97 protein-coding genes, 5 tRNA genes and 1 riboswitch (2 of these 103 cut by a window edge) are annotated in these 115343 nt (G+C 72.1%); of the genes, 49 read left to right on the top strand and 53 right to left on the bottom strand.

Going from position 1 to position 115343, the window contains the following annotated elements; genetic code table 11:
- On the top strand, nt 1-886 hold the 3' portion of the coding sequence (locus HDA43_RS30490) for an LVIVD repeat-containing protein (protein ID WP_312873618.1). It extends 521 nt beyond the left edge of the window; 886 of the gene's 1407 nt are visible here — the last part of the coding sequence; its start codon lies off the left edge, out of view; the stop codon is at nt 884-886.
- Nucleotides 887-1064: 178 nt separating this feature from the next.
- Here HDA43_RS30490 and HDA43_RS30485 read toward each other — a convergent pair whose 3' ends face one another.
- The 3 genes from HDA43_RS30485 to HDA43_RS30475 are packed head-to-tail and all read right to left on the bottom strand — an operon-like array spanning nt 1065 to nt 3830.
- The gene (locus HDA43_RS30485; protein ID WP_179827756.1) at nt 1065-1895 is read right to left on the bottom strand and encodes an aminotransferase class IV; all 831 of its coding nucleotides are present in this window, start codon (nt 1893-1895) and stop codon (nt 1065-1067) included.
- A complete protein-coding gene (locus HDA43_RS30480; RefSeq protein WP_179827755.1) occupies nt 1895-2914 on the bottom strand; it encodes a chorismate-binding protein in 1020 nt (339 codons plus the stop codon). Before HDA43_RS30480 ends, HDA43_RS30485 begins: the two co-directional genes overlap by 1 nt.
- Before the next feature lie 4 nt (nt 2915-2918).
- Nucleotides 2919-3830, bottom strand: a complete 912-nt coding sequence (locus HDA43_RS30475) for a LysR family transcriptional regulator (protein WP_246424760.1) — start codon at nt 3828-3830, stop codon at nt 2919-2921.
- 58 nt (nt 3831-3888) lie between these two features.
- Here HDA43_RS30475 and HDA43_RS30470 point away from each other — a divergent pair, with 58 nt between their 5' ends.
- Nucleotides 3889-5139 carry an NAD(P)-binding domain-containing protein gene (locus HDA43_RS30470; protein WP_179827753.1) on the top strand — a complete coding sequence of 417 codons (1251 nt, stop codon included), beginning with the start codon at nt 3889-3891 and terminating at the stop codon, nt 5137-5139.
- Nucleotides 5140-5274: 135 nt separating this feature from the next.
- Here the strand turns inward: HDA43_RS30470 and hutH are convergent, their stop codons facing one another.
- Entirely contained in the window at nt 5275-6822 is a 1548-nt protein-coding gene (gene hutH, locus HDA43_RS30465) for a histidine ammonia-lyase (protein WP_179827751.1), read from the bottom strand.
- 236 nt (nt 6823-7058) lie between these two features.
- On the opposite strand from hutH, the gene HDA43_RS30460 reads away from it, so the two are divergent.
- From HDA43_RS30460 to HDA43_RS30450, 3 genes are all read left to right on the top strand, one after another.
- A tRNA-Gly gene (locus HDA43_RS30460) sits at nt 7059-7130 on the top strand.
- Nucleotides 7131-7156: 26 nt separating this feature from the next.
- Nucleotides 7157-7227 (top strand) — tRNA-Cys (locus tag HDA43_RS30455).
- A 13-nt stretch (nt 7228-7240) separates the two neighbouring features.
- Nucleotides 7241-7312 (top strand) — tRNA-Val (locus HDA43_RS30450).
- Here the strand turns inward: HDA43_RS30450 and HDA43_RS36560 are convergent.
- Nucleotides 7294-7995 (bottom strand): CGNR zinc finger domain-containing protein, encoded by a 702-nt coding sequence (locus HDA43_RS36560; protein ID WP_312873617.1) that lies wholly within the window; start codon nt 7993-7995, stop codon nt 7294-7296. The two genes, HDA43_RS30450 and HDA43_RS36560, sit on opposite strands and share 19 nt — an antisense overlap.
- Before the next feature lie 23 nt (nt 7996-8018).
- Between HDA43_RS36560 and HDA43_RS30440 the strand changes: the two genes are divergently transcribed.
- Nucleotides 8019-9314 carry an MFS transporter gene (locus HDA43_RS30440; RefSeq protein ID WP_179827749.1) on the top strand — a complete coding sequence of 432 codons (1296 nt, stop codon included), beginning with the start codon at nt 8019-8021 and terminating at the stop codon, nt 9312-9314.
- Here the strand turns inward: HDA43_RS30440 and HDA43_RS30435 are convergent.
- Nucleotides 9234-9827 carry a TetR/AcrR family transcriptional regulator gene (locus HDA43_RS30435; RefSeq protein ID WP_179827747.1) on the bottom strand — a complete coding sequence of 198 codons (594 nt, stop codon included), beginning with the start codon at nt 9825-9827 and terminating at the stop codon, nt 9234-9236. The two genes, HDA43_RS30440 and HDA43_RS30435, sit on opposite strands and share 81 nt — an antisense overlap.
- A gap of 64 nt (nt 9828-9891) precedes the next feature.
- Here HDA43_RS30435 and ureA point away from each other — a divergent pair, with 64 nt between their 5' ends.
- From ureA to HDA43_RS30415, 4 genes are all read left to right on the top strand, one after another.
- A complete protein-coding gene (ureA, locus tag HDA43_RS30430; protein ID WP_179827745.1) occupies nt 9892-10656 on the top strand; it encodes an urease subunit gamma in 765 nt (254 codons plus the stop codon).
- Nucleotides 10653-12302, top strand: coding sequence for an urease subunit alpha (locus HDA43_RS30425; RefSeq protein WP_179827743.1), 1650 nt, complete (start codon nt 10653-10655; stop codon nt 12300-12302). The genes ureA and HDA43_RS30425 overlap by 4 nt, the downstream gene beginning before the upstream one ends.
- A gap of 145 nt (nt 12303-12447) precedes the next feature.
- Nucleotides 12448-13449 carry an agmatine deiminase family protein gene (locus HDA43_RS30420; RefSeq protein WP_312873616.1) on the top strand — a complete coding sequence of 334 codons (1002 nt, stop codon included), beginning with the start codon at nt 12448-12450 and terminating at the stop codon, nt 13447-13449.
- A gap of 332 nt (nt 13450-13781) precedes the next feature.
- Complete coding sequence (locus tag HDA43_RS30415) at nt 13782-15611, top strand: tetratricopeptide repeat protein (RefSeq protein ID WP_246424759.1); 1830 nt, start codon at nt 13782-13784, stop codon at nt 15609-15611.
- 88 nt (nt 15612-15699) lie between these two features.
- Here the strand turns inward: HDA43_RS30415 and HDA43_RS30410 are convergent, their stop codons facing one another.
- Nucleotides 15700-16836, bottom strand: a complete 1137-nt coding sequence (locus HDA43_RS30410; RefSeq protein ID WP_179827739.1) for a phosphotransferase enzyme family protein — start codon at nt 16834-16836, stop codon at nt 15700-15702.
- A 132-nt stretch (nt 16837-16968) separates the two neighbouring features.
- Here HDA43_RS30410 and HDA43_RS30405 point away from each other — a divergent pair, with 132 nt between their 5' ends.
- The 3 genes from HDA43_RS30405 to HDA43_RS30395 all read left to right on the top strand — a co-directional run bounded on the left by HDA43_RS30405 (nt 16969) and on the right by HDA43_RS30395 (nt 20811).
- Nucleotides 16969-17394 (top strand): GlcG/HbpS family heme-binding protein, encoded by a 426-nt coding sequence (locus tag HDA43_RS30405; RefSeq protein ID WP_179827737.1) that lies wholly within the window; start codon nt 16969-16971, stop codon nt 17392-17394.
- A 304-nt stretch (nt 17395-17698) separates the two neighbouring features.
- Nucleotides 17699-18742, top strand: coding sequence for a glycohydrolase toxin TNT-related protein (locus HDA43_RS30400; RefSeq protein ID WP_179827735.1), 1044 nt, complete (start codon nt 17699-17701; stop codon nt 18740-18742).
- A 293-nt stretch (nt 18743-19035) separates the two neighbouring features.
- On the top strand, nt 19036-20811 hold the full coding sequence (locus HDA43_RS30395; protein ID WP_179827727.1) for a hypothetical protein: 1776 nt from the start codon (nt 19036-19038) through the stop codon (nt 20809-20811).
- Here HDA43_RS30395 and HDA43_RS30390 read toward each other — a convergent pair.
- Nucleotides 20796-21443, bottom strand: a complete 648-nt coding sequence (locus HDA43_RS30390; RefSeq protein WP_179827726.1) for a response regulator transcription factor — start codon at nt 21441-21443, stop codon at nt 20796-20798. The two genes, HDA43_RS30395 and HDA43_RS30390, sit on opposite strands and share 16 nt — an antisense overlap.
- Entirely contained in the window at nt 21434-22681 is a 1248-nt protein-coding gene (locus tag HDA43_RS30385; protein ID WP_179827725.1) for a sensor histidine kinase, read from the bottom strand. The genes HDA43_RS30390 and HDA43_RS30385 overlap by 10 nt, the downstream gene beginning before the upstream one ends.
- A gap of 197 nt (nt 22682-22878) precedes the next feature.
- Here HDA43_RS30385 and HDA43_RS30380 point away from each other — a divergent pair, with 197 nt between their 5' ends.
- The 3 genes from HDA43_RS30380 (at nt 22879) to HDA43_RS30370 (ending at nt 27510) form a co-directional block, all read left to right on the top strand.
- Entirely contained in the window at nt 22879-24258 is a 1380-nt protein-coding gene (locus HDA43_RS30380) for an acyltransferase family protein (RefSeq protein ID WP_312873670.1), read from the top strand.
- 98 nt (nt 24259-24356) lie between these two features.
- Nucleotides 24357-26852: a DEAD/DEAH box helicase gene (locus tag HDA43_RS30375; protein ID WP_179827723.1), complete on the top strand. Its 2496-nt coding sequence runs from the start codon at nt 24357-24359 to the stop codon at nt 26850-26852.
- 142 nt (nt 26853-26994) lie between these two features.
- Complete coding sequence (locus HDA43_RS30370) at nt 26995-27510, top strand: DUF2087 domain-containing protein (RefSeq protein WP_179827722.1); 516 nt, start codon at nt 26995-26997, stop codon at nt 27508-27510.
- Here HDA43_RS30370 and HDA43_RS30365 read toward each other — a convergent pair.
- Complete coding sequence (locus HDA43_RS30365) at nt 27477-28457, bottom strand: helix-turn-helix transcriptional regulator (RefSeq protein WP_179827721.1); 981 nt, start codon at nt 28455-28457, stop codon at nt 27477-27479. The genes HDA43_RS30370 and HDA43_RS30365 overlap by 34 nt on opposite strands.
- Nucleotides 28458-28519: 62 nt before the next feature.
- On the opposite strand from HDA43_RS30365, the gene HDA43_RS30360 reads away from it, so the two are divergent.
- Nucleotides 28520-30775, top strand: a complete 2256-nt coding sequence (locus tag HDA43_RS30360) for an excinuclease ABC subunit UvrA (RefSeq protein WP_179827720.1) — start codon at nt 28520-28522, stop codon at nt 30773-30775.
- Nucleotides 30776-30818: 43 nt separating this feature from the next.
- Here HDA43_RS30360 and HDA43_RS30355 read toward each other — a convergent pair whose 3' ends face one another.
- From HDA43_RS30355 to dusB, 3 genes are all read right to left on the bottom strand, one after another.
- A complete protein-coding gene (locus HDA43_RS30355; RefSeq protein ID WP_179827719.1) occupies nt 30819-31796 on the bottom strand; it encodes a TAXI family TRAP transporter solute-binding subunit in 978 nt (325 codons plus the stop codon).
- Complete coding sequence (locus tag HDA43_RS30350; protein WP_218912687.1) at nt 31793-33730, bottom strand: TRAP transporter permease; 1938 nt, start codon at nt 33728-33730, stop codon at nt 31793-31795. The genes HDA43_RS30355 and HDA43_RS30350 overlap by 4 nt, the downstream gene beginning before the upstream one ends.
- 278 nt (nt 33731-34008) lie before the next feature.
- Nucleotides 34009-35130: a tRNA dihydrouridine synthase DusB gene (dusB, locus tag HDA43_RS30345; RefSeq protein ID WP_179827717.1), complete on the bottom strand. Its 1122-nt coding sequence runs from the start codon at nt 35128-35130 to the stop codon at nt 34009-34011.
- A gap of 336 nt (nt 35131-35466) precedes the next feature.
- On the opposite strand from dusB, the gene HDA43_RS30340 reads away from it, so the two are divergent.
- The 3 genes from HDA43_RS30340 (at nt 35467) to HDA43_RS36555 (ending at nt 37737) form a co-directional block, all read left to right on the top strand.
- Nucleotides 35467-35538: transfer RNA gene (locus tag HDA43_RS30340), tRNA-Gly, on the top strand.
- A gap of 69 nt (nt 35539-35607) precedes the next feature.
- Nucleotides 35608-35679 (top strand) — tRNA-Val (locus HDA43_RS30335).
- Nucleotides 35680-36990: 1311 nt separating this feature from the next.
- Nucleotides 36991-37737 carry a serine/threonine-protein kinase gene (locus HDA43_RS36555; RefSeq protein WP_179827715.1) on the top strand — a complete coding sequence of 249 codons (747 nt, stop codon included), beginning with the start codon at nt 36991-36993 and terminating at the stop codon, nt 37735-37737.
- Nucleotides 37738-38166: 429 nt separating this feature from the next.
- On the opposite strand, the gene HDA43_RS30325 is transcribed toward HDA43_RS36555, so the two are convergent.
- The 3 genes from HDA43_RS30325 to HDA43_RS30315 are packed head-to-tail and all read right to left on the bottom strand — an operon-like array spanning nt 38167 to nt 41293.
- Nucleotides 38167-39654 carry a tripartite tricarboxylate transporter permease gene (locus HDA43_RS30325; protein ID WP_179827713.1) on the bottom strand — a complete coding sequence of 496 codons (1488 nt, stop codon included), beginning with the start codon at nt 39652-39654 and terminating at the stop codon, nt 38167-38169.
- On the bottom strand, nt 39654-40292 hold the full coding sequence (locus tag HDA43_RS30320; protein ID WP_179827711.1) for a tripartite tricarboxylate transporter TctB family protein: 639 nt from the start codon (nt 40290-40292) through the stop codon (nt 39654-39656). Before HDA43_RS30320 ends, HDA43_RS30325 begins: the two co-directional genes overlap by 1 nt.
- Nucleotides 40289-41293 carry a Bug family tripartite tricarboxylate transporter substrate binding protein gene (locus HDA43_RS30315; RefSeq protein ID WP_179827709.1) on the bottom strand — a complete coding sequence of 335 codons (1005 nt, stop codon included), beginning with the start codon at nt 41291-41293 and terminating at the stop codon, nt 40289-40291. Before HDA43_RS30315 ends, HDA43_RS30320 begins: the two co-directional genes overlap by 4 nt.
- Nucleotides 41294-41395: 102 nt before the next feature.
- Here HDA43_RS30315 and HDA43_RS30310 point away from each other — a divergent pair, with 102 nt between their 5' ends.
- The gene (locus HDA43_RS30310) at nt 41396-43036 is read left to right on the top strand and encodes a sensor histidine kinase (RefSeq protein ID WP_179827707.1); all 1641 of its coding nucleotides are present in this window, start codon (nt 41396-41398) and stop codon (nt 43034-43036) included.
- Nucleotides 43033-43710: a response regulator gene (locus HDA43_RS30305; protein WP_179827705.1), complete on the top strand. Its 678-nt coding sequence runs from the start codon at nt 43033-43035 to the stop codon at nt 43708-43710. The genes HDA43_RS30310 and HDA43_RS30305 overlap by 4 nt, the downstream gene beginning before the upstream one ends.
- Nucleotides 43711-43795: 85 nt before the next feature.
- Here the strand turns inward: HDA43_RS30305 and HDA43_RS30300 are convergent, their stop codons facing one another.
- Both HDA43_RS30300 and HDA43_RS30295 read right to left on the bottom strand, forming a co-directional pair.
- Nucleotides 43796-44890 carry an ATP-binding protein gene (locus HDA43_RS30300; RefSeq protein ID WP_179827703.1) on the bottom strand — a complete coding sequence of 365 codons (1095 nt, stop codon included), beginning with the start codon at nt 44888-44890 and terminating at the stop codon, nt 43796-43798.
- Nucleotides 44887-45540: a response regulator transcription factor gene (locus HDA43_RS30295; protein ID WP_179828826.1), complete on the bottom strand. Its 654-nt coding sequence runs from the start codon at nt 45538-45540 to the stop codon at nt 44887-44889. The genes HDA43_RS30300 and HDA43_RS30295 overlap by 4 nt, the downstream gene beginning before the upstream one ends.
- Before the next feature lie 111 nt (nt 45541-45651).
- Here HDA43_RS30295 and HDA43_RS30290 point away from each other — a divergent pair, with 111 nt between their 5' ends.
- Both HDA43_RS30290 and HDA43_RS30285 read left to right on the top strand, forming a co-directional pair.
- Complete coding sequence (locus HDA43_RS30290; RefSeq protein ID WP_179827702.1) at nt 45652-46014, top strand: hypothetical protein; 363 nt, start codon at nt 45652-45654, stop codon at nt 46012-46014.
- Between the two features lie 129 nt (nt 46015-46143).
- Entirely contained in the window at nt 46144-46728 is a 585-nt protein-coding gene (locus HDA43_RS30285; protein WP_179827699.1) for a GNAT family N-acetyltransferase, read from the top strand.
- A 39-nt stretch (nt 46729-46767) separates the two neighbouring features.
- On the opposite strand, the gene HDA43_RS30280 is transcribed toward HDA43_RS30285, so the two are convergent.
- From HDA43_RS30280 to HDA43_RS30260, 5 genes are all read right to left on the bottom strand, one after another.
- The gene (locus tag HDA43_RS30280) at nt 46768-47118 is read right to left on the bottom strand and encodes a DUF4288 domain-containing protein (protein ID WP_179827697.1); all 351 of its coding nucleotides are present in this window, start codon (nt 47116-47118) and stop codon (nt 46768-46770) included.
- Between the two features lie 84 nt (nt 47119-47202).
- Complete coding sequence (locus HDA43_RS30275) at nt 47203-47649, bottom strand: hypothetical protein (protein WP_179827696.1); 447 nt, start codon at nt 47647-47649, stop codon at nt 47203-47205.
- Between the two features lie 117 nt (nt 47650-47766).
- On the bottom strand, nt 47767-49176 hold the full coding sequence (locus HDA43_RS30270) for a WGR domain-containing protein (protein ID WP_179827695.1): 1410 nt from the start codon (nt 49174-49176) through the stop codon (nt 47767-47769).
- A gap of 137 nt (nt 49177-49313) precedes the next feature.
- Entirely contained in the window at nt 49314-49655 is a 342-nt protein-coding gene (locus tag HDA43_RS30265; protein WP_179827694.1) for a VOC family protein, read from the bottom strand.
- A gap of 116 nt (nt 49656-49771) precedes the next feature.
- A complete protein-coding gene (locus HDA43_RS30260; protein ID WP_179827693.1) occupies nt 49772-50242 on the bottom strand; it encodes a VOC family protein in 471 nt (156 codons plus the stop codon).
- Nucleotides 50243-50439: 197 nt separating this feature from the next.
- Between HDA43_RS30260 and HDA43_RS30255 the strand changes: the two genes are divergently transcribed.
- Nucleotides 50440-50955, top strand: a complete 516-nt coding sequence (locus HDA43_RS30255) for a DinB family protein (protein WP_179827692.1) — start codon at nt 50440-50442, stop codon at nt 50953-50955.
- Here the strand turns inward: HDA43_RS30255 and HDA43_RS30250 are convergent.
- From HDA43_RS30250 to HDA43_RS30225, 6 genes are all read right to left on the bottom strand, one after another.
- Nucleotides 50949-51836 carry an isocitrate lyase/PEP mutase family protein gene (locus HDA43_RS30250; RefSeq protein ID WP_179827691.1) on the bottom strand — a complete coding sequence of 296 codons (888 nt, stop codon included), beginning with the start codon at nt 51834-51836 and terminating at the stop codon, nt 50949-50951. The two genes, HDA43_RS30255 and HDA43_RS30250, sit on opposite strands and share 7 nt — an antisense overlap.
- Nucleotides 51837-52080: 244 nt before the next feature.
- Nucleotides 52081-53664 carry a serine/threonine-protein kinase gene (locus HDA43_RS30245; protein ID WP_179827690.1) on the bottom strand — a complete coding sequence of 528 codons (1584 nt, stop codon included), beginning with the start codon at nt 53662-53664 and terminating at the stop codon, nt 52081-52083.
- Nucleotides 53665-53866: 202 nt separating this feature from the next.
- Complete coding sequence (locus HDA43_RS30240; RefSeq protein ID WP_312873615.1) at nt 53867-57133, bottom strand: type I restriction endonuclease subunit R; 3267 nt, start codon at nt 57131-57133, stop codon at nt 53867-53869.
- A gap of 228 nt (nt 57134-57361) precedes the next feature.
- Entirely contained in the window at nt 57362-57865 is a 504-nt protein-coding gene (locus HDA43_RS30235; protein WP_179827689.1) for a hypothetical protein, read from the bottom strand.
- The gene (locus tag HDA43_RS30230; RefSeq protein WP_312873614.1) at nt 57866-59863 is read right to left on the bottom strand and encodes an alpha/beta hydrolase; all 1998 of its coding nucleotides are present in this window, start codon (nt 59861-59863) and stop codon (nt 57866-57868) included. It abuts the gene before it with no gap.
- A 210-nt stretch (nt 59864-60073) separates the two neighbouring features.
- Nucleotides 60074-60445: a hypothetical protein gene (locus tag HDA43_RS30225; RefSeq protein WP_179827688.1), complete on the bottom strand. Its 372-nt coding sequence runs from the start codon at nt 60443-60445 to the stop codon at nt 60074-60076.
- 317 nt (nt 60446-60762) lie between these two features.
- Here HDA43_RS30225 and HDA43_RS30220 point away from each other — a divergent pair, with 317 nt between their 5' ends.
- The gene (locus HDA43_RS30220; RefSeq protein WP_179827687.1) at nt 60763-61224 is read left to right on the top strand and encodes an ATP-binding protein; all 462 of its coding nucleotides are present in this window, start codon (nt 60763-60765) and stop codon (nt 61222-61224) included.
- Between the two features lie 81 nt (nt 61225-61305).
- On the opposite strand, the gene HDA43_RS30215 is transcribed toward HDA43_RS30220, so the two are convergent.
- From HDA43_RS30215 to HDA43_RS30180, 8 genes are all read right to left on the bottom strand, one after another.
- Nucleotides 61306-62223, bottom strand: coding sequence for a hypothetical protein (locus tag HDA43_RS30215; RefSeq protein WP_179827686.1), 918 nt, complete (start codon nt 62221-62223; stop codon nt 61306-61308).
- Between the two features lie 25 nt (nt 62224-62248).
- Complete coding sequence (locus HDA43_RS30210) at nt 62249-63361, bottom strand: AAA family ATPase (RefSeq protein ID WP_179827685.1); 1113 nt, start codon at nt 63359-63361, stop codon at nt 62249-62251.
- Nucleotides 63354-64508 (bottom strand): DUF262 domain-containing protein, encoded by a 1155-nt coding sequence (locus HDA43_RS30205; protein WP_179827683.1) that lies wholly within the window; start codon nt 64506-64508, stop codon nt 63354-63356. The genes HDA43_RS30210 and HDA43_RS30205 overlap by 8 nt, the downstream gene beginning before the upstream one ends.
- A 230-nt stretch (nt 64509-64738) precedes the next feature.
- Nucleotides 64739-64978 (bottom strand): DUF397 domain-containing protein, encoded by a 240-nt coding sequence (locus HDA43_RS30200; protein WP_179827681.1) that lies wholly within the window; start codon nt 64976-64978, stop codon nt 64739-64741.
- The gene (locus HDA43_RS30195; protein WP_179827679.1) at nt 64969-65748 is read right to left on the bottom strand and encodes a helix-turn-helix domain-containing protein; all 780 of its coding nucleotides are present in this window, start codon (nt 65746-65748) and stop codon (nt 64969-64971) included. Before HDA43_RS30195 ends, HDA43_RS30200 begins: the two co-directional genes overlap by 10 nt.
- A gap of 321 nt (nt 65749-66069) precedes the next feature.
- Entirely contained in the window at nt 66070-67362 is a 1293-nt protein-coding gene (locus HDA43_RS30190) for a restriction endonuclease subunit S (RefSeq protein WP_179827677.1), read from the bottom strand.
- Nucleotides 67359-69377, bottom strand: coding sequence for a type I restriction-modification system subunit M (locus tag HDA43_RS30185; protein ID WP_179827675.1), 2019 nt, complete (start codon nt 69375-69377; stop codon nt 67359-67361). The genes HDA43_RS30190 and HDA43_RS30185 overlap by 4 nt, the downstream gene beginning before the upstream one ends.
- Entirely contained in the window at nt 69367-71523 is a 2157-nt protein-coding gene (locus HDA43_RS30180; protein WP_179827673.1) for an N-6 DNA methylase, read from the bottom strand. Before HDA43_RS30180 ends, HDA43_RS30185 begins: the two co-directional genes overlap by 11 nt.
- A 196-nt stretch (nt 71524-71719) precedes the next feature.
- Here HDA43_RS30180 and HDA43_RS30175 point away from each other — a divergent pair, with 196 nt between their 5' ends.
- From HDA43_RS30175 to HDA43_RS30150, 6 genes are all read left to right on the top strand, one after another.
- On the top strand, nt 71720-72331 hold the full coding sequence (locus HDA43_RS30175; RefSeq protein WP_179827671.1) for a hypothetical protein: 612 nt from the start codon (nt 71720-71722) through the stop codon (nt 72329-72331).
- A 288-nt stretch (nt 72332-72619) separates the two neighbouring features.
- Entirely contained in the window at nt 72620-73855 is a 1236-nt protein-coding gene (locus HDA43_RS30170; protein ID WP_179827669.1) for a metallophosphoesterase family protein, read from the top strand.
- A complete protein-coding gene (locus HDA43_RS30165; protein ID WP_179827667.1) occupies nt 73852-77322 on the top strand; it encodes an ATP-binding protein in 3471 nt (1156 codons plus the stop codon). The genes HDA43_RS30170 and HDA43_RS30165 overlap by 4 nt, the downstream gene beginning before the upstream one ends.
- Before the next feature lie 122 nt (nt 77323-77444).
- The gene (locus HDA43_RS30160) at nt 77445-78173 is read left to right on the top strand and encodes an NUDIX hydrolase (RefSeq protein ID WP_179827665.1); all 729 of its coding nucleotides are present in this window, start codon (nt 77445-77447) and stop codon (nt 78171-78173) included.
- Between the two features lies 1 nt (nt 78174).
- Nucleotides 78175-79329, top strand: coding sequence for a 5'-methylthioadenosine/S-adenosylhomocysteine nucleosidase family protein (locus HDA43_RS30155; protein WP_179827663.1), 1155 nt, complete (start codon nt 78175-78177; stop codon nt 79327-79329).
- Nucleotides 79326-81299, top strand: coding sequence for a hypothetical protein (locus HDA43_RS30150; protein WP_179827661.1), 1974 nt, complete (start codon nt 79326-79328; stop codon nt 81297-81299). Before HDA43_RS30155 ends, HDA43_RS30150 begins: the two co-directional genes overlap by 4 nt.
- An 18-nt stretch (nt 81300-81317) precedes the next feature.
- On the opposite strand, the gene HDA43_RS30145 is transcribed toward HDA43_RS30150, so the two are convergent.
- Complete coding sequence (locus HDA43_RS30145) at nt 81318-81701, bottom strand: nuclear transport factor 2 family protein (protein WP_179827659.1); 384 nt, start codon at nt 81699-81701, stop codon at nt 81318-81320.
- Between the two features lie 145 nt (nt 81702-81846).
- On the opposite strand from HDA43_RS30145, the gene HDA43_RS30140 reads away from it, so the two are divergent.
- Nucleotides 81847-82458 carry a GNAT family N-acetyltransferase gene (locus HDA43_RS30140; RefSeq protein ID WP_179827657.1) on the top strand — a complete coding sequence of 204 codons (612 nt, stop codon included), beginning with the start codon at nt 81847-81849 and terminating at the stop codon, nt 82456-82458.
- A gap of 112 nt (nt 82459-82570) precedes the next feature.
- Here HDA43_RS30140 and HDA43_RS30135 read toward each other — a convergent pair whose 3' ends face one another.
- A complete protein-coding gene (locus tag HDA43_RS30135; protein WP_179827655.1) occupies nt 82571-83143 on the bottom strand; it encodes a hypothetical protein in 573 nt (190 codons plus the stop codon).
- Nucleotides 83144-83374: 231 nt separating this feature from the next.
- Nucleotides 83375-84118 (bottom strand): LuxR C-terminal-related transcriptional regulator, encoded by a 744-nt coding sequence (locus HDA43_RS30130; protein ID WP_312873613.1) that lies wholly within the window; start codon nt 84116-84118, stop codon nt 83375-83377.
- 253 nt (nt 84119-84371) lie between these two features.
- Between HDA43_RS30130 and HDA43_RS30125 the strand changes: the two genes are divergently transcribed.
- The 6 genes from HDA43_RS30125 to HDA43_RS30100 all read left to right on the top strand — a co-directional run bounded on the left by HDA43_RS30125 (nt 84372) and on the right by HDA43_RS30100 (nt 90658).
- Nucleotides 84372-86066: an ATP-binding protein gene (locus HDA43_RS30125; protein WP_218912684.1), complete on the top strand. Its 1695-nt coding sequence runs from the start codon at nt 84372-84374 to the stop codon at nt 86064-86066.
- Complete coding sequence (locus tag HDA43_RS30120; RefSeq protein WP_179827651.1) at nt 86063-87490, top strand: tetratricopeptide repeat protein; 1428 nt, start codon at nt 86063-86065, stop codon at nt 87488-87490. Before HDA43_RS30125 ends, HDA43_RS30120 begins: the two co-directional genes overlap by 4 nt.
- Before the next feature lie 170 nt (nt 87491-87660).
- Complete coding sequence (locus tag HDA43_RS30115) at nt 87661-88737, top strand: DUF2332 domain-containing protein (RefSeq protein ID WP_179827649.1); 1077 nt, start codon at nt 87661-87663, stop codon at nt 88735-88737.
- 93 nt (nt 88738-88830) lie between these two features.
- Nucleotides 88831-89292, top strand: a complete 462-nt coding sequence (locus tag HDA43_RS35555; RefSeq protein WP_179827648.1) for a ribosomal maturation YjgA family protein — start codon at nt 88831-88833, stop codon at nt 89290-89292.
- 240 nt (nt 89293-89532) lie between these two features.
- Complete coding sequence (locus HDA43_RS30105) at nt 89533-89715, top strand: hypothetical protein (RefSeq protein ID WP_179827645.1); 183 nt, start codon at nt 89533-89535, stop codon at nt 89713-89715.
- A gap of 133 nt (nt 89716-89848) precedes the next feature.
- A complete protein-coding gene (locus tag HDA43_RS30100) occupies nt 89849-90658 on the top strand; it encodes an Fpg/Nei family DNA glycosylase (RefSeq protein ID WP_179827643.1) in 810 nt (269 codons plus the stop codon).
- A 111-nt stretch (nt 90659-90769) separates the two neighbouring features.
- Here the strand turns inward: HDA43_RS30100 and HDA43_RS30095 are convergent, their stop codons facing one another.
- Complete coding sequence (locus HDA43_RS30095) at nt 90770-91636, bottom strand: 4-hydroxy-tetrahydrodipicolinate synthase family protein (protein ID WP_179827641.1); 867 nt, start codon at nt 91634-91636, stop codon at nt 90770-90772.
- A gap of 71 nt (nt 91637-91707) precedes the next feature.
- Between HDA43_RS30095 and HDA43_RS30090 the strand changes: the two genes are divergently transcribed.
- Entirely contained in the window at nt 91708-92634 is a 927-nt protein-coding gene (locus HDA43_RS30090) for a LysR family transcriptional regulator (protein ID WP_179827639.1), read from the top strand.
- A 151-nt stretch (nt 92635-92785) separates the two neighbouring features.
- Here HDA43_RS30090 and HDA43_RS30085 read toward each other — a convergent pair whose 3' ends face one another.
- Nucleotides 92786-93640, bottom strand: coding sequence for a tryptophan 2,3-dioxygenase (locus HDA43_RS30085; protein WP_179827637.1), 855 nt, complete (start codon nt 93638-93640; stop codon nt 92786-92788).
- A gap of 148 nt (nt 93641-93788) precedes the next feature.
- Between HDA43_RS30085 and HDA43_RS30080 the strand changes: the two genes are divergently transcribed.
- Nucleotides 93789-94220: an Lrp/AsnC family transcriptional regulator gene (locus tag HDA43_RS30080; RefSeq protein WP_179827636.1), complete on the top strand. Its 432-nt coding sequence runs from the start codon at nt 93789-93791 to the stop codon at nt 94218-94220.
- A 60-nt stretch (nt 94221-94280) separates the two neighbouring features.
- Here HDA43_RS30080 and HDA43_RS30075 read toward each other — a convergent pair whose 3' ends face one another.
- Both HDA43_RS30075 and HDA43_RS30070 read right to left on the bottom strand, forming a co-directional pair.
- The gene (locus tag HDA43_RS30075) at nt 94281-95120 is read right to left on the bottom strand and encodes a MerR family transcriptional regulator (RefSeq protein WP_179827634.1); all 840 of its coding nucleotides are present in this window, start codon (nt 95118-95120) and stop codon (nt 94281-94283) included.
- A 47-nt stretch (nt 95121-95167) separates the two neighbouring features.
- A complete protein-coding gene (locus HDA43_RS30070) occupies nt 95168-96274 on the bottom strand; it encodes an alpha/beta hydrolase (protein ID WP_179827632.1) in 1107 nt (368 codons plus the stop codon).
- Nucleotides 96275-96576: 302 nt separating this feature from the next.
- On the opposite strand from HDA43_RS30070, the gene HDA43_RS30065 reads away from it, so the two are divergent.
- Together HDA43_RS30065 and HDA43_RS30060 are read left to right on the top strand one after the other, a co-directional pair.
- On the top strand, nt 96577-97134 hold the full coding sequence (locus HDA43_RS30065) for a GNAT family N-acetyltransferase (RefSeq protein WP_179827631.1): 558 nt from the start codon (nt 96577-96579) through the stop codon (nt 97132-97134).
- A 181-nt stretch (nt 97135-97315) separates the two neighbouring features.
- Nucleotides 97316-98134, top strand: coding sequence for a sirohydrochlorin chelatase (locus HDA43_RS30060; protein WP_312873612.1), 819 nt, complete (start codon nt 97316-97318; stop codon nt 98132-98134).
- 144 nt (nt 98135-98278) lie between these two features.
- Here HDA43_RS30060 and HDA43_RS30055 read toward each other — a convergent pair whose 3' ends face one another.
- Nucleotides 98279-98641, bottom strand: a complete 363-nt coding sequence (locus tag HDA43_RS30055) for a hypothetical protein (RefSeq protein WP_179827629.1) — start codon at nt 98639-98641, stop codon at nt 98279-98281.
- A 104-nt stretch (nt 98642-98745) separates the two neighbouring features.
- Here HDA43_RS30055 and sigJ point away from each other — a divergent pair, with 104 nt between their 5' ends.
- The gene (gene sigJ / locus HDA43_RS30050) at nt 98746-99672 is read left to right on the top strand and encodes an RNA polymerase sigma factor SigJ (protein ID WP_179827627.1); all 927 of its coding nucleotides are present in this window, start codon (nt 98746-98748) and stop codon (nt 99670-99672) included.
- Between the two features lie 3 nt (nt 99673-99675).
- Here the strand turns inward: sigJ and pgeF are convergent, their stop codons facing one another.
- Complete coding sequence (pgeF, locus tag HDA43_RS30045) at nt 99676-100365, bottom strand: peptidoglycan editing factor PgeF (RefSeq protein WP_179828816.1); 690 nt, start codon at nt 100363-100365, stop codon at nt 99676-99678.
- A gap of 116 nt (nt 100366-100481) precedes the next feature.
- Between pgeF and HDA43_RS30040 the strand changes: the two genes are divergently transcribed.
- Nucleotides 100482-100847 carry a PH domain-containing protein gene (locus tag HDA43_RS30040; RefSeq protein ID WP_179827625.1) on the top strand — a complete coding sequence of 122 codons (366 nt, stop codon included), beginning with the start codon at nt 100482-100484 and terminating at the stop codon, nt 100845-100847.
- Nucleotides 100848-100883: 36 nt separating this feature from the next.
- Here HDA43_RS30040 and glgA read toward each other — a convergent pair whose 3' ends face one another.
- On the bottom strand, nt 100884-102062 hold the full coding sequence (glgA, locus tag HDA43_RS30035) for a glycogen synthase (RefSeq protein WP_179827623.1): 1179 nt from the start codon (nt 102060-102062) through the stop codon (nt 100884-100886).
- Between the two features lie 49 nt (nt 102063-102111).
- On the opposite strand from glgA, the gene glgC reads away from it, so the two are divergent.
- Nucleotides 102112-103338, top strand: coding sequence for a glucose-1-phosphate adenylyltransferase (gene glgC, locus HDA43_RS30030; protein WP_179827622.1), 1227 nt, complete (start codon nt 102112-102114; stop codon nt 103336-103338).
- A 142-nt stretch (nt 103339-103480) separates the two neighbouring features.
- Here glgC and HDA43_RS30025 read toward each other — a convergent pair whose 3' ends face one another.
- Nucleotides 103481-104449: a coiled-coil domain-containing protein gene (locus HDA43_RS30025; protein ID WP_179827621.1), complete on the bottom strand. Its 969-nt coding sequence runs from the start codon at nt 104447-104449 to the stop codon at nt 103481-103483.
- 417 nt (nt 104450-104866) lie between these two features.
- Here HDA43_RS30025 and HDA43_RS30020 point away from each other — a divergent pair, with 417 nt between their 5' ends.
- The 3 genes from HDA43_RS30020 to HDA43_RS30010 all read left to right on the top strand — a co-directional run bounded on the left by HDA43_RS30020 (nt 104867) and on the right by HDA43_RS30010 (nt 107721).
- Entirely contained in the window at nt 104867-105595 is a 729-nt protein-coding gene (locus tag HDA43_RS30020) for a TetR/AcrR family transcriptional regulator (protein ID WP_246424757.1), read from the top strand.
- A complete protein-coding gene (locus HDA43_RS30015; protein WP_179827620.1) occupies nt 105592-105966 on the top strand; it encodes a VOC family protein in 375 nt (124 codons plus the stop codon). The genes HDA43_RS30020 and HDA43_RS30015 overlap by 4 nt, the downstream gene beginning before the upstream one ends.
- 183 nt (nt 105967-106149) lie before the next feature.
- A complete protein-coding gene (locus tag HDA43_RS30010) occupies nt 106150-107721 on the top strand; it encodes a pentapeptide repeat-containing protein (protein ID WP_179827619.1) in 1572 nt (523 codons plus the stop codon).
- Nucleotides 107722-107787: 66 nt separating this feature from the next.
- Here the strand turns inward: HDA43_RS30010 and HDA43_RS30005 are convergent, their stop codons facing one another.
- The 5 genes from HDA43_RS30005 to glmS form a co-directional block, all read right to left on the bottom strand.
- Nucleotides 107788-108813, bottom strand: a complete 1026-nt coding sequence (locus tag HDA43_RS30005; protein WP_179827618.1) for a mechanosensitive ion channel family protein — start codon at nt 108811-108813, stop codon at nt 107788-107790.
- A gap of 61 nt (nt 108814-108874) precedes the next feature.
- A complete protein-coding gene (locus HDA43_RS30000; RefSeq protein WP_179827617.1) occupies nt 108875-109870 on the bottom strand; it encodes a ribonucleotide-diphosphate reductase subunit beta in 996 nt (331 codons plus the stop codon).
- A 139-nt stretch (nt 109871-110009) separates the two neighbouring features.
- Nucleotides 110010-112214: a ribonucleoside-diphosphate reductase subunit alpha gene (locus HDA43_RS29995; RefSeq protein ID WP_312873611.1), complete on the bottom strand. Its 2205-nt coding sequence runs from the start codon at nt 112212-112214 to the stop codon at nt 110010-110012.
- Nucleotides 112215-112411: 197 nt separating this feature from the next.
- Nucleotides 112412-112611, bottom strand: a riboswitch (cobalamin riboswitch).
- Nucleotides 112610-113674, bottom strand: coding sequence for a Bug family tripartite tricarboxylate transporter substrate binding protein (locus tag HDA43_RS29990; protein WP_179827616.1), 1065 nt, complete (start codon nt 113672-113674; stop codon nt 112610-112612). (Overlaps the previous riboswitch by 2 nt.)
- A gap of 96 nt (nt 113675-113770) precedes the next feature.
- Nucleotides 113771-115343 carry the 3' portion of a glutamine--fructose-6-phosphate transaminase (isomerizing) gene (gene glmS, locus HDA43_RS29985; RefSeq protein WP_179827615.1) on the bottom strand. Its footprint extends 248 nt past the window's final position, so 1573 of the gene's 1821 nt are visible here — the last part of the coding sequence; its start codon lies beyond the right edge, outside the window; the stop codon is at nt 113771-113773.

Here is a 115343-nt window from a genome sequence, read left to right as displayed (position 1 = left end):
GGTCCGCACCGAGTGCGGCTCCCACACCCATACGCTCGTGCCCGGGGACGACCCGGGGACCGTTTACCTCTACGTCTCCTCCCCCGGCCCCGAGCCGGACTCCCGGACCTGCCCGGCGCCGCACGACAGGTTCTCGGTGGTGGAGGTGCCGGTCGGGAGGCCGGCGGCGGCCAAGGTGGTCGCGCGGCCCCGGATCTCCGGCGTCGAAGACGTGGATCACCCTGCGGGCTGCCACGACATCACGGTCTACCCGGAGAAGGACCTGGCGGCGGCGGCCTGCTTCGGCGACGGGTTCCTGCTGGACATCTCCGACCGCGTCCGCCCGAAGGTGCTCCAGCGGGTGCGCGACGAGAAGAACTTCGCGCTGTGGCACTCGGCCACCTTCGACAACGCCGCCGACAAGGTGGTCTTCGGCGACGAGCTGGGCGGCGGCGCCGTCGCCACCTGCGACGCCGGCACCCCGGCGACCCGCGGCGCCGCCGCCGTGTACGACGTCGTCGGCGGCCGGAGCCTCCGGCTCCGCTCCTACTTCAAGATCCCCCGCGAGCAGCGGCCCGGGGAGAACTGCGTCGTACACAACGGATCGCTGCTGCCGGTCCCCGGCCGGGACGTCATGGTCCAGTCGTGGTACCAGGGCGGGGTGTCGATCTGGGACTTCACCGACGCGGCGCGGCCGAGGGAGATCGGTTTCTTCGAGCGCGGCCCCCTCGGCGACGGCCGGGAGGGCGGCTCGTGGTCGGCCTACTACTACAACGGCCACATCTACTCCAGCGACATGACCCGGGGCCTGGACGTGCTCCGCGTCGACGACCCGCTGACCGACCCGGCGAGGAAGGTCAGGCCGGCGGAGCTGAACGCCCAGACCCAGGTGTCATACGCGGAGTGACCGCGACCGGTCCCGGAGATGCCGCCGTACGGCCGGCGGCATCCCCGGGGCGGAGCCTCCGGCCCGCGGGCGCGTCACGGCCGGGCCGCCGGAAGCGGCCCGGCTGCGGAAGCGGCCCGGCTGCGGAAGCGGCCCGGCTGCGGAAGCGGCCCGGCTGCGGAAGCGGCCCGGCTGCGGATCACGGGTCGAGGTCGGCGGCGCCCCGCTCGGCGAAGACCCGCATCGCCTTGGCGGTGATCGGGCCCGGCGCGACCGGGAGCACGGTCTGGTCGACCGCGCGGATGGGCTGGATGTCGCGGGTGGTGGAGGTCAGGAACGCCTCCTCGGCCTCGTAGAGGGCCGACAGCGGGACGTCCTCCTCGGTGCCGCCGCACCACTCCAGGGTGAGCGCCCGGGTGACCCCGGCCAGGCAGCCGGAGGCCAGGGTGGGGGTGACCAGCCGCCCGTCGCGCACGATGAAGACGTTGCTCCCGGTGCCCTCGCAGAGGTTCCCGGCGAGGTTGGCGAAGATCGCCTCGCCGCCGCCCCGCGCCTTGGCGTAGGAGAGGGCCTTGGCGTTGTCGCCGTAGGAGGTGCTCTTCACCCCGGCGAGCGCGCCGCGCTCGTTGCGCGGCCAGGGCACGACGGTGACGTCGGCGGTGGCCGGGAAGGGCTTCTGCTCACCGACGATCACCACGGTGGTGCAGCCCTGGTCGCCGCGGTCGGAGCCGAGCGGCCCGGGGCCGCTGGTGTAGGTGACGCGGATCCGGCCGAGCGGCCAGGCCGGGGCCTCGGCGAGGCACGCCCGCACGCCCTCGGCGATCGCGTCGGTGTCGGGCTCGGGCAGGTCCATGCGCCGCGCGGAGAGCCGGAGCCGGTCGAGGTGGCGGGTGAGCGCGAAGGAGACGCCGTTCACGCATTTGATCGTCTCGAACACGCCGTCGCCGACCATCAGGCCGTGGTCGAAGACCGACACCGTGGCGCCGTCCGCCGGAACGAGTTTCCCGTTGAGCCATATGGGGGTGTTCATCAGTTTCCTCCTGAACCTGCCGAACCGGATGTGGAGGCGAGCGCGACCAGCCGCGCGGCCTTCAGCTCGGTCTCGTGCCATTCGCGTCGTGGATCGCTGCCCCAGGTGATACCCGCGCCGGTGCCGAAGCGGATCTCACCGGAGGAGATCCAGAAAGTGCGGATGCCCACGGCCAGCGACGCCCGGTCCCGGTCGGCGTCGACCCAGCCCACGGCACCACAGTATGGCCCGCGCGGCTCGGGTTCGAGTTCATCGATGACACCGAGCGCGGTGGATTTCGGCGCGCCGGTCACCGAACCGGGCGGAAACGTCGCCGCCAGCAGCTCCGGCCAGCCGTACCCGGGGGCGAGCCGGGCCCGGACCGTGGAGACCAGGTGCACCAGGCCGGGGTGCTCCTCGACCTCGCACAGGGCCGGCACGGTGACCGAGCCGACCTCGGCGACCCGGCCCAGGTCGTTGCGGACCAGGTCGACGATCATCACGTTCTCGGCGCGGTCCTTCTCCAGCAGGTCGTCCGCGGTGGCCCCGGTCCCCTTGATCGGCCTGGACTCGACCACGTCGCCGTCCCGCGATAGGTAGAGCTCCGGGGAGGCCGACACCACGTCGCGGCCGGGCAGGCACACCGTGGCGGCGTACGGGGCGGGGTTGCCCTCGGCCAGCCGTACGGCCAGCGCCAGCGGGTCCGCGTCCCCGGGCAGCGGCGCGGTCAGCACCCGGCACAGGTTGGCCTGGTAGACGTCGCCGCGCTCGATGCGGGCGCGGATGCGGCGCACCCCCTCCTCGTAGGCGGCCTGGTCGAGGGAGCTGCGCCAGGCCGAGGGGCCGGGGCCGCGCCAGGGGCGGCGGGGCGCGGGCAGCGGCGCGCGGCGGACGTCGTCGAACCGCGCGCAGGTGACCTTGCCCTCGTAGTCGAGCACGACGGCCCACCAGCCCTCGCCGTCGAGCGCGGACACGTCGGTGGTGACGTCGCGGAGCCGGGTGGCCAGGAACCCCCCGGCGTGGGCGAACGAGTCGTGCATACGGCTATTGTCCCGCCGCCTCGGCGAGCAGGCGCACCAGTGCGCGGGCCGCGGGCAGGGGCGTGCGGGGCAGGGCGGTGGAGACCGTCCGGCGCGGGGCCGACTCGCCGAGGGAGCGCAGCACCAGGCCCGCCGGTACGGCGGGCGCGGCCAGGGCGGGCACCAGGGTGATGCCGAGCCCCGCCGCGACGTACCCGAACTTGCCGGTCCACTCGGCGATCCTGACCGTGGCGCGGGGGGCGAACCCGGCGCGGGCGCACGCCTGGGCGAGCATGGTCGTCCCGCCGGGCGACGGCGCCTCGATCCAGGTCTCCTCGCGCAGCTCGCGCAGGTCGACGACCTCTCCCCCGGCTCCCCCGGCCAGCCGGTGCCCGCGGGGCAGCGCGACCAGCAGTTCCTCCTCCACCAGCTCGGCGAGCTCCACGTCCTCGTCGTACGGCAGGCCGGCCGGATAGTCGCTGACCACCGCGACGTCCAGCTCGCCCTCGCGCATCCGGCGCAGCAGACCGCCGCTGGGGCCCTCGACGGGGGTGAGGGCCACGTCGGGGAAGCGGTCGGCGAAGGCGCGCAGCGCGCCGGGGACCAGCGCGACGTTGGCGGTGGCGAACGCGCCGACGCGCAGCGTGCCCCGGTGCCCGCCGTGGATGCCGGCCAGCTCCTCCTCGGCGCGGGCCAGCCGGTTCAGCACCACCCGGGCGTGGTGGTGCAGCGCCTGCCCGGCCGGGGTCAGCCGTACCCCCCGGGCGAGGCGGTCGAACAGCGGTCCGCCCGCCCGCGCCTCCAGGGCGGCGATCCGCCGGGAGACCGCCGACTGGGTGTAGTTGAGCCGGGCCGCGGCCGCGGTGAACGAGCCGGTGGCCGCCACGGCGTCCAGCAGGCGCAGCGCGTCGGTGTCGTACACATTCCTCCTACGCATGGATGACATGAAATGTAGTCGCTGGTGGAATGGCACGGGTCTCCGTACGGTGGCCCGCATGATTGCTTTCCTCGGTCTGGGGCGCATGGGCGCCCCGATGACCGGCCGCCTCGTCGCGGCCGGATACAAGGTCACCGTGTGGAATCGCACCCCCCGTGCGCCGGAGGGCGCGACCGTCGCCGGCTCCCCCGCCGCGGCGGTGGCGGAGGCGGAACTGGTGATCACCATGCTCAGCGATCCCGAGGCGGTCCGGCGGGTGCTCACCGAGGCGCTCCCCGGCCTGCGCCCGGGGACGCTGGTGGTGGAGATGTCCACGATCGGGCCGGAGGCGGTGGCCGGGCTCCGCGAACTGCTTCCCGCGAAGGTGGGCCTGGTGGACGCGCCGGTGCTGGGCAGCGTGGAGCCCGCGCGGGACGGCACGCTGACCGTGCTGGCCGGTGGCGCGCCGGAGGACCTGGCGCGCTGCCGCGAGGTGCTGGAGGTGTTCGGCCGGGTCCGGGAGGCGGGCGGGCCGGGCGCCGGGGCCGCGCTCAAGGTGGCGGTGATGAGCGCCCTGGTCCCGGCCCAGGTGCTGTTGGCCGAGACCCTGGCCCGCGCGGAGGCCGGCGGCGTGGACGCCGGCGCGTTGCTGGACGTGCTGGGCGGCACCCCGCTGGGCGGGCTCGTCGAGCGGGTGCGGCCGGCGGTCGAGAACGGCCCGCCCGGGACGCGCTACGCCCTCGGGCTGGCCGCCAAGGACCTGACGCTGGCCTCCCCCGGGGCGGGGACGATCGCGGCGGCGGCCCGGGACAGGCTGCTGGAGGCGGCCGCGGCGGGGCTGGGCGGCGCGGACCTGACGGCGGTCTTCGGTCACCTGCGGGCGGCCGGCCGTACGGAGGAGCGGGCCGGGACCGCCGGGGAGCCGGCGCGGAGCCGGGGCGTGGCCAAGGTGAACCCGGCGTCGGTCCCGGCCACCAACGGCCGCTACTCGCACGCGACGAAGGCGGCGGGGCTGCTGTTCGTCTCCGGGCAGGTGGCGCTGGACGGGGAGGGACGGGTGGTCGGCGAGGACGACATGACCCGCCAGTCGGAGCACGTGATGGAGCTGCTGGCGCGGATCCTCGCCGATCAGGGCTGCACGTTCGACGACGTCACCCACATCCGGACCCACCTGACCGACATGTCGCGGCTGCTGGAGTACGCGGCCGTCCGTGGCCGGTACATCACCGGCGAGCCCCCGGCCAGCACCACCGTGGAGGTGTCGCGGCTGTTCCGGCCGGGGCTGTTGATCGAGGTGGAGGTGATCGCCGCCCTGCCCGCGGAGCGGTGACCGGCCCGCGGGACCACACGGGGTACGGCGGTCCGGGCGGACGCCTCCGGCCGCGCGCGGAGGCGGCGGCCCGGGGCGCCCGGCCGCCGGACGGCTCCGGGGCGCCGTCCGCCGCCCGTCCCGGGGCGGCGGGGCTCAGGACAGGGGGCCGATGACCGCCTCGGCCGCCGCGACGACCGAGTTGTCGGCCACGAGCCGGACCGTCGACTCGATCTCCGGCGCGAGGAAGCGGTCGGGCCCGGGGCCGGAGACCGCCTGGCGCAGGCAGGCCACCACGGCGGCCGTGGCGGGGGCGGGTCGCAGGGGCGCCCGCAGGTCCAGCGCGCGGGCGGCGGTGAGGATCTCCACCGCCAGCACCCGGGTGAGGCCGTCCACCGACCGGCGCAGCTTGCGGGCGGCCGACCAGCCCATGGAGACGTGGTCCTCCTGCATCGCGGAGCTGGGGATGGAGTCCACGCTCGCGGGCACGGCCAGGCGCTTGAGCTCGGAGACGATCGCCGCCTGGGTGTACTGGGCGATCATGTGGCCGGAGTCCACGCCGGGGTCGTCGGCCAGGAAGGCCGGCAGGCCGTGGCTGCGGGCGACGTCCAGCATGCGGTCGGTGCGGCGCTCGGAGATGCTCGCCATGTCCGCGGCGGCGATGGCCAGGAAGTCCAGCACGTAGCCGACGGGGGCGCCGTGGAAGTTGCCGTTGGACTCCACCCGGCCGTCGGCCAGGACCGCCGGGTTGTCGATCGCCGAGGCCAACTCCCGGGCGGCGACCGACGCGGCGTGCGCCAGGGTGTCACGCGCGGCCCCGGCGACCTGCGGGGCGCAGCGCAGGGAGTAGGCGTCCTGGACGCGGGTGCAGGTGCCGTCCCGGTGGGAGTCCATGATCTGCGAGTCGGCCAGCAGCGCGCGGAGGTTGGCGGCGCTGGCCGCCTGGCCGGGGTGCGGGCGCAGGGCCTGGAGGTCGGCGGCGAAGACACGGTCGGTGCCGAGCAGCGCCTCGATGCTCATGGCGGCGCCGATGTCGGCGACGCGGAACAGCCGGGCGAGGTCGTCCATGGCCAGGATCAGCATGCCGAGCATGCCGTCGGTGCCGTTGACCAGGGCGAGGCCCTCCTTGGCGGCCAGCTCCACCGGCTCGATGCCCGCCTGCTTCAGCGCCTCGGCGGCGTCCGTCAGCTGCCCGGAGGCGTCGCGGACGACGCCCTCGCCCATGATCGTGAGCGCCACGTGGGAGAGCGGGGCCAGGTCGCCGGAGCAGCCGAGGCTGCCGTACTCGTGGACCACGGGGGTGATGCCGGCGTTGAGCAGGCCCTGGAGCGTCTTGGCGGTCTTCGGGCGCACGCCGGTGTGGCCGGTGGCCAGGGTGCGCAGGCGCAGCAGCATCAGCGCCCGGGTGACCTCGGTCTCCACCTCGGGCCCCGACCCGGCGGCGTGCGAGCGGATCAGGGAGCGCTGGAGCCGGGCGCGCAGCGAGGGCTCGATGTGCCGGGTGGCGAGGGCGCCGAAGCCGGTGGAGACGCCGTAGGCCGGGACAGGGCTCTCGGCCAGCTCGTCCACCCGGGTGCGGGCCGCGGCCACGGCCGCCACGGCGTCGTCGGTCAGGCGCACCGTCGCCCCGTACCGGGCCACTTTGACGACGTCGTCGAAGCTCAGCGGCTCCGTCCCGACGTTCACGACCTCGTTGTCGCGCATGGTGTCACTCTCTCGCGGTGGATTGTAACTGGTGTATGTGATGTTAGACCCTTACAGGCGGTGTGGCCGCCCCGCCATCGTCGCCCGGTTCACCGCCTTTCACCACTCGCCGGAGTGCCTCATTCAGGGGGCCGGAAGGCCCTCTTCCCGGGGCCCCGGCGCGTTCCGGTTTGGGGAGTCGGCCGCCATTCGCTAGAGTTCTACCCGTGAGACCGGGCGTCGCCCCGGAATCGCACGCGGAAGTGGCTCAGTGGTAGAGCATCACCTTGCCAAGGTGAGGGTCGCGGGTTCGAATCCCGTCTTCCGCTCGGAAGGGGGCCGCGCGCCCTCACTCGGTGGAGTGGCCGAGAGGCGAGGCAACGGCCTGCAAAGCCGTGTACACGGGTTCAAATCCCGTCTCCACCTCTGGCTTCGACGCGGACGATTAGCTCAGCGGGAGAGCGCTTCCCTGACACGGAAGAGGTCACTGGTTCAATCCCAGTATCGTCCACTCAAGAGATCCCGGGCCGGCGGCCCGGGATCTTCTGTTTTCCGGGGATCTTCTGTTTTCCGGGGCCGCGGCCCGCGGACGTCCACCGGCTCCGGCGGCTCCCCCGGCGGGTGGGCCTCCGTCTCGCGCCGCTCGCCGGGGCCGGCCGGCCGTACGGCGCGGCGGGTGCGGTGCCCGGCCACGCGGGCCCGGGTGGCGCAGCGGGAGGAGCAGAAGCGCCGGGGGCTGCCCGGGGAGGAGTCGGCGAAGGGGCGGTCGCATCCGGGCGCGGCGCAGATGCCTCCGGGCACCCGCCGGTGCTCGGCGAGCAGCATGGCCAGCGCCATGGCGGAGGAGACCAGGAACCACTCGGCCCAGGGCGCGTCGTCCTCGCCGTCGGCGTGCAGGTGCCAGTCGGCGGCGCCGTCGTGGGTGGTCAGCCGGGGCGGCCGGGCGGACCCGGCGAGGATCCGGTTGAGCAGCCCGGCCGCCTCGCCGAGGTCGGCGGCGGCGAAGACCTCGCGCAGCCGGGCCGCGGCCTCCCGCATGGCGGCGACGTCGCCGCCGGTGAGGCCGGGGACGCCCGGCCCCCGCTCGCCGTACGCGCGGATCACCTCGCCCACGCTCTCGACGGTCGGGGCGTCCAGCAGCAGCGCGACCAGCTCTGCGGCCCGGTCGGCCGTGTTCCTCGTGGATCTGAGCACACCCCTAATGTAACGTCTTGTAGATGAAAAGCCGTTACAGACTCGCGGGTTACCTGGCGGGCACGGTCGCGGCCCGGACCGGCGACGACACGTCGGGGCCCGCGCTGCTGCTCCTGGGGCTCTCCGCGACCGGCTCGGTGACCGTCGCGTCGTCGTTGCTCGCCGGGCTGACGATCTCCTCGGCGGTGGGCGGCCCGGTCTTCGGCGCCCTGCTGGACCGCTCCCCGCGGCCGGGCCGCATGCTGGCGGGGGCGCTGGCGGCCTACGCCGCCGGGCTCCTGGTCATCCTGCTGGCCCTGGGACACGTCCCGACACCGGCGCTGGTCGGCGTCGCGGTGCTCGCCGGGGTGCTGGGGCCCGCGCTGACCGGCGGCTGGACGGCCCAGCTGCCGCTGGTCGCCGGGGAGGCGGATCTGCGGCGGGGCAGCGCGCTGGACGGCCTGACGTACAACGTGGCGAGCCTGGGCGGGCCCGCGCTGGCCGGGGCGCTGGCCACGGCCGCCGGGGCGCCGGCGGCGGTCGCGGTGTCGATCGGGCTGGTGCTGCTGGCCGTACCGGCGGCCTGGACGCTCCCGGCCCGCCCCTCCGCGCGGGGGGACGCGAAGGGGGTTTCCGAGGCCGGGGATGTGCGGGAGCGGCCGGAGCGGGGCGCGGAGCGCGAGCCGCTGTGGCGCGACCTGACGGCGGGGCTGTCGGCGATCACCCGGCACCCCCGGCTGCGGCGGGCCACCCTCACCACGACGGTGTCCTTCGCCGGGGCGGGCGTGCTGACGGTCTGCGCGCCGCTGCTCGGCACCCGGCTCACCGGGGAGAGCGGCTACGGCACGCTGCTGCTGTCCGCGCTGGCCGCGAGTGCGCTGGTGGCCAACATGGTCCTGGCCCGCCGTCCGCCCGCCGTGCCGGACCGGGTCATCCTGCTGGGCACGCTGCCGATCGCCGCGGGCTCGGCGCTGGCCGCCGCGGCCGGCTCCCCGGCGACGGCGGTGGTCGCCGCGGTGCTGGCCGGTCTCGGCCAGGGGCCGCAGCTCATCGCGGTGCTCGCGGTACGGCACCGCGACGCGCCCGAGCGGCTGCGCGGGCAGGTCTTCACCACGGCGGCGAGCCTGAAGATCAGCGCCTTCGCGGTCGGCTCGGCGGTCGCCGGGCCGCTCGCCGAGCACTCGGTGCCGGCGGCCCTGCTGACCGGGGCCGGGGTGCAGCTCCTGGCCGCCCTGGCCTACCTGCTGTCGGGCCCGCGCTCAGGGCAGCAGTTCCCGGGAGATCGCCCGCATGGCCTGCTCGTGAGCCCACCCGGCGTCACGGCCGGGCAGCCCGAGTAACACGTCTCCCGCGAGGCTGTCCATGATCCGGCAGATCCGTCCGGCGAAGTCCTCCGGGTCGTCCAGCGGGCGGAACGTCCCCTCTCCCGCTCCCCGGACCGCGAGGGCGGCCAGCTCGCGGACCCAGGTGCCGGTGAAGGAGGCGATCCTGGTCAGTGTCTCCTCGTCCCGGGGCGGCTGGGCGACGACCTGGGCCCACAGCCGCCAGCGGACGTCGCCCGCGCCGCCGGGGAGATACAGCTCCACCAGTCGCCGGACCGCCTCGCGCGGGTCGGCGACGGCCGCGAGCTCGGCCGTGCAGCGCTCGGCCAGCTCGTCCTCGCTGAGCAGGAGGGTCGAGACGAGCAGCCGGTCGCGCCTGCCGAAGTAGTACATGACGTGGCCGCTGCTCATGCCGGCCCGCTCGGCGATGTCGCGGACCCGCAGCCGCTCCGGCCCCACCTCGTCGATCGCCTGCAGTGCCGCCCGCAGCACGTGGGCTCGCACGTCGGGGCGCGCCGGCTTCGCAGTCATGACTCATCACCGTACCTGTTTAGAATGCCGTTCTAAGTTTGAAATCCGTTCTAAAGGAGATCGCGTGCGGCTGACACCGACGGAACGCGACCGGCTCCTGCTGTTCGGCGCGGCGGAGCTGGCGCGGGCGAGGAGGGCCAGGGGCCTGCGGCTCAACGTGCCGGAGGCCACCGCGCTGGTCGCCGACACGGTCTGCGAGGCCGCCCGCGACGGCGCCCGGCTGGCCGAGGCCGTCGCGGCGGGCCGCGCCGTGCTGGGCCCGGACGACGTGCTGCCCGGGGTGGCCGACGTCGTCACCGAGGTGATGGTCGAGGCGGTCTTCGACGACGGCACCCGGCTGGCCGTGGTGACGGACCCGTTCGGCGGCGGCTCCCTCGGGGACGAGGCCCCCGGCGCGGTCGTCGAGGCGCCCCGGGAGCCCGTGGCGGAGGAGGACGCCGTCGAGGTCGAGGTGGTCAACACCGCGACCGTGCCGATCAGCGTCACCTCGCACTTCCACTTCTTCGAGGTCAACCCGCGGCTGCGGTTCGACCGGGCGGCGGCCTACGGGCGGCGCCTGGCCGTGCCCGCGGGCTCGACCGTGCGCTTCGACCCGGGCGAGGGCCGTACGGTCCGGCTGGTGCCCATCGGCGGCGCGCGGGTGGCGATCGGGTTCGCCGGGCTGGTGGACGGGCCGCTGGACGCGCCCGGCGCCTTCGAGCGGGCCATGGACAAGGCGCGGGCCTGCGGGTATCTCGGCGGCGAGGGGCCGGCCGCGGACGGCGCCGTACGTCCGGGACCGGCGGGAACAGCGGGATCTCCGGGAGCGGACGAGGAGGGCGGCAGGTGAGCGTGTACGGCCCGCGCAGGGGCGACCGGGTCAGGCTGGGCGACTCCGGCCTGGTGGTGGAGGTCGAGCACGACGCCCACCGGCCCGGGGACGAGTTCATCGCCGGGTTCGCCAAGACGGCGCGCGACGGGCTGCACCTCAAGGCCGCCTCGGTACGCGACACCTGCGACCTGGTGATCAGCAACGTTCTGATCCTGGACCCGTTCCTCGGCGTGCGGACCGCCTCGATCGGCGTCCGGGAGGGGCGGATCCACGCGATCGGCCGGGCGGGCAACCCCGACACCCTCGACGGCGTGGACGTGGTGGTCGGCACCGGCACCGCGATCGTGTCCGGCGAGGGGCTGATCGCCACGGCCGGGGCGATCGACACCCACGTGCACCTGCTCAGTCCGCGCATCATGGAGGCGTCCCTGGCCTCCGGCGTCACCACGATCATCGGCCAGGAGTTCGGACCGGTCTGGGGCGTCGGGGTGAACTCGCCCTGGGCGCTGCGCCACGCGTTCAACGCCTTCGACGCCTGGCCGGTGAACATCGGGTTCCTGGCGCGCGGCTCGTCCTCCGGCGCGGCCCCGCTGGTGGAGGCCCTCGCCGAGGGCGGCGCGAGCGGCTTCAAGGTGCACGAGGACATGGGGGCGCACACCCGGGCGCTGGACACCGCGCTGCGGGTCGCCGAGGAGCACGACGTGCAGGTGGCCCTGCACACCGACGGGCTGAACGAGTGCCTGTCGGTGGAGGACACCCTGGCCGTGCTCGACGGCCGCACGATCCACGCCTTCCACATCGAGGGCTGCGGCGGCGGCCACGTGCCGAACGTGCTGCGGCTGGCCGGCGTTCCCAACGTCATCGGCTCCTCCACCAATCCGACGCTGCCCTTCGGCCGCGACGCGGTCGCCGAGCACCACGGGATGATCGTCTCGGTGCACGGCCTGCGGCCCGAGCTGCCCGGGGACGCCGCGCTGGCCAGGGACCGGATCCGGGCCGGCACGATGGGGGCCGAGGACGTGCTGCACGACCTCGGGGTCATCGGCATCACCTCCTCCGACGCCCAGGGCATGGGCCGGGCCGGTGAGACGGTGCGCCGGACGTTCGCCATGGCGGGGAAGATGAAGGCCGAGCTGGGCGCCCCGGAGCGGCACGACAACGAGCGGGTGCTGCGCTACCTCGCCAAGCTGACGATCAACCCGGCCATCGCGCACGGCCTGGCGCACGAGGTCGGCTCGCTGGAGCCGGGCAAGCTGGCCGACATCGTGCTGTGGCGGCCCGACCACTTCGGCGCCAAGCCGCAGCTCGTGCTGAAGGCCGGTTTCCCCGCCTACGGCGTCACCGGCGACCCGAACGCCTCCACCGACATCTGCGAGCCGCTGGTGCTGGGCCCGCAGTTCGGCGCGCACGGCGCGACCGCCGCCGACCTGTCGGTGGCGTTCGTCAGCCGGGCCGCCGTCGAGGCCGGCGACGACCGCATGACCACCCGCCGCCGCCGGGTCGCCGTGCGCGGCACCCGCGGCATCGGCCCCGCCGACCTGGTGCGCAACGCGCGCCTCGGCGAGGTGCGGGTGGACGCGGCCGGCCTGGTCACCCTCGACGGCGAGCCGGTGCGCTCGGAGCCCGCCGAGTCCGTCTCCCTGAGCCGCCTGTACTTCCTCTGACCGCCCTGTACTTCCCCCGACCGTCCCGTCTCCGGGCCGTCCCGTCCGGGACGGCCCGGACGCCTCATCCCACGACCCCCGGCCCCGGAGGCCGCCGGACGGCCCGCGGCCTCCGGCGGCCCGGCCCCACCACAGAAGGAGTCCCGTGTTGTTCTTCATGCCGCCGGAATGGCACCCGCACGAGCGCACCTGGATGTCCTGGCCGGTGCCCGGCTACACCCTCGACGCCGGCGCCGAGGCCGCCCACCGCGCCTGGTCGGCCGTGGCCAACACGATCGTCCGCTACGAGCCTGTCACGATGGTCGTCGATCCCGGCGAGCGGGAGTCCGCCGCCCGATGGCTGGCCCCGGAGGTCGAGGTGATGGAGCAGCCGCTGGACGACTGCTGGATGCGCGACAACGGCCCGACCTTCCTGGTGGACGGCGCCGGCGGCCTGGCCGGGGTGGACTGGACGTTCAACGGCTGGGGCTGGCACGCCCACGCCAAGGACGACCTGGTGGCGGCGGCCGTGCTGGAGCGCGCGGGCGCGACGCGGTTCCGTTCGGAGATGGTCAACGAGGGCGGCGGCATCCACGTCGACGGGGAGGGCACGGTCATCGTCACCGAGACCGTCCAGCTCGGCGAGAGGCGCAACCCCGGCTGGACCCGGGAGCGGGTCGAGGCCGAGCTGCGCGACCGGATCGGCGCGCGGAAGGTGATCTGGCTGCCGCGCGGCCTGACCGCCGACTACGGCCGGTACGGCACCAGCGGCCACGTGGACCTGCTGGCCTGCTTCGCCCGTCCCGGCCTGGTGCTCTGCCACGTCCAGTCCGACCCGGACCATCCCGACCACGAGGTGACCCGGGAGAACCTGCGGATCCTGCGGTCGGCGACCGACGCCCGGGGCCGGGCGCTGGAGGTCGTCGAGCTGCCCGCCCCGGAGACCCGCGAGGTGGACGGCGAGCTCGTCGACTACTCGTACATCAACCACTACCTGGCCAACGGCCTGGCGCTGCTGTGCTCGTTCGGCGACCCGCGCGACGCCGCGGCGGCGGAGGTGTTCGCCCGGCTCTTCCCCGGGCGCGCCATCGAGACCGTGGACGCCCGGCCCATCTTCGCCCTCGGCGGCGGGATCCACTGCATCACCCAGCAGCAGCCGCGGCCGTGAGCGGTGGAACCTTCCACGGGTCTTTTGTCCAGGGGGTGTCCTGATCCGGCCACCATAAGAAAAAGATCTTGTCAGCCTCGGTGATCAGTGCGAATACTTGCGGTTTGTTCTTGTCATCGAGGAAGGCCCGCGCAATGAAACCCATCATTGTTCACAAGCCCGGCACAGTGGCGCTGACGGGGGCCGCCAGCCCCAAGCACGTAGGCTGACGCCAGGAAAATCCGGAAAATGCGGAACCGGTGCTCAGCGATGGGTGCCGGTTCCTGGAGAACGCGCAGAGGAGAACGGTGAGCCGGGGACAGTCACCGCCGGGGAACGCGCCGCTCCCCCCATTGCTCCTTCCGCCCGTCGACGCCGACCGGCGCCTGCGCGGGCCGTACACCGCCGGGGGCGCGATCGTCGCCGCGCTGGTGCCCGCCGCCCGGCCGGAGCTGGTCGCCCGCTACGACATCGAGCTGCGGGCCATGGCGCCCGACATGGGCGGGCTGATCCCGGAGAGGCGCCGGTCGCTCGCCGCCCACCTGCCGCGGGCCGAGCGGATCCTGGTCCACGCGCCCCGGCGCACGCTGCGGCTGGCCAACGGGTTCGCCGAGTTCGTCCGCGAACACCTGGCGGAGACCGGGCCGCGCACGCTCGTCGTGGAGAACGTCCACCTGGCCGACCCCACCGACCGGGAACTGCTGGCGGTGCTGCGGCGGCGGATCGACCCCGGGCTGCTGGCCGTCATGACCGGCGAGCACGCCGGGCCCGCGGAGCCCGGCGAGGCCGGGGACCCCGCGGAGGCCGAGGAGACCCTCACCCCCGCCGAGCACGACGCCCGCGCCGACGAGCTGGAACGGGAGGGCACCGTCGGCGCCCGGCTCGGCGCGATCCCCTACCACCGCGAGCGCGGCACCGACCCGCGCCGGGCGGTGGAGGCGCTGCGGTTCGCGGTCCAGTGGTGCCTGGACGCCGGCTGCCACGACGCGGTGGCCGAGCTGGGCGCCCGCGCGCTGGCGCTGGCCGACCCGGCCGCCGAGCCGGACGTCTGGTGGCGCTTCCTGCACAGCACCGCGACCGCGCTCGGCGCGCTGAACCGCGAGGAGGAGGCCGAGGCCCTGTTCGACCGGGCCAGGCGCGAGAGCGTCTCCCCCACCGTCCACGCGGCCGCCGCCTACTCCACCGCGATGCTGAAGGTCCGCCACCACGACCCGGCGCGCCGCGACCCGGAGGCCGCGCTGGCCTGGGTCAACCAGGCGATCGCCATCTCCACGCTGCTGCCCGACCCGCGCGAGCGGGCTTTCAAACTCGGCTTCGACCTCAACGGCCGGGCCCTGGTGGAGGTACGGCTCGGCCGCCCGGCCAGGGCCCTGGAGCTGGTCCAGGAGGCCGTCGAGCTGGCCGAGCGCGACCTCGGGCCGGACGGGCACCCGATCCACCGGCTGGTGCTGCTGGCCAACCGGGCCCAGCTCGCCGTACTCCTGGGCCGCCCGAAGGAGGCGCTCAAGGACCTCGACGCGGTGATCGCGGCCGACCCCGGCTACCCCGACTACTACATCGACCGGGGCAACCTGCTGCACCGGCTGGGCCGGGCGGAGGAGGCGGTCGCCGACTACGAGACGGCGATGCGGGCCGGCCCGCCGTTCCCCGAGCCCTACTACAACCGTGCCGAGATCCGCTTCGCCGCCGGCGACCACCGCGGCGCCCTCGCCGACCTGGACCACGCGCTGGAGCTGGACCCGGGGTTCGTGGACGCGCTGGCCAACCGGGCCGGGCTGCTGGCCGCGCTCGGCGAGTACGACGGGGCACGTGCCGACGTCGAGGCCGGGCTCGCGATCGACGCGGGCAATCCGTACCTGCTGTGCGCGCTGGGGCAGATCGAGGCGGCCGGGGGGCGGCCGGACCGGGCGCGGGCCGCGTTCGACGGCGCCCTGGAGCGGGCGCCGTCGCTGGCGGCGGCGTGGGCCGGACGGGGGGCGCTGGCGTTCGAGACCGGCGACCCCGCGGGCGCGGTCGCCGACTTCACCCGCGCGCTGGAGTCGGGGGACGACCCCGCGCTGCTGTACAACCGGGCGATGGCGCTGCGCGCCGCGGGCCGTACCGGGGAGGCGTCCGCCGACCTGCGGCGCGCCCTCGAACTGGCTCCGGACGACGAGGACATCCGCCGGGAGCTGGCGGGCTGACGGCCCGGCGGCCCGGCCCTTCGCGGCGGGGCGGACCGTGACCGGCCGCCGGAACCGGCGGTGGTCGGCGTCGGCCGGCCGGGCGCGGTCAGCCGGGCGCGCCGCCGAGGTAGCGCTCGGCCAGCTCGCAGGTCCCCCGCGTGTAGCCCGCGCCCAGCTCGGCGGCGATGTCCACCCCGGAGTGGGTGCCGATCCAGGCGACCAGTAGCAGGCGGCGGAACATGACGAAGGTCCAGATCTCCGCCTCGTCCCCGGCCGGCAGGCGCAGCACGCCCCGGTAGCCGCGCAGCCAGGAGGCGATCATCTCGGGGACCAGCGGGTCGTGCTCGATGAAGCTGAGCGCGGCGGCCAGGTCGTACAGGTACCAGCCGAAACCGCAGTCGTCGAAGTCGATGACGCTGGGCGGCCCGTCGCCGGTCACCAGCAGGTTGGCCAGGCGCAGGTCGGCGTGGATCAGGCCGTAGCGGTCCGGGCCCCGGCCGAACCGGCGCAGCCTGCGGCGCAGCTCCGCGTCGAGCCGCCCCAGCACGGCGCGCTCCTCGGCGTCCACGCCGGGGCCGTCCTGCCAGCGGCCCCAGCGCGACTCGGCGCCCAGCGCGGCGGCGTGGTCCCAGTGGAAGCGGGTGAAGCCCGCCGGGCGCCGCCAGGCGCGCGCGTGCCGGTGCATCCGCGCGGTGACCGCGCCGAGCCGCTCGAACCCGGCCACCAGGCGGTCCCGCGGCGGCTCGGCGCCGGGCAGGAACTCGAACCGCACGCAGGCGCGGGGCGGCTCGCCCGGGACGGTCAGCACCCTGGAGCCGTCGAGGGCGGGAAGCACCCGGGGGGTGCGGACCCCCGCCTCCTCGCGGAGCGCCTCCAGCCAGGCCAGCTCGGAGCGGATCGCCGCGACGGAGTGGTAGCCGGAGCGGTGCACCCGCAGGATCGACCGGTCCCCGGTGTCCGGGTCGTCCAGCCGGAAGGTGGCGTTCTCCGACACGTTGATCAGCGTGATCCCGGCGCGGGGCGTCCCGTGGAGCCGCGCCGCCTCGCGGGCGGCCCGGTGCGCGGCGGCCAGCGCCCCGCCGCCGGCCGACAGGTCGTGGACCCGCGTCGGCCCGTCCGGGTACGGCGAGCCGGGGACCCGCGCCGATCCGCCCGGACGCGACGCGAGGAGACCGGCCGGGGCGTCCGGGACGGCCGGAACGGCCGGTGCGGCGTCCGGGTACGGCGGGCGGCCGTCGCGCATGGGTCCTCCCTGGCGGTGCGCGGGGGCCGCGCGGCGAAGACTTCGAATCCCGTATGGGATCTTGCACCGCCGGGCGACGGCGGATACAAACCGAATTGTCCCGCAAAAGGGTGCCATGGCCGAAGGAGCCCGGTGAACATCGAACTCGCGCTGCGGATGTGTGAGGCGTCGGTTCGGCAGGCCGGGCGCGAGGGCGCCCTGGTCTCGGTGGCCGTGGTGGACGCGGGCGGCCACCTGGTGGCCTTCCAGCGCATGGACGGGGCGGAGATCGCCGGGGTGACGCTGGCCCCGGGCAAGGCGTACACCGCGGTGGCGCACCGGATGACCACCGCCGACCTGGCCCGCCTGGTCCGGCCCGGCGGGGAGCTGTACGGCCTCCCCGGGGACAGGTACGTCTGCTTCGGCGGCGGCGTGCCGCTGCGCCACCCCGGCGAGGAGCGGCGGGTGGCCGGGGCGGTCGGCGTCAGCGGCGGCACCGTCGCCCAGGACGTGGCGTGCGCCGAGGCCGCCGCCGCGCTCTGGGACGGCGTCCAGCTATTCCAAAAAAGGGATATATAGCCATTAATAGCCCCCAGGGCTTTTTTCAGAAACTGATTAGCGATGCGGACTGAAGCCCTTTTTGTCGCCCCACTTTTGTCATTCGATTAACTCTCGCGCACTGCCCCTGACGAATGGCCGGGTAAGCCCCGGATCGGCCGTCCGTCCGGAACGGACGGCGGCGGGCACCGAGGCCGCCGCCTCCGGACGGCCCGGCCCGGGAAAAGTCATGGGAGAACGGCCGTATTCCGCGCGCCTTCCCCGCTCATCCGCTGATGCGGCGCGAAGCCGCCATTCAGCCATGCGCAATTCCTCGGGAGGAATCGTGCGGTACTCACCACGACGCGCGCTGCTGGCAGCCGCCCTGAGCACTCTGGGCGCCTTCGCCACGGTGTCCGGCGGCGCCGCGGCGGCCCAGACCGGCACCCGCTCCGGCACGGCGCCCGCCCCCGCGCCCGGCGGGGCGTACTGCCCGCCCGCGACCGGCCGGCCCGCACCGGTGGGCGGGACGACCGGGTCGGCCACCGGCGTCCCGTGCGCGGACCCGGTCGCGGCGCCGCGTCCCGTGCCGGCCACGGGGGCCATGTCCCCGGCCGCGATCGCGGCCGTCCCGCCCGCCGCCCCGGCCGAGGCTGCCGCGCCGCGGACGGACCGGGCGCCCGTGACCGTGCCGGCGCCGCTGCCGGAGGCCGTCCGGACGCCACCGGCCGGCGCCGCCGACACCGGCGCTAACGCCACCGGCACCGGGAACACCATCGCCGCCGGCACGAAGCCCGGCCCGCAACCGCGGCAGCTCTGCGGCCCGCCGTACATCGCCGACAAGCCGGAGCTGGGGCCGGTGTACCTGCCCAGGAGGGGACTGCTCGGCAGCATCCTGCGCGGCTACGTCCCGCTGGGCGGGCTGCCGCCGTGGAAGTTCCTCTTCCGCTACCAGGACGGGACGACCGGCCTGTACCGCTACCCGCCGTACTTCGGCTACGCCACCTCCGGCGGATTCCCCAACGGCAGGCCGCTGTTCACGACCGTGACGCTGCCCGCCGGCCGGAAGCTCGACCGCTTCGGCGGCGAGGGCGGCTCCTTCCTCGCGCCATTCGGTGGTTCCTACGTCGGGCGCGCCCTGCCCCCGAGCAACCTCAACACCTTCCCGGCGGCGCCGGAGTACCCGTGCGGCTACCACGCCTACCGGGTGCTGAAGCCGTTCCGGGTGGACGCGGGCCCGGCGAGCCCGGCGTTCCAGATGCGGGGCGGGGGCGTCCAGTACCACCTGCTCAGCAAGTACATCCCCGAGGCGCCGCAGGAACCGGCGGAGCTGCCGGTGAGCTGGCTGGTCGACAACAAGTACCTGGAGCGGTTCCACGTGCCGATGTGACCCCGGAGCCGGACGAGGCGGCTCCACGGAGGCATGGAAGATCGACCGGGCGAAGGACCGGCGGGCGGCGGAACCGCGGGAGCCGGGCGGGCCGGGACGACCGGGACGCGGCGGTCCCGGCCGCCGGGGTCCGGCCGTGCCGGCGGCCATGGCGCGGGCGGGCTCCCGGCGATATATTGCTCGCGTTCCCGGTTCACGGACGCGCGCCGGTGAGCGACGGCGCCCGGGTCCCCGGCTCGCGAGATCCGGTCCGCCCGGCCCCGCCGGAGCCGTCATGACCGCCGGAAGGCGGAATGACCAGAGACGACCCCCCTCCCCGGCGAGGCGCCCCCGGCCTCGCGGACGTGGCGCTCGCCACGCCGATGCTCATCATGATCATCGCGTTCGGCGTCATCGGCTACCGGCTCTACGACCGGGCCAGCCAGGACCCGCCCATCGCCCCGGAGAAGGGCAAAGCCGGCAGGGTGCTCTTCTTCGCCTCGCGGGAGGGGGCGATCTCGGAGGCGACGCTCAACGTGTCCCCGCCCGCCTCCGGGCAGCCCGCCGCCCGCAAGCTGGACATCGAGCTGAAGATCTACTGGGGTGACTCCCCCGAGCGGGGGAGATGGGCGCTGTTCCTCGACGGGAACATCGCCCCGCGGGACGCCGACGGCCGGCTGAGGGTGCCCGAGCTCAGGGTGACCTGCGACGACCTGGACGACGCCGTGGCCACCGTGTGCGACAAATACTCCGGCACCCCGATAAAAGCCGACATCGGGATAGGAAAGGGCGGCGAGAAGGACGTCCCTGGCCGCTACGGCGACGGACTGGTGCTCTCCGGGGAGGTCCCCGACATCGGCGTGCAGAACTCGGGTCGCGGAACGCTGCTGATCGACATCCCCGTCGCCAGGGCTCCGGTGGAGAACACCGCCGCCCAATATCTGATCCGCCCGCCCGTGCTCGGCCAGGAGTTCCTGCCGTACTTCAACCTGATGGCGCTCGACCGCGACGACGACCTGCCGGGGAAGACTGAGTGGCTCTTCGCCGAGGGCGCTCCCGGCGAGGAGCCGTCGTACCAGGTCGTCGTCGCCCAGCGGCTCGGGGAACGGCTCACCGACGTGGCCTTCAACCCCCGCAGCCCCTCGGACTGGACCTGGACGGGCAAGAAGACCCTGGACGTCGAGGCGCTGGCGGTCCGCCCGCATGTGCAGGCGGCGCAGCAGCGCGACCTGTTCTGGGCCGCGGTCTGGATCTCACTGTCCTCGGCCTTCCTGGTGTGGTTCCTGGAGATCGTCACCACCGCGGGCCGCGCGGCGCTCGGCGCCCGGCGGCCGGGAGGCGATGAGACCCCGCGTCCGGAAGACGGGGAGTCCCGGCATCAGGCGGGCGGGGAGACCCGGCACCGGGAAGACGGGGAGTCCCGGCATCAGGCGGGCGGGGAGACCCGGCACCGGGAAGACGGGAAGGACCGCGGACCCGAGGACCGCGGACCCGAGGGTGACGGGCCCGAAGGTGACGAGTCCCGGAACGAGCCCGAGGACGACGAGCCCGACGACGACGTCCTCACTCCGCCCCGGACGCCCCGGAGTCATGGAGGCCCCGGAGCCAGGACCCTGGAGGCCGCCCGGCGGACGCTGGCGGACCACCTCGCGCTCAGGGCAGCGGGGCTGGCCGCGAGGCCCCTGGACGAGGTGCCCGACGGCGACTTCGGCCTGCTGTGGACCTGGTGGCGGCTGGACCCGGCCGCCGCCCGCGGATGGCTCCGGGCACAGGTCGACGGGGGACGGTGGCCGCTCCCGGCGGTGATCGTCCGGTTGACCGTCAACGGAGGTCCGCCGGAGCGCCCGCGACCCGGCGGCGCGGGTGGTGCGAGCAGCGCGGACGGCGCGGACGGCGCGGGTGGTGCGGACGGCGCATCCCCCGACGGCTCCCTCGGGGCCGCCACCGATGCCGCCACCGGCTTCCTCGGCGCCCGTTACCTCCTGGCGGCGATCCGGGACGCGCTGACCGGCCGGTCTCCCACAGGCACCGGCGCCCGTACCGCGCGGCGGCGGGCCGTACGGCCGGAGCCCGGTCAGGAGCGCAGGTAGGCCAGGACCGCCAGAACTCGGCGGTGCTGGTCGCTGTCCTCGGCGTACAGCCCGAGCTTGGCGAAGATGTTGCGGATGTGCTTCTCCACCGCCCCCTCGCTGATCACGAGTTGCCGTCCGATGGCGGGGTTGGATCTCCCCTCCGCCATCAGGGACAGCACCTCGCGCTCACGGGGGGTGAGGGAGGCGAGCGGGTCGTCGCGGCGGCGCCGTACCATCAGCTGGGACACGACCTGCGGGTCGAAGACCGTCCCGCCGGACGACACCGCGCGCAGGCCGCCCATGAAGTCGTCCACGTCCACGACGCGGTCCTTGAGCAGGTATCCCACCGCTCCCCTGGCGTCGGCGAGGAGGTCGTCGGCGTAGGACACCTCGACGTACTGCGACAGGATCAGGACCGGCGCGCCGGGCACCCGTCGGCGCGCCTCGACCGCCGCCCGCAGCCCCTCGTCGGTGAAGCCGGGCGGCATCCGGACGTCCACCACCGAGACGTCCGGCCGATGCTCGACGACGGCCCGCACGAGGGCGTCGCCGTCCCCCACGGCGGCGACGACCTCGCACCCGAACTCCTCCAGCAGCCGGATCAGGCCCTCTCTGATGAGGACCGCGTCATCGGCCACGACTACCCGCACGGAACCTCCGCCACGATCACCGTTGGCCCGCCCACCGGTGAGTCCACCGTCAGTTCCCCGTCCACCGCCTTCAGGCGGTCGGCGAGGCCGGACAGGCCGTGTCCCTTGGCGACGTGCGCGCCGCCGACCCCATCATCCCCGATCGTGAGCATCAGGACGCCACCGGTCCGCGCCAGCGTGACCGTGCACACGGTGGCGTGGCTGTGCTTGGCGGCGTTGGCCAGGGACTCGGCGACCACGAAGTAGACGGTGTTCTCGATCGCGGCGGCGAAGCGCCCGGCCACCTGGACGTCCAGCTCGACGGGGATCGTGCAGCGGCCGGCCAGCGCCGCCAGCGCCGGGGCGAGGCCCCGGTCGGTGAGGATCGGCGGCGCGATGCCGCGCGACAGGGCGCGCAGCTCGTCGAGGGTCTCACGGGTGGAGGTGATGGCCTGGCCGAGCATCTCCTCGACCGCCTTCGGGTCGCGCTTGAGCTGGCGCTGCGCCCGCGACAGGTCCATGGCCAGGGAGACCAGGCGCTGCTGCGGCCCGTCGTGGATGTCGCGTTCCAGTCGCCGCAGCGCGTTGGCCTCCGCCGACACCGCCGCGGCCCGCCCCTCCGCCAGGTCGTCGATGCGCTCGTGCAGCTCGGCGACGCTGACCAGCATCGCCCGGCCCAGCCCGGCCCGGACCAGCGCGCAGCCGCGCAGGACGACCGGCAGGGTGAGGGCGAACAGCACGCCGATGCCGGTGTTGAACGCGACCTCCACCCAGACGGCGTCGCCCAGCCCGAGCAGCTCGGGCAGCCCCTGGTTGCCCGGGATGGCGGCGAGGACCCACCCGTAGAGCGGGTAGGTCAGGCCGATGATGGTTCCGGCCCACCAGGTCACCGCGAAGACGAAGGTCACGATCGCGATGGGGAAGGACACGATGCCGTAGAGCAGGTCCAGCCACGACTGGCCGTTGGTCAGCGGGTTGGCGATCCGGCGGAACCGGCCGGCGCCCTCCGGGGCGGGCCGGTAGCGGGGCCGGGCCAGCGGGCGGCCGAGCACCTCCGGCAGCATCCGCCGCTCGGTGTCGGCCAGCCCGCGCGCCGCCAGCAGCGTCGTCGCGAGGATCGGCACGCCGATCCACACCACCGCGGTGCCCACCCCCGCGGCGAAGCCCGTGACCATGAGGGAGAAGAAGACGATCGAAACGGGGAAGCCGGCGAGCAGGTAGCGGGTGTCGACGCCGACCCGGCGCAGGAGGGATCTCATGCGGTCAACCGTATGGGCGCGGACTGCGCCGATCGACCCGGTGAACAGGTGTGCGGGGGTGGGGTCTGCCCTACCCCCGGCGCGGAGGCGGCCCGCACCCGAAGACTGCTGCGGGCGTCACTGCGCGGGGCGGGGGCCGCGCGGGAGGGTCGGGGCATCCCCCTTCTCCGAGGAATCGAGGCCCTCCCTTGACCGCCGTGATCCCCCGCCCCGCAGGCCGTACGGCGCCGCGGACCGCCCCGGTGGCGGTGCCGCTCCCGCGCCCGGTGGCCGGACCGCCCGGTCGTCCCGCGCCCGGCGCGGAGCCCGGCCGTGACCTGTTCATCGACGTGCTGCGCCTGCTCGGCATGGCGCTGGTGGTGCTGCAGCACTGGAGCATGCCGGTGCTGTCCTTCGCCGACGGCCGGATCGCCACCGGCAACGCGCTGTCGGCCGGGAACATGTGGCTGGTCACCTGGGTCAGCCAGGTGATGCCGCTGATCTTCTTCGCCGGGGGTGCGGCCGGCGCGATCTCCTTCGGACGCGCGGCGCGGCGCGGCCTGCCGGCCCCCGCCTGGGTCGCCGCCCGGCTGCGCCGCCTGGTGCTGCCGGTGGTGCCGCTGGCCGTGGTCTGGCTGCCGCTGCCCCACCTGCTGCTCGCCGCCGGCCTGCCGGAGCAGCCGGTGCTGACGGCCGCGCGGCTGGCCGGGCAGCTGCTGTGGTTCCTGGCGGTGTACGTGGTCGTGGTGGCGCTGACCCCGCTGCTGGTCAGGCTGGACGCGGCGTACGGGCTCCGGGTGCCCGCGGCGCTGGCGGCGGGGGCCGTCGTGGTGGACCTCGTCCGCTTCACCGGCGGCCTGGAGGCCGTCGGGTTCCTCAACGTCGTGTTCGTCTGGCCGGCGATCCACCAGCTCGGCCTGCGGTACGCCGCCGGTCGCCCCCGCCGCCCCTGGCTGATCGCCCTGGCCGGGTACGGCGCGGCCGCGGTGCTGGTGGCTGCCGGCCCCTACCCGGGCAGCATGATCGGGATGCCGGGCGCGGCCGTCTCCAACATGGCGCCGCCCACCCTGGCGCTGCTGGCGGTGGGCGTCGGGCAGGTCGGGCTGGCCCTGGCCCTGCGGCCGTGCGTGATGGCGTTCGCCCGCTGCCCGGCGGTGTCCCGGGTGCTCACCTGGACCGGTGCGCGGATGATGACCGTCTACCTGTGGCACATGAGCGCGTTGTGCGTCGTCACCGCGGTGGTCGTGGTGGGCCTGGGGATCTCCACCCCGGAGCCGGGCGGCCCGGCCTGGCTGTCGGGCTGGCCCCACTGGCTGCTGCTGCTCGTCCTGGCGCTGTGGCCGCTGCTGCGGGCCTTCGCCCGGTTCGAGGCGCCCCGGCCGGCCGCGCCGTACACCGGGGGGACGGCGCGGATCGCGGCGGCGGCCGGGCTGGCCGCCGCGGGCCTGCTCCTGTTCACCGCGTTCGGCTTCGTCCCGGGACCGGCGCCGCTGGTCGGCGCGGGACTGCTCCTCGCGGCCCTGCCGCTCGGCCGTACGGCCGCGCCCGCCCGCCGGAACGCGGTGCCCGCTCCCCGGGATCCCACGGTCTCGCGGTGATCCGCGGAGTCCGTACGGCCGCGCCTCCGCTCGAAACGTGACCCGATCCGCCGCCCCCGCTGGTCCGACCACCACCGGTTCTTCGGCAGTATTGAACCGTGAGCCTTGTAGATCGCCTGCCAGAAGAGATAGACGCCGACCCCGACACCATCTTCGACGCGTTCGTCGCGTGGAACTCCGAGCGGGGGCTCACCCTCTATCCCGCCCAGGAGGAGGCGCTGATCGAGGTCGTCTCCGGCAACAACCTGATCCTGGCCACGCCCACCGGATCGGGAAAGAGCCTGGTGGCGGCCGGTGCCCACTTCACCGCGCTCACCCGGGACGTGCGCACCTTCTACACCGCCCCGATCAAGGCGCTGGTGTCGGAGAAGTTCTTCGACCTGTGCGCGCTGTTCGGCACCGAGAACGTCGGCATGATGACCGGCGACGCCAGCGTCAACCCCGGCGCGCCGATCATCTGCTGCACCGCCGAGATCCTCGCCAACGTCGCGCTGCGCGACGGCGCCCAGGCCGACATCGGCCAGGTCGTGATGGACGAGTTCCACTTCTACGCCGAGCCCGACCGGGGCTGGGCCTGGCAGGTGCCGCTGCTGGAGCTGCCGCACGTGCAGTTCATCCTGATGTCGGCGACGCTGGGCGACGTCAGCATGTTCGAGGAGGACCTCACCCGGCGCACCGGCAGGTCCACCGCGGTGGTCAAGAACGCCGAGCGTCCGGTCCCGCTGGTCTACTCCTACCGCCTCACCCCCCTGCACGAGACGCTGGAGGAGATGCTCGCGACCGGCCAGGCCCCGGTCTACGTCGTCCACTTCACCCAGGCCTCGGCCATGGAGCGGGCTCAGGCGCTGATGAGCATCAACATGTGCAGCAAGGCCGAGAAGGAGGCCATCGCCGCGCTGATCGGCAACTTCCGCTTCACCACCCGCTTCGGCCGCGCCCTGTCCCGCCTGGTACGGCACGGCATCGGCGTCCACCACGCCGGGATGCTGCCGAAGTACCGCCGGCTGGTGGAGCGGCTCGCCCAGGCGGGCCTGCTGAAGGTCATCTGCGGCACCGACACCCTCGGCGTCGGCGTCAACGTGCCGATCAGGACCGTGCTGTTCACCGCGCTGAGCAAGTACGACGGCACCAAGGTGCGCCGGCTGCGCGCCCGGGAGTTCCACCAGATCGCCGGGCGGGCCGGCCGGGCGGGCTTCGACACGATCGGCTACGTCGTCTGCCAGGCCCCCGACCACGTCATCGAGAACGAGAAGGCGCTCGCCAAGATCGGTGACGACCCGAAGAAGCGGCGCGGCTACGCCCGCAAGAAGCCGCCGGAGGGCTTCGTCGGCTGGAGCGAGGAGACGTTCGAGAAGCTGCAGCAGGCCGAGCCTGAGCCGCTCGGCTCCCGCTTCAAGGTCACCAACGCGATGCTGCTCGCGGTGATCAACCGCCCCGGTGACTGCTTCGCGGCGATGAAGCACCTGCTCACCGACAACCACGAGGACCGCAAGTGGCAGCGGCGGCACATCAGCCAGGCCATCGCGATCTACCGGTCGCTGCTGGCCGGCGGCGTGGTCGAGCAGCTCGCCGAGCCCGACGAGCAGGGCCGCAGGGCGCGTCTGACCGTCGATCTGCAGGAGGACTTCGCGCTGAACCAGGCGCTGTCCACCTTCGCGCTGGCCGCCCTGGACCTGCTGGACACCGAGTCGCCGACCTACGCGCTGGAGGCGGTCTCGGTCATCGAGTCCATCCTCGACGACCCCCGTCAGATCCTGTCGGCGCAGCTCAACAAGGCCCGGGGTGAGGCCGTGGCGCAGATGAAGGCCGACGGCATCGAGTACGAGGAGCGGATGGAGCTGCTGGCCGAGGTCGCCTACCCGATGCCGCTGGCCGACGAGCTGCTGGGCGCCTACGAGACCTACCGCCGGGGCCACCCCTGGGTCGGCGACTACACGGTCAGCCCGAAGAGCGTCGTGCGCGACATGTACGAGCGGGCGATGACCTTCGCCGAGTACGTCCAGTACTACGACCTGTCCCGCTCCGAGGGCACGGTCCTGCGCTACCTCGCCGACGCCTACCGCACGCTGTCGCGCACCATCCCCGAGCACCTCAAGACCGAGGACCTCGTCGACCTCATCGAGTGGCTCGGCGAGCTGGTCCGCCAGGTCGACTCCAGCCTGATCGACGAGTGGGAGAAGCTGGCCAACCCCGACCCGGAGCGGGAGGCCGAGGAGGAGATCGAGACCAGGCCGCGTCCGGTCACCGCCAACCCGCGCGCCTTCCGGGTGCTGGTCCGCAACGCGATGTTCCGCCTGATCGAGCTGATCGCCCTGGAGAGGGAGGAGGAGCTGGCCGAGCTGGCTCCCGACGTCGACTGGCCGGCCGCCCTCGACGCCTACTACGACGAGCACGAGGAGGTCGGCACCGGCCCCGACGCCCGCGGCCCGGCGCTGCTGCGCATCGAGGAGGAGAAGGAGCTCTGGCGGGTCCGCCAGGTCGTCGCCGACCCGGCGGGCGACGGCGACTGGGGCATCGACGCGCAGGTGGACCTCGCCGCCTCCGACGAGGAGGGCCGCGCCGTCATCCACGTCACCGGCCTGAACCGTCTCTGATCGTCTCTGGCCGACCCCTGCGGCTTCCGGACGGCGGCGTGCTCCCGGTCCCCGGGGCGGGTCCGCCGCCGTCCCCCGCGCGGTCCCGCCGGCCGTTCCGGCGCGGCCGGAGGAACCCGGCGGGGCCGACAGAATAGGGGACATGAACGACGAAGCGATCAGGCAGGTGCTGGGCCTGCTCTACCAGGAGGACACGCTGCGGACGCTGGCGGCGCTGACGCTGAACGGCGAACCCGAGGATTCGGGCCTCGGCAAGGAGGCGTTACGGCGGGCGCTGGACCGGCTGGAACGCGGCGGGCTGGCCGTACGGGACGACGACGGCGGGTGGACGGTGCGCAGGGAGCGGTTCCGTGAGCTGCTGCACACCACGGCCAAGCCCGCCGAGCCGTCCTCGCCCGAGGAGAAGGTGCTGCGGTCGTTCCTGGTGGACGGGCGGCTGCGGGCGATCCCCACCAAGCGCGACAAGCAGCTCATCGTGCTCGACTACATCGCCCAGGTCTTCGAGCCGGGGGTCCGCTACCCGGAGAAGGAGGTGGACGTCGCGCTGCGCGCCTTCCACGACGACTTCGCGGCGCTGCGCCGCTACCTGGTCGACGAGGGGATGCTGAGCAGGGAGAACAACGTCTACTGGCGCTCCGGCGGCTCGGTCGAACCCTGATCGGCGCGTAGCCGGCCGGCCAGCCGCCGCATCCGGTCGGCGAGCTCGGGCGGCTCGTGGACGGTGAAGTCCAGATCCAGCAGGCCGATGGTCAGGGCCAGCCACTCCAGCGAGTCGCCCCCGGTGCGCAGCAGGCAGGTGCGCTCGTCGACCGCCTCCAGCCGCACGTGATCGGAGGGCCATATCCGGTCGGCGGCGACCTCCAGGGGCGCGTGCAGGGTGACCACCGCCCGGTGGCGGCTGATCGGGGCGACGATGGAGCGCTCGATGTGGCCCTCGGGCGGCTCCCGCGGGGCGAAGCGGACGCCGACCGCCCGCGGGGCGGTCATCCGGTCCACCCGGAAGGTCCGCCAGTCCTCCCGCCCGGTGTCCCAGGCGACGAGGTACCAGCGCCGCCCGGCGGACACCAGCCGGTACGGCTCGGCCAGGCGGGCGCTCTCGGCGCCGTCGCGGTCCCGGTAGCCGAAGCGCAGGCGCTCGCGGTCGCGGGCGGCCTGCGCCAGGACCGCCAGCGTCTCGGCGTCGACGGCCGGCCAGGGGCGGGGCAGCGCGCCGGGCAGCGCCACGGTCTGGGTGTGCAGGGTGTTCACCCGGCGGCGCAGCCGGGAGGGCAGGACCTGCTCCAGCTTGGCCAGGGCGCGGGCCGAGGTCTCCTCGATCCCGGCCACCGTGCCGGCCGCCGCGGTCCGCAGGCCCACCGCGATGGCCACCGCCTCCTCGTCGTCGAGCAGCAGCGGCGGCATCGCGGTCCCGGCCTCCAGCCGGTATCCCCCGGCCGGGCCGCTGACGGAGTGGACGGGATACCCCAGCTCCCGCAGCCGGTCCACGTCGCGGCGCAGCGTGCGCGGGCTGACCCCCAGCCGCTCGGCGAGCTCGGCCCCGGGCCACTCCCGGTGCGCCTGGAGCAGTGACAGCAGCCGGAGCGTCCGTCCCGTGGTGTCGCTCATGTCTTCACGATCCCACCGATCGCGGCCGGAACCTGACCGCGACTCCTCGTAGCGTCACCCGCATGAGTCACATCGAGATCACCGGCGCCCGGCAGAACAACCTGAGGAACGTCTCCCTGAAGATCCCGAAGCAGCGGATCACGGTCTTCACCGGCGTCTCGGGGTCGGGCAAGTCGTCTCTCGTGTTCGGCACGATCGCCGCGGAGTCGCAGCGGCAGCTCAACGAGACCTTCCCCCCGTTCGTCCGCAACCGCCTGCCGAAGTACGGCAGGCCGGACGCCGACCACATCGAGGGCCTGTCGGCCGCCGTCGTCATCGGCCAGCAGCGCATCGGCGGCAACTCCCGCTCCACCGTCGGGACGGTCACCGACATCCACACCCTGCTGCGCCTGCTGTACTCCCGCGTCGGCACGCCGCCCGCGGGCTACTCCAACGCGTTCTCCTTCAACGACCCGGCCGGGATGTGCCCGGAGTGCGAGGGCGTCGGCCGGAAGGTGGCGCTGGACCTGGACCGGGCGCTGGACCGGACGAGGTCCCTCAACGAGGGCGCGATCCTGCTGCCGGGCTTCGGGGTCGGCACGTGGTACTGGAAGACCTACGCCTCCTCCGGCCTGTTCGACAACGACAAGCCGCTGACCGGTTACACCCCCGAGGAGTGGGACCTGTTCCTGCACGGCGGCGGGACGACGGTCTCCTTCGAGACGCGGGGCGGCACGGTCCCGCAGAAGTTCGAGGGACTGGTCGTCAAGTTCGACCGCCTCTACGTCAACCGGGACGGCGAGCAGACGTCCCGGCGGGCGGAGGTGATGACGTTCACCTCCACCCGGCCGTGCCCGGCGTGCCGGGGAGCCCGGCTCAACCCGGCGGCGCTGGCCTGCCGGATCGACGGCCGCAACATCGCCGAACTGTCCGCGCTGGAGATCCGCCACCTCGTCGGGATCGTCCAGGGGATCGACGGCCCGGTCGCGGCGGCGGTGGTCCCGCCCCTCCTGGACCGGCTGCGGCACATGGTCGGCATCGGTCTGGGCTACCTCACCCTGGACCGGCCCACCGCGACCCTCTCCGGCGGCGAGTCACAGCGGATCAAGATGGTCAAGCACCTCGGCAGCAGCCTGACCGACATGACGTACGTCTTCGACGAGCCCACCATCGGGCTGCACCCGCGCGACGTGGCGAACATGAGCGCGCTGCTGCGCGCGCTGCGGGACAAGGGCAACACCGTCCTCGTCGTGGAGCACGACCGCGACGTCATCGAGATCGCCGACCACGTGGTGGACGTCGGCCCGCGCGCCGGGACGCACGGCGGCGAGATCGTCTACGAGGGCGGCGTCGCGGGCCTGCGCGAGGCGGACACCCTCACCGGACGGCACCTGCGCCGCGTCCGGCCGCTCAAGGAGGGCTTCCGCACGCCGTCCGGAGAGCTGACCGTCACCGGCGCGAACGTGAACAACCTGCGGGACGTCACGGTCTCCTTCCCCGCCGGGGTGCTCACCGTCGTCACCGGGGTCGCCGGGTCCGGCAAGAGCAGCCTGGTCAACGAGGCGTTCCTGGCCGCGCACCCGCGGGCGGTGGTCGTCGACCAGTCGGCGGTCGGCACGTCGATCCGCTCCACCCCGGCCACCTACACCGGCCTGATGACCGAGATCCGCAAGCTGTTCGCCGCCGCGAGCGGGGCGAGCCCGGCGCTGTTCAGCTTCAACTCCGAAGGCGCCTGCCCGGCGTGCCAGGGGCTCGGCGTGATCCACGTCGACCTGGCCTTCATGGACGGCGTCACGTCGGTGTGCGAGACCTGCCGCGGGCGGCGCTTCCAGGAGGAGGTGCTGCGGCACACCCTGCGCGGCAGGTCGATCTCGGACGTGCTGGAGATGACGGTTAGCGAGGCCGCGGAGTTCTTCACCGAGCCGAAGCCGCGGCGGGTGCTGCGCTCGATCGAGGAGGTGGGACTGGGCTACCTCAGGCTCGGCCAGCCGCTCAGCACCCTGTCCGGCGGCGAGTGCCAGCGGATCAAGCTCGCCGGGGAGCTCAGCCGGAGCGGCGGCGTCTACGTGATGGACGAGCCCACCACCGGCCTGCACATGGCGGACGTGGAGCGGCTGATCACGATCATCGACGGGCTGGTGGACGCGGGAAACACCGTCATCGTCATCGAGCACGACCTCGACGTGGTCAAGAGCGCCGACTGGGTCGTCGACCTCGGGCCCGGCGGCGGCGACCAGGGCGGCACCGTCGTGTTCGAGGGCACGCCCCGGTCGCTGCTGGAGGCGACCGGCTCCGTCACCGCCGAGGAGCTGCGCCGCGACCTGACCCGGCCGAGCTGACGCGCCGGCGCCGGGCCGGGTGGACCGCCGTACCGCGGACCGGTCAGCCGTAGTACTTCTTCGCGCCGTCGTGCAGCGGCACGGGGTCGGTCTTCGGGGCGTTCTCCCGGGTGATGTCCCTGGCCGCCGGGTGGACCCTCTCCAGCTCGGCCTTGTGGTCGAACAGCAGCCCGGCCAGGTCGCCCGCGAGCCCGGCGTCCATCTTCTCGTTCACGACGAGGAGGTTCGGCACGACGATCGTGGGCACGTCGGCCGGGGTGGCGTAGACGTCCTTGGCGATGGTGCCCGCGGCGTAGACCGGGCCGTGCTCGGCCCGCATCGGCTCCAGCACGGAGTCCAGCGGGATGAAGGCGACCTCGTCCTTCATGCTGGTCAGCAGGTCGGTGACGCCGGGGGTGGGCAGCCCGCCGGACCACACCAGGGCGTCGAGGGTGCCGTCCTTGATGCCCTGCACGCTCTCGGGCAGGCCCAGCGACTGGCGGGTGACGTCCGCCTCGGGGTCGAGGCCCGCCGCCTTGAGCATGCGCAGCGCGATGACCTCGGTGCCGGAGTTGGGCGAGCCGGTGGAGACCCGCTTGCCCCTGAGGTCGGCGACGGACCTCACGCCGGAGTCGGTGGTGGCCACGACCTGCGTGTAGTTGTCGTACAGGCGGGCGATCGCGCGGATCGGCTGGGGGGAGGTGAACGCCCCCTTGCCCGCCACCGCGTCGGCCGCCGAGTCGGCGAGGCTGAAGGCGATGTCGGAGTCGCCCTTGACCACCCGCCGGATGTTCTCCACCGAGGCGCCGGTCGCCTCGGCCGTCGCCTGGTAGCCGGGGAGGTTCTTGCCGATCTGGTCGGCCAGGCCGCCGCCCAGGACGTAGTAGACGCCGGTGGTGTTGCCGGTGGCGATCGACAGCCGCCCGCCCCGGGCGGTGGTCCCGCCCGTCCCCCGCTCGGCCGACCGGTCGCCGCCGCAGCCGCCGAGCGTCAGCGCCAGCGCCCCGGCGGCCAGCGCGGCCGCCACGCGTTTGAAGGTCATGATCGTCTCTCCCGGGCTCGTGTGACGAGATGCAGTGCGATGGCGAGGACGAGGACGCCCGCCCCGGCCAGGGCCGGGAGGGGCGACAGGAACAGCAGCAGTACGGCGGCCACCCCGCACAGCGCCCGCTCGGCCGGCCCGGCGGGACCGGCCAGCCAGCCGCCGGTGGCGGCGGCCAGCGCGGCCACGGCGAGCGCCGAGACCGCCGCGGCGGCCAGGATCTCCCCGGCCCCTCCCTGGGCGAGCAGCGCCGAGCCGGCCGGGGTCAGCACGAACGCGAACGGGACCAGGAACGCCGGCAGGGTGTACTTCCAGGTGGCCAGCATGGTCCGGTGCGCGTTGCCGCCGGTGATCGCCGAGGCCGCGAAGGCCGACAGCGCCGTGGGCGGGCTGACCTCCGACAGCACCGCGTAGTAGAAGATGAACATGTACGCCTCGGCCGGGGTGACCCCGAGGCCGGTCAACGCGGGCCCGATGATCACCGCCGCGATGACGAACGACGCGGTCACCGGCACGGCCAGACCCAGGATCAGCACCGCCAGCGCGCACAGCAGGGCGGTGAGGAGGAGCTGCCCGCCGGAGGCGCCGACGATCAGCGAGCCGGCCTTGAGGCCCAGGCCGGTCAGGGTGACGACGGCGACGATCAGCCCGGCCGTGGCGCAGGTGGCCGCGACCGGCAGCACCCCCGTGGTGCCGGCGGCCAGCGCGTCGGCCGCCCGGCGCGGGGTCAGCCGGTGGTCGCGGTCCAGGAAGGACAGCGCGAAGGCCAGCAGTGTGGCGTAGACGACCGCGCGGAACGGCGACTGGCCCAGCGCCATCAGCACCACGATCACGAACAGCGAGCTGAAGTGGTAGCCGAAGCGGCGCAGCAGCGGCCACAGGCGGGGCGCGTCCACCTCGACCGTCCGCGTGCCGTACCTGCGGGCGTCGATCTCGATGGCCAGGAAGATGCCCAGGTAGTACAGGAGCGTGGGGATCGTCGCGTAGACCAGCACCGTCAGGTAGCTCACCCGGAGGTACTCGGCGATGATGAACGCCGCCGCGCCCAGCGTGGGCGGCGACAGGATCGCGCCGATGCCCGCCGCGGCGAGCACTCCCCCGCCCTGCTCCGGCGGGTAGCCCGCCCGGCGCAGGATCGGCCAGGCGACGCTGCCCACGCTCACCGTCGTCGCGACGCCCGAGCCGCTGACCGTGCCGAGCAGGAACCCGGCGAGGGTGACCGTACGGCCCGGCGCCGAGCGGGAGCGGCGGAAGGCGGCCAGGGAGACGTCCACGAAGAACCTGCCCGCGCCGGAGTGGTCGAGGACCGCCCCGTAGATCGTGAACAGGATGATGTAGGTGGCCGCCACGTCCAGCGGCACGCCGTACACGCCGTCGGTGCCCATCACGGAGGCGACGATGATCCGGTCGATGTCGTAGCCGCGGTGCCCGACGACCCAGTCGATGGGCAGGTAGCCGCCGTAGTAGGCGTAGGCCAGGAAGACCAGGCAGACGGCCGGCAGGATCCATCCGACGGTGCGCCGGCACGCCTCCAGCACCAGCAGCACGATGACCGCGCCCACCGCCACGTCGAGGGTCGTGGGGTCGGCGGCCCGCCGGATGAAGTCGCCGAACACGATCAGCGGGTACAGGCAGGCCGCGAGGGACAGCGCGGCGAGCGCCCAGTCGGCGACCCCCGGGCGGGCCCCGCCGCGCCGCCCCGGCCGGTAGCAGACGAAGGTCAGCGGCAGCACGACCGCGAGGAAGAGCATCCGGTACGGCAGGACCTGCCCGGGACGGAACACCTGGTACAGCACGTAGAGCGACAGGCAGAGCGCGACGACCGTGACGGCCGCGGCCAGGCGGCCGGTCAGGCGCCGGGCCGGCCGCTCGGCGTCGAATTCGGCGATCAGGTCGTCCGCCGTACCGGTCCCCGTGGGCGTGGTCTCCGTCAAACGCCGTCTCCAGCCGTGAGCCGCCGGGTCACTGACAGTGGATACCCGGGAAGCCGACGGCGGCCAGTCAAGAGAAGATCACATTACGATCACGTCCTTCGCCCGCCCCGCACGGCGAACGGGCGTCCCGGACGGCGAACGGGCGTCCCGGACGGCGGTGGCCTTCGAACGGCGGCGGCCTCCGAACGGCGGGCGGGGAGGAGCGAGGCCGTTCCGGGAAGGCGGGGACGGAGCAGGGCGGATCGGTGACGGCGGGCAACCCCGGAAAAGACGGGCGGTCAGCCGCCCGAGGTGTCGGTCTCGGCGTCGGCGCAGGGAACCGCCATCTCGTAGGGGTCGTCCAGCCAGCCGGCGGGCAGGTGGACCCGGTCGCGCGGGTTGGTCTTGCCGCGCGGGGTGTCGGCCCCGTCGGGCCAGGGCTGGGCGGCGTCGAGCTCGGCCAGCCCCTCGCGCAGCCCGGCGAGGGTGGAGGAGGTGGCCAGACCGCGGCGCAGATCGGCGCCGACGACGAAGCCCTTGAGGTACCAGCCGACGTGCTTGCGGAAGTCGGCCACGGCGTGCTGCTCGTTGCCGAACGCCTCGGCCAGCAGGGTCGCGTGCCGGTCCATGGTCGCGGCCACCTCGCCCAGCGTGGGCCGGGCGCGGTCGTCCCGGCCCTCGCAGGCCGCCGCCAGGTCCGCGAACAGCCACGGGCGGCCCAGGCAGCCCCGGCCGACGACGACGCCGTCACACCCGGTCTCGGCGATCATGCGCATCGCGTCGCCGGCGCTCCAGATGTCACCGTTGCCGAGCACCGGGATCTCCGGCACCGCCTCCTTCAGCCGGGCGATGGCCGACCAGTCGGCGGTCCCGCCGTAGTGCTGGATCGCGGTGCGGCCGTGCAGCGCGATCGCCGAGACGCCCTCCTCCACGGCGATCCGCCCCGCGTCGAGGTAGGTCAGGTGATCGTCGTCGATGCCCTTGCGCATCTTCATGGTCACCGGGAGCGTCCCGGCGTTGCGCACCGCCTCGCGCAGGATGGCCCGCAGCAGGTTGCGCTTGTACGGCAGCGCCGAGCCTCCGCCCCGCCGGGTCACCTTGGGCACCGGGCAGCCGAAGTTGAGGTCGACGTGGTCGGCCAGGTCCTCGTCGGCGATCATGCGGACGGCCCGGCCGACGGTCACCGGGTCGACCCCGTACAGCTGGATGCTCCGGGGCTTCTCCTGCGGGGCGAACCGGATCATCTTGAGCGTCTTGGCGTTGCGCTCCACCAGCGCCCGCGTGGTGATCATCTCGCAGACGAACAGCCCGCCGCCCTGCTCGCGGCAGAGTGTGCGGAACGGCGCGTTCGTGATCCCCGCCATGGGCGCGAGCACCACCGGCGGCCAGACCTCGAGCGCTCCCAGCTTCAATGACTCCACCTCGTGTTTCTACCGTACGGCGCGCGTCGGTACGAATCGGCTCCGGCCGGAACGGCTCCCGCGCGGAACGGCTCCCGGGCGGGCCATTCCCCACCGGCCGGTTCCCGATCGGATGGCTCCCGCGCGGACCGTTCCTCACCGGTCCGTTCTCCACCGGACGGTTCCCCACCGGACGGCTCCCGGCCGGACGGCTCCCGGCGGAGCGGGAACGGTACCGGGCCCGGACGCCGGACCGGGTCGCCGGTCGCCCCCCCGCGGGGTGACGGTTACGCAACCACTCGGAAAACCCGCTAGAGTTCTCTCGTCGCCGCGGGGCGGAAAGCCCGGCGGAAACACGCGGAAGTGGCTCAGTGGTAGAGCATCACCTTGCCAAGGTGAGGGTCGCGGGTTCGAATCCCGTCTTCCGCTCGGAAGTCTCCCCCTCCCCGGGGCGAGGCGGCGGCTCCGGGAGACCGCCCGATGTTCCGATCCCGGCGCGGACGATTAGCTCAGCGGGAGAGCGCTTCCCTGACACGGAAGAGGTCACTGGTTCAATCCCAGTATCGTCCACTCAAGAGATCCCAGGCCGACGGCCTGGGATTTTCTGTTTCCCGGGTGTCCTCCGCCTCCCCGGCTCCGCCGCTCTCCAGCCGGTGAAGATCTGGCAGAGGATCCGGGCCGTGGGGCGGGGCAGGGTGCGCCGTATCGAGCCGGGGCGGGAATGCGGGCCGTATCATTCACAGGGTGCCCCCAGCCAGCGGCCCCTCCGTTCCCCATCACGGCGACGCCGGCCGACCCGTACCCGGCGGCGGGCGCGGACCCGGTGCCCCCGTACCCGGTGGGCCCCTGCCCGGTGAAGCCGGCGGCCCCGTACCCGGTGGAGCCGGTGCCCGCGGCGGGCGAGTGCCCGGCGGCCCCATGCCCGCCGGCCCCGGTGGACCGCCCGGCGGTCCCGGCGGACGCGCGCCCGGCGTCCCCGGCGGGCGCGTACCCGGTGGGTTCGGCGGGCGCATGCCCGGTGGGTTCGGCGGGCGCATGCCCGGTGGCCCCGCGCCGCGGAGCACGCCGCTGAGCTTCGCCTGGGCGTTCGCTCCGCTGTACACCTGCGGACTCGCCACCCCCTTCGTCATCGGCCACGCCGCCGCCCGGCTCCGCAGCCGGACGGCGGCCCTCGCCGCGGGCGCGTACGGCCTGCTGCTGCTGGTCTACTTCATCGCCGCGGGCCTCCCCGGCGGCGGGGGCGTCCGGTATGTCGCGGCCACGGCGATGTGGGCCTTCGTGGGCTGGCTGGGCGGCACGGCGCACGCGCTGTTCCTGCGACCCGCCGTCTTCGCGCCCGGCCGCCCGCCCACGGCGATCCGGCAGCCCCCGCCGGGTCCCCGTCCCCCGGGTCCGGCACGCTTCGAACCTCCGGGCCGTCCCGGACACTCCGGGCACCCCGACGACTCCGGGCATCTCCGCCGCCCAGGACACGCGGCGCGTAACCCCTCGCCTCCTGGCCAGGCGTATCCCCCGCCGCCTCAGCCGCCGGCCTCCCGGACGTCCGCCGTCCCGCCTCCGGTGGTTCCCCCGCCCCCGGCGGCTTCCCCGGCTCCGTCCCCGCAGAGCACCCCCTCGCAAAGCGCGCCTCCGCCTTCGCAGAGCGCTCCCTCTCAAAGCGTGCCTCCGCCTTCGCGAAGGACGCCCTCGCAAAGCGCGCCTTCGCGAAGCGCTCCGCCGCCCTCGCGGAGCACGCCGGTTCCGCCGCCTTCGGGAGGCGCGCCCCCTCCCCCGCGGAACGTTCCGGCTCCGCCGCCTCCCCCCGGCACGCCCCCGCCTCCGCGGATCGCGCCCGGCGGTCCGGCGCCCGTCCCGTTCCCGCCGATCGGGCCGTACCTGCCGGTGCGGCAGCTCGGCTCGGGCGGGCAGGGCTCCGTCTACCTGGCGAAGGGCCCGAACGGCGAGTCCGTGGCGGTCAAGGTCCTGCACGGCAGGCTGGTCGGCGGCCCGGGTCAGCGTGAGCGTTTCCTCCGGGAGGCGGAGATGGCCCGGCGGGTGCGTCCCTTCGCGACCGCGCGGATCCTCGACGCCGGGGTCGTGGACGACCTGGTCTACATCGTCACCGAGTACGTGCCGGGGCCCTCTCTCGCCAAGCTGGTCTACGAGCAGGGTCCCCGGAACGGCGACAGCCTGACCCGGCTGGCGATCGGGACGATCGCGGCGCTCAAGGGGATCCACGCCGCGGGTATCGTGCACCGGGATTTCAAGCCGGCCAACGTCCTGCTCGGTCCGGACGGGCCCCGGGTGATCGACTTCGGCGTCGCCGGGGCGCTGGACCGGATGGCGATGGCCTCGGCGGACAATCTCAGGGGCACCCTGCCGTACATGTCGCCGGAGCAGATCTCCGGCGAGCGGGTCGGCCCGGCCTCCGACATCTTCAGCTGGGCCTCGACCATGCTCTACGGCGCCACCGGCCGGGACGCCTTCGAGGGCGGGTCGCTGCCGCAGGTCCACCGGATGCTCGTCAGCCACCATCCGGACCTGTCGGTGCTGCCCCCGGCCCTGCGCGGCGCGGTGGAGCGGTGCCTGGCGAAAGATCCCCGGCACCGGCCGACGGCCGCCGAGGTGATGATGGCGATCACCAGCTGAGCCGGGACGCCCCGGGGGCGGGCTATTCCGCGTCGGCTTCCTCGGCCCAGTAGGCGGTGGTCCATGCGGCGCCGCACCGGCAGCGCGACAGCCGGACCAGTTCACCGTTTTCGCTCATGGACAGCCCATGGCTGAGGCGGACGTGGACGTGTGTGCTCATGACGGATCGGCTTCCGGTTGGTCATTGGACGCTCCGGCCGGACGCCGGGCGCGGACTCTTCCGCGCCTGTCGGCGGATGCTGGGCGGTGGCCGTGAGCCGGACGGGGGAAGTTGCTCCTCCTGTCTATCTCATTTATGGGTCGAAAGTCATATTTACCTGGGCATTTCTCCTCTGGCCTGGAGCCACAGAGGCACCGGAAAGGGGTCCGCATGACGGTGCACCCGGCTCCGGCTCGCCTTCCCACGGGCAAGGCGTCGCACCGGAACCGTCACAACGCCCTCCCCGGGACGAACCGCTTGATCAGCGGCCAGGCCAGGAGGATCACGAGAACGGCGTAGATCGCGATGGACAGCGGGCCACCGACCAGGCCCGACAGGTCGCCACCGGACAGCTGCAGCGACCGGCGGCCCTGGAGCTCCGCACGCGGTCCGAGGATCACGCCGACGATCAACGGCAGCACCGGCAGCCCGAAGCGCCGCATCGCGAAGCCGAGCAGCCCCAGGAGGAGCAGCAGGATGAGGTCCAACGGCTGGGAGTTGACCGCGTAGGCCCCCATGGACGCGAAGAACAGGATGCCCGCGTACAGGTAGGGCCGGGGAACGCGCAGCAGCCTCGCCCAGGCCGGTGCGAGTGGCAGGTTGAGGACGAGCAGCAGCAGGTTGCCGATGAACAGGCTCGCGATCAGTGTCCAGACCAGGGCCGGCTGCCGTTCGAGCAGCAGCGGTCCGGGCTGGATGCCGTACGACTCGAAGGCCGCGAGCATGACCGCGGCCGTCGCCGTGGTCGGCAGTCCGATGGCCAGCATCGGCACCAGCGTTCCCGCGGCGGAGGCGTTGTTGGCCGCCTCGGGTCCGGCGACGCCTTCGATGGCGCCGTGGCCGAACTCCTCGGGCCGCCTGGCGAGCCTTTTCTCCACGGCATACGAGAGGAAGGTCGGAATCTCCGCACCGGAGCCTGGCAGCGCCCCGAAGGGGAACCCGAGCGCGGTACCGCGTAGCCAGGGCCTCCACGATCTGCGCCAGTCCTCGGCGCCCAGCCAAGGCCGGCCGACCGGGATGACCGGCATGGCCTTGCGGCGCATGTGCGCGGCCACCCACAGCGCCTCCCCCACGGCGAAGATCCCGACGGCGACGACGACCACGTCGATGCCGTCCGCGAGCTGCGGGATTCCCAGCGTGAGCCGCTGCCGGCCCGTGACTCCGTCGATGCCGATCAGGCCGATCACCAGCCCCAGCAGCAGCGAGGCGAAGCCGCGCACACGCGAGGAGCCGAGCGTCACCGACACCGCGACGAAGGCCAGCAGCATGATCGCGAAATACTCGGGTGCGCCGAGGCCGACCGCGAACGTGACCACCAGCGGCGTCACGAACACGAGCAGCAGCGTGGCAATGGTGCCGGCGACGAACGAGCCGATGGCCGCGGTCGCGAGCGCCTGCGCCGCCCTCCCGGCCTTGGCCATCTTGTTGCCCTCGATCGAGGTGATGACCGAGGACGACTCACCCGGCGTGTTGAGCAGGATGGACGTGGTCGAACCGCCGTACATGCCGCCGTAGTAGATGCCGGCGAACAGGATGAACGCCTGGGTCGGGTCCATGCCGTACGTCACCGGAAGCAGCAGCGCGACCGTCATGGCCGGGCCGATGCCGGGAAGCACCCCGACGGCGGTCCCGGCCACCACCCCGAGCAGCGCCATGAGCAGGTTGCCCGGGGACAGCACGTTGACGAACCCGTCGAGCAGGTGGCCGAGGTTGTCCATCACAGAATCCCCTGCAGCACGCCGGCCGGCAGATTGACCCCGAGGCCGATCGCGAACACATAGAACGTGACCAGCGACAGCACGACCGCGATCATCAGGCCACGCACGTGGTGCCTGTTGCCCAGGGCGAAGGCTGCCCCCCAGAACATGACGGTCCCGCTGATGACCCAGCCGAGGGGCTCGATCAGCACGGCGTTGGCCGCGAAGGCGCCCGCCAGCAGCAGGACCGTCCGCCAGTCCATCGCGGTGGACAGGTCCACGTCCTCACCTGCCTCCGGCTCGCCGCGGCCTCCCCTCGCGACGTCCACGCCGTACACGACCGCGACCACCAGAAGGGCCACACCCAGGAGCACCGGCACCGAACGGGGGCCGATGGGGTCGTTACTGCTGGTCAGGGGGGTGATGCTGAGGGCGTCGACGATCACCAGCGCGCCCAGCAGGGCGAGGAACGCGCACACGCCGTACTGCGCGCGGTCCCCGCTCCGAGGCCCGTCGCCGAGCGAGGTCCGCTCGTCCGGTGAAGGCCGCTCATCCGGTGAGGGCGGCTCATCCGGTGAGCGCCGCTCGTCCGCCCGCACGCTCGTACGGTCGCCCTCGCGGCTCGCGCCGTGCCCATGGACGGGCTCTTGCTCGCTCATGCCAGCCCGAGCTCTGCGAGGATGGAGGCGACGCTCTTGTCCTGCTCGGCCAGGTAGGCGGCGAACCGGTCGCCGGTGACGAAGGAGTCGGTCCAGCCGCGCTTGGTCAGCTCGGTCTTCCACTGCTGCGAGTCGTGCATCCGCGTGAGCGCGTCGATCCACATCCGCCGGTCGGCGTCGCCGATGCCGGGCGGGGCCACGACCCCGCGCCAGTTCGTGAAGACCAGGTCGATGCCGGACGCCTTGAGGGTGGGGATGTCCTTCAGCACCGGGACCGGCTCTGTGCTGGTCACCGCCAGCACCCTCAGCTGACCGGCGGTGACCTGGTCGAGGAACTCGCTGTAGCCGCTCGCGCCGAAGCCGACCTTGTCGCCGAGGATCGCCGGCAGCAGTTCGCCGCCGCCGTCGTAGGAGACGTAGTTGACCTGCCGGGGGTCGATTCCGACGACCTTGGCCAGCCGCATCGGCAGCAGGTGGTCCGGCCCTCCCGGCGACGAGCCGCCGCCGACCGTGACCTTCTTCGGGTCCTTCTTCCACGCGGCGACGAGGTCCCCGATCGTCCGGTAGGGCGAGTCCTTCGACACGACGATCGCGCCGGCCTCCTCGATGAGCTTGGCGAGGGGGGTGGTCTGGGACAGCGTCGCCTGCGACTTGGACGTGTACGACGCGCCGACGACCCCCAGGCCCATCTGCATGGCCAGCTTGCCGTTGCCCTTCTCATTGATCATCCGCTGGAGGCCCACCGTGCCGCCCGCGCCGGGAAGGTTGAACACCTGGACACCCGAAGCGATCTTCGCGTCCTCCATGACCTTGGCCGCCGTCCGCGCGGTGGTGTCGTACCCCCCTCCCGGGGTGTTCGGCACCATGAGACGCAGTCCGGTGACCGGGCCCTCGCCCGCCGCCGTACCGGCCCCCTTCTCCGCCGTCGCGCCGCAGCCCGCGGCTGCCAGGACCGACAGCGCCGCCAGGGCGGCGAGGAGGACGCTGATCCGGTTTCTCACAATCGTCTCTTTCCTGGTGAGAGGTTTCGGGCCATGATTATGCAAGTCGGGCAGCAGGCCGTCTTCCTTCTGTGAGCAGCGGAGATTGAGTTCATTGTGGTCATGAGATCTCGTGGCCCGACCCTGGCGGGCGAGCTGCTGGCCCTGCAGCTCGTCATCGTCGTGGTGGTGCTGTTCGCCGTCGGCGCCATCTCGTTCGCCCAGTCCGAGGCGACCTTCGACCGGGTCGAAGGTCGCCGGGTGACGGCGCTGGCCGAGCAACTGTCGTGGAACCCTCTGGTCCGCAACCAGATCGACCAGCCGGCGCCCGCCGAGGTGCTCGCCCCGCTGGTGCAGTCCACGCTCACCGAGTCCGGTGTCACCTCCGTCGCGATCGCCGACGTCGGCGGCAGGATCGTCGGCTCCTCGGACACCACGCTGCTCGGGACGCCCCTGCCGCTGAGCGCCCCGGGCGCCGCCCGGACCCGGGGCTGGTCCGGCTACCTCTCGGTCGGCGGGAACCGGGAGCTGGTCGCTCAGGTCCCGGTGCTGGGGGCCGAGCCGAAGAACCACGGCCGCCATCTGGGGACCGTGATGATCGGGGTCGCCGCTCCCACCGCCTGGCAGCGTCTGGTCGGCGCGTCGTCCTATCTGCTGGTCCACCTGGGGGTCGCCAGCGCGCTGGGCGTGCTGGGCTCCTGGCTGCTGGCCCGGCGCATCAAACGGCAGACCCTCGGCATGGAGCCCCGCGAGATCGCGGGGCTCGCCGAACATCGGGAGGCCATGCTGCACGGCATCGCCGAAGGCGTCGTCGCGCTCGACCCTCACCTGCGGCTCACACTGGTCAACGACATGGGCCGGACGCTGCTGGATCTCCCCGGCCACTGCGTGGGGATGACCCTGCCGGCTCTCGGCGTCGAGGGACGCCTGTACGACGTGCTGGCCGGGAGCGAGGAGGCCCGCGACGAGATCGTCATCCACCGCGGGCGGGTGCTGGTCATGAACCGGATGAGCGTCGTCAAGGACGGCCGGCGCCTCGGCTCGGTGACCACCCTGCGCGACCGGACCGAGCTGGCCCAGCTGGAACGCGAGCTGGGGTCCTTCCGCAGCTCCACCGAGCTGCTGCGCGCCCAGGCCCACGAGTTCGCCAACCAGCTCCATGTCATCTCGGGCCTGATCCAGGTGGACGAGCACGACGAGGTCGTCCGGTACATCCGGGCGCTGAGGAAGCATCGCGAGTCCCTCGACCTGGCCCTGGCCACCCGGGTCCGCGACAACGCGGTCGCCGCGCTGCTGACGGCGAAGTCCGCGCTCGCGGCCGAACGCCGGGTCGAGCTCCGGCTGTCCGACCGCACCACCCTGGACCGGCTGGACCCGGTGGACGCGGCCGACGTGGCCACGGTGACGGGCAACCTCGTCGACAACGCCATCGAGGCCGCGGTCGACGCGGCGTGCGCCACGGGCGGGGAGCCGGAGGCGTGGGTGGAGGTCGAGCTGCGTCAGGACGCCTCCAGCGTCGAGATCGTGGTGCGCGACTCCGGCCCCGGCGTCGCCCCTGAGCTGGCCCGGGAGGTCTTCACCCGGGGCTTCACCACCAAGGCCGCCCTGGGGGGCGAGCGCGGGATCGGACTGGCGCTCACGCAGCTCGTCTGCCGGCGGCGCGGCGGCGAGGTGGCCGTCACCAACACCGCCGATGGGGCGATGTTCACCGCCCGGATGTCCGTCGGCCGCGTGCCCCGGGAACTGCTGGAGGTGTCCCTGTGATCGACGTGCTCGTGGTCGACGACGACTTCATGGTCGCGAGGATCAACAGCGGATTCGTCGGCAAGGTCGACGGGTTCCGCGTGGTGGGCACGGCCGGCACCGGGGAGCAGGCCCTCACCCGTGTCGGCGAGCTGCGCCCGGATCTCGTGTTGCTCGACCTCTATCTGCCCGACCTCTTCGGCCTGGACGTCATCGGCCGGATCCGCGCCGGGGGACACGACTGCGACATCATCGTGATCAGCGCGGCGCGCGAGATCGAGGCGGTCCGCGGCGCCGCCCGGCAGGGGGTGAACAGCTACCTCCTCAAGCCGTTCGACTTCGACGACCTGCGCGTACGGCTGGAGCGGTACGCCTCCCGGCGGTCCGACCTGGGCAGCGTGGTCATCAGCAGCCAGGCCGACGTGGACCGGGTCATCGCCGGGGCCGGGCCGTCGCCCTCCCCCGCTCTGCCCAAGGGCATGAGCGTGGAGACGGCCGAGCTGGTCCGGCGGGAGCTGTGCGCCGCGGACGGCACGTTGTCGGCCGGGGAGTGCGCCTCCCGCGTGGGGATCTCCCGGGTCAGCGCCCGCCGCTACCTGGAGCATCTCGTCGCCCTGGGACACGTCCGTGTCTCCCTGAAGTACGGTGCCACGGGACGCCCGGAACGCCGCTACCGGTGGGACCGACCCCGATGACCTCCTGGCTCCCCGCTCGCCCCGGCGTCGACGGCGTCAGCCGAGGGCGGCCGTGACGCCGGCCGCGTGTCCGCCACGGGTCCGCTCAGGCACCGGGACGGTCGAGGGTGACGCTCACGTCGAGCCCTCCCGCCGGAAGGGGACGGATCTCCAGCGTGCCCCGGTGCGCCTCGACGATGGCGGCCACGATCGACAGGCCCAGCCCCAGGCCCTCACCACCGGCCCTCCGGCCGGCCTCCAGGCGCTGGAAGGGCTGCAGGAGCACGGGCAGCCGGTCGGCCGGGATCACCGGGCCGCTGTTGGAGACCCCGAGGGTGGGATGTCCGGACCGTACGGCGGTCTCCACCCTCACCCACCCACCGGGCACATTGTGCCGCAGAGCGTTGTCCAGCAGGTTGCCGACCAGGCGCTCGACCAGGGCGCGATCGCCGCGGCCGGGAGCCCGCCGCAGGACGGACTCGACGCGAGGCCCCTGATCGTCGCGGTGGCCGATGGCCCGACCGGCGATCTCGGCCAGGTCGAAGGACTGCCGGTGCTGCAGGCCCTGCTGGCTGCGGGCCAGCGTGAGCAGGGCCTCGATGAGCCTCTCCTGGTTCCTGCCCGCGACCAGCACGCGTTCCAGGACCTTCCGCAGGGACTCCGTGTCGGCCGCCGGGTCGGCGAGTGCCACCTCGGCCATGGCCCGCTGCAGTGTCAGCGGGGTGCGTAGTTCGTGGGAGGCGTTGGCGACGAACCGCCGCTGCGCGGTGAACGCGGCCTCCAACCGGTCCAGCAGCTCATCGAAGGTGTCGGCCAGCTCCTTGAGCTCGTCGTCCGGTCCGGACGCGGCCAGCCGCCGGTCGAGCCGGTCGGCCGTGATGCGCCGGACCGTGGCGGTCATCTCCCCCAGCGGCCGCAGCACACGGCCGGCCATGTGCCAGCCCAGCAGCATCGCCGCGAACGCCATGACCACCAGTGCGATCAGGGAGTTGACCAGCAGCCGGCGCAGGTGGCCGGTCTGCTCCAGCCCGGGCGCCCGTACGGACGGCACGGGTCCGCCGGGCGACGCGGGAGCGGCCGGCGGACCGGGGAAGGGGGAGAACTCCACCAGGAGGTAGATGAGCGCGACCAGCAGCGCTCCCGCCACCAGGAACAGGCCGCTGTAGAGCAGGGTCAGGCGCAGCCGTACCGTCCGCCTCATATCCGGTATCCGGCCTGCGGGACCGTCTCGATCAGCGGCGGGTCGCCGAGTTTACGGCGCAGCCTGCTGACCGTCACCTTCACGGTCTGCGTGAACGGGTCGGCGAACTCGTCCCAGCACCGCTCCAGCAGCTGCTCGGCGGAGACCACCGCGCCTCCGGCCGCCAGGAGCAGCTCCAGCACGGCGAACTCCTTGGGGCTCAGCGGCAGCCGGCGCCCGTCACGGGTGGCGATCCGGGTGGCCGGATCCAGCCGCAGGCCACCACGGACGAGCACCGGCGGGAGCACCGGGCCGGCCCGTCTGACCAGCGCCCGGATCCGGGCGACCAGCTCGGCGAAGGCGAACGGTTTGGGAAGGTAGTCGTCGGCGCCGATGCCCAGCCCGGTCACCCTGTCGTCGATCGTCCCGGCGGCGGTGAGCATCAGCACCCGCGCCGGGTGACCGGCGCCGACCAGCGACCTGCACACCTCGTCGCCGTGCAGGCCGGGCAGGTCCCGATCGAGGACGACCACGTCGTAGTGGTTGGCCGAGGCGCGGTCGAGCGCGGCGTGGCCGTCCAGCGCGACGTCGACGGCCATGCCCTCACGGCGCAGCCCCGTGGCCACCGTCAGGGCCAGTTCCTCGTGGTCTTCGACGATCAGCACCCTCATGATCTCCAGCATCCTCGTCACCCGGTTACAGCGGGGTGACCGTCGCCGTTGCGGTCCGATAACCGGCCCTCGGCTTGTCTGGACGCACCGACGGAACCGAAAGGAGCGATCATGTTCGACTCGACGGTCAAAAGGAGGGTTCTCACCGCCGCGGTGCTCGCCGCGGCGGCGCTCGCGGTGATGCTCGCGGTGCTCGCGACGGGAAAGGGCGGGGTGGCGGCCGCCTCGCCCGGGAACCCCGCCGGCGGCACCGGGAGGTTCACCGCGTGCATGCGCTCGCACGGGCTGCCCGGCTTCCCCGAGGTCTCGTTCTCCTCCGACGGGCTGGTCAACCTCGACATCAGGGGAGAACGCGTCGACGTCATGTCCCGGAAGTACGGGGCGGCGGTGAAGGCCTGCGAGCCGCTGCTGCCGGCGGGTTCCCGGCCGCCGGGCGCGCCCGCGGCGCCGCCCGCCCCGGCGCCTCCCTTCTGAGGTCCTGGGAGGAGAACCGGTCCGGCACGATGGTGGGCACCGGGACGGCGGGCGTCATAACCGGTGTCCTCCAGGGTCATGATCCGTTAGCGTTCGTACCCGACGCCCGTCATGACCCCAGGAGGCCGGATGTTCGCCCTGCCGCTCACCGAGCACGCCGAGCTGCGGCCGCTCGATCCCTGGAGGGCCGAGGAGTTCCTCGCCCACCTGGACCGGGCGCGAGAGCACATCACGCCGTGGGTGTCGCCGCTGTTCGCGGCCTCCGACGTCGCCGGGGCCCGCGCCCTGCTGCAGCGCTACGCCGACAGATGGTCGCGGGACTCGGGCGGCATCTGGGGGATCTGGCTGGAGGGCACACTCGTCGGCGGCGTGCTGTTCGTGTCGTTCGACCCCGCACTGGGCGTCTGCGAGGCGGGCTGCTGGCTGGAGCCCGCCGCCGAGGGGCGCGGGCTGGTCACCCGCGCCATCGAACAGATCATCGGCTGGGCGGTGAAGGAACGCGGCATCCAGCGCGTGGAGTGGCGGACCAACGCCCGCAACACCCGCAGCATCAACGCGGCGAAGCGGCTGGGCATGTCTCTCGACGGCACCCTGCGCCAGGCGTACCCGGGCGACGGCGGTCGCATCGACATCCAGGTCTGGTCGGTGCTGGCCGAGGAATGGCGGGCGCGCGAAGCACAGGTGACCGCGGAACGGGCCGGGTCGGCGAGCTGACGACGGTTCCTCGCGCCCCGGAGCATCTCGTCTCCGGGGTCACGGCTCGCTTTCGTGGGGCGCGAGGTCCGCGGAGAAGACCTGCCTGTACCGCGCCAGGTCGTCGAAGCTCCTGGAGTAGAGGGGCACGTTCTCGTCGAGCGAGTCGTACAGGGCTTCCCGCACGTCGGCCACGCCGACGAAGGTCCAGGTGACCGTCTCGCCGTATTCGTTGGCGTAGGACGTCTCCTCCTCCCGTCCCCGCGTCTCCGCCACCGCACGCGCCCGGTCGGGGGAGCAGGCACGGATCAGCACGATGTCCTCGCTGAACCGCGGAGGGGCGTAGCCTCCGCCGACCTCGGTCCTGAAGACCAGGACCGCGATGTACGGAACCTCGGGACCGCCGTTCACAGGCCCACCTCATCCCTCCACGACGACAACGCGCTCCGGCCCGGGGAGCGAAGACCGACGAGGAACCATCGACGTGCGATCACCTCATCGGGGCCGAAACCATCGGCTGATGCCCGTCCACCCCGTCACGAACCACCATCTGACACCTTGAAGCCGCTGCCGCCTGCTCAACCAGTTCGGCAGCCGGGGGTGCGGGACGAAGATCCAGACGTCGGAGAGGACGGTGTCGGCGTGCTCGCGGACATCAGGGGCGGGGTCGCGCAGCAGCCCGCGAACGATCTCCAGTGTCGTGTCATCGACCTCGCCCGTACGGCGGACCATGTGCGACACGGCGGTCAACCCCAGGCAGCGGAGTCCCCGCCGATCGGAGGCGAGGGCTCTTCTGACCCGTGGAGCGATGACCTCGGCGTCGGAATGGCACAGGGACAGCTCGATCACGACCGTTCCGACCTGGGGGTCGTTTCGTTCGAAGGCCGCGTCGACCCGGGCCGCGCACTCCGCCGGATCAGGCGGGAGGCTTCCCCGATTCATCGGCCCTCCCTGCCGCGATCTTCACCTGAGATCAGGCTGCACGACGGACGGGCTGAAAGCCATCGAATTCCACGCATGGCCCCACCGAACTCGCTCCAGCCGGAGGCAGACGAGGGCTCAGACCAGTCGCCTGATCTCGCCGTAGGCGCGGTAGAAGCCGCCCCGGCCGGAGGGGCGCACGTCCTCGACCAGGTAGCGGGCGCCCGCCTCGCGGACGGCCTTGGGGAACTGCACGTTCCACGACTCGTAACCGGGGCTGACCACGTGGACGCGCAGGCGCTCGCCCTCGCGCACGCACTCCACGACCACGCCGTCCCCGGGGTGGGTGACCGTCTCCAGCACGGCGGACGGCTCCACCGCCGCGAGCGAGGCGGCCGCCTTCACGTCGACACGCTCGGGCACACTGCCCTCGCAGGCGGCGGCGATCGCCGCCTCGCTCGCGTCGATGCACGCCAGGGAGCCGTCGGTGGTGACGATGTACAGGCGCTCGTCGAAGAACTGCATGGAGAAGGCCGACCCGCAGCCGGTGCCGAGCTTCCACAGCCGCTCCCCCGACGCGGCGAAGCAGTACACCGACGAGTGGCTGTCCCCGGCGAAGACGTAGCGGCCCCCGGGCGAGGTCGCGCAGGAGTAGACGGGCCCGTCGCACCGGTAGACGGCCTCGACTCGGCCGTCGCTCTTGGCCAGCCGGTGGACGGTACGGCGGGCGGTGCCGGCGTAGACCGCGTCCCGCTCCTGCCAGCCGAACAGCACGTCCCGCACCTCCGGCGTCTGCCACACGAGGGTGCCGTCGGCGTCGTAGCGCGCCACGCCGTCCGAGTGGCCGTGGTAGACCGCGTCCTCGTCGCACCGGACCATCCATGCTGAGTCGCCCCGGCCCTTGCGCGCCCACTGGAGCTCGTCCTCGTAGTCGATCGTGGTGATCCGTCCGGCCCGGTCGGAGACGCCGAGGACGCCGTCGTGGATGTCGAGCCAGTAGATGTCGACGTCGGCGGCGATCTCGTAGGCCGCCCTCGGCACCTTGCCGCTCAGGTCGTACACCGTGCCGTCGTCGCAGCCCGCGTAGATCCAGAAGTCGTCGGCCACGATGCACTTGACGCCCTCCGGCAGCCGGAAACGGCTGTTCACGGTGCCGGAGTGGGTGACGGTGTAGACGTCGCCACGCTGGTTTCCGACCCAGCAGCGCTCCTCGTCCACGAAGATGCCGAACGCGGCGGAACCGCTGTCGAAGCGCCACAGGACCGGCGCCTGCCGGGCGGTGGAACGGGTGCTGACGATGGTCCTGCGGGTGACGGGCCTGCGCTGCCGCATCCCGCGCACGGCGGGCGCGTAGCCCTTGCGCACCTTCTCGCCGATCTTCTTGGCCGCCGCGGCCTGGGCCTTCTCCGCGGTCGGGAAGTCGGTGACCCTGGTCTGCCCCGCCTCGCCGATGCGCCCGTACGTGATCGTCACCTGCGTCCCGGACACGGCCGCCTCGTAGAACTTGTGCGCTCCGCCGCCGTCCTCGGACAGCTCAAGGTACGTCATAGCCGTTTTCTCCCGGTAAGCCCAGCTCGATCAACTGGTCGGGAGGCTAGAGCACCGCGACGACAGTTTTCCGGCCTCGGGCTCGCGGAAGGGACGCCTTCGATCTCCGGCGTTCCGCGATCAGGCCCGAGGGGGCGTCATCCCGGAACGCCGCCGAAGCTGATCTCGTTGCCTTCCGCGTCCCGGTAGGTCACCTTGGTCACACCGCCGTCGTACGTCTCGCGCCTGGCGGGCTCGACGCCTCGCCGCGCGATCTCGGCGACCCGGTCGTCCAGGTCGTCGACGAACGACAGCACCAGGGCGTTCCCCGCCCGTTCCGGGTCCTGCACGATGTAGACGTACCGGTTCTCGGCCATCTCCCACACCGCCTCGACGTCGTTCGGCAGGAACGAGGGCCGCCGGCCGAAGAGTCGCTCGTACCACGGCAGCGCCGCGGCGTAGTCGGTGACGGGGATGCCGACGAAGAGGTCCTGTGCCATGCCGCCCTCCGTACGTGACCGAGGTGTCGTCGGCACCGATTCTGACAGCGCCCGAAACCCCTCGGACGCCGTTATGCGGCTGCGGGGCAGGTAGCCCCGGGGGCCGATGCTCAGCCTCACCCGCCGAGTTGCCGGCGGGCCTCCTCCTCCATCATCGCGTTGAAGCGCGCGTCGCGGTCGCCATCCGCGCGCCGGGCCGTGTAGACGACGGTGTATCCGTCCGGGTCGGTGACGCGCAGGTCCCTGGTGTTCCACGGGGTGTCGGCGGGACCGTCGACCGTACCGCCACCGTGGGCGCGGGCCCGCTCGGCGAGCGCGTCGAGCTGCTCCAGAGTGGCCATCGCTCCGATCGTCCACCCCTCTCCCGCGTCGGCCTTGCCGGGACGCACCAGGATGTCCTGGTACCGCCAGCGGCGCAGGTGCACCAGCGCGGGCTCACCGCCGGGGCCGGGCACGGTGAACAGCGAGATGAAGTCCAGCCCGTTCACGTACCAGTCGACCGTGCGGTCGAGGTCGGCGACGGTCAGTGAGACGAAGGCGGGCATGCCGTAGATGTCGCGGCTGATCTCCGCGGGAATCGAATCCATGCGGCACATCGTCGAGCCTCCAGCCGCTGGAAGGTCAAACAGCCGTCGGTTCCCTTCTTCGCCGCGCGCCCAGGCACCCCGAAGGCTCCGAACACGCGCCTCGCGGGCGAGGAGTGCCCGGTACGGCGCGCGCGGGAATCGGCCCCCGATCAAAACGTGGTGCGTCGTCGCGGGAGATCGAAGTATGGTCGGCGACCATGACACTTCCTCGCGTTCGTCCCCCCTTCGTCGCCGATGAGCGGACCCAGCTCGTCGGCTGGCTCGACATGCAGCGCGCGCTCGTCCGGTGGAAATGTGAGGGGCTGTCGGAGGAGGACGCGTACCGGTCGGTGCTGCCCGCCTCGCCGCTGATGACGGTGGCCGGGCTGGTCTCCCACATGCGCTGGACCGAGCACTGCTGGTTCGAGGTCCTCTTCCTGGGCCGCCCGTCCGACGGCAATCCGCAGTTCGACGAGAACGTGGAGGACGCCGACATGCGGGCCGAGGGGGTTCCGCTCGCCCGGCTGCTCGACGAGTTCGAACAGCAGTGCCAGATCTCCAACGAGATCATCGCCGCTCATTCGCTGGACGACGTGGGCAAGCACCCCGACTACCGGTCGGCCGGCGCGACCCTGCGCTGGATGCTGATCCACATGGTCGAGGAGACCGCCAGGCACGTGGGCCACCTCGACACCATCAGGGAACTGCTCGACGGCACCAAGGGCTACTACTGAGCCTCCGCCCCCTCATTCTCAACGGGAAGCGGCCGGTCACCGGTCTCCTTCGGGCGATCCACGAGGGCGTTGACCTCCCCGTAGGCCATCGTCTCGGCGAAGGCCGTATAAGTACCGGCGATGAGCAGCTCTTGGACGCCGCGCCGGACGAGAGCGTGAGTGGCGAGGGCGATCGCCGGGCCGAGGCTGACGCGACCGACCCCGAGCTCGGCCAGCTCACCGATCGCGGGTGCTCCCGGACCGGCCATGATGTTGAGCGGCACCGGAACCTCCCGGACGAGAACCGACACCGTCTCCGGATCGGTGACCCCCGGCACGAAGATTCCGTCGGCACCCGCGTCGACGTAAGCCACCGCACGGTCCACGGTGGCCCGCAGACGGGTAACCGGATCACCGACGGCCAGCAGGTAGGTGTCGACGCGCGCGTTGAGGAACATCGGCACCTGGACGGCGTCAGCGGCCCGCCGAGCGGCGATGATCCGCTCGCACTGTTCCTCGACCGGCCGCAGCCGCGGGACCGGGGCATCGCCGTCTTCGATATTGATTCCTACGGCGCCCGCGGCAAGCACGCCCCGAACGGTTTCGGCCACCCCGTCCGGGTCGCTCGCGTAGCCGCCTTCGATGTCGGCGGTGACGGGGACATCGACCGCGGAGACGATGCGGGCGACGAGGTCGAGGGCACGGTCGCGGCCGAGCCGGTTCCCGTCGGCGGCGCCGAGGCTCCAAGCGACGCCCGCGCTGGTGGTGGCGATCGCGTCGGCCCCGGCGTCCTCGATGAGGCATGCGCTGGCGACATCCCAGGCGGTGGGCAGAACCAGCACCCGGCCGTCGGTGTGCAACTCGCGGAAACGCAGGGCTCTGTCACGGTGCGAGAACTTCATGCGGGACAGCCAACCAACTCGGCCCGGGCGCGGGCTGGCGGCTTTCGGACCTCACCAGAAGGGCTGATGCCGCGCGCCGCGTTCACCGTCGCCCTCGGGCCGGAGGCGTCCTTCCCCGCCTCCGGGAGGCCGTCACGCGGCCGCGCAGCAGGCGCGGAGCGAGGGAACGATCGATGCCGCCCCGGAAATCCATCTTCCGGCTCTCGCTTCGGCACATATCAGGGTGGCTCGTGGGCCTCGATCCTTACGCCCACCCGCCTTCCACATCCGTCACCGGCCGGGCCGGCGAAACACGTTCGAGGGACCGCAGCAGGTCTCGGACGTCGCGGGTGTCGGGGTGGCCGGCGCCGCTTTCGGCTTCCAGGTCGGCGAGCAGGGGCCGCAGGACCGCGCGCGCACGGTCGTAGTCGCCCAGCCGGGTGAGGAGCGTGCCGAGTTCCCTGCGCAGCTCCAGGACGAACCCGTCACGGTCCCCCAGCGCTGGCCGCACGTCGTGGAGCAGGCCGTCCATCTGCGAGAGCGCGACCCGGTGCCGCCCGAGCGCCGCCGCGCAGAGCGCCCCGTTGAGGCGGCAGCCCAGCACCGCCGGGTGGACGGCTCCCAGCAGCTCCGACAGCCGGGGCAGGAGATCGTCATACTCCTCGGCCGCCCGCCGGTAGTCTCTGGCCGCGAAGCGTGAGCCGGCCAGCCGCATGCGCAGCGCGAAGACCACCGGATCCTCCGGCGGAAGGACGCCCTCGGCCCCGGCGAGCGCGCCTTCGAGCAGTTCGACCGCCTGGCTGAACCGTCCTTCGAGGGCGAGTTCCTCGGCGCGCTCGTTCGCCGCCCGCAGCTCCGCCTCGGAGAGCCTCCGCCCGGGTCCGGCGTCCCGTACCGGGGCGCGAGGCCCGGTCAGCGCGGTCTCGGCGACACGCTCGGCGACGGCGGCGTACATCCGCAGCGGGTCGGGCGACGGCGGCGCGGCCGTCACGCCGGGCAGCGGCGGCGGGGCCGTCACGAACGGCAGCAGCCTCTCGTACACCTCCGCCGCGCTCACGGGCCGGTCGGCGACCCTCTTGGCCAGCAGCTCCAGGACCAGCCGTTCGATCTCGGCGGGCACATCCGCGCGGAGCGACCGCAAGGGGGCGGGCGCCTCGGTGTAGTGGCGGCCGACCTCGGCGGCGGTGTACGCCGACTCGAAGACTCGCGACCCGGTCAGCAGCTCGTGCAGCACGCAGCCCAGTGCGTACAGATCGCTTCGCGGGCCGGCCAGGCCCGTGACAGCCAGCTCGGGCGACATGTAGTGCGGTGTGCCGACGTTCTGCCCGTCCTGAGTGATCTGCGTGACGTCCGCCGAGCCCAGCATCGCGACGACACCGAAGTCGAGGACCTTGACCGTGCCGTCGGCACACAGGATCAGGTTCGTCGGCTTGAGGTCCCGGTGGATGAGCGAACGGGCGTGCGCGACCGTCAGGACCGCGCAGATCTGAGCGGCGATCGCCGCCGCCCAGGCGACCGGGAGCGGGTGGTGGCAGGCGATCAGGTCATCGACGCGGAATCCCTCGACGAGCTCCATCACCAGGTAGAGGTCACCGTCGTGAGTGCCGAGGTCGTGGATGACCGGCACCCCAGGATGCCCGATCCGCGCGGTGACCCGGGCCTCGCGGCGGAATCTCCGCTCAGCTTCCTGGCGCAGTTCCGGGGTAGGGAACCGCTCCGTGCGGATGAACTTGACCGCGACATGCCGGTCCAGCGACCGGTCGAAGCCCTTCCAGACCTCGCCGTAGCCGCCGCGGCCGAGGTAGTCGGCCAGCTCGTACCGGTCGCCGACGACGTCTCCCCGATTCACGCGGTCCCCTTCGGGAATAGAGGCGTCTCCTGCAGGAAGGATCCGATCCCTTCTCGGAGGAGACCTCTCCCTTCCAGAAGAAGAGCCGTCTCCTCCGGGAGGAACCCCACCACCTGAGAGAAGAGACCTGTCCCCTTTGGGAGAAAATCCGACTCCTGCGGGAAGAGAGCCGCCCCCTCCCGGGGAGGGCGTGCGGCGGCCGTCACAGCCCCTCGCTGTCGCGGATCATCCGGTAGACCTGCCGCCGTCCGATCTCGGTGATCCGCGACCGGAACAGCGAGTCGTCGTAGAAGCGCTGCATCAGGCCGGTGTTGCCGGTGTGCCGGTCGATGACGACCTTCTCCAGGTGGTCGGCGAACACCTCGCCGAAGTTGGCCTCGTCGTTGACGAGTGCGGCCTGTCGGAGCGCGTCGGCGCCCGCCGCCTCGCGGAACTGCTGCTCCACCCAGACCTGGTCCGCCTCCGACAGACCCAGGCCGTACCTGTCGTTGAACGCGGCGATCAGGTCGCGCAACGAGGCCGTCTCCGGCTCGGGGGCCGCGCCTCCCCCGCCGTCCGGGCCGGGGATCGTCACCTCCTCCGCCTCGGGGAGGCTGATGTCGTGCTCACCGGTCAGGCTGATCCTCAGGTGGGTGAGGTCGATCTCGCCGATGTCCACCGCCGGGTCCTCCCGGCGCGGCAGCCGGTTCAGCAGGAAGCGGCCGAACAGGTACAGCCGCTCCAGGTCCGGGTCGACGTACGGCACGACCTGCGACAGGAAACCGTACAGGCGGACGTATCCGCGCAGGTCGCCACGGAACTCCTCGGCCGCGTCCCCGCCGTTCTCGGCGTCCTCGCGCTGCCGTTCGACGAAGCGCCGCACCGCGGGCCCGGTCAGCCGGTACAGCTCGGCGTGCGCCTTCTCCAGCTCCCGCCGGGTCGCCGAGGTCCGCTCGGCCCGCAGGTAGCCCTCGGCCAGGGCCTGCATCTCCGACTCCACCAGCAGGGCGTGCCCGAGCACGGCCGCCTCGCGGGTGTACAGCAGGTTGGGGTCGATCCGCTCGGTGGCGCTGCCCTCGTAGTACGGCCGGAACGCCTCCTGGATCTCCTCGGCCTCGTTGGCGAAGTCGAGCACGAACACGTCGCCCTGCGACTTGAGCCGGTGCGTGCGGTTCAGCCGCGACAGCGTCTGCACCGCCGCCACCCCGGCGAGCTTCTTGTCGACGTACATCGTGGTCAGCAGCGGCTGGTCGAACCCGGTCTGGTACTTGTCGGCGACGACGAGGATCCGGTACTCCGCCTTCTCGGACGCGCCCGGTGAGGGGTCGTCGGCGCGGCAGTAGCCGAACCGCTCCGGCAGCTCCCGCTCGCTGAAGCCGTTGAGGCGCGCCTCGGTGTACTCCACCCCGTCGACCTTCAGCGTCTGGGAGAAGGCGATGAGCGTGCCGCAGTCCGAGTAGCCGTTCGCGGTGACGTGGTCGCGGATCGCCTGGCCGAGCCGTACGGCGTGCTCGCGTGAGCGGGTGACCACCATGGCCTTGGCCCGGCCGCCCATCCGCCCGGCGGTGTGCCTGCGGAAGTGCTCGACGATGATCTGCGCCCGCTGCTGCATGCTCGTCGGGTGCAGCTCGGCGAACCGGGTGAGCAGCGCCTGCCCCTTGCGCCGGTCGACCTCGCGGTCGCCGGGCTCGGTGCTGGCCAGCCGCCAGAACGTCGCGTAGGTGACGTAGTTCTTCAGCACGTCGAGGATGAAGCCCTCCTCGATCGCCTGCCGCATGGAGTAGGTGTGGAAGGCACGCGGCTTGCCGTCCTCGCCGGGCACGCCGAAGAGGGTCAGCGTCTTGCCCTTCGGCGTCGCGGTGAACGCGAAGTACGACAGATTGTCGTGCCTGCCCCGGGCGAGGGCGCTCGCGGTCAGCAGATCGCCGTCCTCGTCGATGTCGTCGGTGCTCGCGGCGTCGGTCGCGTCACTGGGTGCGGCGCCGCGTGTGTCTTCGGACGCCGTGCCGGACGCGATGCCGCCGCCGAGCTTGAGCAGCACCCGCTTGAGTGCCGCCGCCCCCTCGCCGGACTGCGACGAGTGCGCCTCGTCCACGATGACCGCGAACCGCCTGCCGCGCAGGCCCTCGATCTTCTGCAGCACGTGGGGGAACTTCTGCAGGGTGGTGATGACGACCTTGGCGGTCTCCCCCTGTAACGCCTCGGCGAGCTGGTCGGAGTGCTGGTCGATCCGCCGGACCACGCCCGGCGTGTGCTCGAACTGGTAGATCGTCTCCTGGAGCTGGCGGTCCAGCACCACCCGGTCGGTGATCACGATGACCTTGTCGAAGACCGGCTGATTGGGCTCATATCCCTTGGCCAGCGCGGTCTCGTCGATTCCGGCGAGGGCGGCGGGGGTGTGCAGGCCGGACAGCGCGTGCGCGAGCCAGGCAATCGTGTTGGACTTGCCCGACCCCGCCGAGTGCTGGACGAGGTAGTTGTGGCCGGCGCCGTACCGCCTGGCGTTCCCGGTCAGGGTCTGCACGGCGTGCCACTGGTGGAACCGGGGGAAGATCAGCGGCAGCCGGTGGGTCTTGCCCGGGGACGGCTTGCGCCCCTTGCCCTTCCTGACGTCCTCGTCGTCGACGTGCAGGAATCGCCTGAGCAGGTCGAGCCAGGTGTCAGGGTGCCAGATCCGCTTCCAGAGGTAGGCGGTCCGGTAGGTGCTCCCGTCATCCGTGCCGTCCAGATCGTTCGGGGTGCCCGTGCCGTACGGATCACCCAGGTCGGCCGCGCCGAGGACGCCGGGGGCATCGGGGTTGCCCGCGCCACCCGGCTTGCCGGGGCCGGCCGTACCCATGTTGAACGGCAGGAAGCGCGTCCGCTCCCCCGCCAGCCGGGTGGTGACGAACACCAGGTCCGGGTCCACGGCGAAGTGGACGAGCGCCCGCCGGGCGAACAGAAGCTCCTGGGGGTCGCGGTCCTCACGATATTGCCGTTTGGCGTTCTCGACGGTCTGGCCGGTGAGCGGGTTCTTCAGCTCGGCCGTGGCGACGGGGATACCGTTGACGAACAGGGCCAGGTCGAGGGTGTCGGTCATCTTCGCCGAGTAGCGGAACTGGCGGACCACGCTGAGGATGTTCTTGCCGTACGGTTCCAGCGCGTCGGCGGCGACGGTGTGCGCGGGCCGGAAGTAGGCCAGCCGAAAGAGGACACCCCGGTCCTTGACGCCATGCCGCAGCACCTCCAGCGCGCCCTCGTCGTCGATCGCCTTGGCCACCCGCTCGGCCAGCCGCCGCGCGGCTCCCGCCTCATCCCCGGCCTGCGCGGTGACCAGCCGCCGCCACTCCTTGGGCTGCGTCGCCCGTACGAAGTCGAGCAGCTCCTGCGTGTTCAGCCCGAGGGCGTGGTCGTAGAAGTCGTTCGAGCCCTTCAGCCAGCCCGCGTCGATCAGCGCCGACTCGATGGCGTCCTCGAAGACCTTCTCGTGGTGCACGGGGGGCACGGTCACCGGTCCTTTGGGTTCTGAGGTTCTCGGGGGTCTCGGGTTCCTCGGACGGGAAACTTCAGAGCCCACAATTGAAACAGAAGACGCGGGGCGATGGGGGATATCGGTGGAACGTTCCGAACATTCCTCCCCAAGCGGACTGCCTGGGAGCGGCCCGCAAGGGGGCGCCCGGAAGGACCCTCGCAGGGGTGAAGGCGTTCAGAGCGGAGTTGAAGGATGGAGCCGGCGAAGTCAACCGGTGGAAGGTTCAGGAGTTCCGTTGGGCCAGATACAGGGCGACGAGACACCAAGGTTCAGCACTTCTCCGCCATCACTGTCAGCGACAAGCAACGAGAACAGGAAGTCATCAGGTCGCGAGCGTCCGGTGAAGCCGATACCGTCGAGCGAAACACCGGAGACGTGATGCCCCCGCTGTTCCCACGTCTGCCTGACCTGTCGACTCACCTCGGCAAGGCGATCTTTAGGTACGTCTCGCAAGTAATACCCTCGCCCGACAACGATTCGGTCTTTGGAGCCCCCGTCGGTGGGATCAAGGCAATGATCGACCGTAAGACTAAGTTGGTCAAGATCAAGCCGGGGTTGCGGATTGACTCCCGAAATCGCCTCCTTGATAAGCTGTTCCACCCGGCCTAGCGCTTTTTCTTTGGTAATCGCGGGATGGTCCATAGTCTCTTTTCCAGTACAGCCGGCGGAAAGAACAATGAGTGCGATCATCAGTACGACGAAACGTTGCATCTACTCTCCAGCAGGTGCAGGCGAAGGCTGTGGACGGGGCGAGGGCGTTTCCACCGGCATCGCACGTGGCATAGGCGCTGGAACAGGCGGAGCAGTGGGAGATGGGGGAACCATCAACGGCCTCTGGCTAGGAAGGGGGAACGGAACGAGACGACCATACTGCCCATTGATCAGGTACCCGATATTGGTAAGAGACGCCGACCTCCTGGCCCAGTACCTGGAGTGAGCAGCCATTTCATAAGAGTCCGAATGTCCTTCGACATAGAATCTTTTAGCACCGAATTCAAGTGAACTCGGGTCGGGGCCAAGTGGAAAATTCTCTACTTTCCGGCCGAGCCTTGTAGTCCCCCACTCGACGACGTCTGAAGCAACACCCAGGTCAGCCACCAAATCGTCAGGTGCCTCTCCAACCCACACCGATTTGACCGCGAGCTGGGTTGCATTGAGCGCACGCACTCCCGGACTTCCGACGAAGATCAACTGGTCGGCGAAGTCGCCCCGGCGCAACTGTGCCGCCTCGCCAACCGTCGTAGAACCGTAGCTGTGTCCGAGGACAGTGAGCTGAACATCGGTGGTCGGCTTGTGCGCGGCGTGCAGACCATCCATGAAGCCAGCCAACAGCGGGGCGCCCTTCGCGGCGGCAGGAGGGAGCGCGGGCGTCCCATTCACACTCACAAACGTATTCCACTGCGGAGCGTCATAACCGAGCCAAGCGATAGACGCAACTTTCTTACCCTGGCCGGACCCGCTTGCCTGATCCCACGTGAGTCCGGCGCGTTCAGAATCTTCTCCGCCAAAGCCTTCCAACGTGGTTCCAGTACCTGGAACATAGACGGCCACTTTATCCGCTTCATCAGGATTCCCGAACGAGATGATGCCTTTGCCCAGACCTCCAAGTTCCAGCTGCAACAGGAGCACCGGAGGACGGCCGTTCTGCCCACCCTTCGCCAGAGCCTTCTCCACCGCCGCGAGCTGTCGCATCTTCAGCTCCTGCTCCTCGATCGACTCCTTCAGCCGCGTCGAAGACTCGCGCAGTTGATCCAGTCTCTGGCTGAGACCGTACTTCTGGTAGGGGTCGCGGATGCCCGCCATCTGGTCACTCAGCTTCTTCATCTCCGCCCCCAGCGCGGCCGAGGAGGCGCGGAGACGCTGTAGCTCCGACGGGATCGCGGACTTCTGCGCCGCGAGGTATGCCCGGTTGGCCTTGTCACGGTCCACCGCGGGAAGTCCGTTCAGGCTGCCGACCAGGCCCGGGGAGGCGTTCATCAGCTGTCCCTGCGCCAGTGGGCCGAGCTGTCGCCACCACACGCTGAGCCGTCCGGCGAGCGTCTTGTCCTTGCCGGCCTTCTGCAGGTCCGCCAATGCCTTCAGCGCCGCGACGTCCCCGCGGGCCGCGGCGGCGGTCAGCTTGTTCACCCCGTTGGCGTCCGGCGCGTGCCCGCCGAACAGGCCGAAGGCGGCCGTCGCCTGGGAGGCGGTGCCGATGTCGTGGGTCTGCTGGATCACCGCCAGCCGCTGCCGCAGGTCGCGGACCTGCTCCTCGGCCCAGACACCGGCGTCGCCGACCTGCCGTACGGAGGGCGAGGCGACGCACAGCGCCGACAGTTCGGCGGAGAGCCGCTGCCCGGCCCCGATCAGCTCCGGCCCGGCCCGCTGAAGGTCGGCCACCAGGCGGCCCATCGCGGCGACGTCCATCCCGGAGAAGGAGGACGGCCGGGCCGCCGCCGTACCGACCGACGTGGAGAACGAGGGCGCCTGCGCTTGGCCGCCGAGCTGCCTGATCCGCCGCGCCATCTCCTCGGCCGCGTTCTGGAAGGCCGACTGCAGCGCCGTACGGCGGGCCGCGAGCGCCTGGGCGAACGCCGGCGCTCCCCCGCCGACCCAGGCGTTGGCCACCATGTACCGCACCGATGAATCCAGCGCCGCCGCATGGCTCCGGCCGAGTTGGGTGACCCGCGACAACGCCGCTTCCAACTCCGCAGTCGCATTCGCCGCCACAATGCGTCAGAGTCTCACGCAAGGTCATCCAGGATCAAGGTCTGGCGTTGAAGTTTCCCGAAACAGACATTCCCGCTATACGGTCACTACAAAAGCGATTTAATGTCGGAGGCGACGAGATTCCCGGCACCCAGCCAACCCCACCAGACAGGCCATGAAAAGGCGGCGGCCCGGCCCCTTGGTGACGGGCCGGGCCGATCCTGGCGTCTCCTACCGCTCGAACCAACTGGTTCTCTTGCTACGAAACAGGAGGAAAAGGATTGTAAGAGCAAGCGCTACGCCCGCCACGACGATGTTGAACACTCCGAACAGCGTGAACGCGGTGCCGCCGTACTCCAGAGCCGCGAGCCCCTCGATCACGACGGCCGCCACCCAGGCCCCCCGTCGTCGCATGGCGATGAGGACCGACAGCGGACCCGGCACCAGCAGGGGAACCACGAACAGGTAGATGTGCCAGGGCAGGACGTCGAGGCTGGGCAGCCCCATCATCACGAGGAAGGCGAACGCGATGAAGGTCATCACTGCCCCGAGGCCCGTCTGAAGCCACATGAGCACCATCAAGGCCGTTATCTCCACCGGCATGCGCCTCCTTCCCGGCGCACTCTCCGGCGGGGACAACGGTTCCACGGGAATGTGCGGATCGGGCACCGGACCTCCGGATGTCGAAGCGGACATGGAACGGCCCGCGGACGCCCTTCCACGGAAAAGGAGTCACAGAGGCAAGCCGCCGGAGGAACCTATCAGCGGGAACCCGACCAGACAGCCGTCATGCCCTTCTTGCCGGATTTCAAGGACGACGGTGTGAACCTCAACGCTCGCCGCTCGCAACCGTTCGGGTACCCGCCACGACCGCACCCGGGCACGCTGAACGCATGCATTCCGAGTTAAAGAAAGAGAGCGTGGAAGAGGCTCTCCAAGCGTGCGCGACGCTGAGCAGATACCACTACACGCCCAACCTGGACCTTTTCCTGCTCGGCGAGCGGTGGATCACCCGCGCGGAGCGGAGCGTGGCGTCCGTCCGCCGGTTCGTGCGCGACACGGCCGGCGACTGGGACGCGGCCGGAGACGTCCCGGAGATCGCCGAGCTGCTCGTCTCGGAGCTGGCCACCAACGCCGTGGCGTACGGCACGGCCGACGCCCCCGCCCGCAACATCATCCGGGTCACGGTCGGCAAGCTGGGGGCACTGCTGGTCGTGGACGTCTACGACTCCTGCGTCGAGATCCCCCGGATGCGCAAGCCGTCCGACCTGGAGACCTCCGGCCGCGGCCTGTCCATCGTCGAGGACCTCTCCCACAACTGGGGCTGGACCCTCAACCCGTACGGCAAGTCCGTCTGGTTCCAACTCCTCGCCTGGCCCTGAGCGTCCATCCCCCCTCGTCCTCCCCTGCTTCAGGGCGCCGTCACGCGGCCGTGGGGCTGACAGCCCTGAGGGGGACAATGCTCAGTCCTTGAGCTTGGGGCCGATGTAGGCGATCACCGCGGTGCCGTCCTCCCTGCGGATCCGGAAATGCAGTCGGCCCGCGCCCGGGGTCATCCGAGCATGGAGGTCGAAGACCCTCATCGTGCCATCCAGGTCGACGAACCGGCAGAGACGTTTCCGCGTCTCGGATTCGGGCGTGACCTTGGTGCGCCAGGCGGGTTCAGGATCTTTCCCGACGTCCCACTTGCTTATCGCGACCTCCAACTCCAGCAGCAGATCCCTGACCGGGGCCAACCAATGATGACGAAGTGTTCTGAGGTCATCCTCCACCCTGGCGAGGAAACTCAGGTGGGGGAAGAAGTCGGCGCGGGACTCCCAGAGCTCTCCTGCGGTCCGAACGCCCGTGAGTCCGGTCGCGGCCACCCATTCCTCGTGAGCGGTGAGGTGCTCAGCGGTGGAGGCGTGCCTGACCACCACCTCTTCTGTGCGGAGTTGGAGGTCTCCTTCATCGGTCTCCTCCAGGCCGGCCCTCATCGGACGAACCCACTCGCTGCCCCAACGTTTCTCCAGCGGAAGGCTGACGGCCAAGGCATCGAGGAGATGAGCCGTCCCGATGCCGTCCGCGCGGTCGCCATCGAGCTGATACTCGACGTGGCCGTCACCGTCGGGAAGCACCGAGGCGAAGGGGGCTCTGTTCTGCAGCGCTCGCAGGAAAAGCCGGAGATCCCGATGACGCGGCTTCCCCATCCACTGCGACATCGAGTACTCGGCCGTGAGTTTCAGCGCGGTGAGCGGCACGGCGGAGACCAGCGAGATTTCCGGACGTCGATCCCGGCACTGCCGCAGTAGCTTCACGAAAGTGATCATGGCGTCGTCGGCGTCACGTTCGTGTGCGGCAGAGGCACAAGAAAGCTCATTGAGGCACAACAGAACAGGCATGGGGGGATTTTCTCCTCAGAATTGGTCACCCTAGGAGCTGATCGAGCGAGTTCTCCCATTCATCAAAGAATCCGGGCGGCCACTCCGATATCATCCCGTCCGACCCTATGACTGGATTGATGATATTCACTCCATCGTGCTCCCGCTGGAAATAGAGAAGCCTGACGGCTGAGCCGTCGAGCTTCCCGTGTTTCACGGCCAGCCTGAGACCGTTGAGGACATGGTCGCTGTGGCTTTCCACGATGAGCTGGGCTCCGGCGGCCACCGCTGCGGCCGCGAGCGTCGCCATCACAGTCTGACCGCGAGGGTGCAGGTGGGCCTCAGGATTCTCCAGGAGGATCACGCTTCCCGGTGTGGCCGACAGGCAGGCCACCACGATCGGCAGGACGTAGGAGAGGCCGAAGCCAACGTTGGTGGGGCGATGGGAAAGTGCCGTGGGCAGGCCGGCGACATCGATGCGGTAACCGAGCCGGACCAGGTCCGTGCCCTCGATGGTGGCGGCCTGAAGATTGACACCCGGGCAGATCTCCCGCATCCAGGCGTCGGTCTGGTCGAGGAGCGACATGGAGAGCGCGTCGGGATGCTGAAGGCAGGAGGAGGTCAGACGATCGTCCTGCCTGTGGCGGAGGAAGTTGACCGTGTGTTCGCCCCGGCAACCGAGAAATCCGCGCCGCACTGCGATTTCGTGTGACCTGGGATAGGTGACGGAGGGAGCCAGCCGATCCGCCTTGAGATATTGGAAACCAGGCCCGAACAGGCTGAGAGATTCGTCCGTCGCTTGTTTTTGAAGGTGCAGGATGTCACTTTCCTGACCGTAAAGGGCGGTCCATGAGGAGACGGTCCCCTTCTCGGTTACGGATAGCGTGATCTGCGGGCCTTCTCCCCCGGTGTCCACATGGTTCTCGTGCAGAACGTCGCGCCCGGTGCCCAGCTCGACCAGCTCTCCGTTGAGCAGGAGCCCCGAACCCGATCCACCGTCGAGCAGGCCGGCCGCATGGGATTGGCGGAGCAGGGCCAAGGCTTGCAGGACCGTGCTCTTGCCGGCCGAGTTCAGCCCGGAGAGCAGGGTGAATCGACCTAGCGGAACACTGGCACTCGCGAACGCCTTGAAATTGACGACGTCAAGCCGCTCAATCATTGATCACCCTATCGAAGAGATCCCTCACCGCGTCGAACCGCAGACGCACCTTGCTGTGGTCTCCCGTGCTCTGTGAGATCGCCCGTTCGAAATCGGGGTAATCGGTGAGCAGGTCGACGAGGCCGACCTGGACCAGGTCGCGCCGGGACATCAGCAGGGCCAGGTCTTCGTCGGTCCGCTTCGCGAGGTTCACCGCAACGGTTTCGAAGAGGGCTTTGTTGATCGGGAACCTCCGCTCGACGCCACGATAGCGCTTGCGGAAGGCATGAGGACCGAAAATGTAGTGTGCGGCATCCATCCCGCGGGCGAACTGCAGTTTGATGTGTTGGATGTCATCGCGTGTCATCTTGTTGATGGTCCGCATGGACTCGCGAAGGAAGTGGTCGAAATCGGCGTATGTGTAGGAGGCTAGAGAGACCAGCCGGAACGCGATGAACCGCAGGACCATCTCCCGATCGGCCATGCGCTCCGGGTTGACGCTCTTGTCGGTCGCCCGGAGGAACGACTCCGATTCGGCGAGTTCCCCGAGAAGCGTGCGGGCACGGCCCGGAATGAGGGCGTGCCTGAGCTCCTGGCGGGACAGCGGCAGGCCACCCGTGTTGATCCTGGCGAAGATGTTGAACTTCACCGCCTCCGGAGTGCCACGGCGGATCAGGTGGACGACCAGTTCGGTCTCCCGCAACCGCAGTTGGAGGCGGCCGGGAAGGTCGTCGAAGGCACACCCGTCGTAGTCCTGGAGATACTCCAGGCCTTGGAGGAACAACTGCTCCCTGCCGACGCCTGATGGGTCGACGAATCGCCGTATCGCAGTGAGGCGCTGGATGCCGTCCACGATCACCCACACATCGTCCTCGTCCTCGGAGGCGTAGAGCGTGGGGAGCGGGATCCTGAGCAGTAGAGACTCGATCAGGCGGCTCTGGTGTTTCTCGTTCCAGATGCCGGCCTTGCGCTGGAAGTCGGGCGCCAGGTCGATCATGCCCGTTCTGATACGCGACAGGAGGAGATCCACGGTGGGGTTCCTGGTCACCACATCGATCAGCTCCGGATCGAACGGCTCATCGATCGCCTCGATGACCTCCAATTCGACACCCGTGCTCGCTCCTGCCGAGTCGTACTCGAACAGAACGTCGTCCTGTGCGGATCTCATCTAAGGGCTTCCCGAGGTTCGTGGTCCAACGCTCCGGTCGATGCGCGGATCCAGCGTAGCCACCCTGTCTCGGGCAGACGATCTATCTCAGCCCATAGGCCGACCACCCGTTCGGGGATCTCCGCGATCCAGGAGGTTGACGAGCGTAGCGGTACGGAGATCCGTTCGGCGGTGAAGCCTTGAGGTTCACCGGCCGCCGAGGGGACACCTCGGCGGCCGACGGGGGCGGGTCAGTGGCGGTCGAACTCGCCGGCCTTGGCGCCGTTGAGGAAGGCGTCCCACTCGGCGGGGGTGAAGAAGAGCTTGGGGCCGCCGGGGTCCTTGGAGTCGCGTACGGCGATCAGCTCGGGGTGCCCGTCCTTGTGCCCGGGGCCGTCACTGACGCTCGTCAACTCCGCAACCTCAACGCAGTCCCCGCCATTGCTGCCGGAGAAGCTTGACTTGAACCACTTCGCATTACTCAGGTCCATTTTTCCTCTACCGCCTTCTTGATCAGATCGATGGACATACCGAGCGGAAGCGCCTCGGTCCTCATGACCTCGAAACATTCGACCGCTGCCGCGACATCCGCCGGATCGCTCGTGGTGATGCCTCGGATGGCAGTCTCCGCATACAGTACGTCGCTTCCTCCTGCCAGCGTCGCGATTACGAAGCCGCCCATCAAGCCCGAGTGCATTCCGTGAGGAACCACCTGGATGGAAAGGCGGGAAGAGACCATCGAGACCAAGTGCTCCAGCTGTTCTCTCATGACCCCTGGGCCTCCGATCGGCCGGTACAGGACCCCCTCATCGATCACGCATCGGAAGCTCGGAGGCTTCGGGTCCTCACGGGTGAGGATCGCTTGGCGGTTCAAACGAGTCTCTATGTTCACCTCATCCCCGAAGAGCATCACCCGGGCGTACGCCTCGGTCTGGAGGAGGCCGGGGACCACCAGAGGCTGGTAGGTCCGGAGGGCGATCGCTTCCTGTTCCTTCTCCCGCCAGGGGCCGAACCAGGAGGGGAAGATCTGACCTTTCCGCCAGTCGAGGAGGCGGTGCAGGGCACCGCCCGTGTTGAGGACCTTGTCGCAGGTCTCGGCGAACTCCGGGCTGGCGGGGAGCTGGCCGGTCTCCACCCCGCTGATCAGCGACTCACTGAAGTGGACCTTCTGGGCGAGCTGTCCCTGGGTGAGGCCCGCCCCCTTGCGGTAATGACGAAGCTCCCGGCCCCAGATCGCCTGAGGGGTGTAGATGTTGGCCATTTCGCCCTCCTTGCCGGACTTCAAGGACAGCGCCGACAACCCGGCGCTCGCCAGTCGTAACCGATCGAACACCCAAGGTAACTGGAATTCGGCGCGCTGAACATGATCGCCCTAAGAAAGGCGAAGCGCTCAGAGCGAACCATCAGGACATGCGTCAATTGCCGGACTTCAACGCACACCAAACCCCGCATTTTTTCAGCTTGGCGAGGGGCGAGGAAACACAGGGAACCTACTGGCCCTGGAGAGGTTTCAGCGCCGACCCGTAAAGCAGCTCGAACCCAAGAAGCGAAAGGACGCTTCTTGAATGCGGAGAAACGCCACCTAGTCCATGACCCCACGCGCTGTCGTGACATCGATCTGTCCCGTGACCGCCGCCGTGATCAACGCTTGCTGTCGCTCCCGTAGAAGCCGAGACTGCTCATCCAACGCCCGCCGAGCATTGTCGATCGCCGCCATCTGTACCTCGACTTGCCTGACAAGACGCCGCTGCTGCTCCACAGAAGGCAAAGGAACGGGGAACCCAAGAATCTTGCTGCTGTTGGTGGAAGCGAGATTGGTGGTCTTGACCCCTGTGCTCTCGAAGTAGCAGCGTCCGTGCAGCGTCTGAGTCATGAGCGCTAGATACTCGGGGTCCAGCTTCTTCAGATCAGGGCGTAGAGCGAACACGTGGTTCTGGTGCAGGCAGTCCTCGATCTCACCGCTCCATACCGTTCCTCGGCCGAGTTTGTCGAGGTCACCGCCCTCAGTCATCAGTACATCACCGGTGCGCAGCGTGCTTCGTTCAGCGACTTTACGGGGAACCGTCACCTCAGCGAGCGAGCTTAGATCGACATGTCCAGCCTGAACGTTGGCCACTCGCAGGTATGGACGTGTCACGACATCGCCGTCCATGGCACGTGAACTGTCCATGGTGATGCCTGACTGCAGCCGGCACAGATACCCAAGACGCACGACGGGCCGGTCTTGCATCTCCGGCAACCAGTTCCAGGGCCACGTATCACCTGCTACCCCCGGAACAAGAACTTCGGTTATCAAAGATGCGGCGCGCTCATTCAAAATTAGCCGCTGCTTCGCGCGCATAACTTGAATCTGAAGCGTTTGAGTGACCTGGCCGTCAAGAAAATCAGCAATCCTCCCCTGTTTTTCCAGGGATGGCACCTCGATGGGAAGTGCCCGGACTCGCTCCGCGCTCACGTGGTAGATGTTCGCCCCGGTCGCCACCGAGGCGAACAGCCCCGATCCGAACGCCGAGCGTGCCCACCACCCCAGGAACCTCCCGTCGGTGACACCGGGACGAGGCCGCAGCCTCAACAGAGTGTTCTGGAAGCAGACCGTCCCCTCGATCTCTCCGCTCCAGACGGCTGCCGCGCCGACCGACGACAGGCTGCCGCTTCCCTCGGTCACCAGGACATCCCCGGGCCGTAGCGAGAAGATCCGCTGCTCCTGCGGGGTGAAGTTCATCGTGAGCACGTCGTCGAGCGCCAGCTGACCGTCCTTGACGTTGGCGGCCCGGAGGTACGGCACCATGTGCGGGCCCTCGGCGTGCTGGGGCGATCGCTGACGGCCCAGGGCGACCTCGGCCGCTCCACGAAGGGGAATGCGCTTCCAGCTCATCGAGTCACCTCACCCAAGAGCTTCTGAATCTCCGTCTCCAGCGCCCGAAGCTCCGCGTCGATCTCTTCCAACGGCCGGGGCGGCGTGTACACGTAGAAATGCCGGGTGAACGGGATCTCGAACCCCAGCTTCGTCTTCGTATGGTCCACCCACGCGTCCGGCACGTGCGGCAGCACCTCGCGGCGCAGATACTCCTCGATCTCCGCCTCCCGTTCGGCCGGGGTGGAGTTCATCGAGATCAGCGCTACGTTCTCGTTGTCCCGCAGGTCGGGATCGGGCAGCGGGTTGTTCTTCCGGTCGGTCTGGAGCTGGCCCTCGGGGTCGCCGACCGCGACCTCGGCCCAGACCGCCTTCTCCACCGGGGCGGGGAGCTTGCTCAGGCCGTGCTCGGCGAGGGCGGCGTCCAGCTTGCCGGCGAACTCCAGTTTGGTGCCGCACGCCGTACCGGGCAGGGAGCGCAGGGCGGCGAGCAGCGCGTCGCGGTGGTCGAACCTGGCGATGGCCTTGGCCTCGGCGACCGCGTCGGCGGTCGCGTCGGTGACCTCGAAGCGCTGGCGGAGCGGGCGTTCGACGGTGATGCGCTGGTAGCCGAAGGCGTGGCGCGGGAAGACCTTCACCTTGGCGTGGTGCTCGTGGTCGGCGTCGGCCGCGACGGCGAGGGCGTCCTTGTAGATCGCGGTCAGCTCGTCGATCCGCTCGTCGGGGATCATCTTGCGCTTGTCGCCGAGGGACTTGCGCATCTTCGTCCAGCACTCCCGGGCGTCCAGCAGGATCACCTTGTCCTTCAGGGCGGGAGCCTTGCGGTTGGACAGGATCCAGAAGTAGGTGGAGATGCCGGTGTTGTAGAAGAGCTGGTCGGGCAGGGCGACGATGGCCTCCAGCCAGTCGTTCTCCAGGATCCAGCGGCGGATCTCCGACTCCCCCGAGCCGGCCGCGCCGGTGAACAGCGGGGAGCCGTTGAAGACGATCGCGATGCGGGAGCCGCCCTGGTCGACCGGTTTCATGTGGGAGATCATGTGCTGGAGGAAGAGGAACGAGCCGTCGTTGATCCGGGGTGTCCCGGCGCCGAACCGGCCGGCCCAGCCGAGGGTGTCGCGCTCGTCCTCGACCTGCTTCTGCACCTTCTTCCACTCCACGCCGAACGGCGGGTTGGCCATGAGGTAGTCGAACCTCTTGTCGGCGTGGCCGCGGTGGACGAAAGAGTTGCCGAGGATGATCTGGGAGGGGTCCTGGCCCTTGAGCATCATGTCGGAGCGGCAGATGGCCCACGACTCGGGGTTGAGCTCCTGGCCGTGGACCTTGACCGTGGCGTGGGTGTTGTAGCGGGTGATGTGCTCCTCGGCGGCCGACAGGATGCCGCCGGTGCCGCAGGCCGGGTCGTAGATCGTGCGGACGATGCCCGGCGTCATGATGTCCGCGTCGTCGGGGGCCATGAGGAGGTTGACCATCAGCTTGATGACCTCGCGGGGAGTGAAGTGCTCTCCCGCGGTCTCGTTGGAGATCTCGGAGAACCTCCGGATGAGCTCCTCGAAGATGTAGCCCATCTGGTGGTTGTCGACGACGTCCGGGTGCAGGTCGATCTCGGCGAACTTCGCGGTCACGAGGTAGAGCAGCCCGGCCTCGTCGAGGCGGGTGATCTGCTCGTCGAAGCGGTACCTGTCCAGCACCTCGGCAGCGCCGCCGGAGAACCCGCCGATGTAGGCGCGGAGATTCCGCGCGACGTTCTCGGCGTCACCGGTGAACCTGCCGAAGTCGAGGGGGCTGCGGTTGTAGAAGCTCGCCCCGGCCACGTCGCGCAGCATCCGGTCCACGGCCTGCTCCGGCAGGCCCCGCCCCTCCAGTTCCCCGGCCCTGGCGAGGACCGCCTGCTTGGTGGGGGCGAGCACGCAGTCGATGCGGCGCAGCAGCGTGAAGGGCAGGATGACCTTGCCGTACTCCGACTGGCGGTAGTCGCCGCGCAGCAGGTCGGCGACCGACCAGATGAAGTCCGCGTACCTCTGGTGGTTACCGCTCACGGCTCTCCTTCTTCACGTCGTGCGGGGGGCCGGACGAGTCGTCACCGGCGGGTGGCTGGAGGCCACCGTGGGTGAGCCCGTCGGCGGTCAGCCGGATCAGATTCTCCCCCACTTCGGCCGTCTCCCGCAGCGCGGCAGAGAAGGAGGCCAGCCGCCGGAACGCCTCGCCGTACGCGCGCTGCTCCTCGATGGGCAGCAGCGGCACCTCGGCCCGGCGGACGTCCACGCGGATGCCGGTGCTGGACGCCGGGCCGTAGTGGCGGAGGTTGGCCGGGCCGCTCAGGAAGCCGGCCAGGAAGTCGGCGTCCAGCGCCTCGGGGTCGGGCCGCAGGAGGTGCAGGTGGGTGCCTAGCACGGCGCCGCCCCGGGTGAGGACCCGGGCGACAGGGACGCGGACGACCTGGGGCACCGCGACGTCGCCCGGCCGGGTCAGGATCTCCCGCCGCACCGCGTGCTCAGGGGTGCGGCCGGAGGGCGGCCGGTCGAGCACGACATCCTCGGCGGTCAGCACGGCGGAGCCGTCGGCCACCTCGGTCTCCTCACCGGGGCGGACGGGCGCCTGCTGGTGGAGGGTGAGCATGCCGCGCCGCAGGAGTTCCGACAGCGGTACGAGCGGCAGGTCGCGCGGTTCGGTCCGGACGGCGGGGGTCAGCTCGGCGACGGTGCGCAGCAGGTCGGCGAGGCGGTCGCGGGTGCCGGTGACCCGTTCGGGCGGCAGGTGCGCGGCGGTGGACAGGTGTCGGGCGGGGGTCAGGTCGATCTCGTCGTCCAGCAGGTCGATGACCGGCACCGTACGACTCACCCCGGGCTCGTCCAGCTCCTCCCCGGCGTCGAACCGCCGCCAGGCCGCGACAGCCGCCTCGGCGTAGTCGCCTGGCCGGCCGGAGGTGTCGATCATCAGGACGTGGCCGGGGGTGCGGGGCTCGGCGGGCCTGCACAGCACCCACAGGTTCAGGGCAACCGCGACGTTGGGGACGGCTCCGGCGGGCAGCCCGATGACGGCGCGCAGCGCGCCGCGGCGCAGCAACTGACCGCGGATGCGGCGGCCGGACCTGCGGTTGCCCACGGCCGGTGGCATCAGCAGGACGGCGACGCCGTCCGGCCGCAGGTGGGCCAGTGCGTGCTGGACCCAGGCGAGCTCGGACTCCATCCGGGGCGGCAGGCCGTACTCCCAGCGCGGGTCGGAGGCCAGTTCCTCGTATCCCCAGGCGCGGTCGTTGAACGGCGGGTTGCACACCACCGCGTCGGCGGTCTCGCCGGGGAAGGCGTCGGCGCGCAGGGAGTCTCCGGTGCGGACGTCGGTGTCGTCGCCGCGCAGGGCGAGCCGTACGGCGGTGAGCCGGGCGACGGCCGGGTCGGCCTCCTGGCCCATGACCCGGACGGCGGATGAGCGGTCCAGCGCCGCGAGGAGGTGGTCACCGGCGCCGCAGACCGGATCGAGGACACTGCGGACCCGCCGGCCCGGCGACTCCGGGCCGGGGACGCCGCGGACCCGCGAACCGGCCGGCTCCGGTCCGGCGTCACCGGGGACCCGGGGACCGGTCGGCACCTCTGCGCCGAGACCGGCCAGTTCCAGGCTCAGCTCGGTGATCTCGCGCGGGGTGGGGTGGAGCCGCCGGGAGTGCGTCTCGAAGTAGCGTTCGCGCAGGAACTCGAAGGCTCCGGATGCGCCGCGCTCGGTGCCGAGCCGGGCGACGGCGCGGATCAGCGGCACCCGGTCCGGGGGCAGGACGGCGGGGAAGGCCGGCACGACCTCGCGGATCCTCTCGGGCAGAGCGGCGGCGACCGCCGCGTCGTCGCCGGCCGCGAGCTCCGCCCAGTCGCGGGCGCGGCGGTGCGTGTAGACGAGGAACGCGCCGAGGTCGGCGATCAGGTCGGCGAGGTCGTCGTCACCGGCGACGGCCCGCAGGTCCTGCCAGAGCCACTCGTCGGACGGCAGCTCCCGATCATGGCCGGCGGAGCCGGGCGAGCCGGGTGAGAGGAGCCAGGCGCGGATCTCCGCCAGGGAGAAGGCCGGGCTGGTGGCCGTACCGCCGACGGGTTGCGGGAAGTCGGCGTGGCGGCGGCGCCAGTTGCTCACCGCCGCCCGGCCCACCCCGGCCAGCCGCGCGATGTCGGCAGCGGTCACCTGGACGTCTCGCCGCATGTCGGCCGCCTCCCGGGGTCTCTTCGGACGTGAACCAGACACTAGCGCTGAGCGTCTTCTCCGGGCAATGTCACGGAAGTTGTTTGTTGATTGTGTCAACACGTGCTCTACTAGGTGGCGTCGGTCACACCGTACCTTCGGGTAAGGCTCTGTGAACGGCTGTACCCCGGTGTGCCCATCCCCCTTGAGGAGCCCCATGTTCAAGCGTGTTCTGGCCGCGCTCGTCCTGGCCGCCGCCACCCTCACCACCGGCGCCGTGAGCGCCGGCACCGCCCACGCCGACACCACCTACCGGGGCGAGGGCGACGAGGTCGTCCGCGTCCGCCTCACCAAGACCCCTGGCCTGCTGCAGCTCCGGCACGACGGTGAGGCCAACTTCATCGTCTTCACCGTCACCCCGGCCGGGAAGAAGGAGGAGTTGCTGGTCAACGAGATCGGCCCCTACAGCGGCACGGTCCTGTACAACGCCCGCGCCGGCATGGGAACGGCGGCGCTGGAGATCAAAGCCGACGGCGCGTGGAGCGCGGTGTTCAAGCCGCTGAGCAAGGCCCGCTGCTGGTGCACCGGAACCGTCCACGGCACCGGCGACCAGGTGCTCAAGCTCTCCCCCACCCGCGGCCTGCGGACCGTCCGCTCGTCTTTCACCGGTGAGGGCAACTTCATCGTCCAGAGCTACACCCGCCCGGGTTCCTACGGCGACCTGCTGTTCAACCAGATCGGCTCCTACAAGGGCAAGGCCCTGCTGCCGTCGGGCACCCGCCTGGTCACCGTCCACGCCGACGGCTCGTGGTCCCTCACCCGCAACTGACCCTCGGGCCCGGCTGCCGAAGCAAGCCCGGCCGTCGGTGCGGTCCCAGCCGTCGAGGGCGGGCCCGGCCAACGGGTGACCGTGCGGCGCCGTCGCCATCCGGCGAGTCCGGCCACGGGCGCGCTCCCGTTCCGTCCCTGCTCACGTACCGGTGGAACGAACCAACGATTTCACCATTCGCACCACTTTCCTCCTTCCTGCACGTCATCATCGGTGGTCTGCGCATGTCTCTCCCGTGACGAGCGCCCCACCCTCCAGGGCGTGCGACTTCCCCAGAGAAGGACCAGAGTGAAACTTCTCCATGCCGCTGATCTGCACATCGACAGCCCGCTGCGCGGGTTGTCGGCCTACGAGGGCGCTCCGGCGGAAAAACTGCGGACCGCCTCCAGGCTCGCCCTGGAGAACCTGGTCGACCTGGCCGTGTCCGAGTCGGTGGACGCCGTGCTGCTGGCCGGCGACGTCTACGACGGCACCTGGCCCGACTACCAGACCGGCCTGTTCTTCGCCGGGCAGATGTCCCGCCTCGGCCGCGAGGGCATCCAGGTCTACATGGTCTACGGCAACCACGACGCGCAGAACCGGATGACCAAGCAGCTGCGGCTGCCGTCCAACGTCCACCTGTTCGACACCAGCGGGCCGCAGACCATCCTCGACGAGGCGCGCGGCCTGGCCGTGCACGGTCAGGGCTTCGCCCGGTCCGACATCACCGACAACCTCTCCCTGGCCTATCCCGCCCCGCGAGCCGACCTGTTCAACGTGGGGCTGCTGCACACCGCGCTGACCGGGCGGGAGGGGCACGACCGCTACGCACCCTGCTCGGTGAACGATCTCGCGGCCAAGGGCTACGACTACTGGGCGCTGGGTCACGTGCACCACCGCGAGGTGGTCTCGGAGGACCCGTGGATCGTCTTCCCCGGCAACATCCAGGGCAGGCACGCCCGGGAGACCGGACCCAAGGGCTGCACGCTGGTCACCGTCGACGACCTGAAGGTCGTCTCCGCCGTGCACCACGACCTGGACGTCGCCCGCTGGGAACACCTGAGGATCGACGTCTCCGGGGCCGCCGACGTCGATTCGGCCGTCGACCTGGTGGTCCGCGGGCTCAGGGAGATCCCCGGTGACCGGCTGCACGCGGTCCGGGTCAGCGTCACCGGTTCCAGCCCCGCGCACCTGCCCCTGTGGCGAGAGCGTCCCCGGTTCCTCAACGAGGTGCGCCTGGCCGCCACCGACCAGGGTGAGCTGTGGGTGGAGAAGGTGCGGATCGAGACCCGGCCGCCGGACGCCCCGGACGAAGGGGCCGCCGGGATCCTCCCCGACCTGCGGCGCACCGCCGACGCGCTGCGTGCCGACGGGGACGCCCTGCGGAAACTGGTCGAGACGACCCCGCTCTACCCGGCGCTGCCGCCGGACGTCTTCGACCGGGACGGCACCCGCCTCGGTGACCCGCAGTGGCTGCTGCGGATCGCCGACGACGCCTTCGAACTGCTGGAATCCATGGTCACGGAAGGGCGGAGCCACCGATGAGGATCGACCGGCTGGACCTGGTGGCGTTCGGCCCCTTCACCGGAATGTCCCTCGACCTGTCGGCTCCGGGCATCCACCTGGTGACCGGGCCGAACGAGGCGGGCAAGTCGACCGCCCTGCACGCTCTCGACCAGCTCCTGTACGGCATCGACGTCCGCTCGCCGTACGACTTCGTGCACGCCAAGGGGGCGCTGCGGCTCGGCGCGCTGATCAGAAGGAGCGACGGCGGCACCCTGGAGTTCATCAGGACCAAGACCCGCAACACGCCACTGCTCGCCCCGGACGGCTCGGCGGTGGGCCAGGCGGAGCTGGACGCCGCCCTCGGCGGCGTCGACCGGACCACCTTCGGCTCGGTGTTCGCCCTGACCAGCGCGGAGCTCCGCCGGGGCGGTGAGGAACTGGCGCACGGCGGCGGGGACTTCCGGCAGGCGCTGACCGCCTCGCGCTCCGGGCTCCGGCTGTCCGAGACCCTGAAGGCCATCGACGAGCGCATGGCGGAGCTGTACAAGCAGCGGGGCCAGCGCCCGGTGATCAACACGCGGATCGCCGAGCTGCGCCGCGCCCGGGAGCGGCAGCGCACGGCGCTCCTCCGGCCGGAGGAGTACGCCCGGCGGGAGCGTGAGGTCGCCGAGGCCGAGGAGGCTCTCGCCCGGCTGGCCGGTGAGCTGAAGGGGGCGAGGAGGGAGGAGTCCCGCCTGGAACGGCTGAGCCAGGCGCTCCCCGCCCTGGACCGGCGCCGCTTCCTGCTCTCTCAGATCGAGGAGGTTCGGGCGGAGGGCGTCCTCGCGCCGCAGGAGGTCACTGACCGGCTCCCCGGGCTGCTGGAGGAGCTGGGGAGCGCGCGGAACACTCTGGACGACGCCCGGCGGCGCCTCGCCGCGGCAGAGGATGAGATGAGCCGGCTGGTCGTCGACGAAGGTCTGCTGGCCGTCGCGGGCACGATCGAATCCCTTTTCCAGGATCACCGGGACGCCCGGAACGCGGCCCGGCGGCTGGCGAAGTCGGCCGGAGACGCCGCCGAGGCGCGGCGGAAGGCGGAGGCACTGCTGCGCCAGGTACACCCCGATGCCCGCCTTGAAGACGCCGCCCGGTATGACGTGCCCCGATCGGTGCGGAAGCGGGCCCAGGAACTGCACGACCGGCACACGGAGCTGGAGACCGCGCTGGCTCGGGACCGGCGCGCGACGGACAGGCTGCGGCGGAAGCTGGAGGAGGCGGAGAAGAAGCTCAGCGGGCTTCCGGCCGCCGAGGAGACCGGGCCGTTGCGCGCCGTCCTCGCCGCGATCCCCGATGACCTGCTCAGCCGTATGGTGGCCGACGACGAGGAGGAGCGGCGGCTCCGCGGCGCCGTCGAGCAGGGCTTGCGCGACCTGAAGCTGGCGATGCCTCCCGTGGCGGAGGCGGGAAGTGTCACCGTGCCTTCCGAAGCGGAGATCGGTGCGCACGCCGAGGCGCTCGACGAGCTCAAGCGGGACCGGCGCGACCTGGCCAGGCGGACGAAGGAGCTGGCCAAGCGGCTCGACGGCGACCGCCTGGAGCTGGCGGGCCTGCTGAACGTCGACCCGCCGCCCACCGGGGACGACCTCGCCGCCGCCCGGTCGGACCGCGACGCCCTCTGGCGGGAGATCCGCGGCGGGCGCCGGGAGCGGGTGGACGAGTTCGCGCCGGCCGTCGCCCGGGCCGACCATCTCGCCGACAGGCTGCGCCAGGAGGCGGACCGGGTCGCCAAGCGCTACCGGCTCGAACTCCAGATCGGCGAGGGAGAGCGCGGGCTGGCCGAGTGCGCCCGGGAAGAGGCGGAACTCGATCGCCACGCCGAGAGGCTGGCGGGCGAATGGGCCTGCCTGTGGGAGGACTTCGCCGGTCCCCGGCCCGCCACCCCCAAGGCGGCCCCCGCCGTGCTCCGGGCCGCCGAACGGCTCCGGGAGGACGCCGGCAGGCTCGCGGCCGTGCGCGCCGGGCTCGCCTCCCGCCGGGAGCAGGCCTCCCAGCACATCGCGCGGCTTCGCGAGGTGCTGCGGGTCACGGGAGAGGCGTCCTCGCTCGGCGCCGACAGCGCCCTCGCGGAGCTGCCTGAGCTGCGAGAGGTCGCCGAGACCAGCCTGACCCGGCAGGAGGAGGAGGCGCGGGAACGCGCCGCCCTGGCCGACCGGGTCGCCACCGCCCGCGACGAGCTGGCGGAAGCCGAGGCGCAGGTCACCCAGGGCGAACATGAGCTGGACGCCTGGCGGGCCGACTGGGACGGGTTGCTGGCCCGCGCCGGGCTGGCCTCCGGGCTGGAGACCGCGGAGGCCGTCACCCGCCTGGAGTCGCTCGAACAGGTGTCCGCCGCGGTCGACTCGGCCGTCAGGAGCGACAGGGAGATGGAGCAGGACACCGCCGTGGTCGAGCGGTTCCGCGCCTCCCTGGAGAGGGTCGTCCGCGAGTGCGGCAGGCGGCTCCCCGACGACGAGACCGAACGGTACGGGTTCGTGGCGGACCTGCACCGGGAGGCGCAGGAGAACCGTTCGGCCGCCGACCGGCGCGCCCGCCTCCAGGCCGGGCACGCCGCGCTGGCGGCCGACGTCGATCACCATCTGCGCACCACCGCGGACCTGGACGCGGAACTCGCGGCTCTCGTCGGGAGAGCGGGGGTGGACGGTGCCGAAGCGCTGAGCGAGGCCGTACGGCGCCGCCGGCGGCACACCGAGCTGACCGCCGCCCTCTCGGAGGTGACCGTGACGCTCCCCGTCACGGAGGAAGGTCTCCATGCCCTGGAGAAGGAGGCGTCGGCCACCGACCCCGACCGTCTCCACGCGGACCTGGAAGATCTCGCGGACCGGATCGAGGACCTGGAGAGGCGGCGGACCGAGCAGTCGGCGTTTCTCGGCGAGAGGAGGATCCGGCTCGCGCAGCTCGACGGGTCGGCCGAGGCGGCCCAGGCCGCGGCGAACGCCGAGACGGCCGCGGCGGCCCTGATCGAGGAGAGCGAGGAGTACCTCCGACTGCGGGTGGCCAGAGAGATCGTCACCTCGTGCATGGAGAAGTATCGGCAGGAGCAACAGGACCCGATCCTGACCAGGGCGAGTGCGCTTTTCAGGCGGTTGACCCTGGACGGCTACGCCGGGCTGGAACTGGACGAGGACAGAGACTCCCCCGTCGTGCTGGCCCGGCGCGGCGACCAGCCCCTCAGGGTCGAGCAGCTCAGCGAGGGCACCAGGGACCAGCTCTACCTGGCACTGCGGCTGGCGTCGCTGGAGCGGTACGCCGAGGAGGGGCACACCCTCCCCTTCGTCGTGGACGACATCTTCATGACCTTCGACGACCAGCGCACCCGCGCGACCCTGCGCGTGCTGGAGGAGATGGCCGACCGCTTCCAGATGATCGTCTTCACCCACCACGACCACCTGGCGGAACTGGCCCGGGCGGAGCTTCCGGAGGGGCGGCTGCATCTCCACCCGCTGCCGCGGTTCAGGCCGTTCGTGTAGCAGGTCCGTCCCCGCGCGCGTAGCACGGGTGCGGGGGCGGACCGTCGGCTCGAAAGGGCAGGCAACGGAAACAGCACCGGAACGCTATTTCTGTCAGATTGACAAAAAGCTAGTCTCATCGCATGACCGACGATCGCTGGGTGGCCCCCGCCGTACTGCTCGCCGTCGACCTGGTGATCCTGACGTTGCGTAGATCGCGGCTGCATGTGCTGCTCGTCGAGCGCGGCGTCGAACCGTACAGGGGCGCGTCGGCGCTGCCCGGCGGTTTCCTCCGGCACCCTGAGGAAGACCTCACCGCCGCGGCCCACCGGGAGCTGTCCGAGGAGGCGAACCTGGACGCCGAGACCCTGCGCCTGGAGCAGCTGGGCGTGTACGGCGAGCCCGGCCGTGACCCGCGCGGCCGGGTGGTGTCGGTGGCCTACCTGGCGATCGCGCCGCGCCTTCCCGAGCCGACGGCCGGTACGGACGCGGCCGACGCCAGGTGGCAGCCGGTCGACCGGGTGCTCTCCGGAGAGCTGGAGCTCGCCTTCGACCACCGGCGGATCGTCGCGGACGGCGTCGAACGCGCCCGCGTCACGCTTGAGCACTCCGCGATCGCGACGGCGTTCTGCGGGCCGATCTTCACGATCACCGAGCTTCAGGAGGTGTACGAGGCCGTATGGGGGATCCCCCTCGACCCCCGGAACTTCTATCGCAAGGTACAGAAGACCGATGGCTTCATCGTCCCGGTCGGCTCGGCCCGGAAGGCCGCGACCGGACGACCGGCCCGACTGTTCAAAGCCGGTCCGCGCGCGGTCCTGTATCCGCCGATGGTCCGGCCCGCCGAGTCGTCGAGCACAGAGGAGCAGTGAAGTGAGCCGTCCCCCGATCGTGATCCTCACCGCGCTGGACCTGGAGTATCAGGCGGTCCAGGAGAAACTGGTCGATCCGCGTCCACGCCGTCATCCGCAGGGCACCCGCTTCGAGGTCGGTCGGCTCGCGGGTGGCCGGTGCCCGATCGTGCTGGCCCACGTCGGCAAGGGCAACCAGGCGGCGGCGGTGCTGGCCGAACGCGCCATCAACACGTTCGCCCCGGCTGCCCTGCTCTTCGTGGGCGTGGCGGGAGCCCTGCACTCCCACGTCGCCCTCGGCGACGTGGTGGTGGCGACGCACGTTTACGCGTTCCACGGAGGCACGAGCGAGGATGACGGTTTCAAAAGCCGTCCCCGTGTCTGGGAGACCCCGCACGTCGTCGATCAGATCGCCCGGCACATTGACCGTGACGGCTCCTGGAAGCGGGGCCTTTCGGCTCACGACCGGGGTCCCGAGGTGCACTTCGGGCCGATCGCCGCCGGCGAGGTGGTGCTGAACTCCAAGGTCTCCGTGCACGCGCTCTGGATCCGGGAGCACTACAACGACGCTCAGGCGGTCGAGATGGAAGGTGCCGGTGTGGCGCAGGCCGCGCATCTGAACCGGTCTCTGCCGGTGGTCGTAGTCCGGGGCATCAGCGACCGGGCCGACGGCACCAAGGAGGACACCGACCGCGAACGATGGCAGCAACGGGCGGTGGCCAACGCGGCGGCGTTCGCCGTGTCCCTGGCAGAGGAACTGTCCGCCGAGGCGCAGGACGACGACCGACGCACGACAGAGACGAGGAGGCCGACCATGCCCGAGACGATCAGGAACGTCGCGAAGGGGAACGCGCGGGTGGGAGTGCAGGCCGGCACCGTGTACGGCGGGATCCGGATCACTCCGGAGCCGGTCCCGCCGACCGACCTGGCGGAGGCGCTCGCCGGTTTCCGCACCCGGCTCCAGCGAGCACGGGCCGGCGGCCACCTGGACGACGACACCTACACGGCGGCGGAGGCGGAGCTCACCGTGGCTGACAAGGCGCTGGAGTCCGACACGCCGCAGAGCCGGGGCACTCTGACACTGGCGCTCAAGAAGCTGCGCGGGCTCATCGGCGACGTGGCGGAACTGGCCGCGGAGCTGGCGATCATCATCGGCCTGGCCCAGGGGTTGTCATGACGGCTCCGGGCGCTTCCACGACGAACACCGCCGATGGTTCCGCGTACGTCGGAGCACAGGTGGGAACGGTCCATGGCGACGTCAACGCCTACATGACATTCGCGGACGCCTCGCCCCGGGATAAGTTCGAGACCGGTGTCCAGTGCCTTGATGGTGATATGGCCGATCGGGCGCGACAGCTCATCAACGAAGCTTTCATGGCCGGGTACCGCACCGACAGGGTCCGTTTCTACCGCTTGCTCGCCCTGGTGAGCGGCAGAACGCGGCGCGAGCTGTCCAAAGAAGAGTCCGCCATGCTCCAGAACGCGCAGAGCAGGAGGCACATCACCGGTGACGACGAGTGGGCGGAGGGACTGAAGACCCTTCACCACCTGCTGGACTCCGCGAGGAAATCCGATGCGGACAGCCAGGTCCTCCTGAAGGAGGTTGACGCACTCGGCTCGCTCCAGCGCACCTTGATTCTGCGGCACCTGGAGTCGTTCCTTGAAGGGTCGCTCAAGGACCAGATGTGGCATCAGGTATGGAAACTGGCTAAGACAGAGCGAATGACCGGCGACCGGGTGAACCGGGTCTGGAAGTTCTTCGAACCGAGTCCGACCAGGCCGCAGGCCCGCAGCCCGCAGTCGGCCGCGACACCCCCGTCCACCTGGGTCCAGGCGGTGGCGGCGACGGCCGTCCTCGCCGGGGCGACGGTGCACATCGGCTACCTGCTGGTCCAGGCAGGCCGGATCTCCGTGCTTCTCGCATACCTACTGAGCATCATCGGCGGCTTCTTCGGCGTCCGCGACGGTGTGGAGTGGCGCTTCCGCGTCGTACGACGCCGTACGAAAGACAAGGAATACGGGACGCCTCGGCAGCGCGCAACCAACGCATCACCCGACGGCTTCGCACGGCAGGTGGACCACCGTTTCGATTACTACTTCGCCAAATACGTTCCACGCGGTGTCGACCGCGATTTCTGGCTGGCTACGACGGCGGGGATCCGTAGAAGCATTCGCGACGAGGTGGTCGAGGTATACCGGGAGAAGAGGATCGGCGTCGAGAAGATCGCCTGGCTGATCCGGCATCGAGCCGGTGACGTCAAGACACGCTGGGAGAAGGGCATGCTCTGGAGCTACCGCGAGGAGCTCGCCACGCCTCCGTCAGTAAAGGCGGTGACGCTCCTCGGATCGGTCGTCTTCGTCGCCGGAGGGCTTTGGGCGGTGGGTGGCGCGGTGCCGGCCAGCCCTCTGAGTGCGGCTTGCTCAACGAGCATCGCACTCGCAAGCGGATGGATGGCCGCCCGCGCCTGGCTGCACATCATCCTGGAGCGTCGCAGATATGCCGCCGACACGGTGGAGAGCATGCAGGTGAAGGAGACCGACGAGGCGGCCTTCGCTCGGTGGCGGGCGAAGCTGGCCGACAAGCCCAAGGACCGGGAAATGGCCGCGTGGCTGGACTGCGACCGGAAAGTGCTGTTGAACGAAGCGTTGCAGCACTACAGGCTGAAGATAAGCGACGTCATCGCCCACGCCTTCATCGAGACGCCCGCCGCCTCAGGTGTCCGCGCGCGGGTACGGAACGGCCCCTGGCGCTACAAGAAATACCAACTTCTCATATTCCTTCTCACCACGGATGGAGTACGCGAGATCACTGCCACACTCGATTTCGATCAAGGCTCGTCTCATATCCTGCGGCGGGCCAACTATCGCTTCGAGACGATCGCAGCCGTACGGGTGAGCCACGGGGGCGACGGCGGGCAGGTGTTCGAGCTCGCGCTCGTCAACGGCCAAGAAGTCCGTGTCAAAGTGACGGAGCCGGAGACGGAGGAACTCCAGCAGGGAGAGGAGCCCGGAACGGTGTCCGAGGCGACGCTGGACGCTTCGGGCCTTCGCCGTACGTTGCATGTACTGGAGGGGATCGCCGCGGAAGGGAAGAAGTGGATCACGCAGGAACATCGTCGCGAGGGGAAGGAGCGGGGTGCGGCGTGAAGCCGGACCGTGCGTGGTCTACCAGCGTTCCACCAGGTGCTCGCGGCCGGACGGCGGGTCGTACGGTTCCGGCCAGTAGTCGACGATCCGGCTGATCAGCCCCTGCTCGGAGGTCTCGAACCACACGCAGGCGTCCTGGTGCTCGGCCCCGACCCGTGCGTCGATCCACGCCGCGGCGTGCCGGCCGTCGGCGACGACGCGCCGCAGCTCAAGATGCCAGTCGCCGGGATACTCCATGTTGAACCGGAGGAAGGCCGCCTTCCCCCGGATCCGTTCCCTGGTCTGCGGCATCTCGTAGACCACGTCCTCGGTGAGCAGCGCGCCGAGGCCCTCCCAGTCGCGTCGCTCGGTGCTGTCGACGTAGGCGCGCACGGCCTGCCTGGTCCCGGAGCTCTCGTCCATTCGCCAGACCTTACAGTCGATCACCGGCACGCGTCCCCGTGCACAGGGGCGAGCGTTCCGATCGGTGGAAGGCGCGCTCCGCCCGGAGCGGGCATGGGGATACGCTCGCCTGCGGCGTCCGGAACGATGGGAAAGGTGGTGTGCCGTGCGGGAGGCGCGCAGGATCGGGCCAGGGGAGACGGCCGAGGCGGCCGCGGTGCTGGCACGGGCCTTCGACGGGTACGCCTGGACGAGCTGGACGGTCGCCGCCGACCGGCACCGGGAGCGACTGGCCGGGTTGTTCCGGCTGACGGTCGAGGAGGTCGGTCTGCCGTACGGGGAGGCGTGGGCCGCGGACGGCGACGACGGGCGGATGGCGGCCGTGGCGGTGTGGCTGCGGCCCGACCGGCCGGTGCCCGGCGAGGTCTGGCAGGGGCTCGCCGCCCGGGAGGAGGAGCTGTCCGGAGACCGCCACGCGGCGATGATCGCGGCCGATTCGGCCTGCGCGGCGCTGCGGGCCGACGAGCCGTCGTTCGTGCTCGCCACCGTGGGCGTGCTGCCGGAGCGGCAGGGCGGCGGGACGGGTACGGCGGTGCTGCGCCCCGGTCTGGCCGAGGCCGACCGCGTCGGCCTGCCCGCCACCCTTGAGACCTCGGCCGAGAGCAACGTGCGCTTCTACCGGCGGCTGGGATTCGAGGTGACGGGGGAGATCCGGGTGCCCGGCGGCGGCCCGCGCGTCTGGGCCATGCGCCGCCCGCCCGCCCCGTCATCGCGATGAGGCGCGCACCCGCTTCGCCATCGCGATGAGATGCGCGCCGTATCCCGCCCCGCGCGGTTCAGACGGCAGTCTCCTCTTTCCTCCGACGGCGTCGTCGGCGCGGGTCATGGGATCACGATGAGGGGCTCAGAACGTCGCCGGTCCGCCGGGCCGTCCCGGTCGTTTCAGCCGTCATGGCACGCCGGCCGAAGGTCACCGAGCCGCCGAGGAGCACCACCCCGGACAGCACGCCGCTGACAAAGGGGACCCAGGCGACCGCGGCCGTCGCCGCCAGGACGAGACCGGCCACGCCGAGCACGGTGAGGACGACGCCGGGTACGGCGATGCTCCGGTCCTTCCAGACGGGGGCGAGCGCGATGAAGTGCACCCCGACCACGAACGCCACCCAGGCCACGTTGGCCTGTTCCGGGTGTCCGAGGGCGGCCAGCACCCGGAGCCCGCCGAAGAGCAGGACCGCCTCGGCGGCGACGACGGCCAGGTAGGCGCGGCTGAACATGTTCCGTCGTGCCTCCCGCGGGGCGGGCCGCTCCCTCCGGGCGGTGCGGAACCACATGACCATGACGCTCACGGCCGCCACGCATGCGACCACTCGCAGAAGGGTCGCGGTCACGGTGTCCAGCGGGTCCCCCGCGTTGACTATGACGAAAACCGCGCCGAAGACAGCGCCGATCAACAATCCGGTCATTCGTTGCATGAATCCAGTCAAGCGGCCCACCGGGTCCGCACGCATGGGAGCTGGGGCGACAACGAGGTGGGGCCGTCACCACCTCCCCGTACCGTGCGGGCATACGAGTCCTGGCCACGCCGGGCAGGTAGGCGAGCCCTGCCTCACAGCGCCACACGGCCAGGCCGGCCCTCACCACACCAGGCAGGCGGGCTAGCGCTACCTCGCCGCGCCACACGGCCAGACCAGACCTCACCACGCCAGGTGGGCGAGCGTTACCTCACCGCGCAGGTAGGCGAGCACCGCCAGCACCCGCCGGTTGTCGTCCTCGCTCGCGGACAGCTCCAGCTTGGCGAACACACCGGCCACATGCTTGCCGACGGCCGCCTCGGTGATCGACAGCGCGCGGGCGATGGCGCCGTTGGAACGTCCTTCGGCGATCAGGGCGAGCACCTCGCGCTCGCGCGGGGACAGCCGGTACACCGGCGCGGTGACCTCCCTGGCCCTGGCCCAGGTCTGCTCGAACAGGTCGATGAGGATGCTGATCAGGCTCTGCTGCCTGATCAGCAGGGCGCCCGGCGAGTGGGCGACGGGGGTGATCCGGACGAACGCCACCGAGCGGTCGAAGACGAGCAGTTGCTGGATCGGCTCGTCGATTATCCGGTGCAGGTCACCGGCAGCGTGCAACTCCTTGAGCCGGGCCGCCTTGCGGGGGTCGTCCAGCACGCCGGAGTGAACGATCGTGCGCATCGCCAGGCCGCCCTGCAGGGCGTCGAGCACGTCCCTCCGGCTCCGCTGCTCCCGGCGGCCCGTGTCCGGCGAGCCCACCGGGTGCATGGCGCGCAGCTCGCGGGCCGAACCGGCGGCCCGCAGGATCTGCTGCCGGACGAGTTCGCCGTCCTCCAGCCGCTCGACGTCGACGGGGAGGCCGCGCAGCTCTCCCACCACGTCCTCCAGCCGCCGGGCGAGCTGGGCCAACGACACGTTCTCGTCCACACGTCCCCCTCCGGCCGCGTCACCCCACCTCCGGCGCGGTTCCGACGACACATTCTGGCCGGTGCTCGCGCGCGTCGTCGAACGGAGGCGGGAGCGCCCGCCGAGCCACGCGACCGCCGGGTCGGCGGTACAGGAGACGCCCGCCGAGTCGCGTAACCGCCGGGTCGGCGGTGAGATCGTGCCCGGTTCCGGAGAAGGGCGAATCCCCAAAACCGGTACGAAGTTCACGTCCGGCTGCGAAAGGACCCGTCACGTGACCGACGAGACCGCGCTCAACGCGCTGCGCGAGGCGGCCCGCCTCTCCCCGGAGAACCTCCCGCTGCGGCGGCACCTGGCCGGCCTGCTGCTGGCGGCGGGACGGCTCGCCGAGGCCGAGGGCGAGTACCGGGCGGCGCTCGCGCTCGCCCCCGAGGACCCCGACGCCACGGTCGGGCTGGCGGAGGCGTGCGTCCGGCAGGGCAGGAACGACGTGGCGCTGGCGGTGCTCGACCGGCTCGTCTCGACCCCCGGTCACCCGGTGCGCGCCGACACGCTCATGGCCAGGGCGGCACTCCCGATCAACCGGAGGGCCGCCGCCGAGTGGTACCGCTACGCCGTGAGCCGCGACCCGTCGCAGGCGGACCCGGAGCTGGCCGAGCAGCTCGACCGGGAGGTCCCGGTTCGGATCCCCTCCGTCCCGACCGGCGCGGACTCGGCCGAACCAGCCTCAGCCGGACCGGCTCCGGCTCAACCCGCCCCGACGGGGTCCGTCCCGGCCGAGTCCGCCACGGTCTCCCCGACGGCACCGCAGCCCCAGCCGCACGGGACACCGCAGGCGCAGCCATACGCGGTGCAGGGGCGGCAATTCGCGCCGCAGAGCCGGCCGCGCACGGCGCCGCAGGGTGCGCCGGCCACGCCGGGTACGGCCTCGCCCGCGCCCTCCCTGATCCCCGCCTCGCCGGGGTCCTCCTCGAACCCCGCCTCGCACGCCCCCACCACCCCCACCCTGATCCCCGCCTCGCCCGCGCCGTCGTACGCGCCGCCGCAGCCCGCGGGCGGCGCGCCGTACGGCTCGGCGGAGGCGGAGCCGACCGCGGAGGTGGAGCGCTCACGGGTGACCTTCGCCGACGTCGCCGGGATGGAAGGGGTCAAGGAGGCGCTGCGGATGAAGCTGTTGCTGCCCGCCCAGCAGCCGGAGCTGTTCGCGGCGTACGGCAAGCGGGCCGGCGGAGGGGTGCTGCTGTACGGGCCGCCCGGCGCGGGCAAGACGCATCTGGCACGGGCCGCCGCCGGTGAGCTGGGCGCGGCGTTCGTCGACGTCGGGCTGGCCGACATCCTCGACATGTGGACCGGGTCGAGCGAGCGCAACCTGCGCGCGACGTTCGAGATGGCCCGCCGGAACCGCCCGTGCGTCCTTTTCTTCGACGAGGTGGACGCGCTCGCGGCCCGCCGCTCCGACATGCGCCAGGCCCACAGCAGGCAGATCGTCAACCAGTTCCTCGCCGAGCTCGACGGGGTGGACGAGCACGCCAACGAGGGGGTGCTGGTGCTGGCGGCGACCAACGCCCCCTGGTACATCGACGTGGCCTTCCGCCGCCCCGGCAGGTTCGACCAGATGGTGTTCGTGCCGCCGCCGGACACGGTCGCGCGGGCCGCGATGCTCTCGCTGATGTGCCGCGACAAGCCCCTGGGGAGAACGGACTTCGACAAGGTGGCCAAGGCCACCGAGGGGTTCGTCGGCGCCGACCTCAAGGGCCTGGTGGACCGCGCGGTCGAGGCCAAGCTGCAGGAGTCGATCCGGGCGGGCCGGCCGATCCCGCTGTCCACCCCGGACCTCATGGCCGCCGCGAGGACGATGCGGCCCGCCGCCGTCCGGGAGTGGCTGGGCACCGCGCGCAACTACGTGCTGCACGCCAACGAGAGCGGCGTGTGGGACGAGCTGCTGCCCTGGCTGCGTGATCTGCGGTGAGCACGACCGGCTTCCAGGGCTCCGGTTCCCAAAGCTCCGGCTTCCAGGGCTCCAGGTCCCAAAGCTCCGGCTTCCAGGGCTCCAGGTCCCAAAGCTCCGGCTTCCAGGGCTCCGGCTTCCAGGGCTCCGGCTTCCAGGGCTCCGGTTTTCAGAACTCCGGTTTCCAGGGCTCCGATAGTCCGGCGGTCTTCCGGGAGGACGATCCGGCCGTGGCCGTCGAGCGGGCGCGGACGCTGCTGGGGCTGGGCCGTACCGAGGCCGCCGAGCGGGAGCTGCGCGGGGTGCTGGCCCGCGACCCCGGGCACGTGGTCGCGCACTGCCTGCTCGCGCTGGCCCTGATCTCCCGGCGGGCGGTGGACGAGGCGGTCGCCGAGGCCGGTGAGGCGGTACGGCTGGCTCCCGACCACTGGTACCCGCACCACACGGCGGGCCAGGTCCTCTACTACGCGGACCGTTCGGAGGAGGCGCTGCGCGCCGCGCGGGCCGCGCTGGCGATCGACCACGGCCAGGCACAGGTCTGGGAGCTGCTGACGCGGGTGCACGCGGACCGCGAGGAGTGGGCGCTGACGGCGGAGGCCGCCCGGCGCAGCCTGGCCCTCGACCCGCACGGCAGCCGGCTCACCGGTCTCCTCGCGGTGGCCCTCGGCGAGCTGGGCGACCGGGCGGGGGCGCTGGCCGCGGCCTCCGACGCGGTGCGGCTCGACCCGGAGTCGCCGTCCGCGCACCTGGTGTACGGCCGGGTCCACCTGGCCTTCGGCGGCGCCCGGGACGCGGCGCGGGCGTTCCGCGAGGTGCTCCGGCTCAGCCCCGGGGCGGACCAGGCGCGGGAGCTGCTCGTGGTGGCGCTCAAGCGGCGCAACCCGCTGTACCGGGCGGTGTCGCGGTTGCCGGGCACCCTGGGCGGCCGGTGGATGCTCGCGCTGCCCCTGATCCCGCCGCTCATCGCCGTCTTCGTGCTGATCGCGGTGGCCCACTGGACGATGTGGGTGGCCGAGTCGCTGGTCACGCTGGGGCTGGCCCGCGGCTCGTACACCCGGCTGCTGTTCCGGCGCGGCGAGGTGCGGTCGGCGGCCCTGTGCTGCGCCGTGCTCCTCGCGGGCGCGGCGCTGCTGGGCGCGGGCGTCGCCCTGTCGCTGCCGGCGACGGGTACGGCGGGCGCGGCGCTGCTGGCGCTGGTCACCCCGGTCCAGGAGGCGGCGCACACCGCCGCCCCGCGCGCCCGGAAGGTCCTCACCGGGTGGGCCGGGCTGCTGGCGTCGACGGCCGCGGTGTCGCCGGCGCTGCCCGCGCTGTGGCCGGCTCTTCAGCGGCCGGAGAACGTCCCGCTGCTGGCCGTGTGGGCCGGGCTGGGCACGATCTGGGTGGCCGCGGCGGTCCGGCGGCTGCTCGGCCGGGTCCCCTCCCACGGCGCGGCCGGGCTTTGACCGCTCCTCTCCCGATGGAGGTCGTCGTGCACCGGCGTGCCGTCGGGCCGGGCCTGACCCACCCCCGCCCGATCGCGCGAATCGGCGGGGGTGCATGCTCGTCGGTATGCGGGCCGGCCGGGGTCCGGTCGGGTGATCGGGGGGGCCGGTGCCCGGTCAGGAGGGGTTCGATGTCCCGCGAGCGCGCCGCCGTCATGGTCGAGTACCAGGCCCGGGCCTGCCGGAGTCTCGGCTCACCGCTGTACGCGTTCCTGCTGGAGCGGGTGGCGCGCGACGTCCGCGAGGGGGGTCCCTGCGCCGCCGCGCTCGCCGGGTACGAGGACGCCCCCGGGCCCGACGCCGTCGCGCTGCGGCTGCTGGGCGGCGTGCACGCCCTGGCCCTCACCGGCCGGGCCCCGGACCTGGCCGCCTGCTATCCCAGCACGGGCGGCTCGTTCGACCCGGACGACCCGGAACCCTGCTGGCGGGCCTTCCGCGACGCCGTCGTGAACGGGATGGAGTGGGTCCGCGACTGGATGACCCGCCCGCCGCAGACCAACGAGGTCGGCCGGTCCAACCTCCTGATCGCCGGGCTGCTGGAGGTCACCGGGGCGGCCCCGCTGCCGATCCGGCTGTTCGAGCTGGGCTCCAGCGCCGGGCTGAACCTGCGCGCCGACCGCTTCCGCTACGTCGCCGGTGATTTCGCCTGGGGGCCCGCCGACTCCCCGGTCGTGCTGGACGGCGCCTGGGACGGCACCCCGCCCGTCTGGCTCCTGGACGCCGCGGCCGAGCGTCCGGAGCTGACCGTCATCGAGCGGCGCGGCTGCGACCTGACGCCCATCGACCCGCTCTCCCCCGGCGGCGCGCTGGCGCTGCGCGCCTACGTCTGGCCCGACCAGATCGCGCGCTTCGCGCGGCTGGAGGGCGCCCTGCGGGTGGCCGCCCGGGTTCCCGCCCAGGTCGAGGCCATCGGCGCCGCCGACTTCCTGGCCCGGGTACGGCCGGAGCCGGGCACGCTCACCGTGGTCTGGCACTCGATCATGCGCCAGTACGTCCCGGGCGAGGAGTGGGCCCGGGTCGAGCGGGAGCTGGACCGGCTGGCGAGGACGAGCACGCCGCGGGCGCCCTTCGCGCACATCTCCTTCGAACCGCGCCGTATCGGGGACCGGCACCGCTTCCTGCTCGCCGCACGGCTCTGCGAGACGGCCGAGACCGTCCTGGCGAAGGCCCGCCCGCACGGCCTGCCCGCCCGGCCCGTCACCGGCTGACGCCCGCCCGGCCCATCATCGCGCCTGACGCCCGGCCGGCGCCGGGACGCCGGGTTCGCGCCCGGGCCCGGGACCGGCCGATATGGTGTGGCCGTGCCCGCCGCCCCCCACACCTCCCCGCGCACCCCTCCCCCCGCCGGCCGCCCCCGCCGGTTCGAGGCGGTCCGCGCGCGACTGCCCGCCGTCCTCGCGGTCGCCGTCACGGTGGCCGCCGGGCTGGGGATCCGCGCGGTCACCGGCGGCTGGTTCGGCAAGTACGCCGGGGACGCCCTGTACACCGTGCTGGTGCACGCGCTCGTCGTCGCGGCGGTTCCGCGGGTCTCACCGTTCCGGGCGGCGGCCTGCGCGCTGGCGTTCAGCTGGGCGGTGGAGTTCGCCCAGCTCACCCCGATCCCGGCGGCGCTGTCGGAGGCGAGCGTGCTCGCCCGGCTGGTGCTCGGCAGCACGTTCGGCGCGGCCGATCTGATCGCCTACGCCGCAGGGGCGCTCCTCTCGGCGGCGGCGCACACGGCTGCGGTCGCCGTCCGCGCGCGCCGCGGCCGGCGGGCCGGCTGACGGACCCCGCCGGAGGGGTACGGCCGGCTCTGAGCCGGCAATCCCCCTGCAACAGTCCGTTGAGCGGCCCGGTTCACGATGGGACACGACTCCGGAAGCCACCCGCCGAACGACCGGGAGGCTTCGGGGACGCCGTGAGGTGGGGCGGCGAGGAGCCCGCGCCCACCTGGCGCGTTCCCGATCCGACCGGCAGGGCGCGGGCGCCGTGTGGTGCCGCGGGCGATCTCGATGGAGGAGACCATGCGTTCACGGCGTCTCACCGCGGCGGTTCTCGGCGCGGCCGTCCTCGGAGTGTCGATCGGCTTCGTCTCCGGCACGGTCGCCCCCGGGCCCACCGTCGCGGACTCCGGGCAGCCCACCCGCGTCGGCCCCGGTTCCTCCGCCGCCGGCTCCGCACAGTCCCTCGGTATCGGCCCCGGCTGAACCGGCCCCGCGGCAGAGGGCGCCGAACGCGCGGGAGGTCCCCGGGTGAGCCGGGACGGTGAGGCGGTCCGGGTGCGCCGGAAGGCACGGGAAGGCGGCGACCGGTCACCGGCCGCCATATCCTGTGCGCATCATGCCTGAGGGACACACCATTCACCGCCTCGCGGCGCAGCACCGCGAGCTGCTCGGCGGCCGGGTGATCCACGCCGAGAGCCCGCAGGGCCGGTTCGCCGCCGGAGCGGCCCGGATCGACGGGCGGGTGCTGCGCGAGACCGACGCGCACGGCAAGCACCTGCTGCTCGGCTTCGACGACGACACCTGGCTCCACGTGCACCTGGGCATCTACGGCAAGTACGCCTTCGGCCCGGTGCCCGCGCCCGCCCCTGTCGGCGCGGTGCGGCTGCGCCTGACCGGCCCCGGGCACTACGCCGACCTGCGCGGGCCCAACACCTGCGAGCTGCTCGACCCGGGTGAGAAGAAGACGCTGCACGACAGGCTCGGCCCCGACCCGCTGCGCGCGGACGCCGATCCTGGGCTCGCCTGGCGGCGGATCGGCCGCAGCCGCACCTCCATCGGCGTCCTGCTGATGGACCAGTCGGTGGTGGCGGGCGTGGGCAACATCTACCGCGCCGAGGCGCTGTTCCGCCAGGGGGTGGACCCGGCGCGGCCCGGCCGCGACCTCACCCGCGAGCAGTGGGCCGCCATCTGGGACGACCTGGTGTTCCTGATGGCCGAGGGGGTGCGGGTGGGCCGGATCGACACGGTCCGGCCCGAGCACACCCCGGAGGCGATGGGCCGCCCGCCCCGGGTGGACGGCCACGGCGGCGAGGTCTACGTCTACCGGCGTTTCGGCATGCCGTGCCTCCTGTGCGGGACGGAGGTCCGCACCGGGGTCCTCTCGGGCCGCAACCTGTTCTGGTGCCCGTCCTGCCAGACCTCCTGACCCCCTGACCCCTCGACCGCCCTCCCCCGTCCGTCCGTCCGGGACGCGTGGGCCGGGCCCCGGCGGAGGCGGAGAGAGGGCAGGGCGGCCGGGGAACCGAAGGCAGCGCGGTCAGAGGAGCCGGAGGACGGCGTCGACCGACGCCTGGGAGGCCGGGATCAGCGGCAGCCGGACGGCCGCGGTCGGGATCCGGCCCTGGGCGTGCAGCACGCCCTTGAGGACCGTGGGGTTGGGTTCGGCGAACAGGCTCGCCGACATGACGGACAGCCGGTGTCCCAGGGCCCGGGCGTGCGCGACGTCGCCCGCGTGCCATGCCGCCGCCAGCTCGGCGAACCGGTCGGTGCGCAGGTGGGCGGAGGCGAGGATGCCGCCGGAGGCGCCGAGCGCGAGCAGTGCGGAGAAGAACGGGTCGTCCCCGGCGAGCACCGCGAACCCCTCGGGCGGGTCGGCCAGCAGGGTGACGGTGTCCTGGTCCACGCCGCCGACGGCGTGCTTGACCCCGGCCACCATGGGCAGCTCCCCCAGCCGCCGCAGGGTGGCGGCGCCGACGGACTGACCGGTCCGGTAGGGGATGTTGTAGACGATCAGCGGTACCGGGGTCTCCTGCGCCAGCGCGGCGAAGTGGGCGAGCACCCCGGCCTCGGACGGCCGGACGAAGGACGGCACGGTGACCAGCGCGGCGTCGGCGCGGTCCTTGAGGGCGAGCAGGGCCGCGGCCGATCCGCGGGTGTCGCTCGACCCGGCTCCGACGACGAGCGTCGCGCCCCGCTCCCGGCACACCCGCCCGCAGATCTCGACGACCGCCTGCCGTTCGTCGGGGGCCAGTGTGGCCGCCTCGGCGGTGGTGCCGAGGGCGACCAGCCCGGTCGCGCCCTCGTCGAGGGCGGCGTACGCCAGGTCTTCGAGCGCCGCGAGGGCGATCTCGCCGTCCTCGGCGAACGGGGTGATGAGCGGGACGAGGACACCGTTCAGGTTCATACCTCAAGCTTCCCGGCCGCCGACCGTGCAGGTCCAGTTCGCTTTTCTTCCGAGAACGTTAAGCTGAACTGATGCTGGATGTGCGACGCCTCCGCCTGCTGCGCGAGCTGGCCCACCGGGGCACGATCGCCGCGGTCGCCGAGGCCCTGGCCTTCACGCCCTCGGCCGTCTCCCAGCAGCTCGCCGTACTGGAGCGGGAGGCCGGGGCGGCGCTGCTGGAACGGACCGGCCGCCGGGTGCGGCTGACCCCCGCCGGGGTCGCGCTGGTCGGTCACGCCGAGGCCGTGCTCGAACGGCTGGAGCAGGCGGCGGCCGAGCTGGCCGCGGCGCGGACCGACCTGACCGGCACCGTCCGGATCGGCGCCTTCCCCACCGCCACCCGCGCCATCCTGCCCGCGGCCCTGGCCGCGCTGGATCGCGACCATCCCGGGCTGGAGCCGATGGTGGACGAGATCGACCCCGCCGAGGTGGCGCCGCGGCTGCGGGCGGGCGATCTGGACGTGGCCCTGGTGCACGAGTACGACTTCGTCCCCGCCGCCCCCGACCTGGCCCTCGACTCCCGGCCGCTGCTGGAGGAGTCGATGTTCCTCGCCTCCCCCGACGAGGCCGGCCCCCCGGCGGAGCGGTGGGACGCGTACGACGGCGCGGGCGGTGATCCGCTGGCGCGGTGGCGCGACGCCCCCTGGATCGCCTCCACCCCCGGGACCCTCTGTCACGCGATGACCGTGCGGGCCTGCCAGGCGGCCGGGTTCGCCCCGCGGATCCGGCACCACGTCGACGACTTCGCCACCGTCCTGGCGATGGTCGCGATCGGCCAGGGCGTCGCGCTGGTGCCGGAGCTGGGCGCCGCCGACCCGCCCGGCGGCGTCCGGCTCGTGGAGCTGCCGATGCGCCGCCGTACGCTGATCGCCTTCCGCCGCGGGTCGGGGGATCATCCGGCCATCGCCGCCTTCGTCGCCGCGCTGCGATCCTCGGCGCCGACGGGCCGCCGCGCCTGACGCGGCGGCACCGGGACGGTGAACCCGGCACGGCCCGCGCGGCGGCACGGACCGTACGGAGAAGCAGGCCACACGGACAAGCGCGCCGTACGGAAAACCAGGCCGCACGGAGAAGCGGGCCGTACGGAGGAGCGGGCCGTATGGCTCAGGCTCACATCAGGGTGCGGGCGGTCCAGAGCTCGGGGAAGACCTGGCGCTGCATGCTGCGCTCCAGCCAGGCCAGGCCGTTGGAACCGCCGGATCCCGGCTTGGCGCCCATCGAGCGGCGCACCGCCATCACGTGGCGGTAGCGCCAGTCGGAGAACCGTTCGGCCAGGTCGGTCAGGGCCTCGCCGAGCGGGGCGAGCGGCCCGCCGTACACCTCGACCCAGACGGCCTCGACCTCGGGGCTGGGCTCGTAGTCGGCGGCGTAGTCGCGCTCGATCGCCTTCCGCGGGACCGCGTGACCCCGCCGGGCGAGGAAGGCGAGCACCGAGTCGTACAGGCTCGGCTCGGAGAGGGCCTTGACCAGCTCCCGGTAGGTCTCGGGGTTGCGGCGGTGCGGGCGGGTCAGGGCCTCGGACTTGTTGCCGAGCAGGAACTCCACGTGCCGGTAGGCCGCCGACTGGAAGCCCGACGCCTCGCCGAGCGCGTCGCGGAACCGGTTGAACTGCGCCGGGGTGAGCCAGCTCAGCGACGCCCAGGCGGCGTTGAGCGCCTCGAAGTGCCGGACGGAGCGCCTGATCGTCGCGGTCGCGGCGGCGTCGTCGTCCTCGTCGAGCTGACGCTGGGCGAGCTGCCACTCCGAACGCAGCAGGCCGAAGTACAGCTCCATCACCTGCGTGGTCACCAGGAACGCCAGTTCCTCGGGGGCGTCGGTGACGGTGCGCTGGAGCCGGTGCAGGACGGCCGTCCCGACGTAGTCGTCGTACGGCGTGGCGCTGTCGAAGGCGAGCGTGGGCAGGCCCCCGTTGGCGATGGACCGCAGTTCGCGGTCATGCTCGCTGAGCTGCCTGGTGCCGGTCATCTGGGTACTCCTCGAATGTGTCCGATCACCTCCATGGTGCTCTGGAGTCGCATACTGCGAAATAATCAACCAAAGGCGATATGCGTCTTCCGCCTTTGGAACGGAAGGCATCGGACCGGTTCGGTTTGCGACATGACGGAGTGTGACCATGGATGCCATGGATTGGGCACTGCTGGGCGAGTTACAGCGGGACGCGAGGCTCTCCTACAGCGAGCTGGCCCGGCGGGTGCACATGTCCGCCCCGGCGGTGGCCGAGCGGGTGCGGCGGCTGGAGGAGACCGGGGTGATCATCGGCTACCACGCGCGCGTGGACCCGGCGCTGGCCGGGCGCGGGGTGGCGGCGCTGATCAGGATGTCGTGTTACGGGCCGCGCTGCGTGCTGCGCGACGAGCAGGCGCTGGCCTGGCCGGAGATCCTGGAGGTGCACCGGGTGACGGGCGACACCTGCTGCCTGCTGCGGGTGGCCGCCTCGTCGATGACGGCGTTCGAGGAGCTGATCGACCGGCTCGCGCCGTACGGGCACCCGTCGAGCATGATGGTGCTCTCCAGTCCGGTCCCCTGGCGGCCCCTGACGCCGTGACGGTCCGGAACGACCGCGATCCGGCGCGTCCCCGCCCCCTGACGCCGTAGGTTCCCGCCCTCACGCCCTCGGTGGGAGAGCGGAGGGGTCCTGTGCCGGGCCGGAGTCGAGGAGGGCGAGGTAGTCGTCGAGCTCCCGGCCCGCGGCGAGCATCGCCCGGCTCCGGCGTCCGAGCCGGGTTCGCCATTCGCGCAGCAGGTCCGCCAGGTCCGCCAGGTCCACCGTGCTCCCCGCGGCGCGCAGCTGCTCGATGAAGAGCCCGATCCGGGCGAGCGGGTAGCCGCCCCGGCGGAGCTGGCGGGCCATCCGCGCGTCGCGGACCGCGCCGGGCGGGTAGACGCGGTAGCCGGTGGCGCGGTCGCGGTGCGGCCGGAGGATGCCGGCCCTCTCCCACTTCCGCAGCGACGCCGGGTGCATCCCGAGCTGGTGGGCCAGCGTCCCGATGGTCAGCCCGCCGGACGGGCTTCCGGACGGGTCACCACCGGACGCGGGTTCCATGGCCGGCCGCCCGGACGCGGGTTCCGTGACCGGACGCCCGGACGGGTTCCCGCCGGATCCGGGCTCCGCGGTCAGGGCGCCGAGTGCGGCGGCGACCTCGCCGAGGGTGTCGCGCTCGCGCAGCAGCTCGGCGTGCGCCCGGTCGATGAGGTGGAACAGCGTCTCGTCGTCGCGGCGGTGCGCGGCGCGCATGATCTCCACGGCCGTCTGGTGCCCGTACCCGGGCCGCAGGGCGAGGAAGGCGCGCAGGGCCTGGGCGTGGACGGCGGAGTAGCGCCGGTACCCGGTGTCGCCGCGCTCGGCGGGCGGGAGGATCCCCTCGTCCTCGTAGTTGCGGACCGCCTGGGTGGACAGGCCGTGCTCCCGGGCGAGATCGACCGGCCGCAGCGCTCGTCGTGCCATGTTCCCCCTCATCCCCGCTTCAAGGGTTCAAAGGTACGGGCCTTGCCTCAGGAGGAGCGGCCGGAAGGGAAGACGCGTCCGGTGATCGCGCCGGCGGTGGCCCGCCAGATGGGGGAGGCGGCGTCGATGACGTCGAAGTGGCCGCCGGACATCTCCAGGTACGTCACGTCGTCCCCGGCGTCCTGGGCGGCGCGGGCGTAGCGGCGGCCCAGGTCGAGGAGGTCGAGGTTGTCGCCCCCGCCCTGCACGACGAGCTGGGGGACGCCAAGGGGCAGCCGCTCCATCGGGCTGGAGTCGCGGTAGGTCCCGGGCGCCTCGTCGGCCGTCCCGCCGAGGGCGGCCTCCACCGCGCCGTCTCCCAGGTGCCTGCGCTCGCCCTCCACGAGGTCCACGACGCCGGCCAGGGAGACGGCCAGGGTGACCCGGCGGTCGTCGGCGGCGGCGCGCAGGGCGAGCTGGCCGCCCGCCGAGTGGCCGATGAGCACGACCGGCCCCGGGGCGTCCCCGGCGGCCAGCGCGACGCCGCGTGCCACGTCCTCGGTGGTCGCGGCCCAGCCGTGCAGGTCGGGGCGGCGGTACTCCAGGTTCCAGGCGGCGAAGCCGCGTCCGGCCAGGTCGACGCAGAGCGCGTCCATCAGGTCGGCGCCCCAGACGGAGCGCCAGTAGCCGCCGTGCAGCAGCACCGCCACGGGCGCCCGGCCGGCGTCGCCGCCCTCCGGGAGGCGCACCTCGGCCCACTGGTCGGGGTGCTCGCCGTAGGGGACGCGCCTGGCCGGCCACCGCATCCGGTGCACGGCGTGCCTGATCGCCCAGGTCAGCCCGCCGACCCCGCGCCCGTACAGGTACGTCGCGCCGGGTCCCGAGGCGGGCGGGGGAAACCGGTCGCCCGGGGCGGCCGGTTTGGTGAGGTCCACCCAGACGGCCCGGGGGTGCCCGGCGAACAGCGCGCGCGCCTCGGGGTCGGAGCCGGGGACGGCGACCACCGGGCCGGGCGACTCCAGTGCATCGCGGAAGGCGGGCAGGTCGGCGGCCGGCGACACCCTGCCCTGGACGCCGAGGGCGGCGAACTCGCGGTCGGCCACCTCGGTGAGCAGCCGGAGATCGGCGACCAGGGCGGGACCGGTGACCACGAGCACCTCGGATGCGAAGATCATCCGCTTATTGTCCACTATCCCCTGAATGGTCGTGCTGAGATGCGTCCGGGGCGCAGGGCGGCGACAGGAGCCCGGTGGAAGCGGATACCCGCGGCAGGAGCCCGGGGGAAGCGGATGCCGGCGGTGCCCACGTCCCGCCGACGCCCCTCGGCGCCGGCCCGGCCCGGCGATGGGGTGACCGCAAGGGGATAACAACCTTTTTTCACCATGAACCCGGGTCACGGCATATTTCGTGGTTTTTGGGATGATATCGGGGTGTCAGTCCCTAGCTTCTGGTACTGCTGAGGCATTAGCGTCTGCCCATGCGCCACGTTGAGATCTCCGGCAAGAGGCTCCGGCTGAGGGAAGTGACCGCCGCGGACGTGGACGCGATGCACGCCGTGTACGGCGACCCCACCGCCACCGAGCACCTGCCGTTCGACCCGCGCACCCGCGAGGAGGTCGAGGAGATCGTCGCCGAGGCGATGGACGCCGCCCGCGCCGAGCCCCGCCGCCTGTACGTGCTCGCCGTGACCGAGGCCGACCGCGACGACGCCATCGGCGTGGCCCGCCTGCGCATCGACGCCGACCATCCGCACAGCGCGGAGCTCGGCCTCGGCCTGCGGCCCGACCACTGGGGCCGCGGCATCGGCACCGACCTGATCCGGCTGGTGCTCGCGTTCGGCTTCCGGGACCTGCGCCTGCACCGCGTCTGGGGCGCGCGCTCCCCCGCCAACACCGCGGCCCAGCTCGCGATGCTGGTGGCCGGGATGGTCGAGGAGGGCCGGATCAGGCACCACGTGCGGGCCCGGGGCACCTGGCGCGACTCCGTGATCCACTCGGCCCTGGAGGACGAGTGGGAGGGGTACCGCGACGTCTGACCCGGCCCGCGCGGGCCGGTGGGCGCGCGCCCGCCGGCCCACGGTCCGTGACCGCCCGGTCCCGCTCCCGGGAGGGAGCCCGATCCGGGGACGTCCGTACGGCCCGCACGGGGCAGGTCGTGACGGAATCGCTGCCTTTTTCAGTTACAAAGGTGGGTAAATACCCCTAGAGTCCGCCCCTGTGAGTGAGAGTTCCAGCCTCCCCGTACGCGGGCGCGCCGTACGGCCCTCCGGCCGGCACCGCAGACCCGTGCCCTCCCAGCTCCCACCCGAGGCACCCGCGCTGGTGCTCGCCACGCTCGGCGACGCGTCAGGCGTCGCCGCCGGGCTGGCGTCCATGATCCGGGTGGACAACCCACAGATCGAAGTACGCCTCGCCGGTCTCGGCGAGGACGGCAAGGAGCTGACCTCCGAGCTGGAGGCGGCGGCCCGTGAGCGTCCCGCGGACGGCGAGGCCGCCATCGTGGTGCCCCTGCTGACCGGCCCGCACCCGGTCGCCGACGGCGTGATCGCCGCGGCGGTCGCGGCGAGCGGGGTGGCGGCGCGGGTCACCGAGTCGCTCGGGCCGCACCCGCTGCTCGCCGAGGCGCTGCACATCCGCCTGGCCGAGAAGAACCTTGCCCGCGCGGACCGGATGCGGCTGCTCAACATCGGAAGCCCCATCGACGCGGTCGTCCTCGCCACGGTCGGCGGCGCGTACGGGGCGGCCGAGGCCCAGCCGACGGCCGTCCTGCTGGCCTCGCGCCTGACCCTCCCCGTGCTGGTCGCCTCCCTGGACGGCGGCCCGGACGCCGCCGCCGCGGCCGAGCGGCTGCGCGGCGTCGGCGCCGAGCGCATCGCCCTCTCCCCCTGCCTCATCGGCCCCGAGGCCGACCCCGGCCTGGTGGGCGAGGCGGCGGCGCTGATCGGCGCCGAGTCCGCCGACCCGCTCGGCGCGCACGACCTCATCGCCGACCTCGCCGCCCGCGCCTACGGAAGCGTCCTGGCCGAGGACGCCTGACGGCCGGCGGCCGAGGACGGCCGACGGTCGAGAGCCGTCGGCGGCCGGCGGCTTCACGCGAGCGTCCCCTTCCGGTGCGGCCGCACCGGAAGGGGACGCGCGGGACGGGCCCCGCCCGGTTCCGGTGTGCCTCCGTACCGGACCTCAGCGCCGCGCCAGCGCCAGCACGCTCAGCCCGAACATCAGGACGCCCAGGGGGAGATGGACCGCCGGTACGTGCGCGATGCCCAGCGCGACCTGGACGGAGGCGAGGACGAGGAAGCCGGACGCGTGCCAGATGGGCCGGGGCGAGCCGCCGCCCGGCTTCCACGCCAGCACCGCCGCGAGCACGTACAGCAGCGCCGCCCCGTACATCACGCGGGCTCCGACGCTGTGCAGCGTCTCTCCGTAGGACGAGGTCAGCAGCAGTCCGGCGGAAACCGCCTGAAGGAAGATGGTCAGGGTCTGCAGAGCGATCGCGATCCGCAGGAACGAGAAACTGCGCTGTGCCGTCGCCTGGGTGGTCATGCCACGGTCCCCCTGTTCCGCCCCCGGGGGCAGTAGGTCGATAAGGTCTCACCAGCCCGACGACGCGGGCCCGCGAAAGGTAAGGCGAGAAGGCGATCGGAAGCATGGGGACGGCCGGGACGAGCACCGATGAGACAGCCGGTGAGCGGCGCCAGCTGATCAATGTCGCCTACCGGTTGCTCGGCTCGCTGGCCGAGGCCGAGGACGCCGTACAGGAGGCCTACGCGCGCTGGTACGCGCTGCCACGAAGCCGGCAGGAGGAGATCGTGTCCCCCGGCGCCTGGCTGACGACGGTGACCGGCCGCATCTGCCTGGACGTGCTCGGCTCGGCGCGGGCCCGGCGTGAACGGTATGTCGGCGCGTGGCTGCCCGAACCGCTGCCCGGCCGCGCCGGGTGGGACCACGGCCCTGGCACCGACCTCGCCGACCAGATGGTCCTGGACGAATCGGTGACCATGGCCTTCCTCGTCGTCCTGGAGTCGATGACACCCGCCGAGCGGGTGGCGTTCGTCCTGCACGACGTCTTCCGCTACCCCTTCGCCGAGATCGCCGACGTCCTCGGCCGGACCCCCGCGGCCTGCAAGCAGCTGGCGGCCTCCGCCCGGCGGCGGGTGGGCGTCGCGCGCCCTCCGGTGACGGCGGCCCGGCAGGCCGACGTGGTGCGGCATGTCAAGGAGGCATGGGAGACGAAGGACATCGCGGCCCTCGTCGGCCTCCTCGATCCCGCCGCCGTCATGACCGCCGACGGCGGCGGCATCGTCAGTGCCGCCCTGCGCCCGGTCGAGGGGGCCGCGCCCATCGCCCGGTACATGGCCGCCCTCACCGGCAGGGCTCCGGGGCTCGAACTCCTGGAGTGGCCGGTCAACGGCGTGCCGGGTCTGGTGGTCCGGCAGGCCGGCGCCGTCACGGCCGTGGCCTCGTTCGATGTCGCCGACGGCCGCGTCACCCGGATCTGGGTGGTCCGCAATCCGGAGAAGCTGCGGCCGTGGGCGCGGCTCGGAGAGGCGCATGAGCCGCCGGGCACGGCCTAGGACCTAGTCCCGTTCCAGCCAGACGTAGCCGGCGAAGCGGCCGGTCACGCCGTCGCGGCGGTGGGAGAACAGCTCGGGGCTCTCGATGGTGCAGCGCGTGTCGTGGGTGACCTCGCCGACACCGGCCCTGGCGAGCTGCGAGTTGATCGCGGCCCGCAGGTCGAGGGCGGGGGTGTCGTGGCGGGTGATCGACCACGCCTCGGGGACGACGGCCGTGACCTCGGCGCGCATCTCCTCCGGCACCTCGTAGCAGCTCCCGCAGGCCATCGGGCCGATCAGGGCGGTCATCCGGCCCGGCTCCGCGCCGCGCGCCGCCATCTCCGCCACCAGCGCCGGGACCACCCCCGAGACGGTGCCGGCCCGCCCGGAGTGCGCCGCGCCCACCAGGCCCGCCGCGGGGTCGGCCAGCAGGACGGGCGCGCAGTCGGCGCACAGCGCCGCCAGGCCGAGGCCGGGGACGTCGGTGCAGACGCCGTCCAGCGGCGGCGGGTCGTCGCCGAACGGCTCGGTGACGTAGCGGACGTCGGCGCTGTGGACCTGCCGCATGAACACGACCCGCTCCAGCCCGAACTCCGCCGCGGTACCGGCCCGGTTGGCCGCGACCGCCGCGGGGTCGTCCCCGCACGCGCCGCCGAGGTTGCGGGTGTCGTACGGCGCAGCGCTCACGCCTCCGTGACGGTCCGTGATCCTCATCTGAACGTTCACGGCCTTGACCTTACCGACCCGGCGGAACCCCTCTCCAACCGTGTTCGTTGCACGGTCAGCGCGGATCCTCCGTTCCGCCGGTTCCCCCGAGAGGTTGCGAGCGCATGACGCAGATCGCGTACGACCGCAAGGAGCAGCTCCGTCAGATCGAGAGCGGCCTGATGCCCGGCGAGCAGATCATCGCCGTCTACGACGCCATCGGCACGGGCACCGGGTTCCTCGGCCTCACCGACAGGCGGGTGATCGTCCAGGACAAGTCGTTCGTGGGCAAGAAGATCGCCATCACGAGCATCCCCTACAGCAAGATCTCGGCCGTCAGCGTGGTGAGCAACAAGTCCCTCGCCGGCGGGTTCTTCTCCTCCGGCGCCATCGCCGTCCACGTGGGCACCCACACCTACGAGGTGGAGTTCCGCGGCGACGAGAAGGCCCACCACGCCCACAACGTCATCCTGAGCTTCATCAGCCGCTGACCCCGCCGTACGGCGAGGCCGACCCGGTGGCCCCCGTCAGGAGGCGGTGACCGATCGGTACAGGTCCATCGTCCGCTCGGCGATCCTTGCCCAGGAGAAGTGCTCCACGGCCCGCGCCCGCCCGGCCGCGCCCAGCTCGGCGGCCAGCTTCGGGTCGTCCAGCAGCCGGTTGATCCGCTCGGCGAGGTCGGCGGCGAACCGCTCGGGGTCGTCGGGGGAGCCGTCGGCGGCTGACTGCTCGATCGGCACCAGCAGGCCCGTCGACCCGTCGGCCACGACCTCGGGGATGCCGCCGGTGGCGGTGGCCACCACGGCGGTCTCGCAGGCCATGGCCTCCAGGTTCACGATGCCCATCGGCTCGTAGACCGAGGGGCAGACGAACACCGTGGCGTGGGTCAGGATCTGGATCACCTCGGGGCGCGGCAGCATCTCCGAGATCCACACGACGCCCTCGCGGTCCAGCCCCCGGACCAGGGCGGTCACCTCCTCGGCGATCTCCGGGGTGTCCGGCGCGCCCGCGCAGAGCACGAGCTGGGCGTCGCGCCGCAGGTCCCGTGCCGCGTGCAGCAGATGGACCAGCCCCTTCTGCCGGGTGATCCGGCCCACGAACACCACGTACGGCCGGGCCGGGTCGATGCCGTGCGCGGCCAGGAAACCGGTGTCGGGATCGGGGGCGTACTGGGCGGTGTCGATCCCGTTGTGGATCACCGTGACCTTCTCCGGCGCCACCGCCGGGTAGGCGGCCAGCACGTCGCGGCGCATGCCCTCCGAGACCGCGACGACCGCGTCGGCGCTCGCCAGCGCGCCGCGCTCGGCCCAGGACGACAAGGTGTAGCCGCCGCCGAGCTGCTCGGCCTTCCACGGCCGCAGCGGCTCCAGGCTGTGGGTGGTCATCACGTGCGGGACGCCGTACAGCATCTTGGCGACGTGGCCGGCGAAGTTGGCGTACCAGGTGTGGCTGTGCACCAGGTCCGCGCCCTGGCACGCCGCCGCCATCTCCAGGTCGACGCCGAGGACCTGGAGGGCGGCGTTGGCCCCCTCCAGTCCGGCCGGCGTCCGGTACGCCGCCACCCCCTCCTCCGCCCGGGGCGCCCCGAAGCAGCGCACCCGGACCTCGGCCAGCCTCCGAAGCTCGCGGGCGAGGTACTCGACATGGACACCGGCTCCGCCGTACACCTCTGGGGGATACTCGCGGCTCAGCAGATCAACGCGCATATGATCAGCGTAGTGTTTCATCCCTGTTCACCGGGTTAGGGTCGGGTGTATGAGAGTCCTCGCGATCGTCCTCGCCGGCGGCGAAGGCAAGCGGTTGATGCCGCTCACGGCCGACCGGGCCAAGCCGGCCGTGCCGTTCGGGGGGATCTACCGGCTCGTCGACTTCGTGCTGTCGAACCTCGCCAACGGCCAGTACCTGAAGATCGTGGTGCTGACGCAGTACAAGAGCCACAGCCTCGACCGGCACGTCTCCCGCACCTGGCGGCTGTCGACCATGCTGGGCAACTACGTCACTCCGGTGCCCGCGCAGCAGCGGCTGGGCCCGCACTGGTTCTCCGGGTCGGCCGACGCGCTGTTCCAGAACCTGAACCTCATCTACGACGAGATGCCCGAGCACGTCATCGTGTTCGGCGCCGACCACATCTACCGGATGGACCCCCGGCAGATGGTGGAGCAGCACGTCGACTCCGGCGCCGACGTGACGGTGGCGGCCATCCGGCAGCCGCTGTCGCTCGCCGACCAGTTCGGGGTGATCGAGACCGACCCGGCCGGGCGGCGGATCGTGGCGTTCCGCGAGAAGCCCAAGGACGCGGTGGGCCTGCCCGACGCCCCCGACCAGGTGTACGCGTCGATGGGCAACTACGTCTTCAAGACCCAGGCGTTGCTCGACGCGCTCCGCGAGGACGCGCTCGACCCCACCAGCAAGCACGACCTCGGCGGGAACATCATCCCGATGCTGGTGAAGTCCGGCGGCGCCCAGGTGTACGACTTCGCCGACAACGTGGTGCCCGGCTCCACCGAGCGTGACCGGGGCTACTGGCGCGACGTCGGAACGCTCGACGCCTTCTACGAGGCCCACATGGACCTCATCTCACCGCACCCGGTCTTCAACCTGTACAACCAGCAGTGGCCGATCTACACCTGGCACGACCCGCTCCCGCCGGCCAAGTTCGTCCACAACGAGGGCGACCGGGTCGGGCGGGCGGTCGACTCCCTGGTGTCCGCCGGTGTGATCGTCTCCGGCGGCCTGGCGGACCACTCGATCCTCTCCCCCGGCGTGGTGCTGCACTCGCACTCGCGGGTGGAGGACTCGGTGCTGATGGACAACGTGAAGATCGGCCGGGGCGCCGTCGTCCGCAAGGCGATCATCGACAAGAACGTGGTCATCCCCGACGGGGCGCGGATCGGCTTCGACCTCGAGTACGACCGCAGCCGGTTCGCGGTCACCAGGAACGGGATCGTGGTCATCGGCAAGAACGAGATCATCGACCGCTGACGGGCTTCCCTGGAGGCCAGGCCCCGGCCGGTGTACCGGCACCGGGCCGCTGACCGGCGCCTGGACGCCCGTCCGCGTCGGCCGACCGGCGCCTCGGACGCCGGGCCGCGCGCGGAGCGGCCCGGTGTCCCGGAGGGGCGGATCAGTTGACCGAGGGCTTCTCCGGGAGCCGGTCGAGGATCGCCTGGAACATCGTCGCGTTGAACGCGGACATCTCGTCCATCCGCGTCTCCAGCTTGTCGATCCGCCCGTTCACGAGCGAGAACCGCTCGTCTATCGCGTCGAACTTGGCGTTCATCTCCTCACGGAGGAGATCGACCTTGGTGTCGAGCTTGGAGACCCGGTCGTCCAGCACGGAGACGCGGTCGTCCAGCTTGGCGACCCGGTCGTCCAGCGCTGAGACCCGCCTGTCGAGCTTGGAGACCCGATCGTCCAGCTTGGAGACGCGGTCGTCGACCTTGGCGACCCGGTCGTCCAGCACGGAGACGCGCTTGTCGAGCTTGGCGACCTGCGTGCCGAGGTCGGAGACCTGCGTACCGAGCTCGGAAACCCGGGTATCCAGCACGGAGACGCGCTTGTCGAGCTTGGCGACCCGGTCGTCCAATGTGGAGACCCGGTCGTCGAGCATGGTGACCCTGATGTCCAGCCTGGTGACCTTGCCGTCCAGCTTGGAGACGTGCGTGCCGAGCTCGGAGACATGCGTGCCGAGGTCGGAGACCCGGGTGTCGAGCGTGGCGACCTTGGTACCGAGCTCGCCCACCTTGCGGTCGACGCCCGTGACCCTGGCGCCGAGGTCGGAGACGCGGGTGTCGAGTGCGACGGCCTTGGTACCGAGTTCGCCCACCTTGCGGTCGACGCCCGTGACCCTGGTGTCGAGGCCGGTCACGACGGCCTTCAGCTCCCCGACCTGGACACCCAGGCCGACGGCCTTGTCGTCCAGGCCCTTGAACCAGTCGTCCACCCGCTTGATCCGCTCGTCCGCCGTGTTGAGCTGGGTGTAGACGGGGTCCAGTGCCTCGTACGCGCGCTGCGAGGCTCTGGACCCGCACTCGGTGCCGAGCGTCATGAAGTCCTGCTCCAGCCGGGTCACTCGTTCCTCCAACGTGGTCATGGTTCTCTCCTCGGGGGATGGGTTCAGCGTAGGCGCGTCGCGCCGTCGAGGATCGGAGGCAGGGGACGAGTCCTCGCGGGGAACATCATGCGGCGTGATCGGCCGTCACGTGGCGTGTTCGGCAAACCGTTTCCGCAGGAAATCGGGGCGGGATGAGGAATCTCCCTCGGGGAGGGCGACATGCCGAGCCGGGGATGCGAAAGGTTCTCCGAAATGCCGATGTCACGGAACATCCTCCGGACCGTCCGGCATCATCGCGTCCTCCCCGGATCGCCGGGCACCATGGCGCGTCCGCCGAAGCGTCCGATGTCACGGGCCCTCCGGCCGCCGGGCGTCGCGGCGCTACGCCTCCCGCACGAAGGACTCGTTCACGATTTCCCATTGACGGAGTGAGTACTCACTCCGTACGGTGAAGACATGGAGACCACATCCCCCCGGCGCAGAGCGCCGGGAATGAGCCCCGAGCGGCGGCGGGAGATGATCGTGCTCGCCGCCCTCCCCCTGATCGCCGAGTACGGCACCGCCGTCACCACCAGCCAGGTCGCCAGGGCCGCCGGGATCGGCGAGGCCACGATCTTCCGGGTGTTCGCCGACAAGGACGAGCTGCTGGACGCCTGCGTGGCCGAGGCCCTCCAGCCCGGCCACGTGCTGGAGCAGCTCGCCGCCGTCCCGCTCGACCAGCCGCTCGCCGCCCGCCTGACCGAGGCCGCCGAGGCCATGCGGGCCCACATGACGCGGATCGGCACGGTCCTCGGCGCCCTGCACGCCTCGGGCCACCGTTCGTCCCGCGACCGGCGCCCCTCCCCCGGGGACCGTACGGACGCGCCGACCGGCACCGCGGGCGAGGAGCCCACCGGCGGGACAGCCGGCGAGGCGGCCGCCGGCCGGCCGGGCGGGCCGCATCCGCCGGGCGGCCGGGAGGCGTCCCTCCGGCGGACCCGCGAGGCGCTGGCCGAGCTGTTCGAGCCGGACCGCGAGGCGCTGCGTCTTCCCCCGGAACGGCTGGCCGCGCTGTTCATGGACCTGATGTCCGCCGGGAGCAGGCGATCGGCCGGCGACACCGCGCCGGACGTCGCCGAAGTCGTGGACGTGTTCGTGCACGGCGCGCTGGCCCGTCCCGGCTCCGCCGAGGAGGGCGCGAGGTGACCGTCACGCTGAACCACACCATCGTCCCCGCCCGTGACAACGGACGCGCGGCCCGGTTCTTCGCCGACGTCATGGGCCTGGAGTGCCTGCCTCCGGCCGGGGCGCGCGGCCACTTCGCGCCCGTCCGGGTCAACGGCTCCCTCACCCTCGACTACATGACCGTCGAGGACCCCGAGGGGCACCACCTGGCCTTCGACGTGGACCCGGCCACGTTCGGCGCGATCCTGGCCCGGCTCCGGGAGCGCGGCGTGCCGTACGGCAGCCACCCCGCCGACCGCGCCAACGGCCGCGTCGACCACCCGCTGTGCCCGCGCGGCCTGTTCTTCTCCGACGACTCCGGCAACCTCTACGAGGTCATGTCCCCCGAATAGGCGCCGGGGACGAGGCCGACCCGGAGGGTGGCGACGGGGTCGCCGGTGGCCGATCGGAAACCACCGGATACCTGTACGTTGTAGATTCTTCCGGGACGTTCCCCGATCATGACGGCGAACCGTCCCGGAACCGGCGGGGCACCGGCCGCCGGGGAGGGGCGCGGACCCGCGAGGAGGGCCTCGATGAGACCGGTACGGTCGTTCCCCCGGCTGAGCCCGGCCGAGCGCCGGGTCTGGAACGCCTATCCCACGGGCGCCTGGGTGGACCTGCGCACCGGCGACCCGGAGGAGGACGACCCGGCGAGGGGCGCCGGGTGGGGGCCGGATCGGACGGTCCGCGCGGAGGTCCTGGCGGCGCTGCTGCGCGGCGCGCGGCAGGCCGCGCAGGGCGGGACCGCCGGGCTGCGACTGGCGGGCGCGCGGGTCACGGGTCCGCTCGACCTGTCGGACGCCACCCTCACCGGCAAGCTGCACCTGCTCAACTGCCACCTGGCCGGGGCCGTCTCCCTCAACGACGCCACCGCCGTCGGCGTCCGGTTCCGGGGGTGCGACCTGGAACGCGTCCGGGCCACCCGGTGCACGGTCAAGGGCCTGCTCGACTTCGACGGCTCGACCGTCCACGCCGGGATCCGGCTGGACAACGCCGAGGTGAACGGCCAGCTCAGGCTCTCCCGGATGCGCCTTTCCGCCCCGGGCGAACGGCTCAAACCGGGTGCCAACTGGATGGTGGACACCCGCCGGACGATCTCCCTCGAGGAGGCGCGTGAACGCCGCCTCGACCAGGTCCGCCACGCGCTGTGGGCCGGCGGTCTCACCGTCACCGGTGCGACGTTCATGCGGGACACGCACGTCACCGGCGGCCTGCGGCTCATCGGGGCGAAGCTCCGGAGCGGGATCTACCTGCAGGGTTCGGTCGTCACCGCGACCGGGCCGCACGCCGTGACGGCCGACATGCTGGAATGCGGGTCGGCGGAGTTCAGCGCCGGGTTCACCGCGACCGGCACGATCCGGATGCGCGGCGCGCGCGTCGGCGGGACGCTCTCCTTCTCCGACGCGACGCTGAAGGCCCCCGGCCGGGTGCTGCACCTCAGCCACGCCCAGGTGGACGAGGTGATCCTGACCCCGGAGTCGATCGAGGGGGAGGTCAACCTGGGCTACTCGCGGATCGGCGTCCTGCTCGACCGGCCGGACGCCTACCCCGGCGGGGTCCACCTCAACGGGCTGGTCTACGAGGCGCTGCGCGGCCCGTGGAGCGTGGCCGAGCGGTTGTCGTGGGCGAGCCGGGACCCGGACGGCTACCGGCCCCAGCCGTACGAGCAGCTCGCGGCGTGGTACCGGCGGATCGGCCACGAGCCGGACGCGCGCCGGGTGCTGCTGGCCAAGCAGCGCGACCGGCGCGGCACGCTCCGGCCGGCCGGGCGGGCGTGGGGCGGGCTGCTCGACCTCGTCGTCGGGTACGGCTACCGCCCCTGGCTGGCGGCCCTGTGGGCGGTGGTGCTGCTGACCGCCGGGACGGTGGCCTTCGGCGCCGTTCCGCCGGTGAAGATCGACCCGGAGGAGGTCCGGGTCTTCCAGCCGTTCACCTACACCCTCGACCTGCTGGTCCCGGTGAGCGTCTTCGAGCAGCGGGGGGCGTGGGATCCGGTGGGCTGGACCCGGTGGCTGGCCTGGACCCTGATCGTGTCGGGGTGGATCCTGGCCACCGCGCTGATCTCCGGGGCAGCGCGGGTGCTGCGGCCCGGCCCGGCCGCGTAGGGGCTCCGCCGTACGGCCCGGCCCCGGCGCCGCGGGCCCCGGACGGGGAACCCGCCGTACGGCCGGCTACGCGGCGCGGTCGTCCACCCGGAAACGGGGCAGCGAGTCGGGGTACTTCTCCTGGATGAACCTGACCATGTGCTCGCGGATGTCGCACTTGAGGTCCCACGCGCTGGGCGAGTCGGCGGCGCTCATCAGCGCGCGCAGTTCCACCAGGCCGTTGGGCAGGGTGTCGACGACCTGGAGGACCCAGTCCTTCTGGTCCCACAGCGGGTGTTCGCGCAGGGCGCTGTACAGCTCGGTGCGCAGTTCGTCCACCGGGACCGACCAGTCGACGCGGAGCATCACCGCGCCGATCACCCGGCTGCTGTGGCGGGTCCAGTTCTCGAAGGGGTTGGTGGTGAAGTAGGAGACCGGGAGCACCAGCCTGCGCTCGTCCCACAGGTGCAGCACCACGTAGGTGAGGCTGAGCTCCTCGATGCGGCCCCATTCGTCCTCGACCACCACGACGTCGTCGAGCCGGAGCGCGTCGCTGAAGGCGAGTTGCAGCCCGGCGAGCAGGTTGCCCAGGGTCGACTGGGCGGCGACACCGACGATCACGCCGGCGATTCCGGCGGAGGCCAGCAGCCCGGCGCCGAGCGCGCGCACCTGGGGGAAGGTGAAGAGCATCGCGCCCAGCGCCACCACGATGATCACCGCTGAGGCCACCCGGCGGACCAGGGTGATCTGGGTGCGGATGCGGCGGGCCCGCCGGTTGCGCTCGCCCTCGACGGTCACCAGCCGTTCCAGCACCACGTCGGTGACCGCGTAGGCGGCCTCGATGACCAGCCAGGAGACGACGCCGATCATGGTCAGGCCGAGCACCTGCTCGATGCCGTGGGCGAACGGTCCCTCGGCCATGTTCGGCTGGTAGACCGTCTTGACGGCCGCGACGACCGCCGTGGCCAGGGCCGGCCAGGCGCAGCGGCACACGAGCGGACCGGCGAGAACCCATTTCTCGCCGACCAGCCGCGACCGCAGTACCCGGCGCACCACCTCCACCGCGGCGGCGGCGACGATCACCGTGATGAGCATGATGATCCATCTGGACAAGATCGGCTTTCCTCCCGTCGTCGGTCCCCTCACGGGGGTTGCCCACGGGCCCGCCGCGTATTCAGAAGGACTCGTCGAATGTGACGTTCCCCTCAACGGCTATCTGGTAGGCCGAAACGCGCCGCTCGAAGAAGTTGGCGAGTTCCTGGACGTCCTGCAGCTCCATGAAGGCGAAGGGGTTGGCGGTGCCGTACCTGACGGGCAACCCGAGCCGGACCAGGCGCTGGTCGGCCACGTACTCAAGGTACTGCCGCATCCGGTCCACCTCCATCCCGGGCAGCCCGTCGCCGCACAGGTCGGCGGCGAAGGCCAGCTCGGCGGCCACCGCCTCCTCCAGCATCCGGGTGACCTGCCCGCCCAGCTCGTCGTCGAACAGTTCGGGCTCCTCTGCCCGTACGGTGTCCACCACGGAGAAGGCGAACTCCATGTGCATGGACTCGTCGCGGAACACCCAGTTGGTCCCGGTGGCCAGGCCGCCCAGCAGGCCCCGGGAGCGGAACCAGTAGACGTAGGCGAAGGCGCCGTAGAAGAACAGTCCCTCGATGCACGCGGCGAAGCAGATCAGGTTGAGCAGGAACGCCCGCCGGTCCTCGCGGGTCTCCAGGCGGTCCAGCCCGCCGAGCGAGTCGATCCACCGGAAGCAGAACTCGGCCTTGTCCCGGATCGAGGGTATGTGCTCGACCGCGGCGAAGGCCCGGACCCGCTCGTCGTGGTCGGGCAGGTAGGTGTCCAGCAGGGTCAGGTAGAACTGGACGTGCACCGCCTCCTCGAACAGCTGCCTGCTGAGGTACAGCCGCGCCTCGGGGGCGTTGACGTGCCGGTAGAGGTTGAGGACGAGGTTGTTGGCCACGATCGAGTCGCCGGTGGCGAAGAAGGCGACGAGCCGGTTGATCAGGTGGCGTTCCTCGGCCGTCATCCTGGCGAGGTCGGGCAGGTCGGAGGAGAGGTCCACCTCCTCCACGGTCCAGGTGTTGCGGATCGCGGCGCGGTAGCGCTCGTAGAAGTCCGGGTAGCGCATGGGGCGCAGCGTGAGGTCCATTCCGGGGTCGAGCAGCATCGGCGGAGCCCTCCGTGGGGTTCGGGTGAAGCGGGACGAGGAGACGCGCGACGGACGCGCGGCGATCCGGGCGCGGTGCCGGATCGGGGAAGCGGGACGCGGCGCGGGCGCCCGCGAGGGGACGCCCGCGCGGCGGGCGCTACTGGCAGGCCTCGCAGTACTCGGGGTTCTCCAGCGAGCAGGCGACGGCCTCCGGCTCGGGGACGGCCCTGGCCACGGTGGTCTGCGCGATCCGGGTGGCCGGACGGGACCGCAGGTAGTAGGTCGTCTTCAGGCCGGACTTCCAGGCGTAGGCGTACATCGAGGAGAGCTTGCCGATGGTCGGCGTGGCCATGAAGAGGTTCAGCGACTGCGACTGGTCGATGTACGGCATGCGCGCGGCGGCCAGGTCGATGAGCGCCTTCTGCGGCAGCTCCCAGGCGGTGCGGTAGAGCGCCCTGAGGTCGTCGGGCACGCCGGGGACGTCCTGGACGGAGCCGTCGGCCCGCTTGATCGCGTCGCGGATCTGCGGGGTCCACAGGCCGCGCTCGGCGAGGTCGCGGACCAGGTAGCGGTTGACCTGGAGGAACTCTCCCGAGAGGGTCTCGCGCTTGAAGACGTTGGAGACCTGGGGCTCGATGCACTCGTAGCAGCCGGCGATGGAGGCGATGGTCGCGGTGGGCGCGATCGCGATCATGAGCGAGTTGCGCAGGCCCGTCCCGGCGATCCTGGCCCGCAGCGCCGCCCACTCGGCCGACCGCCCGGCGCCGTAGTGGTCGGGGTGCAGCACGCCGCGGGCGGCGCGGGTCTCGTCGTAGGAGGGGTGGCGGCCCCGCTCGACGGCCAGGTCGGCGGAGGTGGCGTAGGCGGCGAGCGCGATCTCCTCGGAGATCCGGGTGGACAGCTCCAGCGCCTCCGGGGAGTCGAACGGCAGCCGCAGCGTGAAGAACACGTCGGCCAGGCCCATCAGGCCCAGCCCGATCGGCCGCCACCTGCGGTTGGCGGCCTCGGCCTCGGGGGTCGGGTAGAAGCCCAGGTCGATCGTGCGGTCCAGGAACCGTACGGCGGTGCGGACGGTGGCGCGCAGCCGCGCCCAGTCCATCCGCCCGCCGTCGAGGTGGGCGGCGAGGTTGATCGAGCCGAGGTTGCACACGGCCGTCTCGGCGTCGCTGGTGACCTCCAGGATCTCGGTGCAGAGGTTCGACAGGTGGATGACGTTCCCGGGGCGGGCCGTCTGGTTGGAGGTGCGGTTGGCGGCGTCCTTGAAGGTCATCCAGCCGTTGCCGGTCTGGGCGAGGGTGCGCATCATCCGGCCGTACAGGGCGCGGGCGGGGACCTGGCGGACGTAGCGGCCCTCGGCCTCGGCGGCGCGGTAGGCCGTGTCGAACGCCTCGCCGTACAGGTCGGTGAGGTGCGGGACCTCCCTGGGGTCGAACAGCGACCAGGTGCCGTCGGCCTCGACGCGGCGCATGAACTCGTCGGGGATCCAGTTGGCGAGGTTCAGGTTGTGCGTGCGGCGGGACTCCTCGCCGGTGTTGTCGCGCAGCTCCAGGAAGTCCTCGATGTCGGCGTGCCAGGTCTCCAGGTAGACGCAGGCCGCGCCCTTGCGGCGGCCGCCCTGGTTGACCGCGGCGACGCTCGCGTCCAGGGTGCGCAGCCACGGCACGACGCCGTTGGAGTGGCCGTTGGTGCCGCGGATCAGCGAGCCGCGTGAGCGGATCCGGGTCCAGGAGACGCCGATGCCCCCGGCGTACTTCGACAGCCGCGCGACCTGCCCGTACCGCTCGTAGATCGCCTCCAGCTCGTCGCGGGGCGAGTCGAGCAGGAAGCAGGAGGACAGCTGGGGCCGGCGCGCCCCGGAGTTGAACAGGGTGGGCGAACTGGGCAGGTAGGCCAGGGTGGACATGAGCCGGTACAGCTCGGCGGCCTCCTCGACCGTCTCCGACAGGCCGCACGCCACCCGCAGGAAGAAGTGCTGCGGGCGTTCCAGCACGCCGCGGGTCTCGGGGTGGCGCAGCAGGTAGCGGTCGTAGACCGTGCGCAGGCCGAAGTACTCGAACCGGGCGTCGGCGGCGTCGTCGACGAGGGCGTCCAGCTCGGCGGCGTGCGCCGCCACGAAGGCGGCCAGGCCGTCCTGCAGCAGCCCGGCGGCGTGGGCGGCGGCGACGGACCCGGCGAAGGTCCGCACGCCGTGGGCGGCGGCCTCGTCGGCGATCAGTCCGGCCAGCAGGCCGGCGGCGACCTTGGAGTTCTCCGGATCGGTGACCACCCGGGCGGCGGCCTCCTCGATGGCCAGCCGGCGGCCGGCCAGATCCTCGCGTGCCTGCCCGGTCTCTTCGGCGGCGTCGGCCACGATCGGTGCCACGTGCTTCTCCCTGGCGTGCTCGGTGCTTCCCTGTACGGCTCCCGCCGGGTGAGGGCACGCGTCGGAGAACGGTCCGCGGGCATGCCGGGCCGCCTCGTCCGCGGGCCCGCCCTCGAGGCCCTGGACATCTGTGCGGGAGAGACGGCCGCGCCGCGCGCCCCGGGGCCGCCTCGCGCGGCCCCCGGCACCCGGTCCGGTCCCCTCCCCCGTCGCCGGCAGGTCTTCGGACTCACGGGCGCCTGGCACATGCCTACTGGCCGTCGCTTCCCGGGCATGGCCCAGTGCTCACCTGACGGCGGTCGTTCCCGTTCACCGCTGCGGGGCAGCCCCGGATTCCCACCGGGTTCCCTCTTGCCTCGCCTTCACAGGAAGGCGAGCCGGCAACGACGAGGATCCTACATGTAGTGGCGGCGGACGCAACTACCCCAACAGGTTGTGGCGAAGGCTTTCAGCAAACCGAGATCACGGAGCACGTCCCGGGCCCGGTCGGTCTCGCCGGTCAGCCACTGGCGGAAGTCGTCGCCGCTGAGGTAGACCCGGCTCCAGCCCCTGGCCTCGCACATGGCCCGCCAGCGCGGCGAGGCGTCGAGGGCGTCGCACAGGGCCACGGCCCGGTCCCGGTCGTCCGGGCTCATGTCCCGCGGGCCGAACACCCCGCACCAGTCGGTGTACTCCAGCCGGACGTCCATCTCCATCAGCGTCGGCGCGTCGATCCCGGGGAGCCGGTCGGCGGAGGAGACCACCAGGGGCCGCAGGCGGCCCGCGGCGATCTCGCGCGTGAAGGAGCGCGCCGAGCCCAGGATCGCGGCCACCCGGCCGTCACGGAGCGCCTCGACGGCGTCGGCGGTGCCGGGGTACCCGGCGTACTGCAGCAGCCGGGCGTCCACCCCGAGGCATTTGGCGATCATGCCGTAGAGCACGTGGTCGGAGCCGCCCTCCAGGCGCCCGCCCATCACCAGCCCGCCCGGGTCGCGGCGCAGCAGCGCGGCGAGGTCCTCGAAGGAGCGCAGGCGGGAGCCGGGCAGGACGACCAGGGCCGCCCAGTCGCCGGCCAGCCGGGCCAGCGGGGTGGTGGAGTCGGCCACGGCGGCGGTGTCGGCGATCTCCGCCCCGGCCACCGCGGGCATCCCGGCGAGGAGCAGCCTCCCGGCGCGGGAGAACGGCTCGCGGGGGAACGGCCCGCGGGCGGACCGCTCCCGGGACGGCGGCCCGGCGAGCGCCGCCAGGGCGTCGCCCGCCGGGCCGTCCGGGTGGTTCTCCACCGTGGTCGCCCGCGCCAGCCCCTCCTCGTCCACGACCGCGGCCATGCCGCGGGCGAGGGGGTCCCAGTCGTGCCCGCGGCCCGCGGGCACGATGAGGGTCAGCCCGCCGGTGAACGGCCGGTCGGGGCCGCCGCAGCCGCCGCAGCCGCCGAGGACGGCGAGCCCGACGGCGAACGAGAAGAACCGCCTTCGGTGCACGACGCGCCCTCCCCCCGAGACCCCCGATACCTCAGGTTACACCTATGTCACTTTCTGTGACATATGGTGGGGTTGCCGGGAGGAGGAACGGCGGGGTCACTCCACGGTGACGCTCTTGGCGAGGTTGCGGGGCTTGTCGACGTCGCGGCCCAGCGCCACGGCGGCGTGGTAGGCCAGCAGCTGGAGCGGGATCGTCAGCAGGATCGGGTCCAGCTCGATCTCGTTCCTGGGCACCACCACGCAGTCGTCGGCCAGCTTCGGGTCGGCCGTACGGTGCCCGACCATGAGCACCCGGCCGCCGCGCGCCCGGATCTCGCCCAGCGTGGTGAGGTTCTTGTCCAGCAGCTCGTCGTCGGGGACGATCGCCACGGTCGGCGTCTCCGGGCCGATCAGCGCCAGCGGCCCGTGCTTGAGCTCGCTGGCCGGGTAGGCCTCGGCGTGCACGTAGGAGATCTCCTTGAGCTTCTGCGCGCCCTCGCGGGCCACCGGGTAGCCGCGGACCCGGCCCACGAACATCATGCTCGCCGCGTCGGCGTACTTGTCCGCCAGCTCCTTGATCTGCGGTTCCAGCGCGAGGATCTCCTCGATCTGGCGGGGCAGCCGGCGCAGGCCCTCGCAGATGCGGCGGCCGTCGGCCGGGGACAGGTCGCGCACCCGGCCCAGGTGCAGCGCGAGCAGCGCGAACGCCACGGCGGTCGAGGTGAACGCCTTGGTGCTGGCCACCGACACCTCGGGACCCGCGTGCAGGTACACGCCGCCGTCGCACTCGCGGGCGATCGCGCTGCCCACGGTGTTGACGATGCCGAGCACCCGCCCGCCCTTGCGCTTGAGCTCCTGGACGGCGGCGAGGGTGTCGTAGGTCTCCCCCGACTGGCTGATCGCCACGTACAGGGTGTCGGGCTCCACCACGGGGCTGCGGTAGCGGAACTCGCTGGCCGGCTCGGCGTCGGCCGGGATGCGCGCCAGCTCCTCGATGAGCTGGGCGCCGATCTGGCCGGAGTAGTAGGCGGACCCGCAGCCGATGATCTTCACGCGGCGGAACGACCGGCTCTCCCGCGCGTCCATGTTGAGGCCGCCCAGGTGGGCGATGTGGAAGCGGTCGTCGAGGCGGCCGCGCAGCGTGCGGGCCACCGTCTCGGGCTGCTCGGAGATCTCCTTGAGCAGGTAGTGCTCGTAGCCGCCGGTGTCGTAGTGGCCGGCCTCCCAGTCGACGGTCAGCGGCTCCTTGGCGGTCTCCCGCGCGTCGCCGCCGAACGTGGTGAAGCCGTCGGCCCGCAGCACCGCGAGCTCGCCGTCCTCCAGGTGGACCACCTGGCGGGTGTAGCGGACCAGGGCCGCGACGTCGGAGGCGGCGAACATCTCCTTCTCGCCGATGCCCAGCACGATCGGGCTGCCGTTGCGCGCCACGACCACCTCGCCGGGCCGCCGGGCGTCGATCACCGCGATGCCGTAGGTGCCGACGATCCGCTTGAGCGCGGTGCGGACCGCCTCCTCCAGCGAGTCGGACTCCTCGACGGTGCGGGCGATCAGGTGCGCCAGCACCTCGGTGTCGGTCTCGGAGACGAAGACCGCGCCGTCCGCCTCCAGTTTGGCGCGCAGCTCGTCGGCGTTCTCGATGACGCCGTTGTGCACGACCGCGACGCGCTCGTCGGTGGACAGGTGGGGGTGG

It is taken from the genome of Streptosporangium sandarakinum, assembly GCF_013409935.1.
GTDB classification, from domain to species: Bacteria; Actinomycetota; Actinomycetes; order Streptosporangiales; family Streptosporangiaceae; genus Streptosporangium; species Streptosporangium nondiastaticum.
Note: the sequence above shows the minus strand (reverse complement) of the source record. Positions and strands in the feature narration are given on the sequence as shown.

Coding starts and splice junctions, on each gene's coding strand:
- HDA43_RS30010 (WP_179827619.1), top strand. CDS start 106,150: ATGAGACCGGTACGGTCGTTCCCCCGGCTGAGCCCGGCCGAGCGCCGG.
- HDA43_RS30260 (WP_179827693.1), bottom strand. CDS start 50,242: ATGGATTCGATTCCCGCGGAGATCAGCCGCGACATCTACGGCATGCCC.
- glgC (WP_179827622.1), top strand. CDS start 102,112: ATGAGAGTCCTCGCGATCGTCCTCGCCGGCGGCGAAGGCAAGCGGTTG.
- HDA43_RS30100 (WP_179827643.1), top strand. CDS start 89,849: ATGCCTGAGGGACACACCATTCACCGCCTCGCGGCGCAGCACCGCGAG.
- HDA43_RS30295 (WP_179828826.1), bottom strand. CDS start 45,540: ATGAGGGTGCTGATCGTCGAAGACCACGAGGAACTGGCCCTGACGGTG.
- sigJ (WP_179827627.1), top strand. CDS start 98,746: ATGGGGACGGCCGGGACGAGCACCGATGAGACAGCCGGTGAGCGGCGC.
- HDA43_RS30040 (WP_179827625.1), top strand. CDS start 100,482: ATGACGCAGATCGCGTACGACCGCAAGGAGCAGCTCCGTCAGATCGAG.
- HDA43_RS30165 (WP_179827667.1), top strand. CDS start 73,852: ATGAGGATCGACCGGCTGGACCTGGTGGCGTTCGGCCCCTTCACCGGA.
- HDA43_RS30225 (WP_179827688.1), bottom strand. CDS start 60,445: ATGCCGGTGGAGATAACGGCCTTGATGGTGCTCATGTGGCTTCAGACG.
- HDA43_RS30150 (WP_179827661.1), top strand. CDS start 79,326: ATGACGGCTCCGGGCGCTTCCACGACGAACACCGCCGATGGTTCCGCG.
- HDA43_RS30215 (WP_179827686.1), bottom strand. CDS start 62,223: ATGCCTGTTCTGTTGTGCCTCAATGAGCTTTCTTGTGCCTCTGCCGCA.
- HDA43_RS30275 (WP_179827696.1), bottom strand. CDS start 47,649: ATGAATCGGGGAAGCCTCCCGCCTGATCCGGCGGAGTGCGCGGCCCGG.
- HDA43_RS30080 (WP_179827636.1), top strand. CDS start 93,789: ATGGATGCCATGGATTGGGCACTGCTGGGCGAGTTACAGCGGGACGCG.
- HDA43_RS30265 (WP_179827694.1), bottom strand. CDS start 49,655: ATGGCACAGGACCTCTTCGTCGGCATCCCCGTCACCGACTACGCCGCG.
- HDA43_RS30360 (WP_179827720.1), top strand. CDS start 28,520: ATGAGTCACATCGAGATCACCGGCGCCCGGCAGAACAACCTGAGGAAC.
- HDA43_RS30205 (WP_179827683.1), bottom strand. CDS start 64,508: ATGAGATCCGCACAGGACGACGTTCTGTTCGAGTACGACTCGGCAGGA.
- HDA43_RS30365 (WP_179827721.1), bottom strand. CDS start 28,457: ATGAGCGACACCACGGGACGGACGCTCCGGCTGCTGTCACTGCTCCAG.
- HDA43_RS30300 (WP_179827703.1), bottom strand. CDS start 44,890: ATGAGGCGGACGGTACGGCTGCGCCTGACCCTGCTCTACAGCGGCCTG.
- HDA43_RS30210 (WP_179827685.1), bottom strand. CDS start 63,361: ATGATTGAGCGGCTTGACGTCGTCAATTTCAAGGCGTTCGCGAGTGCC.
- HDA43_RS30160 (WP_179827665.1), top strand. CDS start 77,445: ATGACCGACGATCGCTGGGTGGCCCCCGCCGTACTGCTCGCCGTCGAC.
- pgeF (WP_179828816.1), bottom strand. CDS start 100,365: ATGAGGATCACGGACCGTCACGGAGGCGTGAGCGCTGCGCCGTACGAC.
- HDA43_RS30310 (WP_179827707.1), top strand. CDS start 41,396: ATGAGATCTCGTGGCCCGACCCTGGCGGGCGAGCTGCTGGCCCTGCAG.
- HDA43_RS30090 (WP_179827639.1), top strand. CDS start 91,708: ATGCTGGATGTGCGACGCCTCCGCCTGCTGCGCGAGCTGGCCCACCGG.
- HDA43_RS30105 (WP_179827645.1), top strand. CDS start 89,533: ATGCGTTCACGGCGTCTCACCGCGGCGGTTCTCGGCGCGGCCGTCCTC.
- HDA43_RS30355 (WP_179827719.1), bottom strand. CDS start 31,796: ATGACCTTCAAACGCGTGGCGGCCGCGCTGGCCGCCGGGGCGCTGGCG.
- HDA43_RS30435 (WP_179827747.1), bottom strand. CDS start 9,827: ATGACTGCGAAGCCGGCGCGCCCCGACGTGCGAGCCCACGTGCTGCGG.
- glgA (WP_179827623.1), bottom strand. CDS start 102,062: ATGCGCGTTGATCTGCTGAGCCGCGAGTATCCCCCAGAGGTGTACGGC.
- HDA43_RS30250 (WP_179827691.1), bottom strand. CDS start 51,836: ATGAAGTTCTCGCACCGTGACAGAGCCCTGCGTTTCCGCGAGTTGCAC.
- HDA43_RS30020 (WP_246424757.1), top strand. CDS start 104,867: ATGGAGACCACATCCCCCCGGCGCAGAGCGCCGGGAATGAGCCCCGAG.
- HDA43_RS30440 (WP_179827749.1), top strand. CDS start 8,019: ATGAAAAGCCGTTACAGACTCGCGGGTTACCTGGCGGGCACGGTCGCG.
- HDA43_RS30200 (WP_179827681.1), bottom strand. CDS start 64,978: ATGGACCTGAGTAATGCGAAGTGGTTCAAGTCAAGCTTCTCCGGCAGC.
- HDA43_RS30485 (WP_179827756.1), bottom strand. CDS start 1,895: ATGAACACCCCCATATGGCTCAACGGGAAACTCGTTCCGGCGGACGGC.
- HDA43_RS30470 (WP_179827753.1), top strand. CDS start 3,889: ATGATTGCTTTCCTCGGTCTGGGGCGCATGGGCGCCCCGATGACCGGC.
- HDA43_RS30410 (WP_179827739.1), bottom strand. CDS start 16,836: ATGCGCGACGGCCGCCCGCCGTACCCGGACGCCGCACCGGCCGTTCCG.
- HDA43_RS30025 (WP_179827621.1), bottom strand. CDS start 104,449: ATGACCACGTTGGAGGAACGAGTGACCCGGCTGGAGCAGGACTTCATG.
- HDA43_RS30395 (WP_179827727.1), top strand. CDS start 19,036: ATGACCAGAGACGACCCCCCTCCCCGGCGAGGCGCCCCCGGCCTCGCG.
- HDA43_RS30255 (WP_179827692.1), top strand. CDS start 50,440: ATGACACTTCCTCGCGTTCGTCCCCCCTTCGTCGCCGATGAGCGGACC.
- HDA43_RS30075 (WP_179827634.1), bottom strand. CDS start 95,120: ATGGCACGACGAGCGCTGCGGCCGGTCGATCTCGCCCGGGAGCACGGC.
- HDA43_RS30095 (WP_179827641.1), bottom strand. CDS start 91,636: ATGAACCTGAACGGTGTCCTCGTCCCGCTCATCACCCCGTTCGCCGAG.
- HDA43_RS30285 (WP_179827699.1), top strand. CDS start 46,144: ATGTTCGCCCTGCCGCTCACCGAGCACGCCGAGCTGCGGCCGCTCGAT.
- HDA43_RS30115 (WP_179827649.1), top strand. CDS start 87,661: ATGTCCCGCGAGCGCGCCGCCGTCATGGTCGAGTACCAGGCCCGGGCC.
- HDA43_RS30135 (WP_179827655.1), bottom strand. CDS start 83,143: ATGACCGGATTGTTGATCGGCGCTGTCTTCGGCGCGGTTTTCGTCATA.
- HDA43_RS30065 (WP_179827631.1), top strand. CDS start 96,577: ATGCGCCACGTTGAGATCTCCGGCAAGAGGCTCCGGCTGAGGGAAGTG.
- HDA43_RS30320 (WP_179827711.1), bottom strand. CDS start 40,292: ATGAGCGAGCAAGAGCCCGTCCATGGGCACGGCGCGAGCCGCGAGGGC.
- HDA43_RS30235 (WP_179827689.1), bottom strand. CDS start 57,865: ATGCAACGTTTCGTCGTACTGATGATCGCACTCATTGTTCTTTCCGCC.
- HDA43_RS30270 (WP_179827695.1), bottom strand. CDS start 49,176: ATGACGTACCTTGAGCTGTCCGAGGACGGCGGCGGAGCGCACAAGTTC.
- HDA43_RS30085 (WP_179827637.1), bottom strand. CDS start 93,640: ATGACCGGCACCAGGCAGCTCAGCGAGCATGACCGCGAACTGCGGTCC.
- HDA43_RS30145 (WP_179827659.1), bottom strand. CDS start 81,701: ATGGACGAGAGCTCCGGGACCAGGCAGGCCGTGCGCGCCTACGTCGAC.
- HDA43_RS30190 (WP_179827677.1), bottom strand. CDS start 67,362: ATGAGCTGGAAGCGCATTCCCCTTCGTGGAGCGGCCGAGGTCGCCCTG.
- HDA43_RS30000 (WP_179827617.1), bottom strand. CDS start 109,870: ATGCTGCTCGACCCCGGAATGGACCTCACGCTGCGCCCCATGCGCTAC.
- HDA43_RS30180 (WP_179827673.1), bottom strand. CDS start 71,523: ATGCGGCGAGACGTCCAGGTGACCGCTGCCGACATCGCGCGGCTGGCC.
- HDA43_RS30370 (WP_179827722.1), top strand. CDS start 26,995: ATGAACGACGAAGCGATCAGGCAGGTGCTGGGCCTGCTCTACCAGGAG.
- hutH (WP_179827751.1), bottom strand. CDS start 6,822: ATGCGCGACAACGAGGTCGTGAACGTCGGGACGGAGCCGCTGAGCTTC.
- HDA43_RS30175 (WP_179827671.1), top strand. CDS start 71,720: ATGTTCAAGCGTGTTCTGGCCGCGCTCGTCCTGGCCGCCGCCACCCTC.
- HDA43_RS30385 (WP_179827725.1), bottom strand. CDS start 22,681: ATGAGATCCCTCCTGCGCCGGGTCGGCGTCGACACCCGCTACCTGCTC.
- HDA43_RS30325 (WP_179827713.1), bottom strand. CDS start 39,654: ATGGACAACCTCGGCCACCTGCTCGACGGGTTCGTCAACGTGCTGTCC.
- HDA43_RS30195 (WP_179827679.1), bottom strand. CDS start 65,748: ATGGCCAACATCTACACCCCTCAGGCGATCTGGGGCCGGGAGCTTCGT.
- HDA43_RS30475 (WP_246424760.1), bottom strand. CDS start 3,830: ATGCGTAGGAGGAATGTGTACGACACCGACGCGCTGCGCCTGCTGGAC.
- HDA43_RS30290 (WP_179827702.1), top strand. CDS start 45,652: ATGTTCGACTCGACGGTCAAAAGGAGGGTTCTCACCGCCGCGGTGCTC.
- HDA43_RS30055 (WP_179827629.1), bottom strand. CDS start 98,641: ATGACCACCCAGGCGACGGCACAGCGCAGTTTCTCGTTCCTGCGGATC.
- HDA43_RS30070 (WP_179827632.1), bottom strand. CDS start 96,274: ATGATCTTCGCATCCGAGGTGCTCGTGGTCACCGGTCCCGCCCTGGTC.
- HDA43_RS30480 (WP_179827755.1), bottom strand. CDS start 2,914: ATGCACGACTCGTTCGCCCACGCCGGGGGGTTCCTGGCCACCCGGCTC.